The sequence below is a fragment of the Sporolactobacillus kofuensis genome (assembly GCF_024125425.1).
Classification (GTDB): Bacteria; Bacillota; Bacilli; order Bacillales; family Sporolactobacillaceae; genus Sporolactobacillus; species Sporolactobacillus kofuensis.
Genome location: NZ_JAMXWN010000010.1, coordinates 1 through 115,343 on the forward strand (window position 1 = coordinate 1; position 115,343 = coordinate 115,343).

Annotated in this window: 106 protein-coding genes, 1 tRNA gene, 2 riboswitches and 1 other annotated feature (1 of these 110 running past the window's edge); of the genes, 85 read left to right on the plus strand and 22 right to left on the minus strand. The window is 42.6% G+C overall.

What is annotated here, in order from left to right:
* The first annotated feature begins 206 nt into the window (after positions 1-206).
* Complete coding sequence (locus tag NIE32_RS09185) at positions 207-2,198, plus strand: beta-glucoside-specific PTS transporter subunit IIABC (RefSeq protein ID WP_253076595.1); 1,992 nt, start codon at positions 207-209, stop codon at positions 2,196-2,198.
* 341 nt (positions 2,199-2,539) lie between these two features.
* Here NIE32_RS09185 and NIE32_RS09190 read toward each other — a convergent pair whose 3' ends face one another.
* Together NIE32_RS09190 and ilvD are read right to left on the minus strand one after the other, a co-directional pair.
* Positions 2,540-3,523, minus strand: a complete 984-nt coding sequence (locus NIE32_RS09190; protein WP_253076596.1) for a bile acid:sodium symporter family protein — start codon at positions 3,521-3,523, stop codon at positions 2,540-2,542.
* An 86-nt stretch (positions 3,524-3,609) separates the two neighbouring features.
* On the minus strand, positions 3,610-5,337 hold the full coding sequence (gene ilvD, locus NIE32_RS09195) for a dihydroxy-acid dehydratase (RefSeq protein WP_253076597.1): 1,728 nt from the start codon (positions 5,335-5,337) through the stop codon (positions 3,610-3,612).
* A gap of 647 nt (positions 5,338-5,984) precedes the next feature.
* Here ilvD and NIE32_RS09200 point away from each other — a divergent pair.
* The 3 genes from NIE32_RS09200 to NIE32_RS09210 all read left to right on the plus strand — a co-directional run bounded on the left by NIE32_RS09200 (position 5,985) and on the right by NIE32_RS09210 (position 8,826).
* Positions 5,985-6,770, plus strand: coding sequence for a PHP domain-containing protein (locus NIE32_RS09200; RefSeq protein ID WP_253076598.1), 786 nt, complete (start codon positions 5,985-5,987; stop codon positions 6,768-6,770).
* A 167-nt stretch (positions 6,771-6,937) separates the two neighbouring features.
* Positions 6,938-8,236, plus strand: a complete 1,299-nt coding sequence (locus NIE32_RS09205) for an HD domain-containing protein (protein WP_253076599.1) — start codon at positions 6,938-6,940, stop codon at positions 8,234-8,236.
* A gap of 71 nt (positions 8,237-8,307) precedes the next feature.
* Positions 8,308-8,826 carry a YwgA family protein gene (locus tag NIE32_RS09210; protein WP_253076600.1) on the plus strand — a complete coding sequence of 173 codons (519 nt, stop codon included), beginning with the start codon at positions 8,308-8,310 and terminating at the stop codon, positions 8,824-8,826.
* A 97-nt stretch (positions 8,827-8,923) separates the two neighbouring features.
* Here NIE32_RS09210 and NIE32_RS09215 read toward each other — a convergent pair whose 3' ends face one another.
* From NIE32_RS09215 to NIE32_RS09225, 3 genes are all read right to left on the minus strand, one after another.
* A complete protein-coding gene (locus NIE32_RS09215; protein ID WP_253076601.1) occupies positions 8,924-9,151 on the minus strand; it encodes a YdbC family protein in 228 nt (75 codons plus the stop codon).
* A 44-nt stretch (positions 9,152-9,195) separates the two neighbouring features.
* Entirely contained in the window at positions 9,196-9,426 is a 231-nt protein-coding gene (locus tag NIE32_RS09220; RefSeq protein ID WP_253076602.1) for a hypothetical protein, read from the minus strand.
* Between the two features lie 178 nt (positions 9,427-9,604).
* Positions 9,605-10,789 carry a glutathione synthase gene (locus tag NIE32_RS09225; RefSeq protein WP_253076603.1) on the minus strand — a complete coding sequence of 395 codons (1,185 nt, stop codon included), beginning with the start codon at positions 10,787-10,789 and terminating at the stop codon, positions 9,605-9,607.
* Between the two features lie 259 nt (positions 10,790-11,048).
* Here NIE32_RS09225 and NIE32_RS09230 point away from each other — a divergent pair, with 259 nt between their 5' ends.
* Complete coding sequence (locus NIE32_RS09230) at positions 11,049-11,570, plus strand: YwhD family protein (protein ID WP_290443554.1); 522 nt, start codon at positions 11,049-11,051, stop codon at positions 11,568-11,570.
* A gap of 112 nt (positions 11,571-11,682) precedes the next feature.
* Here NIE32_RS09230 and NIE32_RS09235 read toward each other — a convergent pair whose 3' ends face one another.
* Complete coding sequence (locus NIE32_RS09235; protein ID WP_253076605.1) at positions 11,683-13,731, minus strand: transglycosylase domain-containing protein; 2,049 nt, start codon at positions 13,729-13,731, stop codon at positions 11,683-11,685.
* 330 nt (positions 13,732-14,061) lie between these two features.
* Here NIE32_RS09235 and NIE32_RS09240 point away from each other — a divergent pair, with 330 nt between their 5' ends.
* Both NIE32_RS09240 and argS read left to right on the plus strand, forming a co-directional pair.
* Positions 14,062-14,496, plus strand: coding sequence for a YwiB family protein (locus NIE32_RS09240; RefSeq protein ID WP_253076606.1), 435 nt, complete (start codon positions 14,062-14,064; stop codon positions 14,494-14,496).
* Positions 14,497-14,583: 87 nt separating this feature from the next.
* On the plus strand, positions 14,584-16,254 hold the full coding sequence (gene argS, locus NIE32_RS09245; protein WP_253076607.1) for an arginine--tRNA ligase: 1,671 nt from the start codon (positions 14,584-14,586) through the stop codon (positions 16,252-16,254).
* A gap of 197 nt (positions 16,255-16,451) precedes the next feature.
* On the opposite strand, the gene NIE32_RS09250 is transcribed toward argS, so the two are convergent.
* The gene (locus NIE32_RS09250) at positions 16,452-17,666 is read right to left on the minus strand and encodes a phospholipase D-like domain-containing protein (protein WP_253076608.1); all 1,215 of its coding nucleotides are present in this window, start codon (positions 17,664-17,666) and stop codon (positions 16,452-16,454) included.
* 364 nt (positions 17,667-18,030) lie between these two features.
* On the opposite strand from NIE32_RS09250, the gene rpoE reads away from it, so the two are divergent.
* The 39 genes from rpoE (at position 18,031) to NIE32_RS09445 (ending at position 56,641) form a co-directional block, all read left to right on the plus strand.
* On the plus strand, positions 18,031-18,504 hold the full coding sequence (gene rpoE, locus NIE32_RS09255; protein ID WP_253076609.1) for a DNA-directed RNA polymerase subunit delta: 474 nt from the start codon (positions 18,031-18,033) through the stop codon (positions 18,502-18,504).
* A 309-nt stretch (positions 18,505-18,813) separates the two neighbouring features.
* A complete protein-coding gene (gene pyrG, locus NIE32_RS09260) occupies positions 18,814-20,412 on the plus strand; it encodes a CTP synthase (RefSeq protein ID WP_253076610.1) in 1,599 nt (532 codons plus the stop codon).
* A gap of 459 nt (positions 20,413-20,871) precedes the next feature.
* Entirely contained in the window at positions 20,872-21,279 is a 408-nt protein-coding gene (locus tag NIE32_RS09265; protein WP_253076707.1) for a response regulator, read from the plus strand.
* A gap of 229 nt (positions 21,280-21,508) precedes the next feature.
* Complete coding sequence (gene murA / locus NIE32_RS09270; RefSeq protein WP_253076611.1) at positions 21,509-22,804, plus strand: UDP-N-acetylglucosamine 1-carboxyvinyltransferase; 1,296 nt, start codon at positions 21,509-21,511, stop codon at positions 22,802-22,804.
* 490 nt (positions 22,805-23,294) lie between these two features.
* On the plus strand, positions 23,295-24,566 hold the full coding sequence (gene rho, locus NIE32_RS09275; RefSeq protein WP_253076612.1) for a transcription termination factor Rho: 1,272 nt from the start codon (positions 23,295-23,297) through the stop codon (positions 24,564-24,566).
* A 277-nt stretch (positions 24,567-24,843) separates the two neighbouring features.
* Positions 24,844-25,089 carry a type B 50S ribosomal protein L31 gene (locus NIE32_RS09280; protein ID WP_253076708.1) on the plus strand — a complete coding sequence of 82 codons (246 nt, stop codon included), beginning with the start codon at positions 24,844-24,846 and terminating at the stop codon, positions 25,087-25,089.
* A 156-nt stretch (positions 25,090-25,245) separates the two neighbouring features.
* Positions 25,246-25,818, plus strand: a complete 573-nt coding sequence (locus NIE32_RS09285; RefSeq protein WP_253076613.1) for a thymidine kinase — start codon at positions 25,246-25,248, stop codon at positions 25,816-25,818.
* Positions 25,819-26,092: 274 nt separating this feature from the next.
* Entirely contained in the window at positions 26,093-27,166 is a 1,074-nt protein-coding gene (gene prfA / locus NIE32_RS09290; protein WP_253076614.1) for a peptide chain release factor 1, read from the plus strand.
* Positions 27,163-28,038 (plus strand): peptide chain release factor N(5)-glutamine methyltransferase, encoded by an 876-nt coding sequence (gene prmC / locus NIE32_RS09295; protein ID WP_253076615.1) that lies wholly within the window; start codon positions 27,163-27,165, stop codon positions 28,036-28,038. The genes prfA and prmC overlap by 4 nt, the downstream gene beginning before the upstream one ends.
* 65 nt (positions 28,039-28,103) lie before the next feature.
* Positions 28,104-28,799: a stage II sporulation protein R gene (spoIIR, locus tag NIE32_RS09300; protein WP_253076616.1), complete on the plus strand. Its 696-nt coding sequence runs from the start codon at positions 28,104-28,106 to the stop codon at positions 28,797-28,799.
* 117 nt (positions 28,800-28,916) lie between these two features.
* Positions 28,917-29,960 (plus strand): L-threonylcarbamoyladenylate synthase, encoded by a 1,044-nt coding sequence (locus NIE32_RS09305; protein WP_253076617.1) that lies wholly within the window; start codon positions 28,917-28,919, stop codon positions 29,958-29,960.
* 183 nt (positions 29,961-30,143) lie between these two features.
* Positions 30,144-30,713 carry a manganese efflux pump MntP gene (locus tag NIE32_RS09310; protein ID WP_253076618.1) on the plus strand — a complete coding sequence of 190 codons (570 nt, stop codon included), beginning with the start codon at positions 30,144-30,146 and terminating at the stop codon, positions 30,711-30,713.
* 195 nt (positions 30,714-30,908) lie between these two features.
* Positions 30,909-31,481, plus strand: a complete 573-nt coding sequence (locus NIE32_RS09315) for a TIGR01440 family protein (protein WP_253076619.1) — start codon at positions 30,909-30,911, stop codon at positions 31,479-31,481.
* Positions 31,482-31,800: 319 nt separating this feature from the next.
* Positions 31,801-33,057, plus strand: coding sequence for a serine hydroxymethyltransferase (gene glyA / locus NIE32_RS09320; RefSeq protein ID WP_253076620.1), 1,257 nt, complete (start codon positions 31,801-31,803; stop codon positions 33,055-33,057).
* A 67-nt stretch (positions 33,058-33,124) separates the two neighbouring features.
* Positions 33,125-33,754 (plus strand): uracil phosphoribosyltransferase, encoded by a 630-nt coding sequence (gene upp / locus NIE32_RS09325; protein WP_253076621.1) that lies wholly within the window; start codon positions 33,125-33,127, stop codon positions 33,752-33,754.
* Positions 33,755-34,193: 439 nt separating this feature from the next.
* On the plus strand, positions 34,194-34,415 hold the full coding sequence (locus NIE32_RS09330) for an AtpZ/AtpI family protein (RefSeq protein ID WP_253076622.1): 222 nt from the start codon (positions 34,194-34,196) through the stop codon (positions 34,413-34,415).
* Positions 34,416-34,420: 5 nt separating this feature from the next.
* Entirely contained in the window at positions 34,421-34,873 is a 453-nt protein-coding gene (locus NIE32_RS09335; protein WP_253076623.1) for an ATP synthase subunit I, read from the plus strand.
* Positions 34,830-35,570 (plus strand): F0F1 ATP synthase subunit A, encoded by a 741-nt coding sequence (atpB, locus tag NIE32_RS09340; RefSeq protein WP_253076624.1) that lies wholly within the window; start codon positions 34,830-34,832, stop codon positions 35,568-35,570. The genes NIE32_RS09335 and atpB overlap by 44 nt, the downstream gene beginning before the upstream one ends.
* 72 nt (positions 35,571-35,642) lie before the next feature.
* Positions 35,643-35,867 (plus strand): F0F1 ATP synthase subunit C, encoded by a 225-nt coding sequence (gene atpE, locus NIE32_RS09345; RefSeq protein ID WP_023509696.1) that lies wholly within the window; start codon positions 35,643-35,645, stop codon positions 35,865-35,867.
* A 91-nt stretch (positions 35,868-35,958) separates the two neighbouring features.
* Entirely contained in the window at positions 35,959-36,447 is a 489-nt protein-coding gene (atpF, locus tag NIE32_RS09350; protein ID WP_253076625.1) for a F0F1 ATP synthase subunit B, read from the plus strand.
* Positions 36,444-36,989 carry a F0F1 ATP synthase subunit delta gene (locus tag NIE32_RS09355; RefSeq protein ID WP_253076626.1) on the plus strand — a complete coding sequence of 182 codons (546 nt, stop codon included), beginning with the start codon at positions 36,444-36,446 and terminating at the stop codon, positions 36,987-36,989. The genes atpF and NIE32_RS09355 overlap by 4 nt, the downstream gene beginning before the upstream one ends.
* 7 nt (positions 36,990-36,996) lie before the next feature.
* Positions 36,997-38,511, plus strand: coding sequence for a F0F1 ATP synthase subunit alpha (atpA, locus tag NIE32_RS09360; protein WP_253076627.1), 1,515 nt, complete (start codon positions 36,997-36,999; stop codon positions 38,509-38,511).
* Between the two features lie 143 nt (positions 38,512-38,654).
* Positions 38,655-39,524 carry an ATP synthase F1 subunit gamma gene (atpG, locus tag NIE32_RS09365; RefSeq protein ID WP_253076628.1) on the plus strand — a complete coding sequence of 290 codons (870 nt, stop codon included), beginning with the start codon at positions 38,655-38,657 and terminating at the stop codon, positions 39,522-39,524.
* A 255-nt stretch (positions 39,525-39,779) separates the two neighbouring features.
* Positions 39,780-41,189, plus strand: a complete 1,410-nt coding sequence (gene atpD / locus NIE32_RS09370) for a F0F1 ATP synthase subunit beta (protein WP_253076629.1) — start codon at positions 39,780-39,782, stop codon at positions 41,187-41,189.
* A gap of 48 nt (positions 41,190-41,237) precedes the next feature.
* The gene (atpC, locus tag NIE32_RS09375) at positions 41,238-41,666 is read left to right on the plus strand and encodes an ATP synthase F1 subunit epsilon (RefSeq protein ID WP_253076630.1); all 429 of its coding nucleotides are present in this window, start codon (positions 41,238-41,240) and stop codon (positions 41,664-41,666) included.
* Positions 41,667-42,009: 343 nt separating this feature from the next.
* Positions 42,010-42,246: a DUF1146 family protein gene (locus NIE32_RS09380; protein ID WP_253076631.1), complete on the plus strand. Its 237-nt coding sequence runs from the start codon at positions 42,010-42,012 to the stop codon at positions 42,244-42,246.
* Between the two features lie 110 nt (positions 42,247-42,356).
* On the plus strand, positions 42,357-43,124 hold the full coding sequence (locus NIE32_RS09385) for a YwmB family TATA-box binding protein (protein ID WP_253076632.1): 768 nt from the start codon (positions 42,357-42,359) through the stop codon (positions 43,122-43,124).
* A 121-nt stretch (positions 43,125-43,245) separates the two neighbouring features.
* A complete protein-coding gene (gene murA / locus NIE32_RS09390; protein ID WP_253076633.1) occupies positions 43,246-44,577 on the plus strand; it encodes a UDP-N-acetylglucosamine 1-carboxyvinyltransferase in 1,332 nt (443 codons plus the stop codon).
* A 341-nt stretch (positions 44,578-44,918) separates the two neighbouring features.
* Positions 44,919-45,908: a stage II sporulation protein D gene (gene spoIID, locus NIE32_RS09395; RefSeq protein ID WP_253076634.1), complete on the plus strand. Its 990-nt coding sequence runs from the start codon at positions 44,919-44,921 to the stop codon at positions 45,906-45,908.
* Positions 45,909-46,084: 176 nt separating this feature from the next.
* Positions 46,085-46,960 (plus strand): M23 family metallopeptidase, encoded by an 876-nt coding sequence (locus tag NIE32_RS09400; RefSeq protein ID WP_253076635.1) that lies wholly within the window; start codon positions 46,085-46,087, stop codon positions 46,958-46,960.
* 640 nt (positions 46,961-47,600) lie between these two features.
* Positions 47,601-48,050, plus strand: coding sequence for an Lrp/AsnC family transcriptional regulator (locus NIE32_RS09405; RefSeq protein ID WP_253076636.1), 450 nt, complete (start codon positions 47,601-47,603; stop codon positions 48,048-48,050).
* A gap of 349 nt (positions 48,051-48,399) precedes the next feature.
* A complete protein-coding gene (locus NIE32_RS09410; RefSeq protein ID WP_253076709.1) occupies positions 48,400-49,944 on the plus strand; it encodes a gamma-glutamyltransferase family protein in 1,545 nt (514 codons plus the stop codon).
* A gap of 72 nt (positions 49,945-50,016) precedes the next feature.
* Positions 50,017-51,561, plus strand: coding sequence for an ABC transporter substrate-binding protein (locus tag NIE32_RS09415; RefSeq protein WP_253076637.1), 1,545 nt, complete (start codon positions 50,017-50,019; stop codon positions 51,559-51,561).
* Between the two features lie 17 nt (positions 51,562-51,578).
* A complete protein-coding gene (locus tag NIE32_RS09420) occupies positions 51,579-52,535 on the plus strand; it encodes an ABC transporter permease (RefSeq protein ID WP_253076638.1) in 957 nt (318 codons plus the stop codon).
* Complete coding sequence (locus NIE32_RS09425) at positions 52,535-53,431, plus strand: ABC transporter permease (protein WP_354327291.1); 897 nt, start codon at positions 52,535-52,537, stop codon at positions 53,429-53,431. Before NIE32_RS09420 ends, NIE32_RS09425 begins: the two co-directional genes overlap by 1 nt.
* Before the next feature lie 13 nt (positions 53,432-53,444).
* Positions 53,445-54,443: an ABC transporter ATP-binding protein gene (locus NIE32_RS09430; protein WP_253076639.1), complete on the plus strand. Its 999-nt coding sequence runs from the start codon at positions 53,445-53,447 to the stop codon at positions 54,441-54,443.
* Positions 54,430-55,413 carry an ABC transporter ATP-binding protein gene (locus tag NIE32_RS09435; RefSeq protein WP_290443564.1) on the plus strand — a complete coding sequence of 328 codons (984 nt, stop codon included), beginning with the start codon at positions 54,430-54,432 and terminating at the stop codon, positions 55,411-55,413. The genes NIE32_RS09430 and NIE32_RS09435 overlap by 14 nt, the downstream gene beginning before the upstream one ends.
* A gap of 80 nt (positions 55,414-55,493) precedes the next feature.
* A complete protein-coding gene (locus NIE32_RS09440) occupies positions 55,494-56,111 on the plus strand; it encodes a chromate transporter (RefSeq protein ID WP_253076640.1) in 618 nt (205 codons plus the stop codon).
* Entirely contained in the window at positions 56,108-56,641 is a 534-nt protein-coding gene (locus NIE32_RS09445; RefSeq protein ID WP_253076641.1) for a chromate transporter, read from the plus strand. Before NIE32_RS09440 ends, NIE32_RS09445 begins: the two co-directional genes overlap by 4 nt.
* A 291-nt stretch (positions 56,642-56,932) precedes the next feature.
* On the opposite strand, the gene NIE32_RS09450 is transcribed toward NIE32_RS09445, so the two are convergent.
* Positions 56,933-58,138, minus strand: coding sequence for an MFS transporter (locus tag NIE32_RS09450; RefSeq protein ID WP_253076642.1), 1,206 nt, complete (start codon positions 58,136-58,138; stop codon positions 56,933-56,935).
* A gap of 241 nt (positions 58,139-58,379) precedes the next feature.
* Here NIE32_RS09450 and NIE32_RS09455 point away from each other — a divergent pair, with 241 nt between their 5' ends.
* Positions 58,380-58,715, plus strand: coding sequence for a MazG-like family protein (locus NIE32_RS09455; RefSeq protein ID WP_253076643.1), 336 nt, complete (start codon positions 58,380-58,382; stop codon positions 58,713-58,715).
* 262 nt (positions 58,716-58,977) lie between these two features.
* On the opposite strand, the gene NIE32_RS09460 is transcribed toward NIE32_RS09455, so the two are convergent.
* Positions 58,978-59,337 carry a Lin0512 family protein gene (locus NIE32_RS09460; RefSeq protein ID WP_253076644.1) on the minus strand — a complete coding sequence of 120 codons (360 nt, stop codon included), beginning with the start codon at positions 59,335-59,337 and terminating at the stop codon, positions 58,978-58,980.
* Positions 59,338-59,675: 338 nt separating this feature from the next.
* On the opposite strand from NIE32_RS09460, the gene NIE32_RS09465 reads away from it, so the two are divergent.
* From NIE32_RS09465 to NIE32_RS09480, 4 genes are all read left to right on the plus strand, one after another.
* A complete protein-coding gene (locus NIE32_RS09465) occupies positions 59,676-60,764 on the plus strand; it encodes a BMP family lipoprotein (protein WP_253076645.1) in 1,089 nt (362 codons plus the stop codon).
* 141 nt (positions 60,765-60,905) lie between these two features.
* Positions 60,906-62,429, plus strand: a complete 1,524-nt coding sequence (locus tag NIE32_RS09470) for an ABC transporter ATP-binding protein (protein ID WP_253076712.1) — start codon at positions 60,906-60,908, stop codon at positions 62,427-62,429.
* Positions 62,426-63,490: an ABC transporter permease gene (locus NIE32_RS09475; RefSeq protein ID WP_354327293.1), complete on the plus strand. Its 1,065-nt coding sequence runs from the start codon at positions 62,426-62,428 to the stop codon at positions 63,488-63,490. Before NIE32_RS09470 ends, NIE32_RS09475 begins: the two co-directional genes overlap by 4 nt.
* Positions 63,490-64,455: an ABC transporter permease gene (locus NIE32_RS09480; RefSeq protein ID WP_253076646.1), complete on the plus strand. Its 966-nt coding sequence runs from the start codon at positions 63,490-63,492 to the stop codon at positions 64,453-64,455. Before NIE32_RS09475 ends, NIE32_RS09480 begins: the two co-directional genes overlap by 1 nt.
* 47 nt (positions 64,456-64,502) lie before the next feature.
* Here the strand turns inward: NIE32_RS09480 and NIE32_RS09485 are convergent, their stop codons facing one another.
* On the minus strand, positions 64,503-65,096 hold the full coding sequence (locus NIE32_RS09485; protein ID WP_253076647.1) for a sugar O-acetyltransferase: 594 nt from the start codon (positions 65,094-65,096) through the stop codon (positions 64,503-64,505).
* A gap of 164 nt (positions 65,097-65,260) precedes the next feature.
* On the opposite strand from NIE32_RS09485, the gene NIE32_RS09490 reads away from it, so the two are divergent.
* Positions 65,261-65,857, plus strand: coding sequence for a histidine phosphatase family protein (locus NIE32_RS09490; protein WP_253076648.1), 597 nt, complete (start codon positions 65,261-65,263; stop codon positions 65,855-65,857).
* A gap of 63 nt (positions 65,858-65,920) precedes the next feature.
* On the opposite strand, the gene NIE32_RS09495 is transcribed toward NIE32_RS09490, so the two are convergent.
* Positions 65,921-65,991 (minus strand) — tRNA-Gly (locus tag NIE32_RS09495).
* 180 nt (positions 65,992-66,171) lie between these two features.
* On the opposite strand from NIE32_RS09495, the gene NIE32_RS09500 reads away from it, so the two are divergent.
* Together NIE32_RS09500 and NIE32_RS09505 are read left to right on the plus strand one after the other, a co-directional pair.
* Entirely contained in the window at positions 66,172-66,441 is a 270-nt protein-coding gene (locus tag NIE32_RS09500; protein WP_253076649.1) for an ACT domain-containing protein, read from the plus strand.
* 20 nt (positions 66,442-66,461) lie between these two features.
* Positions 66,462-67,817 (plus strand): PFL family protein, encoded by a 1,356-nt coding sequence (locus tag NIE32_RS09505; RefSeq protein WP_253076650.1) that lies wholly within the window; start codon positions 66,462-66,464, stop codon positions 67,815-67,817.
* Positions 67,818-67,878: 61 nt separating this feature from the next.
* On the opposite strand, the gene NIE32_RS09510 is transcribed toward NIE32_RS09505, so the two are convergent.
* Complete coding sequence (locus tag NIE32_RS09510) at positions 67,879-68,061, minus strand: hypothetical protein (protein ID WP_253076651.1); 183 nt, start codon at positions 68,059-68,061, stop codon at positions 67,879-67,881.
* 334 nt (positions 68,062-68,395) lie between these two features.
* On the opposite strand from NIE32_RS09510, the gene NIE32_RS09515 reads away from it, so the two are divergent.
* From NIE32_RS09515 to NIE32_RS09560, 10 genes are all read left to right on the plus strand, one after another.
* Positions 68,396-69,937 (plus strand): Ppx/GppA phosphatase family protein, encoded by a 1,542-nt coding sequence (locus NIE32_RS09515; RefSeq protein ID WP_253076652.1) that lies wholly within the window; start codon positions 68,396-68,398, stop codon positions 69,935-69,937.
* Positions 69,938-70,013: 76 nt separating this feature from the next.
* The gene (gene galE / locus NIE32_RS09520; RefSeq protein WP_253076653.1) at positions 70,014-71,018 is read left to right on the plus strand and encodes a UDP-glucose 4-epimerase GalE; all 1,005 of its coding nucleotides are present in this window, start codon (positions 70,014-70,016) and stop codon (positions 71,016-71,018) included.
* Between the two features lie 76 nt (positions 71,019-71,094).
* A riboswitch (SAM riboswitch) is annotated at positions 71,095-71,200 on the plus strand.
* A 144-nt stretch (positions 71,201-71,344) separates the two neighbouring features.
* The gene (locus NIE32_RS09525; RefSeq protein WP_253076654.1) at positions 71,345-72,163 is read left to right on the plus strand and encodes a MetQ/NlpA family ABC transporter substrate-binding protein; all 819 of its coding nucleotides are present in this window, start codon (positions 71,345-71,347) and stop codon (positions 72,161-72,163) included.
* Between the two features lie 12 nt (positions 72,164-72,175).
* On the plus strand, positions 72,176-73,189 hold the full coding sequence (locus NIE32_RS09530; RefSeq protein ID WP_253076655.1) for a methionine ABC transporter ATP-binding protein: 1,014 nt from the start codon (positions 72,176-72,178) through the stop codon (positions 73,187-73,189).
* Positions 73,189-73,851 (plus strand): methionine ABC transporter permease, encoded by a 663-nt coding sequence (locus NIE32_RS09535; RefSeq protein WP_253076656.1) that lies wholly within the window; start codon positions 73,189-73,191, stop codon positions 73,849-73,851. Before NIE32_RS09530 ends, NIE32_RS09535 begins: the two co-directional genes overlap by 1 nt.
* Positions 73,852-73,998: 147 nt before the next feature.
* Positions 73,999-74,403, plus strand: coding sequence for a phosphate-starvation-inducible protein PsiE (gene psiE / locus NIE32_RS09540; protein WP_253076657.1), 405 nt, complete (start codon positions 73,999-74,001; stop codon positions 74,401-74,403).
* Positions 74,404-74,517: 114 nt separating this feature from the next.
* Entirely contained in the window at positions 74,518-75,447 is a 930-nt protein-coding gene (locus NIE32_RS09545; RefSeq protein ID WP_253076658.1) for a manganese-dependent inorganic pyrophosphatase, read from the plus strand.
* A 450-nt stretch (positions 75,448-75,897) separates the two neighbouring features.
* Positions 75,898-76,638: an oxygen-insensitive NADPH nitroreductase gene (gene nfsA / locus NIE32_RS09550; RefSeq protein WP_253076659.1), complete on the plus strand. Its 741-nt coding sequence runs from the start codon at positions 75,898-75,900 to the stop codon at positions 76,636-76,638.
* Between the two features lie 11 nt (positions 76,639-76,649).
* Positions 76,650-77,498: a hypothetical protein gene (locus tag NIE32_RS09555; RefSeq protein ID WP_381452483.1), complete on the plus strand. Its 849-nt coding sequence runs from the start codon at positions 76,650-76,652 to the stop codon at positions 77,496-77,498.
* 24 nt (positions 77,499-77,522) lie between these two features.
* The gene (locus NIE32_RS09560; RefSeq protein WP_290443556.1) at positions 77,523-78,575 is read left to right on the plus strand and encodes a lactonase family protein; all 1,053 of its coding nucleotides are present in this window, start codon (positions 77,523-77,525) and stop codon (positions 78,573-78,575) included.
* Between the two features lie 38 nt (positions 78,576-78,613).
* Here NIE32_RS09560 and NIE32_RS09565 read toward each other — a convergent pair whose 3' ends face one another.
* The 3 genes from NIE32_RS09565 to NIE32_RS09575 form a co-directional block, all read right to left on the minus strand.
* On the minus strand, positions 78,614-78,865 hold the full coding sequence (locus tag NIE32_RS09565; RefSeq protein WP_253076662.1) for a YuzB family protein: 252 nt from the start codon (positions 78,863-78,865) through the stop codon (positions 78,614-78,616).
* 131 nt (positions 78,866-78,996) lie between these two features.
* Positions 78,997-79,629: a superoxide dismutase gene (locus NIE32_RS09570; RefSeq protein WP_253076663.1), complete on the minus strand. Its 633-nt coding sequence runs from the start codon at positions 79,627-79,629 to the stop codon at positions 78,997-78,999.
* Between the two features lie 373 nt (positions 79,630-80,002).
* Entirely contained in the window at positions 80,003-81,349 is a 1,347-nt protein-coding gene (locus NIE32_RS09575) for a 5'-deoxyadenosine deaminase (RefSeq protein WP_381452522.1), read from the minus strand.
* A 65-nt stretch (positions 81,350-81,414) separates the two neighbouring features.
* Positions 81,415-81,515: riboswitch (purine riboswitch) on the minus strand.
* 328 nt (positions 81,516-81,843) lie between these two features.
* On the opposite strand from NIE32_RS09575, the gene NIE32_RS09580 reads away from it, so the two are divergent.
* The 5 genes from NIE32_RS09580 to NIE32_RS09600 all read left to right on the plus strand — a co-directional run bounded on the left by NIE32_RS09580 (position 81,844) and on the right by NIE32_RS09600 (position 86,875).
* Positions 81,844-82,836: a dimethylarginine dimethylaminohydrolase family protein gene (locus NIE32_RS09580; RefSeq protein WP_253076665.1), complete on the plus strand. Its 993-nt coding sequence runs from the start codon at positions 81,844-81,846 to the stop codon at positions 82,834-82,836.
* A gap of 27 nt (positions 82,837-82,863) precedes the next feature.
* A complete protein-coding gene (locus NIE32_RS09585; RefSeq protein WP_253076666.1) occupies positions 82,864-84,525 on the plus strand; it encodes a M20/M25/M40 family metallo-hydrolase in 1,662 nt (553 codons plus the stop codon).
* Positions 84,526-84,684: 159 nt separating this feature from the next.
* Positions 84,685-85,461, plus strand: coding sequence for an ABC transporter substrate-binding protein (locus NIE32_RS09590; protein WP_253076667.1), 777 nt, complete (start codon positions 84,685-84,687; stop codon positions 85,459-85,461).
* A 24-nt stretch (positions 85,462-85,485) separates the two neighbouring features.
* A complete protein-coding gene (locus NIE32_RS09595; RefSeq protein WP_253076714.1) occupies positions 85,486-86,157 on the plus strand; it encodes an amino acid ABC transporter permease in 672 nt (223 codons plus the stop codon).
* Entirely contained in the window at positions 86,150-86,875 is a 726-nt protein-coding gene (locus tag NIE32_RS09600; protein WP_253076668.1) for an amino acid ABC transporter ATP-binding protein, read from the plus strand. The genes NIE32_RS09595 and NIE32_RS09600 overlap by 8 nt, the downstream gene beginning before the upstream one ends.
* Before the next feature lie 15 nt (positions 86,876-86,890).
* Here NIE32_RS09600 and NIE32_RS09605 read toward each other — a convergent pair whose 3' ends face one another.
* On the minus strand, positions 86,891-87,775 hold the full coding sequence (locus tag NIE32_RS09605; protein WP_253076669.1) for a LysR family transcriptional regulator: 885 nt from the start codon (positions 87,773-87,775) through the stop codon (positions 86,891-86,893).
* Between the two features lie 223 nt (positions 87,776-87,998).
* Here NIE32_RS09605 and NIE32_RS09610 point away from each other — a divergent pair, with 223 nt between their 5' ends.
* Entirely contained in the window at positions 87,999-89,303 is a 1,305-nt protein-coding gene (locus tag NIE32_RS09610) for an aspartate aminotransferase family protein (RefSeq protein WP_253076670.1), read from the plus strand.
* Positions 89,304-89,396: 93 nt separating this feature from the next.
* Here the strand turns inward: NIE32_RS09610 and NIE32_RS09615 are convergent, their stop codons facing one another.
* Entirely contained in the window at positions 89,397-89,534 is a 138-nt protein-coding gene (locus tag NIE32_RS09615; protein ID WP_253076671.1) for a DUF5670 family protein, read from the minus strand.
* 69 nt (positions 89,535-89,603) lie between these two features.
* Positions 89,604-90,938 (minus strand): gluconate:H+ symporter, encoded by a 1,335-nt coding sequence (locus NIE32_RS09620; RefSeq protein WP_253076672.1) that lies wholly within the window; start codon positions 90,936-90,938, stop codon positions 89,604-89,606.
* A 583-nt stretch (positions 90,939-91,521) separates the two neighbouring features.
* Between NIE32_RS09620 and nrdD the strand changes: the two genes are divergently transcribed.
* Positions 91,522-93,384 carry an anaerobic ribonucleoside-triphosphate reductase gene (nrdD, locus tag NIE32_RS09625; protein ID WP_253076673.1) on the plus strand — a complete coding sequence of 621 codons (1,863 nt, stop codon included), beginning with the start codon at positions 91,522-91,524 and terminating at the stop codon, positions 93,382-93,384.
* A 48-nt stretch (positions 93,385-93,432) separates the two neighbouring features.
* Complete coding sequence (nrdG, locus tag NIE32_RS09630; protein ID WP_253076674.1) at positions 93,433-93,936, plus strand: anaerobic ribonucleoside-triphosphate reductase activating protein; 504 nt, start codon at positions 93,433-93,435, stop codon at positions 93,934-93,936.
* 176 nt (positions 93,937-94,112) lie between these two features.
* Here nrdG and rnhA read toward each other — a convergent pair whose 3' ends face one another.
* Positions 94,113-94,571, minus strand: a complete 459-nt coding sequence (gene rnhA / locus NIE32_RS09635) for a ribonuclease HI (RefSeq protein WP_253076675.1) — start codon at positions 94,569-94,571, stop codon at positions 94,113-94,115.
* Between the two features lie 275 nt (positions 94,572-94,846).
* On the opposite strand from rnhA, the gene NIE32_RS09640 reads away from it, so the two are divergent.
* The 3 genes from NIE32_RS09640 to NIE32_RS09650 all read left to right on the plus strand — a co-directional run bounded on the left by NIE32_RS09640 (position 94,847) and on the right by NIE32_RS09650 (position 99,215).
* Positions 94,847-95,785, plus strand: a complete 939-nt coding sequence (locus NIE32_RS09640) for a ketopantoate reductase family protein (RefSeq protein WP_253076676.1) — start codon at positions 94,847-94,849, stop codon at positions 95,783-95,785.
* 34 nt (positions 95,786-95,819) lie between these two features.
* Positions 95,820-96,635: a C39 family peptidase gene (locus NIE32_RS09645; protein WP_253076677.1), complete on the plus strand. Its 816-nt coding sequence runs from the start codon at positions 95,820-95,822 to the stop codon at positions 96,633-96,635.
* Between the two features lie 189 nt (positions 96,636-96,824).
* The gene (locus NIE32_RS09650) at positions 96,825-99,215 is read left to right on the plus strand and encodes an SH3 domain-containing protein (protein WP_253076678.1); all 2,391 of its coding nucleotides are present in this window, start codon (positions 96,825-96,827) and stop codon (positions 99,213-99,215) included.
* A gap of 140 nt (positions 99,216-99,355) precedes the next feature.
* Here the strand turns inward: NIE32_RS09650 and bacA are convergent, their stop codons facing one another.
* Complete coding sequence (bacA, locus tag NIE32_RS09655) at positions 99,356-100,156, minus strand: undecaprenyl-diphosphate phosphatase (RefSeq protein WP_253076679.1); 801 nt, start codon at positions 100,154-100,156, stop codon at positions 99,356-99,358.
* Between the two features lie 405 nt (positions 100,157-100,561).
* Positions 100,562-100,856: a binding site (T-box leader), on the plus strand.
* Positions 100,857-101,001: 145 nt separating this feature from the next.
* Between bacA and argC the strand changes: the two genes are divergently transcribed.
* From argC to NIE32_RS09705, 10 genes are all read left to right on the plus strand, one after another.
* Complete coding sequence (argC, locus tag NIE32_RS09660) at positions 101,002-102,039, plus strand: N-acetyl-gamma-glutamyl-phosphate reductase (protein ID WP_253076680.1); 1,038 nt, start codon at positions 101,002-101,004, stop codon at positions 102,037-102,039.
* Between the two features lie 13 nt (positions 102,040-102,052).
* Positions 102,053-103,279, plus strand: coding sequence for a bifunctional ornithine acetyltransferase/N-acetylglutamate synthase (argJ, locus tag NIE32_RS09665; protein ID WP_290443569.1), 1,227 nt, complete (start codon positions 102,053-102,055; stop codon positions 103,277-103,279).
* Between the two features lie 26 nt (positions 103,280-103,305).
* Positions 103,306-104,109: an acetylglutamate kinase gene (argB, locus tag NIE32_RS09670; protein ID WP_253076681.1), complete on the plus strand. Its 804-nt coding sequence runs from the start codon at positions 103,306-103,308 to the stop codon at positions 104,107-104,109.
* Complete coding sequence (locus NIE32_RS09675) at positions 104,102-105,298, plus strand: aspartate aminotransferase family protein (protein WP_253076682.1); 1,197 nt, start codon at positions 104,102-104,104, stop codon at positions 105,296-105,298. Before argB ends, NIE32_RS09675 begins: the two co-directional genes overlap by 8 nt.
* Positions 105,299-105,312: 14 nt before the next feature.
* The gene (locus NIE32_RS09680; protein WP_253076716.1) at positions 105,313-106,401 is read left to right on the plus strand and encodes a carbamoyl phosphate synthase small subunit; all 1,089 of its coding nucleotides are present in this window, start codon (positions 105,313-105,315) and stop codon (positions 106,399-106,401) included.
* Positions 106,385-109,621, plus strand: a complete 3,237-nt coding sequence (gene carB, locus NIE32_RS09685; RefSeq protein ID WP_253076683.1) for a carbamoyl-phosphate synthase (glutamine-hydrolyzing) large subunit — start codon at positions 106,385-106,387, stop codon at positions 109,619-109,621. Before NIE32_RS09680 ends, carB begins: the two co-directional genes overlap by 17 nt.
* Before the next feature lie 5 nt (positions 109,622-109,626).
* Positions 109,627-110,583 (plus strand): ornithine carbamoyltransferase, encoded by a 957-nt coding sequence (gene argF, locus NIE32_RS09690; protein WP_253076684.1) that lies wholly within the window; start codon positions 109,627-109,629, stop codon positions 110,581-110,583.
* A gap of 36 nt (positions 110,584-110,619) precedes the next feature.
* A complete protein-coding gene (locus NIE32_RS09695) occupies positions 110,620-111,879 on the plus strand; it encodes an argininosuccinate synthase (protein ID WP_253076685.1) in 1,260 nt (419 codons plus the stop codon).
* The gene (gene argH / locus NIE32_RS09700; protein ID WP_253076686.1) at positions 111,836-113,218 is read left to right on the plus strand and encodes an argininosuccinate lyase; all 1,383 of its coding nucleotides are present in this window, start codon (positions 111,836-111,838) and stop codon (positions 113,216-113,218) included. Before NIE32_RS09695 ends, argH begins: the two co-directional genes overlap by 44 nt.
* Before the next feature lie 464 nt (positions 113,219-113,682).
* Entirely contained in the window at positions 113,683-114,069 is a 387-nt protein-coding gene (locus tag NIE32_RS09705; RefSeq protein WP_253076687.1) for a hypothetical protein, read from the plus strand.
* A gap of 79 nt (positions 114,070-114,148) precedes the next feature.
* Here the strand turns inward: NIE32_RS09705 and NIE32_RS09710 are convergent, their stop codons facing one another.
* Together NIE32_RS09710 and NIE32_RS09715 are read right to left on the minus strand one after the other, a co-directional pair.
* A complete protein-coding gene (locus tag NIE32_RS09710; protein WP_253076688.1) occupies positions 114,149-114,673 on the minus strand; it encodes a YceI family protein in 525 nt (174 codons plus the stop codon).
* 101 nt (positions 114,674-114,774) lie between these two features.
* Positions 114,775-115,343, minus strand: partial view of an NAD(P)-dependent oxidoreductase gene (locus tag NIE32_RS09715; protein WP_253076689.1) — the 3' portion only. Its footprint extends 70 nt past the window's final position; the window shows 569 of its 639 coding nt (coding positions 71-639); its start codon lies beyond the right edge, outside the window — the gene reads right to left on this strand; its stop codon occupies positions 114,775-114,777.

Below are 115,343 nucleotides of genomic sequence, written 5' to 3' on the forward strand. Positions count from 1 at the left end.
ATTTCTGAAAATAAATTTGACAATAAAATGTTTCTATTTTATACTAATTCAGTTCGTTTACTAGGTACATAGTCATCTACGGAGGAAAAAAAACGCGCATTGCATGGGTTAATAAATAGAAATTTTAATAAGGCTTGTTCACTCGATTTTTTTAGTATCTAGCACACATGTGCACATGTTAAAAATGGTTAATAGGAGGGCCTTATATGGGTAAAAAGGATTACACTCAACTAGCGGATGATATTGTTGCTAATGTCGGTGGACAAGAAAATGTAAAGTCATTAATTCACTGTGCAACGCGATTACGCTTCATATTGAATGATCAGAGTAAGGCCAATAAAGAAATGTTGGAGGATCTTCCGAAGGTTCTCACTGCGGTGAGTGCGGGAGGTCAGTATCAGGTTGTTATTGGTGATGAAGTAGTCCCTGTCTATGAAGCAATTATGAGTAACTATGGATTTACTGCTGCCGATTCTAATACCGAAGCAGTCGATGCTAATGAAACATCCGAATCGGTCAAGTCAGATCATTGGTTTGAACGGTTCGTTGCGGTTATTTCGGGCATCTTCACACCATTCATTTCAGTCCTTGCTGGAGCAGGTGTATTGAAGGGTGTAGCTATTCTCATTGCAAGTACACCACTACATCATGTCATCCCCATCTCTTCACCTATTTATATCATCATTAATACGCTGGCAAGCGGTGTGTTCACGCTACTTCCGATCTTCATTGCGATTACAGCAGCAGATAAATTCAACACGAATAAGTTTATAGCCGTTGCTTTGGCAGCCGCAATGGTTTATCCATTGACGGATACCCAAATACCTAATGTAGCACATTTATTTGGATATGGCGTGGACTTTAAAACCTACGGTGGTGCAGTCATTCCAACGATCCTCGCCATTTGGCTTGAAAGTTACATTGAGCGGTGGTTTAAGAAGCGGTTGCCGGCAGTTACTCAACTCGTGTTTGTTCCCTTTTTAACATTAATTGTAGCCGGCTTGCTGACTTTTTTGGTGATCGGACCACTGGGAACCACACTTGGGACGGGCTTAGCCTACGGGTATAAATTTTTATACGAACTTAGCCCTTTAATCGCTGGCGGTATCCTGGGCGCAACCTTCCAGATCTTTGTCATTTTCGGGTTGCACTGGGGCATATTACCCATTTCGATGATTAACATTCAGACTTATGGTTATGACACATTGCTTGCTGTAATGATGGTTGCTGTTGCCGGACAATTTGGAGCGGTGACCGGTGCAGTGTTTCGAGCAAAGAAAGCAAAAAATAAAGAGATTGCTTTTTCAGCAGCGATTAGCGGATTTTTTGGAATCACAGAGCCGGCCATTTATGGAATAAATTTAAAGTATAAAAAAGGATTCATTTTTGGACTTGTAGGCGGTGCAGTTGGTGGAGCATTAATTAGTGCGGCAGGGGTAAAATGCTTTCAATACACGCCAATCATGAACGTATTTGAATTTCCACTCTTTATCGGGAAGAATTCAAGTATTGTCTTGGCGATCATTTCCTTTTTCGTTGCATGGCTGACTTCATTTCTGCTTGTACTCATCTTAGGGTTTAATGAAAATAATTCGGAAAAGCTTTTTGCAAAGGTTACTTCAGGAAAGAAGAGCTTGACAGAGAAAAAGACAGCTAAGCTCGGGTTGGTCGATGAGGATGAAGCGGCAGCTGCGATAGAGGTCCAAGAGGAACCGGTCGTAGATACATCGAATCTAACGTTGACGGATACAGTATTCAGTCCAATCGAAGGCCACCCAGTGCCGTTGAAGTCGGTGGATGATCCAGTGTTCAGCTCGGGAGCTATGGGAAGCGGAGCTGCGGTTGTTCCTTCTGAAGGGACTTGTGTAGCACCTGTAAATGGCGAGATCACAGTCGCGTTTCCAACTGGACATGCCTATGGGATTAAATCGGAATCAGGCGCAGAAATATTGATTCATATCGGTATTAATACGGTTGAACTTAAAGGACAGTACTTTTATCCGAAAGTAGAAAATGGAACGAAAGTAAAAAAAGGTGACATTCTGACACTTTTTGAACCAGATAAGATAAAAGAGGCGGGTTATGACACGACAACAATGGTCATTGTGACGAATGCCAATGATTATGGAGCCGTTGTTCCAAACTTAAAGGAAGATGCTCGTGCAGAAAAAGCGTTAATTCAAATCTATAATAAATAATGTAGATAATAAAAAGATGTGTGATGATGCGTTTGTCATCACACATCTTTTCGTTCATCAGATTCATTCCCGTTGTTTTCGTCTAAATTTTTCTATGAAGCATGCGCACTGTTTAAAATGAATGACTCATCCAAATGGCACGGCTGCAGGCGACCTGAATCACCTTTATGCTTTAAGAAAAAGCTCCCGTCCACATTATGTGAACGGGAGCTTTTTCAAGAACGCATTTGGTGATGAAACGAAACCATCTTACGAAGAGTTGTGTCAATATAATTTTGTATTTTCTGAAATATTTGTTTTTATGAGTTGCCGAATTCTTCAATGAAGTGTAGCGGGTACGATCAGTTTGCTGTACTTGCAGCAGCATCAACATCCGTGTTCTTCACATCAGTCTCTTTTTTTCCTGCCCAGAAAGAGGCGAGAAGAGACCCGGACATGTTGTGCCAGATGCTAAACAGGGTAGCAGGAATAGCGGCAACCGGCGAGAAAAAGGCAATAGCCAGTGCGACACCGAGCGCTGAGTTCTGCATGCCAACTTCGAATGTAATTGCGCGGCTTTTGAGATGATCCATGCCGAGCAAGCGGCTGAAAAAGAAACCTAATGAGTAGCCAAGAAGATTATGCAGGATCACAACAGGTATAATCACTAACGTGCTAGCTGTCAACAAGTCACCATTTTTGTTAGAAGCTGCAACAACACCACCGGCGATCAGGATAATAGCGACAGTCGATACGAGTGGCAGTGCAGCGGTCACTTTGTGCACCTTCTTGCCAAAGAAGGTATTAACCAAAACACCAAGAACGATTGGCACAATCACAATCTCCACGACACTGACAAAAAGTGAGCTTGTCGGAATCTTTACCCAATGACCCGCTAAGAGCCAAAGCATAAGAGGGAGCATTACAGGGGCAATCAGAGTTGAAACAGCGCCAATCGAAACACCGAGTGCAACGTCGCCTTTTGCCAGAAAACACATAACATTGGAAGCCGTACCACTTGGACAGCAGCCGACGAGGATGACGCCAACAGCAACGGCCGGAGGAAGATGAAATGCAAAACAAAGGGCGAAAGCAACGAGTGGCATGATGAGATAGTGGGCACAAACGCCAATGATGACATCTTTAGGACGCTTGAAAACAGCAGCAAAATCAGATTTTTTCAAGGTCATGCCCATCCCAAACATGATTATGCCGAGGAGATCGTTGACATAAGGAAGTACCCAAGTGATCAGATTTGGCTGAAAATAGCTGACAGCTGCCGCTGCCAAAACGAAGAGTGCGAAATACTTGCCCAAGAACTGTCCTGTTGAAACAACAACTTTCATAATGCAACATCCTTTCCATTTTCGTATCTCTTTAAGTTTTTTTATTAAAGCAGGGTGATCTTCTGTTTTTTTCAATCACCGCTTTATCACTGGACAGGGTCTGTTTCTTTCTCTGTTTGCTCTGCCTGAGCCCATGCTTCAGGCAGACGCATCACACCACCTGTATGGGCGGAAGTGACAAGCGCAGCATAACGCGCGAGATAACCTGAGCGAACCTTTGGCACAAAAGGTTTTAATAATTTGCGTCGTTCCTTAAGTTCGGCATCAGTCACATCGAGATGTACGGTTCGTGCTAACAGATCAATGGTGATCTGGTCTCCATCCTGAACAAGCGCGATCGGTCCGCCGGCTGCGGCTTCTGGTGATACATGGCCAACAGAAAGTCCACGCGTCGCTCCGGAAAAACGTCCATCGGTGATCAGAGCGACATCTTTGCCAAGGCCACGTCCGACAATTGATGAAGTCGGTGCCAGCATTTCCGGCATACCCGGGCCGCCTTTTGGCCCCTCATAGCGGATGACGACAACATGTCCCTTGTGGACGGTATGATTGTCGATCGCCTCGACTGCTTCATCGTGAGAATTGAAACAAATGGCTTCGCCTGAAAATGTTTTGACCGAAGGATCAACACCACCAACTTTAATGACCGCTCCTTTTGGCGCAATGTTTCCGAAGAGAACAGATAACCCACCGGTTTTACTGTAAGCCTCATCCAGTGGATGAATGACTTTTGGGTTTTTGATGTGTGCATCGGCGACATTTTCTCTAAGTGTTTGCCCGGAAACGGTGATTCGATCCGGGTGAATGACATCGCCTATGTCGGCAAGCGTTTTGATAATTGCGGAAATGCCTCCTGCTTCATGAACATCCTGCATCGAGAATGAAGAACTTGGAGCTATTTTTGCGAGGTAGGGCACTTTTTCCGCCACTTGATTAATTCGATCGAGATCATAGTCGATGCCGGCTTCGGAAGCCACAGCAAGCATGTGCAGCACGGTATTGGTAGATCCGCCCATTGCCATGTCGAGTGCGAATGCATCATCTACTGCTTCGGGGGTGATAATATCCCTTGGACGGACATTGTTTTTTACGAGATCCATTAATTTTAAGGCGGATTGCTTGATCAGATCACGCCTTTCTTCGGACACCGCAAGAGCTGTTCCATTTCCGGGGAGGGCGACACCGAGCATTTCCATTAAGCAGTTCATTGAATTAGCAGTAAACATGCCTGCACAGGAACCACAGGTCGGACAGGCGGAGGCTTCAAGATCCAGAAATTGTTCTTTTGTGATTTGCCCTTCTTTAAAAGCTCCTACGCCTTCAAATACGGATGAGAGCGTCAGTGCTTTCCCCTGAGCGGACAGTCCCGCTTTCATTGGTCCTCCGGAACAGAAGATAGCAGGTACATTCGTTCGAACAGCAGCAAGCAGCATTCCTGGGGTGATTTTATCGCAGTTTGGGATGTAGAATACCCCGTCGAACCAGTGCGCGTTAATCATCGTCTCAGCTGCATCCGCAATCAGTTCACGGCTTGGTAGAGAATACCGCATGCCAATATGGCCCATAGCGATGCCATCGTCAACACCGATTGTGTTAAATTCGAACGGAATCCCGCCAGCATCACGAATTGCTTGCTTGGCGACATCTGCCAATTCTCTTAAATGAACATGTCCTGGGACAATGTCTACATAGGAGTTGCATACCGCAATAAACGGTTTATGCATATCCTCTTCATTTCGTACAATACCAGTAGCGCGTAACAAGCTTCGTGCCGGTGCACGATCCACACCTTTCTTAATTTCATCACTTCTCAATAGTGCTCATCCTTTCTGTAAAATGAAAATTTGTGGCATTAAAAAACTCCCATTTGATATACAAATGGGAGTTTTGTCCGGCTCCCATTTAACGCCAATGAGGACCCGGACAATCGTGTTTAATTTTCAACGATTGCCTAGGCCCTAAATAATAATGACGACTCGTAAATGGGATTGGAATGACATAATAATCAGCCTCTTCAAAAAAATTAGAATTGGTTTTTTGCGTGGTCTCAAATATAGCACTCGATTTTTTATCCGTCAACAGTGGTTTTTAAAAGTTCATTGGGGGAGAGGGGCACTTGTACGGGATTTATGATCCAAAAAAGGGGTAGAGAAATTAATTCTTGACATTCATTGTTTCAAAGTGTAATTAAATTTATACTTTAAGGACGAGTCTAGTGATGTTCTGGAGGAAATATTAGTGTGCGTATGTTTTATTCGCTAACATCAGGGATAGGAATTGATGTTTTGAAATAACCATATCGGCACAGTGATCATGGTTTCCTTTGTGGATATTTTTGTTCAGGCAATAGTTAAATCGTGCTGATTTGACGTCAAAACTGTGCACCCTATCGTTCTTGACAGACATATGTTTGAAGGATTTGTAAGTAAAAACGGACAGTTGAATGGAGGAAACGACCATCATGCCATTTGATACACACAATCATACGAAATTTTCATTTGATGCGGAAATGACTGTTGACGAGGCATTAAAGAAAGCAGACAAGTACAATCTAAATCTGGTACTTACCGAACACTATGATCTAAACGAGCGCCAAGAGAATGGATCTGCAGTTGATTTTGCGATCAACAATTATTTTGACACGTATTCATCCTATCGTGGCGATCGATTATTACTCGGTATCGAGCTTGGTTTGGATAACCGTAAGGATTATATCGCGCACAATCGGAAAATCATCGAATCGCATCCATTCGATATGGTCATCGGATCGGTACATAACTTGCAAGAATTTGATCTATATAGTGATCGTGCGAAGAACTTTCTGTCGAAGCAAGACTTTTTCACGCAGTATTTACTTTATGCGGAGCACACCATTCATCAAAATCCATACATTGACACATTTGCTCATATCGACTATCCGTGTCGCTATTTGAACTATAGGGATAATAGTCTTCGCTATGAGGATTTTCCTCTGCTTATTGATAACTTGCTCTTTACATTGATTGAAAATGACATATGCTTAGAAATCAATCTTCGACTCATCGATCAGGCACCATTTAGAGAAGGTCTTGAGAGTATTGTGCGCCGATACAAAGAATTGGGTGGTCGCTATGTAACCATTGGTGGAGATAATCATACTCCAGACACAATCGGTACGCTGTATCCACTTGGTTTGGCAATGGCAAAGGAGTACAGTCTCATCCCTGTTTATTTTAAAAATAGGAAGCGGATCATTGATGAGCTGTGAAAATCACGCATCGCGCAGAAGTACAGGTACACAGAGCACTACATTGAACCATTAAACCGATCAGATCATGCTCGGTTTTCAAAATCTATCAAAAAAGCTATAATAGTCGCAGTACCTTGACTTGTCCAAGTCGGGAATCTGGTCGAACGCAAAAGAGATAGGACGTGATGAACCTGGTGCGATCGTTTGAAAAGCTCAATGAGGAAAAAGTATTCAAAGATCCGGTGCATCGCTACGTCCATGTGCGTGATCGGTTGATCTGGGATTTGATCGGAACTTCTGAATTTCAACGATTGAGACGGATTCGACAGTTAGGAACGACATTCTTTACCTTTCATGGCGCAGAACACAGTCGCTTTGGACACTCACTAGGTGTTTATGAGATTGCCAGACGTATCATTGAAATTTTTAAATACAGGAATCATTGGGATGATTCGGAGACAATGGTGACGCTTTGTGCCGCATTGCTTCATGATGTCGGACACGGGCCATTCTCGCATTCATTCGAAAAGGTATTTGGCACTGATCATGAGAAGTACACACAGGAGATTATACTTGGCGATACCGAGATTCATCGACTCCTTGACATGCAGGGCAGTGGCTTTGCAGAAAAAGTTGCCGATGTTATTGGTAAAACGTACCCTAATCGACTGGTTGTCAGTCTCATTTCGAGTCAAATTGATGCTGATCGTATGGACTATTTGCTCCGGGATGCCTATTTTACAGGTGTTAGTTATGGGCATTTTGACTTGGAACGTATATGGCGAGTAATGCGCTCTCACGGGGATCAAATTGTTTTCAAATTGTCTGGAATGCATGCGGTTGAAGATTATATAATGAGTCGTTATCAAATGTACTGGCAGGTCTATTTCCATCCGGTGACGCGCAGTGCGGAAGTTATTCTCACACAGATTCTGCATCGAGCGAAAAGGCTTTACCAAGAAGGGTTTCATTTCAAGTATACACCGGTCCCATTGATTAAGATCTTTGAAGGAACGATGGTACTTCGTGATTATCTCAAATTGGATGAGTCTGTGATTATGTATTTTTTTCAAGCGTGGCAGGAAGAAAACGACGCAATTCTGAGTGACTTATGTCGTCGATTTATGAATCGGCGCCTGTTCAAATATGTTGAATTTACTCCGGAGCTTCTCTCAGCAAAGAATGATCTGATCGAAGCATTTAGCGCAGCAGGAATTGATTCGGAGTACTATTTGCAGGTCGATTCATCGTCTAATTCGCCGTATGATTTGTATCGACCGGGAAAGGAAGGTGCAAGTCAACCGATAAGGCTGTTAATGCCGGACGGACGCCTTCATGAGTTATCACGAGAGTCGGATGTTGTCGGCTCTATTACCGGCATGCGTCGAACCGACGTTAAACTCTATTATCCAAAAGATCGAGTAGTTGAGTTACCTGACCATTCATCTGCAAAAAAGAAAATAAAAGAGATTTTGGGCATCTAAGGAAAATGTAAAAAAGATAAGGAAATGCTTTGAAAAAGAGATAATGAGCGATACATGGGGGAACAAGATACATGTTGGAAGATCACGCTAAAATTGCATCTCTAATTCGTCAAGCCGGTGAAATCTCAGGGGGCAAGAAGCTTCAGAGAATCGTCTACATACTTCAGAAACTGGGCTATCCTTTTAAACAAATCTTTCATTTTCATTTCTCCGGTCCTTACTCAGAAGAACTTTCGGTTCAGCTTGAAGAGTTATGTGATTTCGGGTTTTTGGTCGAAACGAGAGAAGAAAAAGGCGAAGAGGAACGATTTCGATATCGACTCTCAGAAGCGGGAGAAGGCTTTCTTTCGCATTATAAAAACGTATTACCAGACATGAAAAATCTTACGCAAAAGTTGATTGACCAGAACGCTCAGTTTCTTGAATGTGTAGCTTTGTTGCTCTATTTTGATCACTTGCCGCACCGTGAAGCAATCGAGAAGATTAAATCGATTGAACAAAAGCCAATAGGTTCAGACCTTGACTGTGCTACGCTGTTTATTGAGGAAATTCGAATCCTTCGATCGATTGACTACCCGGTTATTCGATGATCTGTTGACTGCTCTGTCCAATCGAACATAGGGTAAGTAGCATTAGATGAATGAATTGATATAGAACGAGAAAAACGGATGGCGTTTCGCCATCCGTTTATTCTAGTTCTTCAAGTTGATTTAATAGTACCTTCAAAGCCTTAAGATCATCAAGGCTGAGCGTGAGCCCTTTTCCCATTTTTTCACCGTCCGGTGCCCAGTCGCGTAGGTCGTATTTTGGCGCCCGCCCATTCCAACGAATGATGTTCAACTGCTTTGTCCAACCACTTGATGATTCTGTCAACGTCCCGATCTTTTTCACTAGCTCAAATTGAATAGTGCTCATTGTATACACCTTCCCTGTTTGAAAGAAAAAATGGAAACGGAGATTCACATCAGAATAAAATGTTCATGAAACCAAGAGTCACCGCTAAGAATTTCGCGGTTGTCGGCAATAATATGCGGTTCGCCTTCTTCATCTTGTGTGACGAGGTGACCTTCCTTATCCTGTCCTGCTATATAGAAATTGTTCACCTTGAAAAGTAATCGCTCTTCCAATAAGTCAAGAGGCCCTTCGACGGTCTCTCCATATACATTTTTAATGCATCTTACCAAGATCATGCGTCTCAAATCCTCCAAGGGCAGCCTGCATTTGCCCAATATCAAGAAAATGGCGCCACAGTATGAACTGGCGCGAGGCTTTTTCCATTCAATTGGACATTACTCTCCTTAGAATAAGCGTTGTTAGGCCTTTTGGCAATGGTCACAATGGTGCCCAGTTCTAATAGAGTTTGCTGAACTAGTAGGTAAAATGGCTGGAATTCTCATGGGCATGCTTCATGCGCACCGCCCATTTCATTGCTACATTAGGGTCTGTCTCTAATTGTCTTCGGATTTGCTCTGCATAACCTTTGGAAGGGTTTCTCCAGCGCAAAAGAGCTTCATCCAGAGCTTGTGTATAGCAAGCCGGAAATGTCTGCTGTTTCAGGAAACTTTGCAACGCGTGAAACATCTCATCCATTCTCTTTGAAAAAGAAGGAGAGACATAGAGCATTGTTGCCTCATTGGATAATAGTGTTGCTTCCTTCTGTTTTTCAAGGGTAAACACTGAATGCTCATTCTGTGCACACCAAAGTAGGTACAAATGCATCAAGTAGAGATCATTTGGATTAATGCCCTCATCAAAAAGCGGATTAAGATCCGAAATTCGTAATTCTACACGGCTTGCTTCCGGCGCATGCGTGAGGTCTTCATATCCTTTTCCTTTAATGCGGACGAGCTGATAAAGTTCCCGTGGACTTTCAATCACACCTTGATTGACGTACGTTTGGAGTGAAGCAATGTAGGCTTCAGGACTTGAATAATCCGGATAGACCGGAACTGTATTTTGATAGCCATGACTACTTAATCTGACAGAGCGGTAGTGAATGCCTTGCACGACTTTAGGACTCGCAGACAGTAAATACATCAGGAAATAACGGTAACGAGACGCATTAGCAACAAGATTAAGATAAAATAAGTTCCGTTCTTTATTCGATATAAGACCGCTTTTTTCCACTGAAAAATTAAAATGTATGCCACAATAAAGTTGTTTCGTTCTGCCGTATTTTTTCGATAAATAAATGCGATAGTCTGTCTTCTCTTTTCCTTCTAAACCAAAATCAGCGATTGGAATTTGATCATCAGGAGGAAGTTGATCAGGTGGACTGCTAAGCGGCCAAAGCAGTTCAGGTTTAATTCCTGAATAAATTACTTTTGTCAGTCGTTTTTCATGTGCCAGCATTTCGTGAATTGATGAAGCCACCGGGGTTACAAGTTCCAATTGACTTTCCGAAAAATCGGTTGTTATTTCAGAATTGGTGTGTTTGTTGCCGAATGCCTGAGGATGCGGCGTCAATGCTAATGTTCCATCGGCATTGATTCTTAAATTTTCCCGTTCCAGACCGAACTTTCCATGTACAGAAAGGGGCTTTTTGCTAAGCATAGCGGTTCCTCGCATTCTTTAAGGACTAAATAGAGGTTCACAATATCATTACCTCTGAGTCTATATGATCATCGGATTTGATTCAATTAATTTAATCTTTAAATGCGCATAGGCTCAGTTATTCTTGGTAAGGGCGGTATAGAAAGTATGATTAATGGAAAGCTGTCAATGGATCTTCGAAAGGCAAAAGAGCGTGAATGGTTTACGTATGATAAAATAGTTACAGTGCGATGAATCACTTGCTGAAAGGGTGAATGCGTTGGATATTTTTCATCAGGATGGAAAAAAATCAGGATTTAATATAATAAAAGGGGATTCTACGAAAGGACACGGAGGATTTGGTGCCGGTTTGATTAATTTAGACAACATGTCCCCTGTCATTATTGATGTAGAAGCTGGGACAGCGGAAGTGGATATGGGTGCACTTCACGCACGAAGCGCTATTGAACGTCGGATTCGTTTTTCCACGGATAAAGCAGATCTTCAGGGTGGCGGCAAGAAATACTGGCTTGTCTGGGTAAATACGGAAGTAACAAAAGAGGGGCCTCGCTACTCAGGAGCTGCTGCTGCGGAAATGATCATTCATCGCGAAATCAAGCGTGGTTATAAGGTACTTGCCGATCATGTGAACAAAATGGATAAAGCGTTAAAAGGGCATGTCGTTCTGGATGAAATGGATGCGGGGTCCAAAAAAGTGCTGCGTGATTTTCTGAAAAGCGTTGCCCCTGGTCAATGGGAAATGGCAAATCCTGAATTAAAGGCACAGTTGGAAATCAATTAATACGTGATTTCATATCCGGAGGTATAGGATCTTCTCCATATTGAGATATTGATTTGAATGTAAAAAAACGACCGAATTCCTTTATCTGCAAGGGATTCGGTCGTTTTTCAATTTATTTCCACCAGTGAAAGAGACGATTGAACAGTGAATGATGTGTTTTCTTCTCTGTTGAATGATTCAAGGACTTTTTGTTTATTTCTTCGCAATAGACTGTGGGTTCGGTACCTTTGACAAAATAGGTTGGTCGTCCAACACAACCTTTACTTGCCAGTAAACCGCTTTTCGGATCAATACGGACACGAACCACTCCGTCCGGAGGATGAAACCGATTCTTCGGTGTACCTTTGAGTGCATCTTCGAAAAAGTGACTCCAAATAGTTTTGGCATAGCCGGTATCCGGGGAGGTGTTAATGGTTTCCCCTTTGTCGTAGCCTACCCAAACTGCAGCAACCAGATCCGGCGTGAATCCTGCCATCCAGCTGTCGGAAGACGTGGAACCGGTTTTGGCAGCTACTTTATGAGAGAGTGTGCGGGCAACCGGACTGCCGGTGACTTTCGTATAGCCATTTAATCGCTTGTCAAAAATGCCGGTCATCATCTGCGACAAAACGAATGATGTCTGGCGATTGAGCACTTGCTTTCTTTGAGGGTTCCATTCATAAAGTGTGCGGCCCTTGTCATCTTCTACTCGGGTGATTAATTCTGGTTTAATGCGTGCACCCTCATTTGCGAACGTGGCATAGCCGCGAGCAAGTTCCAAGACACTCACTGGCTTTGATCCAAGAGCAAGTGATGGGATTGGTGCCAGCGCACTGGTGATTCCGGAACGATGTGCGGCGTTCACAAGTTCTTCCATGCCAATGGCCAGATGAGTCTTTACTGCGAATATGTTGTCAGAGAGTGCAAGTGCTTGTTCCATTGTGATTGGCTTATTTGCATAATATCCACCAAAGTTATGTGGCGAATAATCAGAATGTCCATGGTCAAATGAAAATGAGGTAGGCACGCTTTTGAGTCGGGTTGCTGGCGTAAATCCGTTGCGCAATGCTGCATAATAGAGAAAGGGTTTGAATGCAGATCCAGGCGCGCGTTTTGCATGAGTCGCACGATTAAAGGGACTGGTTTGATAGTCTCGCCCCCCGACCATTGCAACAACACCACCATTTTTGGGATCTAAAGCAATAAGCGCAGTTTGTATGTTTGAATAGGCCGGGATCGTATGTTTTACCCAATACTCCGCCATATTCTGAGTCTCAGAATCAAGGGTTGTATAGACTTTGAGTCCACCAGATGCTAATGCTTTTTGACTAATATGTAGTTTCTCTGTGAGTTCATGCCGGACTGCATCTTGAAAGTAGGGCGCTTTTTTCACAGTGTTTTTTTCAGGATGTGCCAATTGAAGTGGCGCATTATAGGCGATTTTTGCACGTTTCTTTGTTAAAAATCCGCTTTTAACCATCGTATTTAGAACAATTTTTTGACGCATTTTCGCTTCGTTATAATGGAGAAAAGGCGAATAGAGACTTGGACCATTCGGAATTCCGGCAAGCATGCTGGACTGTGCGAGTGTCAAATCCTTAGCCTTCTCGTTAAAGTACACATGCGCAGCTGATTCGCTTCCATAAGCGCCATGTCCGTAATAAATTGTATTCAAATAGCCTTCTAAAATTTCTTTCTTCGATTCATTCATTTCAAGTCGCATGGTATAGAACATTTCAGAAAATTTACGTAGCCAAGTCTTATCGTTGGATAAAAATAAATTTTTGGCATATTGCATGGTAATTGTACTTGCACCTTGAGCCTTTGTTAAGCTACGCATGTCAATAAATGCTGATTGAGCAATACGACGAAAATCAAAACCATGGTGCTGAAAGAAGCGACGATCTTCAACGGCAAGTGTCGCGAGTTTGATTGAAGGTGCCATTTTTTCAATGTCTGTCCATCGTCTGTTTGTCGTGTCCCATTTACCGATGTACTGGTCATGTTGATCATAAAAGATAGCAGGACGGGAAGAAGGAATGTCCATTGGTCCGGCAATCTTCGCCGAAAGCAACAGGATAACGAGGCCGAGCAGCAACGTTATGGGTAGGCATGCTAAGGATAAAAGTGCCCATCGGATAAAGCGGTTTCCCCTTTTTCGGATTCTCATGTGACTTAGCATCGATCTGAACCTCCTCGATCCGAAAAAAAGACGAACGGAATTAGAACAATCTGTTTTACTTTTTTGAAAAACGTAGACAAATTTAGTGGAAAAAAGCATTACAGTTTAGTTTCGGGTGAATAAAAGTTCGTCTCATCAAGTTTTCTTTACCATTATGGATGAAGCGGCTATATTTTAAACATGAAGGGGAATAAAGGAAAATTCAGGTATAAATATAAGAAAATAATAGAATCCTAGGAAAAAATACCGATCTTAACCTTGCCCAGATAAAGTCAATATTTTATAGTAATATAAGTGTGAATATTTGCGGTCATGAAGGAAGGCGGCTGAATGAAGACGCGTGATGCCGAAATCGTTTTTACAAGTAGGATCGACAGCAATGAACAGCAACCGGGACAACTACAAAAAACGACGGCAAGATTAAATGGACGAATTGGCAAGAGCGCATCAAGCCTGTACCTGACTTATAATGATCGAATTGCTGAAGGTTATGCCGACTACACCATTAGAATTAGCGGACAAGAAGCATTGATCTTGCGTAAAGGTGCGATGCCGATGAGGCAACCTTTACGACTGGGTATATCAATGGATGGAACCTATGAAACGGCGTATGGGGTTTTGAGTACGACGGCAACTGCTGAGAAAATTGAAACGGTATTTGATTCTTCGACGCGTGCAGGTTCGGTTCGGCTTGTCTATGCATTGACCATGCAAGGTCAGAGTACGGGCATATGTACACTGGATTATCACTACAGGTTAAAATAAAAGGAACGGATAGGCACCATTTTCGTGGTCTGTGAATAGACGCATAAGAGTGGAACATAAAGCCGCTGATTTTTTGGAGGGTATATTATGACGATTGTTGAACAGGTCAAGAATCAATTAAAAGAAGAAATAATAAATGCAGTGATCAAAGCAGGACTTGCGGAGGCTGAAGAAGTACCGGATGTTGTCCTTGAAGTGCCGAAGGATAAAGCACATGGCGATTTTGCCACGAATATGGCCATGCAGCTCGCTCGGATCGCAAGAAAGGCACCGAGAAAAATCGCAGAAGAGTTGACCGGTAATTTTGATAAAGAGAAAGGGCATATCCGCAAGATCGAAATTGCAGGTCCTGGATTTATTAATTTCTTCCTTGATAACCGCTATTTGACAGACCTCATCCCGGCAATTATTGAAGCTGGCGATCAGTATGGTGCTTCGAAGAGTGGAGCAGGAAAAAAGGTTCTTGTTGAATTTGTTTCTGCGAATCCGACGGGCAGCTTACATTTAGGGCATGGACGCGGTGCGGCGGTTGGCGATGCACTGTGCAAATTGTTGAGCAAAGCGGGTTATCAAGCGGTTCCGGAATACTATATTAATGACGGCGGGAATCAAATCACGAATTTGGCGGTATCCATTGAAGCCAGGTACTTGCAGGCACTAGGTCAAGATGCCGACATTCCCGAAAATGGTTATCACGGAAAAGATATTATTGAACTGGCGAAGCGTTTGGTCGAAGAATACGGAGATGCATTGGCGAAAAAAGCGAAAGAAGAACGGATCCGATTCTTCCGCAACTTTGGTGTGGAACATCTCATGAGCGGCATTAAGAAAGATTTAGCTGATTTCCGTGTACATTTTGATCAATGGTTTTCAGAACGTTCTTTGTATGAAGAACACAAGGTTGAGGAAGCTCTTGATTTCTTGAAAAATAAAGGGGAAACCTATGAAAAAGACGGTGCTTTGTGGCTGCAAACCACTAAATATGGTGACGACAAGGACCGTGTATTGGTAAAATCCGACGGCAGTTATACTTATTTCATGCCTGATATCGCTTATCACAAAAATAAGCTTGATCGCGGATTTGAACAGCTGATTGATGTATTTGGTGCGGATCATCATGGCTATGTTCCTCGATTGAAAGCGGCAATCCAATCCTTAGGCTACAATCCGGATCAATTAACTGTCCAGATCATTCAGCTCGTAAATCTTTTCAAAAATGGCGAAAAATTTAAGATGAGCAAACGTACCGGGAAAGCCGTGACCATGCGTGAATTGATGGAAGATGTCGGTGTTGATGCTGCACGCTATTTCTTCGCCATGCGCAGTTCGGATAGTCATCTTGACTTTGATTTGGATCTTGCCCTATCACATTCAAATGAGAACCCGGTTTACTATGTTCAATATGCTTATGCGCGCATCAGCAGTATGCTCAAACGTGCAGAACAATTCGAACAAGGGAACGTTGCTGAACTCGATTTAAGCTTACTCTCTGGTGAAAAGGAAATTGACCTATTAAAGAAGTTAGGTGATTTTCCAGCTGTTGTTTCCGATAGCGCAGCAAAGTTGGCAATTCAACATATTCCTGCTTACCTGTTCGACTTAGCGTCATGCCTGCATAGTTTCTATAATGCGGAAAAAGTACTAGACGAGCGTAATCTCGAACTCAGCAAGGCGAGAGTAGCGTTGATGAAAGCTGTGCGTATCACATTAAAGAACGGTATGGAGCTTATTGGTGTCCATGCACCGGAGCAGATGTAAAAGGATTAAATAAGAAGTAAAAAACAGCCTCCAATTGCGGAGGCTGTTTTTTAACGAAAAGAAAGGATAAAACTTTTTGTTTAAAATTGCACCAAGATGTGCGACGTCTTCGGCAATTAATCGATCGAAACGCAATTCATACCCAATAAAGATTCAGTGGTATTGCCCAGTTGTCTTACGTGCAGATGCAATTTATCTTAAAGGAAGAAGCGAATCCAGCCACTGAAGATCGATTTGATTTTTTCTACAGACGAACGCTTCTGAATTTGTTTCAGTGAGACCAGTTTCGAACCGTCACGGATTTCTTTCTCAAGCTGCCGGAGTACGTGATGGACCAACACGGGGTCTTTGGTGAATCCGGAGAGTTCATCATTCCAAAAAAGACTGCGCTGATCGAAATTCGCGGTACCTAGATAACAGAATTGTCGATCCACAATGAAGAGTTTCGCATGGTAGAAGCCCTGATAAAAATGGTATAATCGCGCCCCGTTCTCCACGAGCGGTTTGAGATAAAGGTAAGATGCAGGTTGTACCAGACCGTGATCCTTTTTCATAGGCAAGACAATGGTGAGCGTTACGCCATGCATGAGTTTATCCTGCAGAACCTTCATCAACCTCTCGCTCGGGATAAAGTAAGGTGATCCGATAAAAATAGAGGATTGGGCTGCGTTTAATTTTTCCGCAAAGAAGTCTTCGAGCTGCTTGCCATCAGACCCTAATAAGGTGATCTTCGATGGCCCGGGTTCTACTTCTGGAAAATAGGAAGTGTTATTTTGTAAATCAATTTTGGTGCTACGTTTCCAGTCGATTAAGAATAGACGTTGTAGGTCATGGACACTTTCACCAATGATTCTGAGATGATTATCATGCCATGGCCCCATTTCCGGTTTTCTTCCGATGTATTCGCGACTGACATTAAACCCGCCAAAGTAGCCAATTCTTCCGTCGATAACCATAATTTTACGATGGTTGCGTCGATTTAAATAATAAAAGGTAAATGGAAAGGTTAATTTGCCTGAGAAGGCGAGATGAACCCCTTCTTTTGCTAAAGCTGCTTTTTGTTTGCGTAAGCGAAATCCGTTCAACGCATCGATGAGGATACGAACTTCTACGCCTTCAACTGCTTTTTGTTTCAATAGATGTAGCCATTTATTGCCGACTTCGTCAGGAGTGAAGATAAAAAATGAAAGATGGATGTGGTTCTTGGCATTACGGATGCTTTGCTCCATGTCTTCATAAAGTTCATGACCGTTGGAAAAATAACGAAAATTGTTGAATCCGGTTTTCGGCTTATATTCGCGGTTAAGGGCGTGCTTCACACGCAATCCAGAGAAGATATCAAGCAGAATGGCTACAATAAGCAATAGTACAAGAGTGATAAGGATAAATAGTGTATTAATAAATAGGTGCATCACATGACCTCCGATCGAATGACCAACAGTATATCCTAGAATTAATATATCCCAATTTGAATAATGTATCTTCATCAAATACCTTTTAATATTTTTAATAGACCTAAAAAATGAACGACGGTAAAGAATGAATGACAAATTTATGGTCTAGACTTGATTTTAGTTCTTGAACGGATTATTGTATTTATTGTATAACCCTACAATGAGTTTTTGTGTGCAATTTTTCCAAACATGCGGGATGCAAATCACTAGAGACCATTGTGAACAGAAGGTGTGCAGACTTTTTTGTATGCACACACCCGGCATGGTCAAGCTCCGCCGGATGCACTTAGATATTTGATGAGAGTATTGATATAGGGAAAGGATGTTTCCATTGACAAAACACGTGGTTGAAAAAGCAAAGATTGATCAATTCTATGATATATTGTCCCAGGGAAAAGAACCGAAAACCTTCTATGAACTGACCGACATGGTTTATAAAGAAGGAGAGATTGAGGCAGATGGTGGTGAATCACTCGCACGTCTTTATACTACACTCAGCCTTGATGGACGCTTTCTAAGTGTTGGACATAATCTTTGGGCTCTGCGCAATTGGTATCCACTGGAACAACGTGAAGACGATATTGCAAAGACATTGGGCGATTCTCATCATAAGAAACATAAAGTGGCAGATGATGGTTTCGATGATTATGATGATGTTGATGATGAAGAAGATCTTGATCAAGATAATGAAGATGAGACCGATGACAATGATGATATGAATGACGACGATGATTATGAAGATGACGATGTTCAGCGAATTAAGCGCAACGCGATCGTGGATGAGGATGAGGAATAATTCTCCAGCGACAGCTCTCGCGTTGAGCTGAGCATTAAGACGATTTTTCCTTAATCATTCTCTTGATTCGACTGTTTAAGTTTGTTAGAATTGCAAAGGGCGATAAATAGAATCGGAATTTGAAGCAAAAGCGAGCCCTCCGAAAGGGGAGCGTACCGCTTTTGCTTTTTTACAAAAAAAGGCAGGAAAAATAGGTCGGATCAAGTCGAAATTTGCTGATCGATCGCTCCCTTGCTCTTGATTACTCTAGACTGTGCAAACCGCTTGGTGAAGCCAAGCGTTCTAATGATAAGGGGGAAAACATCAAGGATGACGAAGTACATTTTTGTGACCGGAGGCGTGGTTTCGTCTCTTGGAAAAGGAATTACCGCAGCGTCACTTGGACGTCTTTTGAAAAATCGCGGTTTGAAAGTGACCATACAGAAGTTCGATCCGTATATTAACGTGGATCCTGGAACGATGAGCCCATACCAGCACGGAGAAGTCTTCGTTACCGATGATGGTGCTGAAACCGACCTTGATCTTGGTCACTATGAACGATTTATTGATATTAATCTTAACAAGAACAGCAATGTGACGACTGGAAAGATCTATTCCACTGTTCTGAAGCGGGAACGTCGCGGTGATTATCTGGGAGGGACTGTTCAGGTCATTCCTCATATCACGAATGAGATTAAAGATCGTGTGTTTCGGGCTGGGAAGACAACCGGAGCAGATGTAGTGATTACAGAAATAGGCGGTACGGTCGGTGATATCGAAAGCCTTCCATTTTTGGAAGCCATCCGTCAGATCAAGAGTGATGTCGGCTTGGATAATGTTCTCTATATCCATTGTACCTTAATCCCTTATTTAAAGGCTGCGGGTGAAATGAAAACGAAGCCGACACAGCACAGTGTAAAAGAGCTGCGCAGTCTCGGAATTCAGCCCAATGTCATCGTGGTTCGTACTGAACTACCTGTTTCTGACGAAATGAAAGCAAAACTGGCACTCTTTTGCGACATTGATAAGGATGCCGTCATTGAAGCCCGTGATGCAGAGACGTTGTACCAAGTGCCGCTGCAGCTCCAGGCTCAGCATTTGGACGACATTGTTTGTGATAAACTAAATCTGCCAAAAGGCGAAGCAGATATGAGCCAATGGCATGATCTCGTTGACAAAGTGCTTCATCCAAAGCAGCATGTGAAAATCGGACTGGTGGGCAAATACGTCGAACTGCAGGATGCTTATATTTCCGTAGTTGAGGCACTGAAGCATGGTGGATATACTTTTGATGCGGAAGTAAAAGTGAAGTACATTAATTCGGAAGACTTGCTTCCGGAGAATGTGGACGAGCAATTGGAAGGTTGCCAAGGAATTATTGTACCGGGCGGTTTCGGAGATCGTGGTATTGAAGGGAAAATCCTGGCTATTCAATATGCTCGGGAACATAAGGTGCCATTCTTTGGCATTTGCCTTGGGATGCAACTTGCTTCAATTGAATTTGCACGCCATGTGTTGAAATTAAGCAATGCAGATTCTGCCGAATTTAATCAAGATGCTGAAGAAGCGATTATTGATCTGCTACCGGAACAGTTGGATGTTGAAGATTTAGGCGGTACGTTACGATTAGGACTTTACCCGTGCAAAATTGCCAAAGATACGAAAGTATATGCAGCTTATGATAAGGAAATTATTTATCAGCGCCATCGTCATCGTTATGAATTCAATAACCAATATCGTGAAAAAATGGCGGAGCATGGTATGGTATTTTCCGGACTGAGTCCTGACAATAGACTCGTTGAAATGATCGAATTAAACGATCATCCTTGGTTCGTGGCATGTCAGTTCCATCCGGAATTCAAATCACGTCCGACACGTCCGGAACCACTATTCCGCGATTTTATTAAGGCATCACTGGAAAACGAATAATTATAATCCAATCTAAAATTTGAAAAACCGGAAGTTGATCAAAAATTCAACTTCCGGTTTTAGTTATACTCGTTAAAAATTTTATGAAAAGAATAAATTAGAGGAAGCTAATATAACCGTCACTGACTTTTGGCATCACCAAGTTCTCTGTATAGGATAAGAATATACAACCAATTTGCGTAAAAAATGTAGGGATGATGCGAGATGCCTGCAGAGCGTTCCTGTTGATCACAAGCCATGTGAGGCCCCGTAGAGAGGCGCTGACACCGAGGGAGCGCACGAATGAACGTAGCAAGCGAGCAAGCGAAGCATCATCAATACAAAACATGGGCTGGGCCGTTTTACTCAGTTTTTCTAAAACTAAAACAAAAAAGAAGGGAAATGACGCTAAAAAGTAGAAATTCTAGGTTGGAAAATACTAAAGTACGTGAGCAAATATCAGTGAAAGAGGGCAATGATATGGTTGAATATGATGCTACGGATGAAACAGGACAAGCCAACGCAATTATGATCGTGGATGACCAGCCAGGCATTCGAATGTTGTTAACGGAAGTATTCAAAAAGGAAGGCTACCACGTGTTCGTTGCGGCAAATGGTTACCAAGCTTTGACACATCTGAAGCGGAAGCATCCTGCTCTTGTGCTCTTGGATATGAAGTTACCGGATATGAGCGGACTGGAATTATTAGCTCAATTGAAACAATTGAAACCAAATTTGAAAGTGATTATGATGACAGCTTATGGAGAGGGGGATCTCGTGCAACAAGCACTACGCAGTGGTGCGATCGCATATTTCACCAAGCCCTTTGATCTCCAAGAATTAATCAGCGTCGTAGAAAGCCAAACCCACCATATTTCATCAAAATAATGAAGTTATTCCTCAGCGAGTCTCCCGAGACACCTCCACCTGTTTATGATATAATGCCAAGAGATTGGATTGAACATTTTGATCGTTAATTTTGAGAGTGAAGGTGTTTATTGCTGGCCCAAGGCATATATTTGCCAATGTACATATAATGGTTTAGTCTGATTGTTTCTTGAAGGGGTTTATTAAAGAGGCACTTACTAATCGTCAATGAAAAGGAAGTATTCTGAACATGGATAAATTACTGATTGAAGGCGGTACAACATTACATGGTACTGTTCAAATTAGCGGAGCAAAAAATAGTGCTGTCGCATTAATTCCGGCAACCATTCTTGCTGATTCGCCGGTTACCATTGATCAACTTCCCGATATTTCGGATGTGCGTACGTTGTGCAAATTATTGCGTGAAATTGGTGGAACAGTATCCTTTCATGATCATACGTTTATTGTCGACCCAAGAAAGATGGTGGACATGCCGCTTCCTAACGGTTCGGTAAAACGGTTGCGTGCATCTTATTATTTGATGGGCGCTATGCTTGGTCGATTCCATAAAGCGGTTATTGGACTGCCCGGGGGATGCAATTTGGGACCCCGTCCGATTGACCAGCATATTAAGGGATTTGAAGCACTTGGTGCGAAAGTGACCAATGAGCAGGGAGCGATTTACCTGCGCGCCGATTCGCTGCATGGTGCAAGAATCTACCTTGATGTTGTCAGTGTTGGCGCAACCATTAACATCATGCTTGCGGCTGTGAAGGCAGAGGGTCAAACGATTATTGAGAATGCCGCAAAGGAACCGGAAATTATTGATGTGGCCACGTTGTTAACAAGTATGGGAGCGAAAATCAAAGGTGCGGGAACCGACGTCATTCGTATTGAAGGCGTTGAGCATCTTCATGGGTGCAGGCATATGATTATTCCTGACCGAATTGAAGCCGGAACTTTTATGATTATTGGTGCTGCCATGGGAAACAGCATTTTAATCGATAATGTAATTCCTCAACATGTGGAATCATTGACTGCGAAACTAAGCGAAATGGGAACCGATGTTCAAGTCGGTGAGGACCAAATTCTTGTATCGCGTAACAGTGGGCAAATGAAGAGTGCAGATGTTAAGACGCTTGTATATCCTGGATTTCCAACTGATCTTCAACAGCCGCTGACCAGTTTGCTGACCCAGGCGGAAGGAACGAGTATAATTACGGATACTATCTATGGCGCAAGGTTCAAACATATTGATGAACTGAGGCGGATGGGTGCAAACGTGAAAGTTGAGGGGCGTTCAGCAATTTTGACCGGACCTAATCATCTGGAAGGGGCCAAAGTACGGGCTACTGACTTGAGAGCGGGCGCCTCACTTGTGATTGCAGGTCTTATGGCGACCGGAACGACAGAAATTGCAGGCGTTGAACATATTGATCGTGGGTACGACCATATAATGGAGAAACTACAAAAAATTGGTGCCAATATCTGGCGAGAGCCAATGCTTGATGAGGAAGAAAGAGACAGTATCAAAGAGCAGGAATAACTTTTGTGTGGATCCGCGTGATGAAAACTTCGTTGCGGATTCATTTTTTTTCTTTTGATCGATAGTCATGCATTCTAATAGTTGATAAAAAGGGTATAATGTGCTATTAATGGGGTACAAATAAAATTATTTATAACGATAAGAAAAAAATATTGTGCCTCAAGGAAAACCCTTCAAAGGATACTAGTATATGAGATAGGCTTTTTGGCCCTGTAAAAGTAATAATACCCCATCTACAGAAGTTTGATCAGATAATTGCCAATAGGTAAGTTTCTATAAACAGATTGTTATTTATTTAACTGTGCTTTGATTCGTGAAGGATTGAAATCGCTTAGCTTATCGTGCCGCGCTCTTTCAACTAAACTCCTCCCCCCCACTAAATGTACAGTTCTGTGCAATTGCCTGCTCTCTCTAAATAAATAGAAACGTTGATTTAGCTATGTGTGTGCTTGATACGACGGGTGATAAATTGATAAAGTGTGGTGCGATAATGCCGATTACATTAGCAGAATTGGAAAATATGAAATTAAAAGAATTATATGAGCATGCCAAGGAATTCAAAATTTCTTATTACAGCAAGCTCAATAAGAGAGAATTAATCTTCTCGATTTTGAAAAAACAAGCTGAAAAAGATGGTCTATCATTAATGGAAGGTGTTTTGGAAATAATTCCAACTGAGGGATTCGGTTTTCTGCGCCCAATTAATTATTCACCGAGCTCAGAGGACATCTATATTTCAGCCTCACAAATCCGGCGTTTTGACTTGCGAAATGGGGACAAGGTTACAGGGAAAGTACGGCCGCCTAAGGAAAATGAACGCTATTTTGGCCTCTTAAGGGTTGAAGCTGTCAATGGTGAAAATCCTGATGTGGCAAAGGAACGTGTACATTTTCCTGCATTGACCCCCCTCTATCCTGACCGACACATGGTTCTCGAAACAACACGTGAACATTTTTCAACACGGATTATTGATATGATCTCTCCAGTTGGATTTGGGCAAAGAGGGATGATCGTAGCGCCGCCAAAGGCTGGTAAGACAACATTACTGAAAGAGATTGCAAACAGCATCACCGTTAACTATCCAGATGTTGAATTAATTGTACTGCTCGTCGATGAGCGTCCGGAAGAAGTCACGGATATTGAGCGTTCAGTTAAGGGGGATGTGGTTAGCTCAACCTTTGATGAGGTGCCGGAAAACCACGTCAAGGTATCAGAACTCGTTCTTGAACGCGCAATGCGTCTCGTTGAACACAAACGTGATGTTGTCATCCTGATGGATAGTCTTACTCGTCTTGCTCGTGCCTATAACTTAGTCATTCCGCCAAGTGGACGAACGCTTTCCGGTGGTATTGATCCCGCCGCTTTTCATAAACCGAAGAAATTTTTTGGCGCCGCGCGTAATATTGAGGAAGGTGGCAGCCTGACCATCTTAGCTACGGCTTTGGTTGATACTGGTTCACGTATGGATGATGTCATTTATGAAGAATTCAAAGGAACCGGTAATATGGAATTGCATCTTGATCGACGCCTCGCTGAACGGCGCATCTTCCCAGCGATTGATATCCGACGTTCCAGTACGCGTAAAGAAGAATTACTTGTGGATCAAAACCATCTCGATAAGCTTTGGACAATGCGTAAGACGATGGATGAATCACAAGAATTTGTGGAACATTTCTACAAACGAATTAAGGAAACAAAATCCAATCAGGAATTTTTTGATCTGTTTGATAAAGAAAAAAAAGGCGGATTACAAACAAAATAGGGAACGCGAGAACTTGGGCTCAGAAAGAACGAGTGGACAAGTAATCGCCTGTAAGAAGATATCTGAACAGAAAGTATGTGTATTACTCGGAGGGATGTGTTAAGAAGGCGTGGTGCGAGACGGTTGCGGCAAGCGAGCACCGAAGCCTCATTGACACACGTACGAACAGAAACCACTGCTTGCAAACACACGAGCGTCCTGTTATAATACTCGTTGTGCATTATGCTATCAGACTCTGGTTTGAAAGAATAATCAGGGCGCAAAGGAGATGAATGAGATGAAAGCAGGCATCCATCCTGACTATCATAAGGTCGTATTTATGGATTCAAGTACTGGCTTTAAATTTTTGAGCGGTTCAACGAAGAAATCGAATCAAACGGTTCAATGGGAAGACGGAAACGAATATCCATTGATTACAGTCGAAATTAGTTCCGATTCGCATCCATTCTATACTGGCCGTCAGAAATTCGCTGATAAAGGCGGACGTGTCGATCGGTTTAAACAGAAATATAATCTTAAATAAGATTTATTTGAAGTCCAGACAGAAAAACGGCATTTCCGGTGCAGTGCAACAATGGAGCGGAACTAGCCGTTTTTGTTTTGAAATAGAGGATATAGCGCAGGCAGGAAAAACTGCCTGCTTTTTAACAACCTGAGATTATGAAAGGGCGAACAGGCCATGGCTCAACTATTCTTTAAGTACGGTGCAATGAACAGTGGAAAATCAATTGAAATAATAAAAGTTGCACATAACTATGAAGAGCAGGGAAAATCGGTACTTCTCTTTACATCCGGGGTCGATGATCGCGATGAAGTCGGATCCATTTCAAGTAGAATAGGATTTAAACGACGTGCGATCCCAATCTTTGAGACAACGAATATTTTTGAAAAGGTTAATGACTATCAGCCACGACCTCATTGTGTGCTGATTGATGAGGTGCAATTTCTTAGCAAGGCGCATGTCCTTCAATTGGCTGAAATTGTGGATCAATTACATATTCCAGTCATGGGTTTTGGACTAAAGAATGATTTTCGCAATGAATTGTTTGAAGGAAGTAAGTATTTACTACTTTACGCAGATAAGATTGAAGAAATGAAAACAATTTGCTGGTTTTGTGAGCGAAAAGCGATTATGAATCTCCGCATTGATAGTAATGGGAAGCCGGTTTATACCGGAGATCAGATTCAGATTGGTGGCAATGAGAGCTATTATCCCGTTTGCCGGCATTGTTATAGCCATCCGCCAATCTGATGAACTGCAGCTGCGTGACCCTATAAAAATGACTAGATTATGAGCAACCTGGCTTCGCGGATCCTTTTACACAAGCGAAGCCTTTATTATACGCATTCAGCCAACTCCTGAATTTTGTGTCGCTATGATAGTATAATAAAAGGTATAGGAGTTGCGGATGAAACAGATATGTTGTTAGACGATAAGAACGCATCTAATGTGCGAGGATTATAGTATAAGTACAGCTGAAAAAAGGAGCAGCGCCAAGTCTTCTTTTTTAGATGGGGTGAATAGGATGTTTGAACGCTTACAGTCCATGGAAGAACGCTACGAGAAGCTGAATCAGCTCCTCGCAGATCCGAATGTTATCAATGATCCGGGGAAATTGCGTAAGTATTCAAAGGAACAGTCGGACTTACAAGAAATTGTTGCAGTCTTTCGTAAATATAAACAAGCTGATTCTGAAATGATTGATGCGAAAAGCATGCTTGACGAGTCGTTGGACGAGAGCATGAATGCTATGGTGCATGAGGAGATCAACCGGCTTGATCGTGAACTAACAGAACTTAAAGAACAACTTAAGCAGCTACTTATTCCCAAAGATCCGAATGATGACCGAAACGTTATTTTGGAAATACGTGGTGCTGCTGGTGGTGATGAAGCGGCACTTTTTGCTGGCGACCTCTTCAGAATGTACTCGCGATACGCTGAACAACAGGGTTGGAAGACCGAAGTCATTGATGCCAGCCCAAATGAAATCGGCGGATTTAAGGAAATTGTCTGCATGATTTCTGGAAAAGGAGCTTTTTCTAAACTCAAATATGAAAATGGTGCACAGCGCGTGCAGCGGGTGCCTGAAACCGAATCAGGTGGGCGCATTCACACGTCGACAGCGACAGTAGCAGTACTTCCTGAAGCACAGGAAGTTGAAGTTGAATTGAACGAGAAAGATATTCGCGTTGACCGTTTTGCCTCAAGCGGTCCAGGTGGTCAGAGTGTGAATACGACGATGTCGGCAATCCGTTTGACACACATTCCAACCGGTATTGTGGTTTCTTGTCAGGAAGAACGGTCACAGATAAAAAATAAGGAAAAAGCAATGAAGGTATTGCGTGCCCGCGTCTATGACAAATATCAAAAAGAGGCACAGGATCAATATGATTCAACACGAAAATCAGCGGTTGGAACCGGCGATCGATCAGAACGGATTCGTACGTATAACTTTTCACAAAATCGTGTTACCGACCACCGAATTGGACTAACGCTTCATCAGTTGGATCAAGTGTTAAATGGTAAACTTGATGACATTATTCACGCCTTGATTTTAAATGAACAGGCGAAAAAAATCGAACAGGCGGATGCCGGGTGAGTGAAAAAAGGTATGAATTGTTAAATTGGGCGTCTTCGCTATTGAAGGCAAATCATCGTGATGAAAATATTGGTGAAATTCTGCTTTGCGAGCGATTGCATCTGTCAAAAACAGATCTGATTGCTCATCGTGGTGACGATGTAACCGACCAAGATGCGTTGTGGATACGCACACGTGTGAACGATCATGTGCTGAATGGTACACCTGTGCAATATATGCTGGGTTCAGCTCCTTTTTATGGACGATTATTTAAAGTGACACCGGATGTATTGATTCCACGGCAAGAAACCGAGGAGCTGGTATGGCGTGTGGGAACGTGGGCGTCACGTTACTTTTCAGATCAACAGTCACTATCGGTATGCGATATAGGGACAGGCAGTGGAGCAATCGCAGCAACACTCGCATTGGAACACCCGAAATGGAAAGTTTCTGCTGTAGATATTTCTGAACGTGCATTAAAAATAGCCAAGGAAAACGCTTCAGATCTTGGGGCCCATGTCGATTTTTTTCAAGGGGATTTACTCGAGCCTCTAAAAGATAACCCTTTTGATGTGTTGGTTTCCAATCCCCCGTACATTTCCGGCAGGGAAATGGATGAACTTGATGATACGGTTGGAAACTTTGAACCGCATTTGGCGTTATTTGGCGGAGACGACGGTTTAACTTTTTACAGGCAGATTCTAGATAATATTCCTACTGTGATCGGACAATCTCCACATTTTCTCATTGCTTTTGAGATTGGAGCATACCAGGGTGAGGACGTAGCAAACCTAATTCGTACTGCCTTTCCACGGAGCATTGAAGCGTTATCTGTAGAAAAAGATATTGCGGGCTATGATCGCAATGTGATGGCTGTACTTCGAACGCAATAAAAAAGCTGTGCGAGGGTTTAGATCGTTGCTTTCGTGACCACAATGGTGGTATGGAGGCGAGGATCTTGAAAAAACCTTTGATACTCATGATCTTATTAACTATAAATCTAGCACTTGTATTCTTCTTCTGGCAGTATAGTACAACAAAAGCGGATCAAAAAGGTCCGATACCTCAGGATGCGATTCGCTTACGCATCCTAGCAAATAGTGACTCACCCGCAGATCAGGTGGTCAAACGTCAAGTTCGGGATGCGGTCAACGCTGATATCACACGCTGGGTACAGAATTTGAAAACAGCTGATCAAGCGAAGCGGGTTATTCGTTCACATCTACCTGAGATCCGCCAGACGGTAAAACAAACACTTCGCCGTGCACGTGCAGACAGTACCTATAAAGTTAAACTCGGTAAAGCTAATTTTCCAACGAAAATGTACGGCAATTATGTCTATCCTGCAGGAGAATATAATGCTTTAGTAATCACATTAGGTGACGGACGTGGTGCGAATTGGTGGTGTGTCCTTTTTCCGCCACTGTGTTTCTTGGATTTTTCAAATAGTGAAGCCGTTGCCAACCCCAAAGCAGATGTTAACAACGCAAAAGCAGAACAACGCATTGAACAGTCTAATGTTCAAACGGAACAGGACACACGATCAACCAATCAGGCTGTGCCGCAATCATCTGCCGGTCGTTCGGAAAAAGTGGAGGTACATTCCTTTGTCGGAGACTTTATCTTAAAGGTTTGGCATGCTTTCGCAGGTTAAAGTCATTGCAAGCTGGCTATGTGAATGGTATGGTTTATACGGAATGAAGTAGGGTCGGTGAAAACCGGCCTTATTCAAATAGAAGATTAATTTAGAAAGAAAAAGGGGAATTTTGTTATGGTAGAAACACAAGTATGGCGCGTAGATCCTAACGCCCCCGATCTTGAACATACACCTCAAATTATTGCAGCAGCAGAAAAGTTGGTGCAGGGCGAAATCGTTGCATTTCCTACTGAAACTGTATATGGATTAGGTGGGAATGCTAAATTACAAGATTCAGTTCGGAAAATATATGAGGCAAAGGGTCGGCCGAGCGATAATCCATTGATTGTCCATGTTGCCACACTGGAACAAGTACGCGATATCTGTACAGAGATCCATCCGATCGCAAAAAAGTTAATCGATACTTTCTGGCCGGGACCATTGACTTTGGTGCTCCCATCTCGTGGAGAGGTGTCCAATGCAGTTACAGCTGGTTTGTCAACGGTGGCGGTCCGCATGCCAAGTCATCCGGTCGCACGCGCGTTAATCTTAGCTTCCAATTTACCTATTGCCGCCCCTTCCGCGAATCTGTCAGGCAGACCGAGCCCAACTCGGGCAGATCACGTTTTTTATGACTTAGATGGTCGTATTGCCGGTATTGTTGATGGCGGCGAAACGGGGGTTGGCGTTGAGTCGACGGTAGTAGATTGCACGACTACACCAATAACAATCCTTCGTCCAGGTGGTATTTCGAAGGAACAATTGGTTGAAGTGGTAGGGGCAGTAGCCGATGATCCTGGGCTTACGCGCTCTGATCAGATACCAAAGGCACCTGGAATGAAGTATAAGCATTATGCACCGCAAGCAATGATGTATCTCGTCCCTTCAGGCAAAGAAAAGATATGCGAATTGGTTGCTACCGAGAAGAACAATGGCAGAAGGATTGGTGTCCTCACGACAGAAGAAAATCGGGATAGTTATCCTGATGCTGATGTTGTGCTTGTTTGCGGGAAACGTAGTGAACCGGCAACAGTAGCACATAATTTGTTTGATGTCCTTCGCCGTTTTGATCAGAAAAATGTGGATGCAATTTACAGTGAAACGTTTTCCGAAGAGGGAATAGGAAAAGCGATTATGAATCGCATGTCAAAAGCAGCCGGCGGCAGAATTATCGAGTGAACAGGCTGTCTTATACTTTATCGTAAGAGCGGGAAGAATATTTTCTTCCCGCTCTTACTCTTATAAAAAAAGGATAAAATTTTTAATTCGTTTTCGTGTTATTAAGTGAGTTCAAGAAGTCCTCCTTCTATTCTTTTGCAGACATGCATAGATTGTCCATAGGGACAAGAGGGAGGAACGGTAATGGCAATACATCTGATCAACCAAGGATTGGCATTATGCGTGATGGCGATTGCTCTTGGCATGGATGCCTTTTCAGTCTGTGTAGGGATGGGGATGACTACCGTTCGATTAAGAAAGGCAGCTTTGACTGGATTGTGGATTGGGCTGTTTCATATTTTCATGCCACTATTTGGTATGGCGCTAGGTAACTTGCTCTCCGGCCGATTCGGTGAAATCGCCGAGATGGCCGGAGGCTTGCTGATGCTGTTAATTGGATTCCAGATGATCCTCTCCATTGCCAAACGTGATCTGAGAAGATCCGAATTTGCATACGCTTCTGATGTCAGTTTGCTTCTTTTTGCGGCAAGTGTTAGCATCGACAGTTTTTCTGTTGGACTGAGCATGGGACTTTTTGGTGCGAGAATGCTAGCAGCGGTACTCATGTTCGGTTTTACAAGTATGGTGATGGCTTGGTTCGGCTTTTTTATCGGCAGAAAAACAGGACGATACTTTGGCCGCTATGGAGAAGTTCTCGGTGGAGTAATTTTATTCATTTTAGGTTTGAAATTACTCTTGCATTTTCCTATTTAGTTAGTTGCTATAACAAAGTGTTCGTTCCTTTGTCATGAACAGAACAAATCCCCAACATTTCAACACTATATTTCCCAGGCAATGAAATAGTTGCTGTTTTTTGTCGAATAAGAATACTTCGGTGAGAACATGTATAACCTGCTATAATAATAGTGAAACTGTTAAAAATAAGTCCTTGTAAGGAAGGATCAAGGAATGGAAACGTTAGATTTAAAAATTACAGAAGCAGTAAGCAAAGCACTTGCTGATCTTGAACAGACGATGCCTTTTCGTGAACGAACGTTACTTGTGATCGGTTGTAGTACAAGTGAGGTTGGAGGGGAACGCATTGGCACCTCGGGATCACTGAGTGTTGCAGCATCAATCTTTGCGGCTCTAAAGAAATGTCATGAGCAAACAGGTGTTAGGTTCGCTTTTCAATGCTGTGAGCACTTAAACCGTGCACTCGTTATTGATCGGAATATTGCAGAGCAACGTAATTATGATGAAGTGACGGTACGTCCAATCCGTCATGCGGGCGGATCTATGGCTACCTATGCATTTGAACATATGACTGACCCGGTGATGGTTGAATTTATTCAAGCAGATGGTGGTCTGGACATTGGTGATACGTTGATTGGCATGCACCTTAAGCATGTAGCAGTACCAGTTAGAAGTGAGATTCACGAAATCGGTCATGCCCATTTAGTAATGGCGCGGACGCGTCCAAAATTAATTGGTGGAGAACGCGCGGTTTATCCGAGCAATGAAACCGTGCGGCGAGTGTAAGAAGGGTGCGGTCAGAAAGTAAAGAGGCAAGAGCCGGTTCGGCGCACAGGTTGCGCTGTTTTTTAATGTACACTTTTGAATCGAGTTCTCAGTAAATATGGAACCCTATTTATGAGGAACCTTCATGCATAAATACTTAGTGAACTGAAAATGATCTAAAGTCAATAAAAGTCATCATAAGCACACAAAAATGGAGAAAAGTGATAATCATTCTGAAAGATAATGGAAGAATGCTGTCTTTCCGATTTATTTCACTGTAAATGGATAAAATGTGATAAAATTTATTTGACTTAGACTTGAGAGGAGTTGCACGCATTTCATGAAGGGTATTAAAGCAAATGATCCTGAATTGTATCAAGCCATTGAAAAAGAGTTAGGTAGACAGAGAAATAAAATTGAACTAATTGCATCTGAGAATTTTGTCAGTACAACTGTGCTTGAAGCCGCGGGTTCAATTCTAACCAATAAATATGCGGAAGGTTATCCGGGGCACCGTTACTATGGCGGCTGCGAATATGTCGATATTGTCGAAGATCTTGCAAGAGATCGGGCATTAAAATTATTTGGTGCTGATCATGTGAATGTTCAACCTCACTCGGGCGCACAGGCGAACATGGCTGTTTATGAGACAATTTTAAAGCCTGGCGATACGGTTCTCGGTATGAGACTTGCACATGGCGGGCATCTTACACATGGTAGTCCCGTTAACTTCAGCGGGCAGCTCTATAATTTCGTAGACTATGGTGTCACAAAAGAAACACAAACCATTGATTATGACGAAGTGGCAAGTCAAGCCTTAAAATACAAACCAAAGCTTATCGTTGCCGGTGCAAGTGCGTATCCACGGATTATTGATTTCAAGAAGTTCCGTGAGATTGCTGATCGTGTTGGCGCATACTTAATGGTCGACATGGCACACATTGCCGGACTTGTAGCTGCCGGACTTCATCCAAATCCGGTGCCATATGCTGATTTTGTTACTACGACTACGCATAAGACATTGCGTGGACCACGTGGTGGAATGATCTTCTGCAAAGAGGAATTTGCAAAAAAATTGGATAAAGCAATTTTTCCAGGAATTCAAGGCGGTCCTCTGATGCACATCATTGCAGCTAAGGCGGCTGCTTTTGGGGAAGCACTTAAGCCCGAATTCAAAGCATACTCAGCTCAAATTATTGCAAATGCTCATACGTTTGCTGAAACGTTGCAAGAAGAGGGTCTGAATTTGGTTTCAGGCGGAACTGATAATCACTTAGTACTCGTTGATGTTCGTAATCTTGGCATTACAGGCAAAAAAGCAGAAGCAGTTCTCGATAGCATTGGAATTACAACGAACAAAAATGCCATTCCATTTGATCCGGAAAAACCTTTTGTAACAAGCGGTATTCGAATGGGTACACCAGCGGTGACAACAAGAGGATTCAAGGAAGAAGATATGAAAGAAGTTGCTTCCATAATTGCCGATGCCTTAAAACAGCCGGATGATGAATCTGTGCTTGAAAAAGCAGCAAATCGCGTGAAGATACTAACAGAAAAATATCCGCTGTATGCTTTAGGAACAGGCGCTTTTGCTTAATTCTGAATAAGTTAACATAGGGAGAAACCAATTTCTCCCTTTATTTTTTGATTTGGAGGCATGGGAAATGGGTAAGCTGGTCGTATTGGATCACCCGTTGATTCAACACAAATTAACAATGATTAGGGATTATAAAACGGGAACAAAAGCGTTTCGTGAATTGGTTGACGAAGTCGCAATGCTGATGGCTTTTGAAATCACACGCGATCTTGCATTACAGGAAGTGGAAGTGCAAACTCCTGTTGCAAAAGCGAAGGCTTATGAAATTGCTGGAAAGAAACTAGGAATTATTCCTATTCTTCGTGCGGGACTTGGTATGGTCAACGGTGTGTTGAAACTTATCCCAGCAGCAAAGGTTGGGCATGTTGGCCTCTATCGCGACCCGGAAACATTAAAGCCAGTAGAATATTATGTGAAGCTACCTGCCGATATTTCGGAAAGGGATTTAATTATTGTGGATCCAATGCTGGCAACGGGCGGCTCTGCTGCAGCAGCAATCACATCGCTGAAGCAACGCGGTGGCGTAAATATCAAATTAATGTGTTTGATTGGAGCTCCAGAAGGGGTAAAAGAAGTTCAAAAGGAACATCCTGATGTTGACATTTATTTGGCATCATTAGATGAAAAACTGAATGAACATGGCTATATTGTACCAGGACTAGGTGATGCCGGCGATCGTCTCTTTGGCACAAAGTAAGGTATAAATGGGAACTTAGAATTTGAAAAATAATTCCAAGTTTCTTACATTTTATGTGAGGATTATTTTCATTGTTGGTGATTTGTCACAATTCAGCTGTGCCGATCCAAACAAAAGTGATTAGAATTCTAATTATAAAAGAATACCTCATCCAAGCATCTTTAAGGGCTATCAAAAAAAATGCAGTGATTTATGTCACATATTTATAAAAAATCATTGCAATAAGATAGCGCTTTCGCTAAAATGGAAAAGGACTGTGAATTTTTGGACGTAGCTTAACACGCATTCTGTAAGGATTTTATCGGAATTCGAACAGAATAGCATGTGAAAGATTTATGTCCGACTCTAGTTCCGGACATTCACTTTCGAATGGTTAAATGGTTGGGCTTTTTCTTGCACCGGATCCGGTGAAGACACTTTGCTCTGAGGAGGACTTTCCATGAACCGGAAGAAGGGGCCTAATGCTTTACAAATAGCAGCGACGGTCAGCGCAATGGGTTTCGAAATATTTGCATTCATTATCATCGGAGCACTTGGCGGTAACTATATGGATCAACGTTTTGAAACAGGGCATCTTTGGTTGCCGATTTGTGCGGTTGCAGGCTTTTTTCTGGGACTGTTTAGCTGCTACTTTACACTGAAATCATTAATGAAGGATTGATAGCGATGAAACCAGTCATGGAATGGTTTTCACGCGTTGTACTGATTGTGACGGTGTGTTATGTAGTTGTGTTTGGGTTAATCTGGTTTTTGAGACCGGCGAGAGCGCTGGCCAGCGGCTTTCTCCTCGGCGGATTAATCAGTTTATATAATGTATTTCATTTATCGTTTCGATTAAGGATAGCCGGACTTCGAATTCAATCAGGTTCCCGTAAAATGGCGGGTTTACATATGACGGTTCGTGTTCTTGCTATCGTGTTTGGAACACTGATCGTGTATCGCTTTCCAACCCGCATTGATTACCGATCTTTTGTGCTGTCGTTATTGTTTGGTTATCTGCTTCTTGTGACGGTGATGAGTTATTATTATTTAAAAGGCAATGGCAAGACTTCTTCAGATGAAGGGGGGGAGATTCATGGATCTGACTCCGAAAGTGAAATTTCTCGGAATGACCTTTGATGTCACGTTGATGATTGGATCAGTGGTTTCCGCATTGATTGTCCTGTTGCTTGTGTTTTTACTTACACGCAAGCTGTCTGTTCGTCCCGGTGGCCGCCAAAATGTCATGGAATATGTCATTGATTTTGTCAGCGGTATTACAGGGATGATGCTTGAAAAGAAAGAATCAGCAAGATATCTAAGCTTTGCATTGACAACTTTTCTTTTCATATTAGTAGCTAACTTACTTGGCGTTGTTGTCATGGTAACGGCTACAGCACATGGCCCAATCCCATCACTGGGCATAACAGCAGCTGATTTGAAACTCACTGATTCAGTCAGTTGGTTCAAATCACCAACGTCAGACATTAACGTAACCGTAGCGATGGCAGGTGCGATATTCTTGTATTCACATTTTGCAGGTATTGCTAAAAGCCCGCTTGGTTATTTGCAACATTATGTGAAACCGTTCTGGTGGATGCTTCCGATTCACATTATCGATGAAGTGTCAAAACCAGCAACACACGCATTGCGACTTTGGGCGAACATATTCGCCGGCGAAGTGTTAATTCTGATTCTTCGTGAAGGCACATTCTATTTTACTGGAATTCCACTTTTTGCCTGGATGGGTTTTTCAGTTTTCGTCGGATGTATCCAGGCGTACATTTTCACAGTGCTGGCAATGGTGTATATCGCTCAAAAGGTGGGAGAAGAATGATTTAAGTGAGCATTCGAACTTCCCATCCTATGCGAAGGATAAAAACATAGACAAACTAGGAGGAATCTTGTTATGAGTTTAGCAGTTCTAGCTGGTGGTATCATGATCGCGTTTGGTGCGCTTGCAGCAGGTATTGGCAACGGTGTACTCTTCAGCCGTTACTTGGAAGGTATTGCTCGTCAGCCCGAAGCACAGGGTACTCTGTTTGGACAATCGATGATCGCACTCGGTCTCGTTGAAGCATTACCAGTCATTTCAATCGCGTTTGGTATTCTGGTTCTCTTCGGCATTATCTGATCCAACAGGCACGACTTAGAACAATTGGTGCCACTTTTTTGCGGCCGGAATCAGCAAGAAAATCTGTAGATTGAAAGGAGTGGCAAGAGCTGTGCTGTCATTTTCTTTGGGAAATATTCTTTTCCAATTAGTCGTCATGATTTTGTTGATGATCTTTGTCACGATGATTGGCGTACGACCGATTATTGCGGTTATGGAAAAAAGAAAAAAATATATTAACGGTCAGATTGACGGAGCGGAAAAAAGCCGACAAGATGCAGAAACTTATCTTGCAGAGCAGAAAGCAGAAGTCGAGCGCATTCGTGAAGAAGCGCATGGCATTCTTGAACAAGCAAAAAGCCAGGCTAACGCTGAAGCAAAGAGCATTATCGATGCAGCAAAAAGCCGTTCGGATCTGATGATTAAAGATGCGAATGAAGAAATCAGCCTTGAAAAAGAAAAGGCAATTGCCGCGATCCGCGATGAAGTCGCTGATCTGTCGGTTCTGCTCGCGTCAAAAGTGCTTGAAAAGGAAATCAATCCAAAAGATTATTCAACAGAGATTGATCAGTTAATAAAGCAGGTGGGGAATCAACGATGAGCGAAATCGTAGCGAACCGTTATGCACAGGCGCTTTTTGAAGTTGCAGAAGAGCGCGACGCCATTGATACGATCGAATCTCAACTGCATATTGTGGCTGAAGCTCTAAATGAACATGAAGATCTTCGCCGTGTACTGATGCATCCTCAGGTCAGCAGTGAAAATAAGAAGGAACTTGTAAACAAGCTGTTTGAAGATCAGACTGGTCTTGAAGTTTTGAATCTGCTGAGACTGCTTATCGACCGCAAACGCGAAGCCATAATCGATGAAGTGCTTGAAGCCTACACACAAATGGCAAATGAGAAACGTGGCATACTTGATGTTACTGTAACGACTGCCGTTGCTTTAGAAAAGCAAGAAGAACAAGATCTTGCTGAGCGGCTCGGACAAGCGCTTGGAAAGAAATTGAGCATCCACGTTAAAGTTGATAAAGCAATCATTGGAGGCATCCTGCTGCGCATCGGCGACCGCCTTTATGACGGAACGATAGCTAGCAAATTGGCAGGCTTCAAACAGGAGATTAAAGTAGGGAGACAGGGGTGAAAATATCGTGAGCATTAAAGCGGAAGAAATCAGCTCATTAATCAAACAGCAGATTGAAAATTATCAATCCACCGTTGAAGTGAGCGAAGTCGGCACTGTCATCACTGTCGGCGACGGAATCGCCCGCGTCCACGGCCTTGACAGTGTTATGTCGGGCGAGCTTGTCGAATTTTCCAACGGCGTCCTTGGTATGGCTCAAAACCTTGAAGAGGACAACGTCGGTATCGTCATACTCGGCCCTTTTACAGATATTCATGAAGGAGATCCGGTCAAACGTACAGGACGGATTATGCAGGTTCCGGTTGGTGAAGCATTGCTGGGACGAGTTGTTAATCCACTTGGCCAGCCAATTGATGGCAAGGGTCCAATCGCAACCGATAAGACACGACCGGTTGAAAAAAAGGCGCCTGGCGTAATGCAGCGTAAGTCGGTATTTGAACCGATGCAAACCGGAATCAAAGCGATTGATGCCATGATTCCGATCGGACGTGGTCAGCGTGAATTAATCATTGGCGACCGTCAGACAGGTAAGACAGCGATTGCCATTGATACGATTATTAATCAAAAAGATCAAGATGTGATCAGCATCTATGTTGCTATTGGTCAAAAAGAGTCGACTGTTGCCGGTGTTGTGAATACATTAAAACAATATGGCGTTATGGATAAGACAATTGTTGTATCAGCCGGGGCTTCAGAGCCTGCTCCATTGCTTTATCTGGCGCCTTATACCGGTGTAACAATGGGTGAAGAATTCATGTATAATGGCAAACACGTGCTTATTATCTATGATGATTTGTCCAAACAAGCAGCAGCATATCGTGAACTTTCCTTGCTCATTCGCCGTCCGCCGGGCCGTGAAGCATTCCCTGGTGACGTTTTCTATTTGCACTCAAGGCTTCTTGAACGTGCAGCAAAACTGAGTGACGAATTAGGTGGCGGTTCAATCACTGCACTGCCGATTATTGAAACACAGGCCGGGGATATTTCAGCCTACATCCCAACCAACGTTATTTCAATTACAGATGGACAGATTTTCCTTGAATCCAACCTCTTCTACTCAGGTATCCGACCAGCCGTTGACGCCGGAACATCCGTATCTCGTGTTGGTGGTGCTGCGCAGATCAAAGCGATGAAGAAAGTTGCAGGAACGCTGAAACTCGATTTGGCTTCTTACCGAGAACTGGAAGCATTCTCGCAATTTGGTTCAGATCTTGATAAAGCAACTAAAGCGAAACTGGATCGAGGCGCAAGAACAGTTGAAATTTTGAAGCAGGATCTTCACAATCCATATCCTGTTGAAAAACAGGTTGCTGTGCTTTATGCCTTAACCAAAGGTTACATTGATGACGTTGCGATTGTCGATATTAAACGCTTTGAGAAAGAGTTGCTGGCTTATCTTGCACAAAGTGAAAGCGGCATTCTTGATAACATCCGTAAGACAAAACAGCTTCCGGATGAAAAAGTGTTTGCTGATGCTATTACTGCATTTAAGAAAACTTTTGTACCTACAAATGCTGAATAAACACGTAGGGCTCAGAAAAAATGAAAAAAGAATCCGATATCTTGACATCGGAAGAACGCATATTCTTCTGAAGATTGGCCCACTGATCCATGATGGTTTTTCCATGATGATGTTCAAACGGCCTTCAAGGGTGGTGAACGAACATGCCTTCAATGCGTGATATTAAGGAAAAAATCGCGTCAACGAAACAAATGCGCAAAATTACCAAAGCCATGCAAATGGTAGCAGCCGCAAAGCTGAATCGCGCGCAGGCGACGGCCCAAGATTATTCAGCTTATGCAGATAAACTGCGTGAGGTTGTGGCAAGTATTGCGAGCGCCTCATCGAAGGGGAGCAGCAGCAAGCACCCGATGCTGGCTGCACGACCTGTTAAAAAAACAGCTTATCTGGTCATCACAGAGAACCGTGGACTTGCCGGTGCTTATGATAGTACGGTATTGAAGTATACTCAGAACCTGATTGCTGAAAAACATCAATCAAGGGATGAGTACGTAATCATCGTAACTGGAAAAGTCGGATTGAGCTTCTTTGAAAAACGTGGTTACCCTGTTGTTTTAAGTAAGACAGATATCGCTGATGATTTTACGTTCGATGATGTGTTAGCTTTTGCCAAGCAGACGATTGCTCTGTTTGATAGCAAAGAAATTGATGAGTTGCATTTGGTCTATAATCATTTTGTTAATGCGATTTCGCAAACTTTGGTTGATAAACAGTTGCTTCCGCTTAAAGATCTTAAAAGTGAGTCAGCGGCGAAAGTTAATTACGCATATGAGCCTGATGAAGATGAAGTACTGGAAAGTCTTCTTCCACTCTATGCGGAAGGACAGATTTACGGTGCTTTGCTTGATGCCAAAGCTGCAGAACAAGCTGCTCGAATGACAGCAATGAGAAGTGCGTCGGATAATGCCAGTGATATTATTGATCACTTGTCTCTCGAATATAACCGGGCACGTCAGGCTGCCATTACACAGGAGATTACAGAGATTGTCGGCGGTGCCGCCGCTCTCGAATAAGTGACTGCAAGAAAAAATTGATAGGTTCGTTCAAAAAGGAAGATAATGGATCAGTTTGCTGGCTAGGAACGCAACATCCTGCTGCAACGCCTGCACTGGCCCATCCTGGGCGTCGTGAGAAGATCAAGATTGCGCAGTTTTAAACGCGTACATACATGACTTCGACATTGCTCACGGGATGTGTACGTCATTAGTCGAAGATCCATCTTCCCTTTCCCGGACTTTTTGAACACCCATCTGATAGGAGGTAGTTTCATGAACAAAGGGTATGTCACTCAGGTTATGGGCGCCGTTGTAGATGTTAAGTTTGAACGCGGCCATCTGCCTGAAATATATAACGCTCTGACCATAGATTATAAAGCTAAGTCCTCCAATGAAGCGGACATTCACCTGACGCTTGAGGTTGCACTTCACCTTGGCAACGATTCCGTAAGAACCATCGCCATGGACTCAACAGACGGACTTGTCCGAGGCATGGAAACGATCGATACTGGAGCACCAATTTCTGTTCCGGTCGGTGATGCAACACTTGGCCGTGTATTTAACGTGCTAGGAGAAGCTATTGACGGTAAAGAAGTTGCTTCTGATGTTGAAAAGCATGCAATCCATAGAGATCCGCCTAAATTCGCAGAACTATCGACGAAGACCGAAGTTCTTGAAACAGGAATAAAAGTTATTGATCTTTTGACACCATATATAAAGGGTGGCAAGATCGGTCTATTCGGAGGCGCGGGTGTAGGTAAAACCGTGTTGATTCAGGAATTAATTCATAATATCGCCGAAGAGCACGGCGGCGTGTCCGTATTCGCTGGTGTAGGAGAACGAACTCGTGAAGGTAATGACCTGTATTATGAAATGACCGACTCTGGGGTTATTAAAAAAACGGCCATGGTGTTTGGTCAAATGAATGAGCCGCCGGGTGCACGTATGCGTGTGGCACTCTCCGGTCTGACTATGGCTGAATACTTCCGCGATGTAGAGGGACAAGACGTTCTACTTTTCATCGACAACATTTTCCGTTTCACTCAGGCAGGTTCCGAAGTGTCGGCGCTTCTTGGCCGACTACCGTCTGCCGTTGGTTATCAGCCAACATTAGCAACAGAGATGGGCCGTTTGCAGGAACGAATTACGTCGACGAAAAAAGGTTCAGTTACATCAATTCAGGCTGTATATGTGCCAGCCGATGACTATACCGATCCAGCACCGGCAACAACGTTCTCTCACTTGGATGCAACAACAAACCTTGAACGTTCACTGACACAGATTGGTATTTACCCAGCTGTTGATCCACTCGCGTCAACTTCGCGTGCCCTCTCTCCGGATATTGTTGGTGATGAGCATTATGAAGTGGCAGTACGCGTGCAGATGACGCTTCAGAAATATCGGGAACTGCAGGACATTATCGCAATCCTCGGTATGGATGAACTTTCAGATGAAGATAAGCTGACAGTTAGCCGGGCACGTCGTATTCAGTTCTTCCTTGGTCAAAACTTCCACGTTGCTGAACAATTTACTGGTGTTCCAGGATCTTATGTACCGGTAGAAAATACAATTAAAGGCTTTAAGGGTATTCTTGACGGTAACTATGATGATGTTCCGGAAGAAGCTTTCCGAAACACCGGAACAATTGAAGATGTTCTGGAAAGAGCAAAGCAACTGGTTTGATGAGTGGCCTGAACAGGACTGTTCAGGCCAAATGAAGGGGGCAGGCTGATGAGTACGGTGCATACGGATATTGTCACACCAGCGGGCAAAGTGTACGAAGGCGACGTTCACATGGTATGTGTACGCTCCAAAAGCGGTGAACTCGGCATCTTGCCACATCACATGCCGATTGTCGCTCCACTCGAAATCGCTCTTGTTCGCCTGAAGCATGAAGATGAAAAAATTGTTGATTACGTAGCCGTCCATGGTGGTTTTATTCAAGTCGGCCGCGAAAACATTACGATTTTATCTGAAGCTGCTGAACTAAAATCAATGATCGATGTTGAACGTGCAAAACAGGCAAAAGCCGATGCTGAAAACCAACTCAGCACACTTCATGAGACCTCCGAAGGGTATGCTGAAGCGATGCTTAAGTTAAAGCGTTCTGAACTGCGCCTGTCCACGGCGTCGATTGATGATACGATTCCGGAAGCATAATAATAACAAAAAGAGCCCCTTCCATGGTTATGGAGGGGCTCTTTTTGTTATTAAGAAGTAAACTTTGAAACTCTTAATAAAATGCTAAAAAAAAATATGGCTAATTTATACTATTCGAGCTAAAATATACTAGCATTGAATATTAATATTGTGTTAATGTAAGATTACAATTACATGACAAACACGGAGATGAATGCACAGTTTCATATTTTTCAACGAAAGATTATTACATGCCCTAAATTCATTAGGAACAAAGCGCAATCATTACATAGTGGTTGGATATGCAAGTTCCGGATCATCTTTGCGCCATTGTTCCAAAATAAAAGTACAGGCGGTGGCTTGATTGATCAGTAATTCTGGCCTTCAGGCAATGATTAACATTTTATTTCATCTTTCTTTTTTGGCGTTGACTTGGTGGGCGTTGCAGAGCTTGAAATTAGAGAAAGCCTTCCGTCAGCCGAAGAGCAAACAGGCTAGAGTTCTCTATTTGTTGTTGGCCATTGCAATAAGCTACCCAGTTGCAAAGTTCTTTCTTGACTATGTTTTCTGGTCACTGATGTTGCCTCAAATTTATGAATGACCCTATTTGAATGGATCTTTAAGTTGAAAGTCAGATTTTGACGAAAAGTTCCACGTATGGGTCCCTCTCCCTTCAGGAAATAATGAAATTAGGGAGAGGGGCGGACGTAAATGAAACGTCAAATTGTACTTATGATTGTCATTATTTTTTGTTCACCATTATTTACGGAACAATTCCAAGAACATGTAGTAGCGAAACAATCGAACAATGCTTATGCAAATGATCTTGATCGTATTCCAGCATATGTTAAAGCTTTAGAACAACGACATGCAACTGTGGAGCAATGGATAATCTATGCGCGTGAAAATCAGTCGGCTTTGGTGACTGAACAGCAATTTATCCGTGAGACAGAACATAAAAAATCGCAACTCCATGGGTATAAATGGTTTGTTCTACAGCCCAATAAAGGCGTCATCGGATGGAAAGGCGTTAAAAAACTTTCCAATCATGTCGAGGTTCGCATTTCATATGTTGCTTATCCGGAAGAAAATAATTACCAGACCGTTACGCTTTACCAAGTTGTAGGCAAATCATTTAATCAAGAAAATTGGCCGACTATGCGAAAAAAAATTACTACAGATCTTGAGCAAATTTTCCATAATCAAGAGCACATCTACACTTGTGTAAAGGCTAATCGCAGTGCTAAAATGAAACTTGGCTTAATTGAAGAAGGGAACCGGTATATTAAGCTTTTCTCAGGCGCTCCTGTTGAACGACTGCAAGAAAAAACCTTTGTATCGATTTCCGCATATACTAAGATATGGAACAACGCCATTTATACTGGAAACAAAAAAATGAACATTCAGGTTGCCTTGAGAAATGATGGAGACCAAACCATCATTGCCCTTGGCTCGCCAATCATTACTGTGGAATATTAATAATATGGAGAGAATAAGACTCCCTTAGTCCACATGATGACGAATTGATTCAGCAAAATACGCGGCACGGAAGAATGTTCCGGATCGAGCGAAGAGATAAATGGACGCGGAGGGGAAAAGTTTGGAAAAAATTATCGTTCACGGAGGGAAACGGCTTTCGGGCTCTGTGAAAATTGAAGGCGCAAAGAATGCTGTTCTTCCTGTCATTGCCGCATCAATGCTTGCCTCTGAAGGAACAAGCAAAATATATAATGTACCGGAATTGGCAGATGTATACACGATAAATGAAGTTTTGCGCTATTTAAATACGTCGGTGAACTATGAAAACAAGACAATTATGGTTAATGCAATGGCGGAATTGCTTACAGAGGCGCCATTTGAATATGTAAGGAAAATGAGAGCATCCTTTTTGGTTATGGGGCCATTGCTTGCTCGTGTTGGTCGTGCAAAAATTGCGTTACCGGGTGGATGTGCCATTGGCTCACGTCCCATTGATCAGCACCTTAAAGGGTTTGAAGCCATGGGCGCTCAAGTAACAATTGGCAATGGGTCGATTGAAGCTCGTGTTAACGGAAAACTTAAGGGTACTGTTATATGCCTAGATTTTCCAAGTGTTGGAGCCACGGAAAATATTATCATGGCGGCATCCCTCGCTGAAGGTGAAACTGTTCTTGAAAATGCGGCTTGTGAGCCGGAAATTGTTAACTTGGCACAATATCTTAACGCCATGGGTGCTCAGGTGAGTGGTGCAGGTTCAAGTAGAATTGTCATTAAGGGTGTTGAGAAACTGCATTGCGCAGAACACGCCATTCTTCCTGACCGCATCGAAGCAGGTACCTATATGATTGCCGCTGCAATTACAGGCGGAAATGTGTTAATAGAGGATTCTGATAGTGAAGACCTACGTCCCCTAATTGCGAAATTGAGAGAAATGGGTATTACAATTGAAGAAGAAGAGGACGGCATTCGTGTTATTGGAAACGATCATATTCAAGCGATCGATGTAAAAACGATGCCTCATCCGGGTTTTCCAACAGACTTACAGGCACAAATGATGGCGTTGCTCTTGAAAGCTAAAGGCACTTCAGTGATCACAGAAACGGTCTTTGAAAATCGATTTATGCATGTTGAAGAATTCCGTCGAATGAATGCGTCAATAAAAATTGACGGGCGTTCAGCCGTAATCAGTGGACCATGTGATCTTCAAGGAGCTGATGTTGCAGCAACGGACTTACGTGCAGGGGCGGCACTAGTTATTGCAGGACTTGTTGCCAAAGGGTATACCAAAGTAAGCAGACTTCACCACATTGATCGTGGTTATGTTGACTTGGCTGGTAAACTCCGTATGCTTGGCGCTGATATTGAACGTGTACAAGTAAATGAAACAGAACAACCGGCAGCAGAAGCTAAAGAAATACGCACGCCGATTACGATCAATCCCAAGTTTGCTTAAGGATTCTATAATAAGGCCTAATACAACCTGACCTAAGCGGGTCGGGTTTTTATTTTATCTAAGTCGTGATTAATTCTTAATATTCAGAAATCAAATGAAAGCGATTAATCACTCAACCTGAGTTTATGCTTCATACATAAAAATATGCATTGATGGTTTGTTCTAGTTTCGAGTAAAGAAGCATAATTTGATTGTAGAGTGTTCTCCTCAAGGCAAATGCGCGAAAGAGTGCACATACAGGAGGGGTATCGTTGTGTTTAAATACTTTTTGGAAATTCCCATTTTGTCAAAATGCACAAGGAATTGAACGTCTAAATCAGGGATGCCGGAGGCAAAACTAAATGAAGAAGGCGATTGCGCTCCTCTTTATCTTCGTACTCATCATAATTATCATTCCTGCAGTAGTAGTCATTCCCTATACACATCAAGTTGCGCATCAGCAAACCCAAAAGCGCATTACCCAAGATCAGAAAACTATTTCAAAAGCAGCACTGATTTCAGTTTCAGTGTATCGTTCTGCGGATAAAAGGGTGGATCAAGTTGCTCTAAACGACTATCTGATTGGTGTCGTTGGTTCTGAGATGCCCGCCAAGTTTCGACTTGAAGCACTCAAGGCACAAGCAATTGCTGCACGAACCTATATTATGGCACGAATAATGGAAAATCCTAATAGACAAGTTACAGATACTGTACAAAATCAGGTTTACCATAGTCGCACGGAACTAAAGAAGATCTGGGGCAATGATTATCATTGGAAAATAAAAAAAGTAACCCAAGCCGTTGCAGAAACAGATGCTCAAGTAATTACCTATAAAGGAAAGTTGATTTCACCGGTATTCTTTTCAACAAGCAACGGCCAGACTGAAAACGCAAAAGATTACTGGTCAAATAATGTGCCCTATCTCAAATCCGTGCCAAGTCCGTGGGACAAACTCTCACCAAAATACCGGATAAAGAAGAAACTCAGAACAGTTGATGTTGAGCGTGCTCTTGATGTTCGTCTTGGAAGTAATGGTGATCTAGGTAAAGTACTGAAAAAAACAGCAACAAATCATATCGCTCTTTATAGGGTGGATGGAAAAATCTTTACAGGTAGGCAAATCCGCGAAAAGCTGAAGTTAAGCTCGACTGACTTTCAACTAATAAAGAATGGAAATCAAGTCATTGCACAAACATTAGGCAGCGGTCATGACGTGGGCATGAGTCAGTATGGTGCTGAAGGGATGGCACGAGAAGGGAAGAGTGCCAAGCAAATTATTACCTATTTTTATCAAGGGACGCAATTGAGCAAGATGACTGTTAAAGCGCAGCAAGCATTAGCCAAAAAATAAGATTAGAACCACATAGAATGAGAAATGGAAGGTACTGCAAATCTAAAAAAATAGTAAGAAAAGTATTGTCGTAGTGTTAAATTCATAAATTTTATAAAAAAAACAGCATACTTTCCTATTTTTATGTATAGATCGGCAACATTCTGATCAGAATGTTGCTGAGGTGATACAAAAAAATGACAGATAACAAGGATCAGAAGAAATTACAGGAAAAAGAGCTGTCCGGTCTGCGAAAACTAGCAAAACGGCGCTGGTTTTATCCCGCTTTATACTTATGCGCCGCATCGCTCATCCTCACGGGTGTTCTGCTTTTTCAAATGCATGGCTCAGAACAATCGAGTAAAAATGCTCAGGATCGGTTAGTTTTTAATCAAGACAAACCTACATCCAATCCGCTCAGTGCAGGTGATGAAGTGTTTGAATGGCCGGCTGCTCAGGAAGATACTCAGGTGATTCAACCTTTCTATGATGTCAAAGGAACACAGCAGGAACAGCAAGCCGCCCTCGTAAACTATAACAATTCATACGTCCAAAATACGGGTATTAATATTGGTGCGAATGATGATAAGTCGTTTACGGTCACAGCGGCAATGAGTGGAAAAGTAGTAGAAGCTAAGAAAGACGATGTGCTAGGTTATAAGGTGACTTTAAAACACAAGAATGGCGTGGAGACGTTGTACCAAAGCCTAGCTTCAGTAGATGTAGCTATGGGTCAGCAAATTGTCCAAGGTGAGAAGATTGGTACAGCCGGCACAGAAGCACTGAACAAGCCGATGGGTGTTCATCTCCACTTTGAAATTCGCAAAAACGGTTTTCCGGTTAGCCCAGAAAACTATATGAATAAGAGTGCATCGGAAGTCAAAGCAGTTACAGTCGGCGCACAATCAGCAACAGCCAATCCATCCGCTTCGGAAAAGCTAAAAAATCAAGAAAGCAAGGAAACACCGAAGCAAGATACTAGTAAGTCGAAAGACCAAAGCAAATCGAACACTAAAGGATCTGAAAGCGATTCAAGCAAAGGGTCAACAATCGACAAAGGTTCAATGGATTAAGGCATTAGTTGATCAAATGAACAACAGGATTAGAGGATAACAACCTGGCGGTGCACGAACTGTGCATCGCTATTTTTTTACACGTAAAGAACGTATATAATTTTGACGAAACAAAGTTAAGTGACCGAATGCGCAGATGCGAGACTCCTGCGGGAACGTTCCAGTTGATGCGAGCCAAGTGAGAACCCGCAGTTACGAGTTGTTTGAGGAGGATCACGGGTCGCCCGCGGCTTCTTAGCCGATGCGAGCAATCGGAGCATCATCAAAATCGGGCATGGCTTAAGGGACGGGGCGCTTTTTGCCCGTTTTTTCTTAGAATAAAGTTATGTTAATTTGAGTGACTTTGACAAAATTAAGAACTTAATGAACAAAGCGATGAAAAGAATAAGTAATAAACGAATACACCTACTAATGTTAAGCTTCTCACTATTGGACATATACATAAGCACGACCTGAGTATAAAATTATAATCAATTGATAACGTGTAGGTGTATAAATGTTTAGAGAACACACAATCTTAGTGTAAACAAGGAGGAAAGTTGCTGTTGAATTAAGATAGCAGGGTGGAAATCAATGAGTAGAATAGGATCCTTTAACATAACCTCATTTATGCCGGATTGCTTTTAACAGCGAGTAATGGATGAAACTCGATGATACAGATCGAAAAATACTGGACTGTCTAGCACAGGATGGTCGAATGTCCTACGTTGATATTGGAAAAGTTTTAGGCTTATCACGTGTGGCTACGCGTGAACGCGTGCAGCAAATGGTGAAAAACGGAATTATTGAAAAGTTTAGCGTTGTTATTAACTCAGAGCTAGCCGGGAAGACTGTTTCTGCTTTTTATGAAGTTGAGTGTGAGCCATCAGCGCTCTTGTCTGTCGCCCGAAAATTAACAGGTAACCCAAGTGTAGCGAGCTGCTACCAGATGACTGGTCCGAGCATGTTGCACGTGCATGTATTAGTCGAAGATTTTCATCAATTGGAGAATTTCACGAACAAGGAACTGTATTCAATGAAGGGGATTACAAAAGTAAATAGCCACATTTTATTACGTAGATTCAAGAGTAGAACGGGATTAAAATTATAAAAATGAATTTTTGATAAATCACGTGAAAGCACATAAGGAAACTAATCATTTTCCTTTATGTGTTTTTTTGCGTACAAAAAAAATTCTTCAATTGTGAAAAATATGTGAAAAATATGTTGATTTAAAAAAAACAAAGTTTTATAATCATGATTAATGATTTAACAAATGTTAATAAAAAAATACAAATTGATTAATTAAAGACATTAAATGAATAAATAAAACTACATATGTTAGTAGAACTGGTCGATTAATTAATTTTAATTGAATAATAAGGAGGCAATTCCAGGTGTTTGATTTTGAATACCAACCATTTCCTTCCAGAAGGGCATCAGTATTTGGGAAAAAGGGTATGGTCGCAACAGCACAACCCCTTGCTGCTCAAGCAGGTCTAGAAATTCTAAAAAAAGGAGGAAATGCAATCGATGCAGCGATCGCAACGGCGGCTTGTCTCACCGTTGTTGAACCCACATCAAATGGTATAGGCAGTGATGCATTCGCACTGATTTGGACAAAAGGGAAGCTGCATGGTTTAAACGCAAGTGGGGTTGCACCGCAATCAATCTCTATTGATGCAGTAAAACAAAGAGGCTATAAAGAGATGCCTGTGCACGGCTTCGAACCTGTAATGGTTCCAGGAGCACCTGCAGCTTGGGCCGCCTGTTCATCACGATTTGGACGCCTTCCTCTTTCTGAGGTTTTGAAACCGGCAATCGATTATGCAGAAAGTGGATATCCCTTAGCTCCAGGATTAGCAAAATTCTGGCGGATTGCTTACCGTAAATTTAAGAAGAGTTTCCACGAGCAAATGTTCGAACCCTGGTTTGAAACATTTGCTCCTGAAGGGCGACCACCAAGAGCAGGCGAAATGTGGTCATCACCTGACCATGCGAAAACACTTAGACTGATTGCTGATACTCAGGCAGAAGCATTTTATAGAGGAGAAATAGCAGAAAAAATAGACCGTTTTTCAAAAGAAAATGGCGGATTTATTCGAAAAAGCGATCTAGAAAGTTATCATCCAGAATGGGTTGATCCCGTCTCGATTAACTACAAAGGTTACGATGTTTGGGAACTACCACCCAATGGACAGGGAATCGTTGCATTGATCGCACTAAACATTCTGAAAAATCTAGATTTTCCTAATACAGATTCTGTTGATACCTACCACAAACAAATTGAAGCACTGAAACTTGCTTTTTCAGATGGGAAAAAATATATAACTGATCCGCGAAGCATGAATGATGAAGTTTCCAAACTATTATCTGAAGACTATGCGCGTGATCGCAGTAAGCATATTGGTGAATCGGCAATAGAGCCACAACCTGGATCATTGCCAAAAGGTGGGACGGTCTATCTTGCTACAGCAGATGGCGAGGGAAATATGGTTTCGTTTATTCAAAGTAACTATATGGGGTTTGGTTCAGGGCTTGTTGTTCCGGGGACGGGCATCGCACTTCAAAATCGTGGTCATACGTTTTCTCTCGATACCAAGGATGCAAATGCACTTGCTCCTGGGAAAAAGACCTATCACACGATTATCCCTGGCTTTTTATCAAAGGATGGACAACCTGTAGGACCGTTTGGCGTAATGGGCGGATATATGCAACCCCAAGGTCATCTGCAGGTGATCACGAACACAATTGATTTTCAGTTGAATCCCCAGGCGGCAATTGATGCGCCTAGGTGGCAATGGATGAGCGGAAAAACGATTAAAGTTGAATCAACATTTCCAAATCATATTGCTCAGGCACTAGAACGACGCGGACATGACATTGAGGTTGCTTTGGATTCAGGTTCATTTGGACGCGGCCAAATTATTTGGAGAAATTCCGAAACGGGTGTACTCGTGGGCGGAACGGAATCGAGAGCGGATGGGGTGGTTGCCGCCTGGTAATGTATGGCATGCAGGGTTACTAGCCGTGATTGATCATAAACTAAGATTTTATACATGAGGAGGATTTTATCAATGAAAGCAAGATTAAAAGGCTTTATGTTTTTGGGAGTAATCCTTTTGCTTGTTATCGCATCTGGGTGTGGAGGCAACAAGGGCAATACGAGTTCATCAACGACTACAAATCAGTCAACAAATCAACTTGTAATCGGATTGGACAACGATCCGCCGCAACTTGATCCTCAGAAATCATCGGCAGCTGTGGACAGACAAGTTTTTCAAAGTATTTATAATACATTGGTAGATATAGATGTAAATGGAAAAATCGTACCTGAACTGGCGACGAGCTGGAAAATTACGAATGGCGGGAAAGTGTACACATTTAATCTAAGAAAAGATGTTAAATTTCAGGATGGCACCCCTTTTAATGCAAAAGCAGTGAAATTTAACTTTGATCGGGAGTTAGATCCTAAATCGGCTTCTCCTAGACTTTCAGAAATTGGGTCGATTAGCAAAGTTACTGTACTTAGCCCTTACCAAGTACAGGTGACATTGAAGCAACCTTTTTCTCCTCTCTTATCGATTCTAACTGACCGAGCAGGAATGATGCTCTCACCGACAGCCGTGAAGAAAGAAGGAGCAAACTTCTCTAACCATCCAGTTGGAACGGGACCGTATAAATTTGTTGAGCGTGTCAAACAAGATCATATTACAGTCAAAGCATTTAAAGGCTATTGGGGTAAAAAACCTAAGATTCAAACGATCGTTTATCATCCTTATGCTGATGGTAATGTGAGATTAACCAATTTAACATCAGGCAATGTAGATCTTGTAAATACAATTGACTACAAAGACATCGATCGAGTAAAAAAGAATCCAAATCTTAAAGTAGATGAAAAAGATGCCATTGGATTCCAGGGAATCGTTTTGAATGTGCATCAGGCGCCTCTTAATAATGTGAAAATTCGTCAGGCAATTAATTTGGCTATTGATCGTGAATCGATCGCTAAAGTCATTTTCCATAATTATGTGACACCGGCAACGAGTCCGCTTCCAGTGTCGAGTTGGGCACATGATTCAAGCTTGAAACAAACAACTGCTGATACAGCTGCCGCAAAGAAGCTTGTTCAGGAATCAGGACTGAAGAATGTTCACTTTACTTTGAAAATTCCTGCTGGTAGCGCACAGAATCAGCAGTTAGGACAAATGGTTCAATCGATGCTTAAAAAAGTTGGCATTAATGTCAAACTTGAAATGGTAGAGTTTGGCACGATGATTCAGCAAGGAACGGAGCATAACTTTGATGCCATTAATCTTGGATGGAGCGGCCGAATGGATCCGGATGGAACGATATATTCCTGGTTTATCACTAAAGGCGGAAATAATGATATGGGTTACTCAAATGCAAATGTTGATAAATGGTTGAATCAAGCACGTACAGTATCATCGAAGCAAGAACGTACACAACTGTACCATAAGATTTCACAGCAGTTGTGGAAGGATGCGCCATATATCTCAATCTATTATCCAAACGATTACAAGGCAATGAAGAAAAGTGTGCAAGGATTCCAGCATTACCCAGATACGATGATTCGCCCTGAGACGATCTCTCTAAAATAAATACAGGGAGGATAACTATGTTACTTTACATTGCACGCCGTTTTTTCTTGATGATTGTCATCTTGTTTTTAGTAAGCATTATGGTTTTTGGGTTGATAAATATCATTCCTGGTGATCCGGCATCGCTCATGCTTGGTCAGGAAGCGACACCACAAGCGCTCGCCTCATTAAGGCAAAATCTTGGACTGAACGACCCACTCTACCTGCAGTATATACATTGGGTGGGTGGTGTTCTGCAAGGAAATTTGGGCTATTCACTTTCAGACCACACACCAGTATTAAACATTTTGTTAAGTAAAATACCGGTAACGCTTGAATTAACGATCTTTGCGTTTCTATTGGCGGTATTGATTGCGGTACCAGCTGGAATTATTAGTGCCGTTCACAAAGGCTCAGTTTGGGATTATGTAACGACAGTTTTTGCTTTATCTGGTGTCTCCATCCCTGCTTTTTGGCTTGGTATACTACTTATTTATCTCTTGTCATTAACGCTAGGATGGTTACCTCCTTCAGGATATGTTGCATTTGCTCAAAATCCGGTACGAAATATCATTCTAATGATCATGCCATCGATCGCACTCGGTATTCGATTGTCGGCACAATTGACAAGAATGTTACGATCAAGTCTGCTTGAAGTGATGCAGTCTGATTACATCCGAACAGGTTATGCAAAAGGTTTACTGGAAAAGGCAGTTGTCTTTAAACATGCTTTAAGGAACGCGATGCTGCCGGTTCTGACCGTTGCAGGTTTGGAATTGTCTTCTTTCCTCGGTGGAGCAGTGATCACTGAAACAATATTCGCGGTACCTGGACTCGGTCAGTTAATCGTAAATGCTATATTAACGAGAGACTTTCCAGTAGTTCAAGGAGCTATTCTGTTCATGGCTTTTGCAGTTGTCATTGTAAATTTCTTAGTAGACATCGCCTACTCGCTCCTAGATCCGAGGATAAGTTTGGGAGGTGCATCAAAATAATGGGTGAGCCTCAATTACAATCCGAAACTGTTAATCGCGTACAAATAAATCCATTACGTAAAAAACGTAATAAATCTTATTCAAAATTGATGAAAAATAAACTTGCGGTATGTGGTGGTATTTTTGTTGTATTGCTTGTTGTTCTTGCCGTTTTCGCACCATTACTTGCACCGTTCGATCCAACGAAGCAAAACTATGGTCAAATACTGAAACCACCATCTGCAACACATTGGTTTGGGACAGATACCCTTGGAAGAGACCTATTGTCAAGAATCATTTTTGGTGCTCAAGTTTCATTGAAAGCAGGACTTATTTCAGTGGGTATCGCGTTGACAATTGGCATACCATTGGGCATGATTTCAGGTTATTTCAGAGGATTCTGGGATGAATTCATTATCATGCGGGTTACAGATGCAATGCTCGCTTTTCCATCATTAGTTCTCGCTCTGACTTTGGCGGCAGTACTTGGACCTAGCCTTAATCATGCAATGATTGCGATCGGCCTTGTATTCACACCATATTTTATAAGGCTGGCACGTGGAGAAGTTCTTGCGCAGAGAGAAAGAGAATATGTGTCTGCAGCTCGGGCATCAGGACTTCGAAACTTCTCAATCATGATGAGGCATGTTTTTCCCAATATACTTGGACCACTTATTGTACAGGCCACTTTAAATGTTGCTTCAGCAATCATTGCCGAGGCATCACTAAGTTATTTGGGACTTGGCACGCAGCCTCCGACGCCAAGTTGGGGGGCCATGCTTGCTGAAGGGCAGGGTTATATTTCTCAGGCACCATGGATCTCCATCTTTCCAGGATTATTTATCTTTTTAGCGGTGATCTCAATTAACGTATTTGGTGATGGAATCCATGACTGGCTTGATCCAAAGCTAAAGTAATCGAGGTGCGGACATGAATGACATTTTATCTGTGAATCACTTAAGTATTGGCTTTGATCACAGTTATGGCCATACTTCGGTCATTGATGATATTAGTTTTAACATTGAAAAAGGGCAGACATTATGCATTGTTGGTGAATCTGGATGTGGAAAAAGCTTGACATCGTTAGCTGTTATGGGCTTACTTCCTAGTGGAGGTAGGATTCATGATGGACAAATCGTTTATAAAGGTCAAGATATTAGTCGTAAGAGTCAAAAGGAATTAAGCGAAATTCGGGGAAAAGAAATTTCCATGATTTTTCAGGAACCGATGACAGCACTGAATCCTCTGCATTCAATTGGTTATCAAGTTTCCGAAGTTTTGCGCGTTCATCAGAAAGTGAGCAAACATGAGGCGAAAGAGAAAGCAATCGAGATGCTAAGACTGGTTGGTATCCCTTCACCGGAAAAAAGATTTGCACAATATCCCCACGAGTTGAGTGGTGGGATGAGACAACGAGTGATGATTGCGATGGCGCTAATTTGCCATCCGGGTTTATTAGTAGCTGATGAACCCACGACTGCTTTGGACGTGACCATACAAGCTCAAATTCTCGAATTAATACAAAACTTAAAAAGCCAATTTGATATGGCGTTGTTATTAATCACTCATGACTTGGGTGTAGTTTCAGAAACAGCTGACAAAGTGGTCGTCATGTACGCGGGTCAGGTGGTGGAGTATGGGGATACAAAGGAACTGTTCACTGAGCCAAAGCATCCGTACACGAAGGGCTTGATCAACTCCATTCCAAAAATGGATGAGGATACAGAAGTACTCCCGACAATTAAAGGTTCTGTTCCAAGTCCGGATGAGATGCCAATGGGATGCAGATTTGTCACGCGCTGCCCATTTGCCATGGAGATCTGCAGCAAGATTAAGCCACCGAAGATAACGGACGGTCATGAAGTACATTGTTGGTTATATTCATCAGAAGATGTGAAGGGAGAGAATCCCAGTGTTGATAAAGTCTGAAACACCTGAACCTGAAAAAATTTTGGAAGTAAAGGATCTAAAGAAATTCTTCGATATCAAACAGGGTTTTGTAGGTTTGGGCCATCAAACTGTAAGAGCTGTAGATGACGTAAGCTTCTTTGTTAATAAAGGAGAAACACTTGGAATTGTCGGTGAATCCGGTTGTGGAAAGTCGACTATGGGACGATCTATTCTCCAACTTCAGAAACCAACGGATGGATCGGTGCTTTTCGAGGGTATTGAATTAACAAAGTTAAAGAACGGTCAAATACGCAAATTAAGGAAAGACATTCAGATGGTCTTTCAAGATCCATTTGGTTCATTGAACCCACGCATCACGATTGGAACGATGCTAAGGGAAATAGTAAATACACATCATGTGGTCAATAAAACGGAAAGTAAAAGCTATGTCGAAGAACTTTTGGAACAAGTGGGACTAAAAAAAAGCTACTATGACCGATATGCACATGAATTTAGTGGTGGGCAAAGGCAAAGAATTAGTATTGCTCGAGCGTTGGCGGTTAGACCTAAATTAATTGTCTGTGATGAAGCAGTATCGGCACTGGATGTTTCCGTACAAGCTCAAATATTGAATCTTTTGCAGAAACTCAAGAAAGACTATGAACTCACATACCTTTTTATTTCACATGATTTATCAGTGATTAAGCATGTAAGTGATCGGGTCGCAGTGATGTACCTTGGACAAATTGTTGAACTTGCGAGTAAAGAAGAAATTTTTGAGCATCCACTTCATCCATATCTGAGGGCTTTACTATCAGCAATCCCATTAGTAAATCAACCAAAAAGAGAGCGAATTATTCTTAGCGGAGAGGTGCCAAGTCCCATTAATATACCTGAGGGTTGCCGGTTCCATACACGCTGCCCATTTGCAAAAGACCTCTGCAAACAAAAGGTGCCTGCATTTGAACAAAAAAAAGATGGACACTGGGCTGCATGCCATTTTGCATAATCGTTATTAGGCTTACTGTTGCCTAATGCAGTGCCCTATATGTGTTGTTGGAATGGATTGTAGAAGAAAGGTTTGGTTTCATGTCAGAGTTAGAAACAAAATTTCAGCCAAGACCATTAAAGAAATTTCGCTCGGTGTTCGTTCTTTATCGGGATCTATTCATTGCTTTCTTCCGTTCAGGTATTTTAAGCTTCGGCGGGGGTCCTTCCGGAATTCCATTAATCGAGGCGGAAGTGGTCAAGAAATATAAATGGATGTCGATCGAAGAGTTTGGCAATATGGTGGCAATTGCAAATGCGTTACCTGGGCCAATAAACACGAAACTCGCGGGGTATGTTGGGTGGAAGATCAAAGGATGGGCAGGAATGCTGATTGCACTCATCGCGGTAATTCTTCCAACAGTAGTTTTGATGGTGGTCTTGCTTGGCTTTCTTGCAGCTTTTCAGAACCAAAGGTGGGTACGCGGCATGACCCAGGCTGTGCTTCCGGTCGTCGGTATTCTTATGGCGCAACTGACATGGAGCTTTATGTCGAGCGCCCAAAAAGGGCTCGGTTGGATCGTTAGTCTAATTCTTGTTGTGATGAGCTTTATCCTCATGGAAGTGATTCATATTCACCCAGCGCTCTTGATTGCTTTGACATTATTGTATGTGCTGGTCAAACCTGTAAAAAAAGTGCAAGAAGGTGGGCGAAAATGATCCTTTTATGGCAACTGTTCCTTGCTTTTTTTATCCCGGGTATTCTAGGGTATGGTGGAGGTCCGGCATCAATTCCACTCATTGAAAATGAAGTAGTTGGTCATTACCATTGGATGTCCGTACCGCACTTTAGTAATGTACTTGCCTTTGGAAATGCGTTACCAGGCCCCATTGCGACAAAAATGGCCGGCTATATTGGATATGATGTGGCGGGAATTCTAGGATCCTTTGTTGCGTTAGTTGCTACAGTAGCCCCATCACTGATTCTGTTGATTGTGTTGCTTGGTCTACTTGAACGCTTCAAAGATTCACCGAAGATTAAGCGTTTGACCTTATTCATTCGTCCCATTATTGTCGTGATGCTTGGAATGATGGCATGGAATTTTTTTGTCGCATCGGAACAGGAATCAGGATGGATCCCGATGATCTTTATTGGTGTCGCGAGTTTCGTACTGATGCAGCGTTTTCGTGTTCATCCTGCGTTTGTGGTTGGTGGAGCATTACTAATCGGTGCTGTGTTTTTAGGCTGATTTCTATTCAATTACTATGTCATGGTGATTATGACCGATGATAGACTTATGAACAGAATAGAGAAGGTATAAAAATAATAAGTTCTTCCTGTCCATAGAACGGATGATGATTAAACATTGGCGCTCCTGTTGCCAATGTTTTTTTTAAAAGATAAGGAAGTACAAAGTTTTTTACTTAGAATCGTAGTGACGATGCGAAACAGTAAGCTTCCGATTAATGTTCTTCACAGGCACTTAAATAGAAAAATGCCCCTCGGATTTTTTCCGAAGGGCTTTTTTTTATTGATGACTTTAAGCAAGTTCTTTGTTTTTGGTTTCATTCCCAAGAAGTAGGACAGCGAGGACACCAACAATAATAGAGATACAGAATATAGTGAATATAGAAGTTATGGACACGTGCCGTACAATCAAATAGCCGACGAGTAATGGACCAAAGATTCCGCCAATTCGTCCAAACGCAGCAGCCATTCCTGTGCCTGTTCCACGAATGACGGTCGGGTACTGCTCAGGTGAGTAAGCATAAAGGGCACCCCAAGCGCCCAGGTTAAAGAAGGAGAGCAGGATTCCAAATGTAAGGAGCAGTGGCAATGTGGTTGCCGTTCCGAAGAAGTAAGCACAGATAGCTGTTCCAAGCAGATAGACAACAAGTACTGACTTTCTACCCCATTTTTCAATCAGCCAAGCTGCGGTGAAATAACCTGGGAGCTGGGCAAGCGTCATAATCAGTACATATTGGAAGCTCCTGATTAGGCTAAATCCTTTAAGTACAACGACGCTTGGAAGCCAAAGAAACATACCATAATAAGAGAAGACGACACAGAACCAAAGCACCCAAAGCATAACGGTTTGACGGACATATTTTTTTGACCAGATTTTCGTGATGTTTTGCCATAAACTTGGCTTAACTTCTTTTGTTTTCGCGATGAATTTTGATGAATCGTGAATATTCCATCTCAGATAAATAGCATAGAATGCTGGAAGTGCACCGATAACCAGAGCGATCCGCCAACCGTATTGGGGAATGATAAAGTAAGAAATGAGAGCGGCAACAATCCATCCACCTGCCCAGAAACTTTCAAGCAGAACGACAATCCGGCCGCGTTTATCTGCAGATACACTTTCTGAAACAAGTGTTGATGCGACAGGTAATTCACCGCCAAGCCCCATACCAATAAAGAAACGCAGCACAAGAAAAATGGAAAGACCAGTGGTCAGAGCAGAGAGGCCACCGCCAATCGAGAACAGCAGTAGGGTAAGAATCAAAACATTTTTCCGACCAATTCGGTCAGCCATCATGCCGAAAATCAATGCGCCGACAGCCATACCAATTGAACTCACACTTCCAATCCAACCCATTTGGATTTCATTCAAGTCCCACTCTGTTTTCAATGCGGCAATGATGAACGACAGCATGCCAACATCCATCGCATCAAACAACCAAGCGAGTCCAGCGACACCAAGTAACTTTCTTTCCGATCGGTGATTAATTAATGACATAATATCCTCCTGATTAATGAGTACGGTATCTTTAGATCAATTTTTCATGCGATCACACGTCTTCATATAATGTGTAATCAAGCATGTCCCTATTATAAGTACATAATTTACAGGTGTAAAGACACTTGTAGAAAATGTTTGCTTTGCAGTACCAATGGTATGGGCTTGCACATGTTTTTACTTCTATTATTATGCATGTGTTACACTAGAAAAAATCTAACAGCTATTTGGAGGGATTTTTTTGGAATTAAATGATGTGCAGGATTGGGAAAATAGATTTTATGAAAAACAGGGATGGAGGGATTTGCCACCTTATATTCGTGTTGGGTTTCTAATGGAGGAAGCGGGTGAGGTGTCCCGAGCCGTGCGTACATATGAAATAGGGCGTGACCATCATCCTGAAGAAGGAAAGAAAACACAGGAAGAAATGAGGCAAAATCTTTCAGAAGAAATTGGGGATGTACTTTCTAACCTTGCAATTCTAGCTAATTTGTACAATCTTAAATTGGAAGAAGTTGTGAAGGTTCACCGTCGGAAATTATGCGATCGTTTCAACTGTAGCGAAGAAGAAGTGTGACTGAGCACAGATGAAAAAAAGGTGCAGGTTAGTTAAAACTGGTTAATAAAGCTACTCAAAGGCGAATGTGTGAGACGTCACAGATCTAGGTGTGTAAAAAGAAACAGCGGTTTTAACAAAACCAAAAACAAAAAAAGAGAGTCGGGTACAGTTATACTCTGTACGTACTCTCTTTGGCACAGGTAAGAAAGAATTAGAATCTAATTGAATTTAACGAGCCGGGAATAGCCTGTGGCGCGGCTTTGACGCTACCAGGCTTTCTTTAATATCCGACTTCAACGGAAGCGTTCACGATATACATTAAATCGTTTTTATCATTTTTTTCTTTTAAGACAATGCCGCTTGGTGTAACCATTCCACCATCCATAACCTTAATGACGACCGTTCCATAAGGAATCTCTGCTCGAATTTTGTCGAAATCCAGTAATTCTTTATCCATTGGAACCGCAAGGCGAATCGTTACCTTCATATTATTTAGGTCATTTTCGGGCAGGAGTCCGGCAATTCCCGGCATTGAGTTTCTGTGAATAGCATCCATGACGGCACGTACTGCTGCAGTTGTGACATCCTGTCCATGAACATCTATACCAAATCCTGTTTCTATAAACAAAAGCTGATCCATAATACGGACCTCCTTAATATGTGATCTATTTTATTATAGCAAAAGTGAGAGCATCTCCGAGAAAACGGTAGCTTTCGAAATATCTTTGTCAGAAAATCCAACAAAAAGAACCAATATTTTCCTCAATAGAAATAAAATAAATAAGAAATAATAGATGAATGTCAGAAAACCCGAATTCAGGGTTTAGCGGAGATGTAAAAAGATAGTAAAGACGAACAATTATTACATTGTTCTACTAAATTTTCGTTTTTTACTTATTTTCTGTTCCCTTTTCGCTTAATATAAGCTATAGTAAAGCTTGTGAGTTGAAATATATAAGATTAACGGGGGGTTTTTAAGTGTTGAAAAAGAGAATAGCAGTGCTTGTAGCCTTCGTTGTTGTTCTTGCATCTGTTCTTGCAGGATGCGGCAATAGCAGCAAATCCGGTAACAGCAGCACAACAACTAAGAGTACATTTAAAGCAGGTATGGTTACGGACACGGGCGGCGTTGACGATAAATCTTTTAACCAGTCTTCTTGGGAAGGATTAAAGACCTACGCAAAGGATAACAACCTTAAAGTAGGTACAGGCGTTAAATATCTGCAATCCACTCAAGCTTCTGATTATTCACCGAATTTAAATACGTTGGTTCATCAGAATTTCAATGTCGTTTATGGTATTGGTTTCTTGATGCAAAGTGATATTCAGAAGATTGCTCAACAAAATCCGAAAGCCCACCTGGGTATTGTTGATGCAGTTGCTGTTGATAAGAACAACAAACCACTGAAAAATGTTGCAAATATTACATTTAAAGAAGAACAAGGCTCATTCCTCGTTGGTGTTGTTGCCGGACTGACAACAAAGACCAATAAGATTGGTTTTGTTGGTGGTATTAACTCCGCGTTGATCAAGAAATTCGAAAATGGTTTTAAAGCCGGTGTCAAAGCGGTTAACCCTAAAGCAGATGTATATGTACAGTATGCGGGTGCTTTCAATGCACCGGACAAGGGTCGTGCCATTGCTCAGACATTCTACACAAAGGGTGCTGACATTATCTATGCTGCTGCTGGCGACACTGGAAACGGCGTCTTCACTGAAGCAAAGAACCGTACAAAGGACGGAAAGAAAGTTTGGGTTATCGGTGTTGATAGAGACCAACACGATCAAGGACTTCCTGAAAACGTAACACTGACTTCTATGGTAAAACGTGTTGACAAAGCAATTTATGATGTAACGAAAATGACAAAAGAAGGTAAATTCCCAGGCGGTAAAGTTCTTCAATTCGGACTTGATCAGAATGGTGTAGGTATTGCACCGACAACTGAAAATGTATCGAAAAAAGCACTTGATGCTGTAAATACTTACAAAAAGAAAATTGTTGACGGTTCAATCAAAGTTCCGACAACGGACAAAGAATACAAGGCATATCTTGCTAATTTGAAGTAATTATCTTTTTGCTGATGGATGAGGCACTAGACTGCCTCATCCATCAATTTATTATTAAGACTAATGACTAACTTGGACACTTGAAGGCCTGTTTTTATGAACAAGCTTTTTTTACATATTCAGAGATGGGAGACTGAAGGCATGTCCTATGCAATTGAAATGAGACATATCAGGAAAGAATTTCCCGGTATTGTGGCCAATGATGATATTACTCTTCAAGTGGAAGAAGGGGAAATTCATGCACTCTTCGGTGAAAACGGAGCCGGGAAATCGACACTGATGAATGTTTTATTTGGCCTTTATCAACCAGATAAGGGAGAAATTTACGTTCATGGGGAAAAGGCGGTCATTAATGATCCAAACGACGCAACTCGGCTCGGCATAGGCATGGTGCATCAGCATTTTATGTTGATCGACAAGTTCACCGTTGCTGAAAACATTATTTTGGGAAGAGAACCAAAGAAGCATGGCATGCTCGATATGGCCAAGGCTGTTAAAATAGTTAAAGAACTCTCTGAGAAGTATGGACTAGATGTTGATCCGAACCAAAAAATTGAAGATATAACCGTTGGTATGCAGCAACGTGTTGAAATTTTAAAGACACTCTATCGTGGTTCGGATATTCTGATCTTTGATGAACCGACGGCTGTTTTGACCCCAATTGAGATTCAAGAATTGATTGCGATTATGAAGCGCCTTGTTAAAGAGGGTAAATCAATTATCTTGATTACACATAAGCTAAAAGAAATTTTTGAATGCTGTGATCGTTGTACGGTCATCCGAAGAGGAAAGAATATTGATTCAATGGCCATTTCGGAGACGAATCCAACTGACTTGGCGAGTATGATGGTCGGACGCAAAGTTCATGTTCAGATAAATGACGCACCTTATGAGCCGAAAGAGAAGGTCTTGGAAGTCAGTCACTTATCGGTCCTTGACCAACGTAAAGTAAGCGTCGTAAATGATCTCAATCTGACTGTTCATGGCGGCGAAATTCTCGGCATTGCGGGTGTAGATGGTAATGGTCAAACAGAACTTATCGAGGCAATTGCAGGGCTCAGAAAAGTAAAAGATGGTAGCATCAAGGTCGACGGTCAGGATCTAACCAATCAGAGAACAAGAAAAATTATTGAAGCAGGTCTCGGGTACATTCCAGAAGACCGCCAGAAACATGGCCTTGTTCTTGATTTCTCAGTAGGCGAAAATATGGTTCTCCAAACCTACTATAAAAAGCCATATGCTCAATCAGGTTTTTTAAAGAACAAGGTTATCACAAAGAAAGCAAAACAATTGATTCAAGAATTTGATGTGCGCACGCCAAGCGAAAAAACACTCGCGCGCTCACTATCCGGAGGAAACCAACAAAAGGTTATCGTTGCTCGTGAAGTAGATCGAAGCCCAAAACTCTTGATTGCTGCACAACCAACGCGCGGTCTGGATATCGGTGCGATTGAATTTATTCATGGCAAATTGATCGAGGAAAAGAAAAAAGGAAAAGCTGTGCTTCTCATTTCCTTTGAATTAGATGAAATTCTACATTTAAGTGATCGAATTGCCGTGATCTATGAAGGGCGAATTATTGATATTGTCAATCCAAAGGAAACAAATGAAAATGAACTTGGCTTGCTCATGGCCGGTCGTAGGAAAGGGGGAGCTGAGGCGTGATCAAATTAGTGAAAAAGATCAATTGGATGACATTGCTTGTCCCTGTTATTTCCGTTATTCTTGGACTTTTATGCGGAGCAGTGATCATGCTGGTGATCGGCTATAATCCGATTTTGGCATATCAATCCATTGTAGAATCCATTTTTCTACAGCCGTATTATACTGGCGAAACGATTCGAGCAATGATTCCTCTTGTGCTTGCAGGATTAGCGGTTGCTTTTGCTTTTCGCACCGGCCTTTTCAATATTGGTGTAGAAGGACAATTGATGGCCGGTTGGTTAGCATCTGTAGCCTGTGCGATCGTTTTTGGACATCTTCCAAGAGTTATTTTACTTCCGCTCTCCGTTCTTGCTGGAGGGGCGGCAGGTGCACTCTGGGGTTATATTCCCGGACTGCTGAAGGCTAAGTTTAAAGTACATGAAGTCATTTCAACCATTATGATGAATTACATTGCTTTGTACACAACAGCCTATATTATAAAGAATTTCTTATATACTGAAGGTGAACGCACACCAACGATTCCCGCTGCTGCATCGCTGGCATCACCTTTTCTTGCCAATTTGACGCAGGGCTCACGGCTTCATTGGGGCTTTATTGTTGCCATCATTGCTGTAGTCGCTATGTGGTTCATCCTGTGGAAAACGACTAAGGGGTATGAACTGCGTGCCGTTGGATTCAGCCCGGATGCTTCACAATATGCAGGCATGAATGTGAGTCGAAACATCATTTTGTCTTTGACGATTTCAGGAATTTTTGCCGGACTTGGTGGAGCAATGGAGGGTCTCGGTACTTATCAATATATGACTATTAATTCTACATTTACTGGAATTGGGTTTAACGGGATTGCTGTTGCTTTGCTTGGCCTGAACACACCTATTGGTGTTGTGCTTTCTGGTGCATTGTTTGCCGGATTGCAGACTGGAGGATTGACAATGCAGTCAAATGCAGGAGTTCCGGTTGAACTGATTCAAATTATTATTGCTCTGATTATATTCTTTGTCGGTTCAGGTTATGTGATTAAATGGGCGATGGGCCGTCTAACGAGAAAGGGGCACAAATAATGAGCTTATTTGAAGTCTTAACGATTATTGTTCCTTCGACTTTGCTTACCGCTGCTCCTTTGATCTTTACCTCATTGGGGGGCGTGTTTACAGAACGATCCGGTGTTGTCAACATTGGATTGGAAGGTTTAATGGGTGTTGGTGCCTTTACTGCTGCCGTTTCAACATTAGGATTAGAACATGCTGGATTAGGCGACGCATCCCCTTGGATTGCCATTTTATTCGCTGCAATTGCCGGTGGGATCTTTGCTTTGATTCATGCGGTTGTTTCCATTACCTTTCGGGCAGATCAAACGGTCAGTGGTGTAGCACTGAACTTTTTGGCAGCAGGCTTAACGATTTTTCTTGTCAAAATGATTTATGAGGGAAAAGGCCAAACGCCTTATATTACGCATAATATTGATAAAATTAATATTCCGTTACTGAGCAAGATTCCGGTTATTGGACCAATCTTTTTCCAACAAGTGACATATACATCATACCTAGCGATCTTTGTTTCGATCCTTGTATGGTATATTATTTTTAAAACACCATTTGGATTGCGTCTCCGTTCTGTCGGTGAACATCCGGCTGCTGCAGACACACTTGGCATTAACGTAATAAGAATGCGTTATATTGGTGTTGTGTTGAGCGGAGTGTTCGGTGGGATCGGTGGAGCCGTTTATCTTGTAACCATTACATCCAATTACAATGTTTCGACTATTGCTGGTCAAGGCTTCTTGGCATTAGCTGCTCTTGTATTTGGCAAATGGCATCCGATCGGTGCAATGGGCGCATCGCTGTTCTTCGGTTTTGCACAAGCACTAAGCATCACGAGTCAGCAAATTCCGTATCTCGATCGATTACCTTCGGTGATAATGCTTACTGCTCCATATGTGCTAACCTTAATTGTTCTGACAGGATTTGTCGGCAGAGCTGAGGCACCGAAAGCAGATGGTGTTCCTTATATTAAAGGACAAAGATAACCCCGAGTAATTACATGAGATGTAAAATCAATAAAACCGCTGCTCGATTAGTCTAGCAGCGGTTTTTGCATTGATGAATGCTGAACAAACTTAATCAGTTTTGCCGGATTGCCGGCAACCACTGCATAATCAGGAACATCTTTTGTGACAACAGACCCTGATCCAATAATGGCATGATCACCGATTTTCACTCCGGGATTGATGATTGCACGGCCTCCAATCCAAACATTGTTGCCGATGTGAACGGGTTTTGCGAATTCAACACCCTCCATCCTTTTTTGGGGATCGAGTGGATGAGCAGCAGTATAAATATGCACACCAGGTCCGAGTAGACACTGGTCGCCGATCACGACCGGGGCACAATCTAAAATGACACAGTCAAAATTGGCGTAAAAGTAATTTCCAACATGAATGTTATACCCGTAGTCACAGTGGAACGTCGGTTCAATGTAAAGTTTATCCTTAGTTGAACCGAATAATTGTTTCAAAAGCTTAGTGCGTTCTGAACGGCTTGTCTCGGGTGCTGTGTTATACGTTTGTAGTAATTGACGGGCATTTAAACGTTCTGCGACTAATTCAGAATCTCCAGAGTCGTAGAATTCGCCAATGATCATTTTTTCTTTTTCCGTTCGTTCAGTCATTCAGCAACCTTCTTTCTATGTTCTCTAGTTCCATACTATAAAAAGATATAAATTTAATGATACATTAATCGTAGAAAAATTGGCAAAGCATTGGGAAATAATTTTCGCTATAATAAGATAAAGATACTTAGTTATGAGTAACATGAATAGATGGAGGATTGAGCATGACAACAATTTGCCTCGTCAGGCACGGGGAAACGGATTGGAACGCATTGGGAAAGTTGCAAGGAAGAGAAGATATTCCACTGAATGAGAGAGGCAGGCAGCAAGCACAAATGGTTGGTGAGTTTCTGCAATCAGATAAGTTTGCTGCAGTTGTGACCAGTCCACTGAAGCGTGCAAAGCAAACTGCGGACATAGTGAATCATTATTTGGGCAATCTTCCGATGATCGAAAATAGCGACTTTATTGAAAAAGCCTACGGCGAAGCATCGGGGATGACGATTCCGGAAAGAGATCAACATTTTCCAGATGGAAAAATTCCAGGTATGGAGCCTTTTGATCGGATAAAAAAACGGGTCGTTCGCGGACTTTCAACAGTGAAAGAGCGCTTTCCAGACCAATCTGTTCTGCTCGTTGCACATGGTGGCTTAATCAATGTAATTTTGGCAATTTTGTCGAATGGAAAAATCGGTACGGGGAAAACGAAACTGTACAATACATGTATCAGCCATATCGAAACCACAGGAGATTCATGGAAGATTATTGATTATAATTGCATTGATCATTTAAGTGAGTTTGGCAAAATAACGAGTGTTTAAGCCCATTTTATGTATAAAAAAAAGAACGGTTCATCCGTTCCAATTACTTTTGACTATGATTTAAGCGGGTGATGGGAATCGAACCCACGACGAGAGCTTGGGAAGCTCTAATTTTACCATTAAACTACACCCGCACAACTTTTAAAAACCATTACTAATCTTATAAGAATGAAATATTTTTGTCAACGTATTTGTGATTCACTGACTTGCTTGTATTGTTCTGAGATATTCTGTAAAAAAAGATTAAGTCTAAGTTTGTACACGATTCATCGTTTTCAATACAATTATTTATAACCAGCTGGGAGTGACAAATAGTGAAGGCGATTTTAACGGTAATTGGTAAAGATAATGTCGGCATTATCGCAGGAGTTAGTAGTAAGCTTGCTGAACTTGATGTAAACATTTTGGATGTCACACAGACCATTATGAATGGGTACTTTACCATGATGATGATTCTTGATCTATCCGGTGCCACGGATAGCTTTGGAGAAATCAAGAAGACTCTAACCGATAAAGGTACGGAATTAGGTGTTCAAATCAAGATACAACGTGAAGAAATTTTCACGTCCATGCATAGTTTATGAGTTGGAGGAAATCAGCAATCATGGAAACGTCACAAATATTAGAAACGATTCGGATGATTGAAGAAGAAAAACTCGATATTCGAACCATTACAATGGGTATTTCACTTCTTGACTGCATAGACGGTGATGGGAAAAAGGCTCGCGAAAAAATTTATAATAAGATTACACGTCAGGCTGAGCATCTTGTGAAGACAGGTGAAGCAATTGAAAATGAATTCGGCATTCCGATCATTCATAAGCGTATCTCAGTCACACCAATCGCCCTTGTTGCCGGAGCCTCGCAGGATGAGAATTATGCATCATTTGCGCAGACTTTGGACAAGGCTGCTAAAACGACGGGCGTTAACTTTGTCGGAGGATTTAGTGCACTGGTTCAAAAAGGCTATTCTGTTGGCGACAGACGACTGATTCAATCAATCCCAGAAGCATTAGCCACGACAGAATTGGTTTGTTCATCTGTAAATGTTGGTTCAACACGTTCAGGGATTAATATGGATGCAGTGAAACAGATGGGACAAATTGTGAAACAGACGGCGGAACGTACGGCCGATCAACAAGGATTAGGCTGTGCTAAGCTCGTAATTTTTGCTAATGCAGTAGAAGACAATCCGTTCATGGCGGGTGCATTTCACGGTGTAGGCGAGGAAGATTGTGTAATTAATGTTGGCGTGAGCGGACCGGGTGTTGTGAAGCGGGCACTTGAAAAGGTGAAAGGGCAACCCTTCGATGTGGTTGCTGAAACGATAAAGAAAATTGCCTTTAAAATTACACGAATGGGACAACTTGTCGGTCACGAAGCATCAACACGGCTTGGTGTTCCGTTCGGCATTGTCGACTTATCACTTGCGCCGACCCCAGCAGTCGGTGATTCGGTTGCTCATATTCTTGAAGAAATGGGCCTTGAGTCGGTGGGAACTCATGGGACGACTGCTGCTTTGGCACTTTTGAATGATGCAGTGAAGAAAGGCGGCGTCATGGCATGTAGCCATGTTGGTGGATTAAGCGGTGCGTTCATCCCCGTTTCAGAAGATGCAGGAATGATTCATGCTGTTGAACGAGGTGCTTTGAATTTAGAGAAGCTCGAAGCGATGACTGCTGTCTGTTCCGTTGGTTTGGACATGATCGCGATTCCGGGAGATACGCCTGCGGAGACGATTTCAGCAATGATTGCAGATGAAGCGGCGATCGGTGTGATTAACAACAAGACAACAGCAGTTCGTGTGATTCCAGCTCCTGGAAAAGCAGTTGGGGAAACCGTTGAATTCGGCGGATTGCTTGGTCATGCTCCGATAATGAATGTAAATCGCAAATCTTCTGCTGACTTTATTGCCAGGGGAGGCAGAATTCCTGCACCCATTCATTCTTTTAAAAATTGATATGAGAGGACTAGTAAAAAGAACGGAAACCCTTTGGTTTCCGTTCTTTTTATAAAGTTCATTAGTGATCACGTTTTTGGCTTTTTTTCTGTTCGAATCCTTCTTGATAACCAGAATAATCTGCATTGTCGCCAGTTCTTTGAGCACGCTCACGTTCTTCAACTGAATGTTCATCAAGCGGTTGGGCAAACTCTTCGTTAAACTGATTTGACTTTTTGTTGAATTTTTCATTTTTTTGATTCAAAGTAGTCACAGCCTTCTTTGGATTTTGGCGCATCCGGTATCGCCAAAAGTTAGTGTGAACGGAAATTTAATAATTATGCTGATCAGAGCATCTTACTGATCAGGAATGATCACTAATAAACCACACAGAATTTGTTGAATCATTGATTCTTAGGTTTGGATAAATGGATGAATCATGAGAAAAAATTTTATCAATTGTGATGTTCTGAATCGTGTGCACCACATCGTTCCTTTTTTTAGGCTATACTTTAATTGCAGGACATAATCATCTGCCAAAGCGGAAGGATTAAAAGAATTCGCGCTCTCCGGGTGGAAACAGGCAGGGGGAGAAACCATTGGACATTTTACAGAAGCACGCAATGATCGATATTGGATCAAACTCGATACGATTAGTGATTATTGGCGTTGACAAGGATTACTTTTCTAAAGAACTCCTGAATTTTAAAGCAGTCGCAAGATTAAGCAATTACATAGACGAGCATGATCTACTAAGTAAGGAAGGCGTCTCGGTTCTGCTTACCGTTCTGAGACGGTTTAAATCCATTATTGAACGGGAACAGCATGTCTGTTTTGTTGATGCTTTTGCAACAGCAGCGATGCGTAAAGCGAAAAATCGGGAGCAAGTCTTGAAACGTGTGTATGAGGAAACCGGAGTCAAAGTACGATTGCTTCCAGGTTTAAAAGAAGCTTACTATGGTTTCTTTGCAGTCATTAATTCAACGTATGTTGAGAATGGCCTTACCATTGATATAGGCGGGGGAAGTACAGAAGTTACGCTTTTTAAAAATCGACAACTCGTTCACTCACACTCTTTCTCATTTGGTGCTGTGACTCTTTATCAAACGTTTTACAAAGATGGTGATCCAAACGCCGGTGAACGACTGGAGGCATACATACGCAACGCGTTTTTTGCTTATGATTGGCTGAGAGGAAATGCTCTACCTGTGATTGGTATTGGTGGAACGGCACGCAATTTGGCTCGTATTGATCAATTGCAGGAGCATTATCCGATGGTTGGTCTTCATCAATATACGATGCCAAGCGAGCGTCTGAATGAGTTAACAAAAAAGTTGGCATCTACGAAACTTGAGGAACGTGAACGGATGGATGGGCTTTCCAAAGACCGTTCAGATATTATTTTACCAGCGTCTGCAGTGATCAATTTGCTTGTTAAGATGAACCAAGGAAACTGTTTCATGTTAAGCGGAGAAGGATTGCGTGAAGGTGTATTCTATGAATGGATTCTAAAGCAACGGCATGAGGAACGTATTCCTTACGTATTGAATGAAAGTATGAGGCAACTGCGGAGGAACTTTAACTTGGATAGCCGTCATACCGCTTATGTCAAAACGTTGGCATTTCAGATCCTTGATGGCATCCTCAATTTACTAAGTGGCAAATACTCTGAGGATCGAATTGCTTGGTTGCTCTCACATAGTGCGGATCTGGCATACCTTGGTGAATTTGTAAATAATGAGTCAAGTAGTGCACAAACATTCTATTTGTTAACCAACATTAACATCAACGGTATAAGTCATGATAATCGACTGGCGGTTGCCTTTATTGCTTCTTTTAAAAATAAATCTAAGATGATCGATTTTGCCAAACCTTTTCAACAGATGGTGACAAAAGATGATTTGAAGTTATACGAAATATTAGGTGCTGTCCTCCGTCTTGCGCATGACTTCGATCGCACAAAATTGCATGTCGTTGATCGGTTGTCGGTAAAGATGACCAAAAAAAAATCACTTCAGATTAATGCTTATTATCATGATGATGCATATTTTGAAGAACAAGCAGCGCAAAGACATAAAAAGCATCTTGAACGTGCATTAAAAACAACGATATCGGTTCAATTTAAAAGAGTAGATAAGTAAGCCTTGTCAAGCATTCTAATTAGGTGGAAAATAGGGAAAGTGGATCGATAATTCTGGGAACGAGAAGGGGTTACTTATGTCAATTTTAGTATTAGGCGGCGCAGGTTATATTGGCTCGCACGCCGTTTATCAGCTTATTGATGCCGGTGAAGAAGTCGTTGTTGTTGATAATCTGCAAACCGGTCATAAAGAAGCACTGCACCCAAAAGCAAAATTTTACCTAGGTGATATACGCGATAAATCTTTTTTGGATTCAGTTTTCAAGAAAGAATCGATCACAGGGGTCATTCACTTTGCAGCGAATTCTCTCGTTGGTGAATCAGTTGAAAAACCACTGAAGTATTTCAACAATAATGTTTATGGTATGCAGGTGCTTCTCGAAGTCATGCATGAAAACAACGTCAAGCATATTGTCTTCTCATCAACAGCGGCTACCTATGGCGAACCGAAAACGGTACCGATTACTGAAGAAATGGCGACGCAACCGACGAACCCTTATGGTGAATCGAAACTCACGATGGAAAAAATGATGAAGTGGTGCGACCGTGCATATGGGATGCGCTTTGTTGCCCTGCGCTACTTCAATGTTGCCGGTGCGAGCAAAACGGGTCTCATCGGTGAAGATCATCATCCCGAAACTCACCTGATTCCTATCGTCCTTCAGGTTGCTGCTGGGGAACGCGATCATATCTCCATATTTGGTGATGATTACGCAACCAAAGACGGCACTTGTGTCCGTGATTATGTGCATATCGAAGATCTTATTGCTGCCCATCGGCTAGCCTTGCGTTACCTATTTGATGGTGGAAAGAGCGATGTCTTTAATCTCGGATCAAGCGAAGGTTTTTCTGTTAAGGAAATCATTGAAGCTGCACGTGAAGTGACAGGAAAGGCGATTCCTGCAGAACTCGCACCGAGACGGGCGGGTGATCCAAGTACCTTAATTGCTTCACCGGAAAAAGCAAAACGTGTGCTTGGCTGGAAACCGGAACATACAAATATTCCTGAGATATTAGCAGATGCCTGGGCATGGCATAGCAGTCATCCGAAAGGCTACACTACAGAAGATCTAACAAAATAAAGAAATTTTTGTGAAAATTAGGTTTTGACATGTAGTAGATTTCGGGTTACAATCGTTTTACTAACCAATTGAATACTTCTTATCCAGAGTGGTGGAGGGACTGGCCCGATGAAACCCGGCAACCAAATGAAAATTTAGGTGCCAATTCCTGCAAAATCCGATTGGATTTTGAGAGATAAGAGAAGATATGGAATATTAGCGCTTCTCTCTTCTCGAGAGAAGCTTTTTTGCATCTCCAAGTTCTTCAATTTAGGGAAAGCTGGATCGTTTAAGGGTAATGCGGTTAGAATTCAAAGTATTCTGGGATACGAACAGGGGGATTTAGATTGAAAAAGTTTACAGCAGTTATCTCGTCATTGTTGATCTTTTCATTGATTTTTGTTTTGACTGCATGTGGTAACGGTTCTTCGAAAGAGTTGAGTGACAAAGAAATTACTGTTGGGGTCACAGGTGGTCCTCACCAGGAAGTGATGGAACAAGTCGTTAAATTAGCCAAGAAAGACGGATTGACCATTCATCTGAAAGTATTTAACGACTACAACCAACCGAACATCGCTCTGAATGAAAAAGAACTGGATGCGAATAGTTATCAAACACTTCCGTTCTTGAAAGACCAGATTAAAAATAAAAATTACAAAATTACCGATGTGTTTAAAACAGTCGCTTTCCCGTTGGGAATCTATTCAAAGAAGATTAAAAGTCTTAAAGATTTGAAAAATGGTGATAAGATAGCAGTGCCTAACGATCCGGCAAATGAATTGCGCGCGTTACAATTGTTTGAAAAAGCCGGTGTAATTAAATTGAAAAAGGGCGCAGGAGTCACAGCAACAAAACGTGACATCGTCAGCAATCCGAAACATTTGAACGTTGTTGAATTGGATGCGGCACAGCTTCCGGCACAGCTTGGCGAAGTTACTGCTTCGGCGATCAACACAAACTTTGCGATGGGCGCCGGATTGACCGTCCTGAAAGACTCGATTTATCATGAACCTTTGAAAAATAACCCTTATCCAAACTATTTTGTTGTTCGTACCGATAACAAAAACGATAAGGTTGTTAAACAGATTAAGAAATACTACCAATCAAAAGAAGTTAAAGCTTTTATTGCAAAGAAATTCGGCGGTTCAGTTGTTCCTGCATGGTAAGGAGGAAGTATCTTGATTAAGTTGCAACATGTATCAAAGACGTTTCGTGTTGGAAAGAACAAAATTGAGGCTCTGAAAGATGTATCCCTCGAGGTAAATAAAGGTGAGATTTTCGGAGTCATCGGGTTCAGCGGCGCTGGGAAAAGTACACTGATTCGCTGCATCAACCTGCTTGAGCGGCCCACCAGCGGACAGGTGTTTGTGGAAGACCAAGATGTCCTGAAGCTCAGTAAAAAAGGGTTGCAACAATTGAGAAGGAAGATCGGGATGATTTTTCAAGGGTACAATTTGCTTGAAACAGCAAATGTCTATGATAATGTTGCAACCCCGTTGAAACTTGAAGGTGTCCCAAAGGATGAAATTAAGGCGCGTACGGAGAAATACTTGGAAATTGTTGGCCTAACCGATAGGAAAAATGCTTTTCCGAGCCAACTTTCCGGTGGCCAGAAGCAGCGTGTCGCCATTGCTCGAGCCCTTGCTCATGAACCTGAAGTACTGCTTAGCGACGAAGCAACGAGTGCGCTTGATCCGAATACAACGGATGCAATCTTGGAACTTTTACTTAAGGTAAATAAAGAGTTAGGAATTACGGTCTTTCTTATTACTCATGAATTGAACGTTATTCAGCGCATCTGTGATCGAGTGGCGGTTATGGAAAATGGTCAGGTTGTCGAACAAGGTTCAGTAGTTGAGGTGTTTACTCAACCTAAAGAAGCCATGACCAAACAGTTTATCAGTAATGAATCAAAATTTTTGATTCCTGAACGATTGAAGCACGAATTGCTTGAATCAGGAAAACTTGTAAAGCTGACATTCCTTGGTGAATCGTCAAAAGATCCTGTACTGGCGACCTTGGCAAAACAGTTTGATGTTCTACCCAGCATTATTGCCGGAGGTATTGACCAGTTAAAGGATCAGTCTGTCGGCAATCTGCTCGTTCATATTAAAGGTGACCGAACTAAGGTTGAAACAGCCATACAGTTTTTGCATGATCAGGACATTCTTGTAGAAGAGGTGCAAAGCTAATGGCAGATTTTGTGAATCAATGGGGCAATGCAATATGGGAAGGGTTTATTCAGACAACACAGATGACCCTTATCTCCCTGGCATTTTCCATACTTATCGGTCTCCCTCTCGGTGTTCTGCTTATCTTGACTCGTAAAAATGGTCAATGGGACAATATTGTTGTCTATACGATTGTAAATACATTGATTAACGTTATTCGATCCATTCCGTTTATCATCCTGCTCTTCTTCATTTTGCCGTTCACACGAGCAATTGCGGGAACGACAATTGGGGTACGCGGTGTTATTGTTCCGCTCGTTGTAGCTTGCGCACCCTATATTGCCCGCCTGCTTGAATCAGCAATGCTTGAAGTGAGTAAAGGTATTGTTGAAGCCTATCAATCAATGGGGATCTCAACCCCGAAAATCATTTGGCATGTGATTATTCGCGAAGCCCGATCGTCAATAATCCTTGGATTGACCATTGCAATCATTGGTCTAATTGGTGAAACAGCAATGGCCGGATTTGTAGGTGCGGGAGGTCTTGGTGATCTCGCTTATCAATTCGGTTACGTACGATTCCAGCCAGATGTGATGTACGCAGTAATTATTATCTTGATTGTGATCGTGCAGATCATTCAATCGCTTGGTAATGGTATTGCTCGAAAATTAAAGAAAAATTAAGTATAATTTTTACGCCTGTTTAACGCTTGGAAGTGATCATTCTAGCGTGAACAGGCATTTTTAGTTTATTCATGTTAGTATGGAAATAACAGGAAATAATGATGCGTAATTACTCGGTTAACCAAGAAGACATAGAGGAGGTATTTCATGGATCGCAATAAAATTGATTGGATCATCACGACACTGCTACAATGGATATTAAATATTGTGCTCATCGCATTGGCAGTTGTACTAAGCGTCGCACTGGTTAAGGAAACCTATCAATTTTTCACCTATCTCTTTCTGAATGATAATGCTTCGTATTACCATTTGCTCGAAGGTATTCTTGTCTTCTTTCTTTACTTTGAATTTATTGCTCTCATTATTAAGTACTTCCAGGCACACTATCATTTTCCGCTGCGCTACTTTGTCTATATCGGTGTGACTGCGATTGTTCGGCTCATCATTGTTAGCCATGATCATCCCGAATCAGTCTTGATGTATGCCATTGCGATTCTCGTACTTGTAGGGGCTCTCTACATCGCAAATACAAAGATGCTGAAACGGGAGTAATCAAGTTGTAAATCCAACTCTTGAAATTCCGATTGACATAAGGTAAGGTTTTGTTGAACGCTATGCGCGGGATTTTTTGTGAATAGCCAAATTAAGTGACTAAGGGGTAGAAAAATGGGAAAAATGCTTGTTTTTGGGCATAAGAGTCCTGATACGGATGCGATTTGCTCTGCAATCGCGTTTGCTGATCTTAAGAAACAACTTGGAGAAGATGTAGAACCTGTTCGCCTAGGTGATTTGAATGGCGAAACGGAATATGTGCTGAAACATTTTGGTGCTGACGTGCCGCGTTTGGTCAAGACCGTAGCAAACGAAGTACCGGCTGTTTACTTGGTTGACCACAACGAACGCGCACAAAGCGTTGATGACATTGAAGACGTAGACGTACTCTCTGTTGTTGACCACCACCGTATTGCCAACTTTGAAACCAAGGCACCGCTCTACTACCGTGCTGAACCGGTTGGCTGCACCGCAACGATTATCAACAAACTCTACAAAGAAGCAGGCATCGCCATTCCGAAAACGATCGCCGGACTGATGCTGTCTTCAATTATCTCCGACACATTACTGTTCAAGTCGCCGACATGCACAGAGGAAGACGTTAAGGCTGCTAAGGAACTGGAAGCAATTTCCGGAGTTGATACACAGACTTATGGTTTGGACATGCTTAAAGCAGGAACCAACATTGCCGATAAGTCCGCTGAAGAATTGATCGCTATCGACGTAAAACCATTTGAAATGGGAAAATACGCGGTAGAAATTGCTCAAGTAAATGTTGTCGATACGAATGATGCGCTTTCACGCCAGGCAGATTTAGAAGCTGCGATCACTAAAGAAATTGAGGCGAAAAACCTTGATTTGTTCGTTCTTGCAGTGACAAACATTTTGACCAGTGATTCAGAGGCATTGATTCTTGGTAAAGCAGCAGCCGCCGCTGAGAGTGCCTTTAATGTGACACTGGATAATAATACTGCGACACTCAAAGGCGTTGTTTCTCGAAAGAAACAAATCGTTCCAGTACTTACTGAAGAACTGACAAAATAATATAAGCGCTTGAAGGATAAATACAGGCAAAGGGTGAAGATCTCCCTTTGTCTTTTTTTTACACGATAAGAGCGTATAAAAAGTAATCATGTATTACTAGGATGAACGGCATTTACTTAGTCGAAATTTAGGCTCAAACACGAAAGTGCGAGACTCCTGTGGGAATGCGAGCCAGGGGAGACCCCGCAGATAGCAGATTGAACGAGGAGGCTTCCGGATCGCCCGCGGAAAGCGAGCAGCTGAAGTGTCATATATACACAAGTTTGGAGATTTAAGCCGCATAAGGAGTGGACCAGGCTTAGCCTGGTTTTTCGAAACTTATCTATTCCCAAGCCCGTTCTTCTCCGAAAGTTGCTCTCGTGTTCTACTTCAGTATCTTATTCATGCGTGAAAATCTTGAAACACGTATAATGAAAAAAAGATTTCATTTATAAGGGAGACTCAAGATTCATGTACAACTCGACCATCAACACGCTATTGAATCATCGTTCGATTCGCAAATTCAAAGACCAGCCGTTAACGGATGAACAAATAAAACTACTTGTGACCTGTGCTCAAGCAGCCTCAACCTCTAGCTTTACACAATCCTTTTCCATTATTGGTGTGGAAGATCCAGAGATAAAGAAAGAACTAAGTCAAATTTCAGGTCAATCCTATGTTGAAGAAAATGGCTATTTCTTTGTATTTGTGGCTGATCAGTACCGTAATCATCAAATTGGTGACCAGCATGATGCCGACACATCGGTACTGGATACCACGCAGAGATTAACAGTAGCGCTTGGTGATGCAGCGTTTGCCGCCCAGAACATGGCGATTGCTGCTGAGTCGATGGGATTAGGTATCTGTTATATTGGCAGCATTCAGAATAATATTCAAAGAACTGCTGATCTCTTGCAACTTCCAAAGTATACATTCCCGGTTTTTGGTATGGCCGTTGGTTATCCGGACCAAACTCCGGAAAAGAAACCGCGTCTTCCCTTCAACGCTGTTTTTCATAAAAATGTGTATAGGAAAACGACGAGTAACGATGAATTGAACGGCTATGATGATCAAGTTGCTAACTATTATTCGACAAGAAGCGGTGGACAGCGTAATGAGACATGGACACAGCAAATTGCAGAGGGATTAAGTGCGCCAGCACGTATGGCACTAAAACCATTTCTTGAGAAACAGCAGCTGGGCAAACGTTAAAAATGTCTGGGATGCCGTGGGTGTCAATCGCGTTGAAGATTATTGGATTAACCATTTCTGAATGGTTTTCTCTTCTCGGTGGTCTGATTGTTTTTGGTTTTCTTTTTGGGCTTCTTGAGCGAGAAACGAACAGTCGCATGATTCGCACGTTTGGGATAAAGGGGATCTACTTTACTGCTTGGTTGGGCACACCGATCCATGAACTTAGCCATGTCGTGATGTGCTTGGTTTTTCGTCATAAAGTCACCGAGGTGAAGTTGTTTCAGGCAATTGGTCCAGATGGAACGATTGGTTACGTTCGCCATACGTATCGTCCAGATCGTCTTTACCAGAGAATCGGTAATCTTTTTATCGGGATCGCACCCTTAATTGGTGGAAGCCTAAGTATTGCATTTTGTGCCCGATTGTTTTTATCGAGTGATGTATCATTATTTTCAAGTGATCGTGCAAACGCACCATTATTTTTTTCATTATTGGATCTGCCTTCGTGGGTAGTGCTTTGGAAGGCGGTATTTGCTCTTTTTCAAAGTCTCTTTGTGGTAGATCATTTTTCAAATGTGTGGTTTTGGGCATTTATGTTGATTGCGCTCTGCGTCTCTTCACGTATGTCGCTCAGTCCAGAGGATATTCGAGGTGCGCAGAGCGGGACGGGTGCGTTACTGGTGCTGTTTTTGATTGTAAATACCTTAAGCAGCCTTCTTGATCATGGGTTGTATCAACAGATGATGCACGGGATTGCGAGATTAAATTTTATTATGCTACTGATGCTCAGTTTATCACTTTTCTTTGCGTTCCTTATTTTTCTAATTAGCAGTTTGTTGGAATTTGTTATACGGTATATTAAGCGTAGAAATTCATAATATACAAGGAGTTCGCGAGGGGGAATGGCCGTGAGTCAATATAGAGCCTATATAGGTACTTATACGAAAGGAAAAAGTGAGGGCATCTATTCATTTGTATTAGATACAGCACGAAAGCAACTCACCGCACTCGAGGCAGTAGCACAACTCGGTAACCCTACTTATCTTGCCGTAAGTGAGGACAATCACTATCTTCATGCTGTTGAAAAGAAGGGTGCTCTTGGTGGTGTTGTGTCATTCGCAATTGGTGAGTCGGGAAAGCTTGTCCGGTTAAATGAGCAACTGGCAGAAGGTGCATCACCATGCTATGTCAGTGTCAATCGATCAAACGGTTGCGTGTTGACTGCTAACTATCATAAAGGGACTGCTGACAATTATCCGGTAACAAATGAGAACGGGGTTCAGGCTGTTGCGGGTGTTGTGCAGCATAAAGGTTCAGGTACAGATCCAGATAGGCAAGAAGGACCGCATGTTCATTATGCGGATTTCACCCCTGATGAGCGTTTCGCGGTGACGGTTGATCTAGGCATTGATGAACTGACGACATACAGTCTCTCAAAGGGGAAATGGATAGTTCAGCATACCTTGAACCTCAAACCAGGGACAGGGCCACGTCATTTGGCCTATCATCCGTTTGCTTCATTTGCTTACGTGATGTCGGAGCTCAGTTCAGAAGTTATTGCCCTACAATTTGATGCGAAAAGCGGATCTTTTTCAGTAATTCAAACACTAAGTGCTCTTCCTGCCGATTATTCTGGGCACAATCAAGGCAGCGCGATAAAAGTCAGTGCCGATGGTCGATTTGTCTATGTCTCCAATCGAGGACATAATAGTTTGGCTGTCTTTCATGTGGACTCAAGAAGTGGGAAGCTGACTTTAGTTCACCATGTAGGGACAAAGGGGGATTGGCCGCGAGACTTTGAACTCGACCCTAGTGGAAAATTCTTAGTTGTTGCCAACCAAAATTCTGGAGACCTCGTTCTCTTCGAGCGTGATGCTGAATCCGGATTATTGTCTATGCTCGATTCAAAACTGAATGTACCTGATCCGGTATGTATTAAATTTCTGCATGTTTGATGCAAGGGGAGAGGAATCTTCTGAATAGAGCAGGTACTTTATTGTAGCTCCTGCAATTCTTCATCAACTTTCTGTTCAATTTTATCTAAGCATTCATCAACAGTATTTGCGAAAATGCGGCGTCCATTGACAATTGCAAAAGGCTTCAGACTGCACATACCACAGACATTAAGACAATCATAGTTCATCACCGCAACTTCGGGGTGTTGGGCTATTTTTTCCAAATGCTGGACGGTCAGCGATCCGTAATCACATACCTCAATCGTTACCAGTCCCAATCCATCGTTCATAATCCATCCTCCTTGAAATGTGCCTAAGCGGGTCATAACTATTCCTATTTTAGCGATGCCCCTCCACAAAAATCAAGCTAGGTGCAAGACATAGAAATCCCGAAGCAGGTTTGCTGCTTCGGGATTCTTAGTTAAAGGACTGTTTTGGTTGCGCATGTCTTGTCATAAACGCCGGAGACAAAATCCCAGTTGATGACGTTAAAGAAGTTGTTAGCATACTCCGGACGCCGGTTCTGGTACTTGAGATAATAAGCATGCTCCCAGACATCGAGTCCGAGCAGTGGGGTGGCGCCGTCCATGAGCGGACTATCCTGATTCGGCGTGTTGGTGACTTTCAAAACATTGAGCTTTGTTACAGACAGCCAAGCCCATCCAGAGCCGAATTGGCCGGTCGCTGCATTTGTAAAGGCTTCCTTAAATTTGTCAAAGCCTCCGAGCTGTTTGTCGATTGCTTCTGCGAGTGCACCGGTCGGTTTCTGCGAACCGCCGGGGATTAGCACCTTCCAGAAAAAGCTGTGATTATAATGACCGCCAGCGTTGTTACGAACAGCTGTCCGAATATCCTCAGGGACTTTTTCCAGATGCATAATCAAATCAGTCAACGAACTGTGTTCGAGTTCCGGGTGCTTGTCAAGTGCAGCGTTTAGGTTCGAGACGTACGTTTGATGATGCTTATCGTGATGAATGAGCATCGTTTCCTTATCAATGTACGGTTCCAGAGCATCAGGAGCAAATTCGAGTGCGGGCAGTTCAAAATGACTCATAGAGACCCTCCTTTGTACCAAATCAATTGCCAACCCCAATTCTATTGAATCAAACGATCGGCATTCTAAGCAATTATTCTGCCTCAACACCTGCACTTTTATGCGAGAAGCATTTAATCCAGCAAAAATAGGATTTAATTTGGAAAAAAGGCTTCTTAATCCGGCAAACTTAGAATTTAATCCGGTGAAAAGGCCGATGAATTTGGGCCGAAATTCCCCGCACAAACGGATTGAAAAATCGCGCAAAACGAGTCTGAACTTACACAAAACTGCTGAATTTCCGGTGTAAAACCCTTAGCCCAATCGTATTCCAAATAGTAAAAATGCGTGGCACGCCGCCCCGCATCCTCATACCGCATCCGTTCACCAATCATTAAACACGAATGCCTGCGCGTTTCATCAATCGTTGGATGGCCTGTTCTGATTCTTTTAAAACAAATGTTTGATTAATGGTTTTCATTTGCCTATTTTCCATGACCACACGTCCATCGATAATGGTGGATTCAACATCTGAACGTATTGCCGAATAGACAATCCGTGAAATCGGATCGGTGCCGAATGAAGGATTGCAGTGAAATCCATTGAGATTGAGAATGGCAAGATCTGCCTTCTTTCCGGCTTCCAGGCTGCCGATGTCTTGATCCATGCCAACGGCACGTGCACCGTCTATCGTAGCCATCCTGAAAATCTGGCGGGCATTCATCGCCGTTGGACCATGAACAGGTTTATGGATAAGCGCCGCTAGTCGCATTTCGTTAAACATATCAAGGTTATTGTTGCATGGTGCACCATCGGCACCGAGTCCGAGATTAATACCCATGTCAATCATCTGGGGTACCTGAGCAATACCGGAGGCAAGCTTCAGGTTAGAGCCAGGGCAATGACTCACGTGCACACCGCGTTTTTTAATAATTTCTTTTTCCTCTTCACTTAGCCACACGCAATGGGCGAGGATCAGCCGTTTTCCAGCTAGGCCTATATGGTCAAGGTATACGATATTGCGCATACCTGTGTCCTGTTCAACAATGGCGATCTCGCCCCTATTTTCCGATGCGTGTGTGTGTACGAAGACATTGTAGTGATCCGCAAGATCACGAACCTGTGTAAGCAGCGATTCTGTGCAAGAGATAACAAATCGTGGTGCGAATGCATAGCGAATTCTGTTGTGATCGTAACCGTTCCATTTCTCCAACAAATCCACACTTTCACGAATCGATGATTCCGTTTGTTCTTGAAGCCCAAGTGGGACATCCTCACCTTTATCCATCATTACTTTTCCGGAAAGCGCACGAATCCCGCTCTCAGCAATCGCCTGAAATGCTTCGTTCGTGTAGTGAACGGTTTCCATATCGACAATTGTCGTTGACCCACCGGAAATAAGCTCACCAATACCGAGCAGTGCAGACAGATAGATCGACTCCTGATCATGGGACGCTTCCAATGGCCAAATTCGAGTGCGAAGCCAATCCATTAATTCCAAATCATCTGCCTTTCCTCGGAATAAGGTCTGGCATAAATGAATATGTGTTTGTATAAATCCAGGGATAACGGTACGTCCAGTCCCATCAATGACCTGATCTGCCGGATCAGGTTTGATCTCTGGACCTACGGATACAATCCGGCTGTCTTCAATGAGCAAATCACCATGCAGAATTTCTTCAGCAACGTTCATGGTAATGATTTCAGCGTTTTTGATAACAATTCTGTCCAAATCAATCATCTCCATTTGTATATTGGTTCTTGGACCCTTCATATTCCTGAAAAACAAAAAAAGACTACGAAAAAATATGCATGCATATTTTTCGTAGCCGGGAATTTCCGGTTCCTCGGTAGAAACCCTCAAACCGTATTATTAAGGATATACGAAAACAGAAAGGATGAAGTTTACGAATTTAATAATAGTTGATCAGATGAGAATGGTCAATAATCTTGTTAGATAATCTAACATAGTTTGTCGAAAACACAGCCGATCTGACAAACAAGCTAAACAAATAAGCAAATAACTTAAAACGAGAAATACTAAGGAAAAAACACAGATAATAGGCTTAACTTTCTCATATGGGCAGTGCACCATTAGATTATTCTATACCTAACATTACAAAATACCTCTAACGCATCTTTGTTCTTTTATATTATTATAGAGAAAATGATATTAATGTTAGATTTTATACCGTCAAATGTATGAAGACTAGCTTTGCTTAGGGGGGCATTTGTTTGTCAGTACTACATAAATTTCTTGATGAGAACATGGTTCAGGATTCATTTGAAGACACTCGGCTTTTGCAGACGTATTGGTCAAGTGATTGGGGAAATACCAATGCGGTAGGAAAGGTGCGTAAAGTATTTGTTCACCGACCAGGAAATGAAATTCTAGAACTAAATAAAGCAAAGTTTGAGCCAGAAGCTGGTGCAAGGATTCTTCGTGATCAGAATGGATCAATTGTCAGCTACTGTTTAAGCAAGGAGCCACTCGATCTAGCTAAAATGCAGCAGCAACATGATCGAATGACGGATGTTCTAAAGCAAGAAGGGGTAGAAGTTATTTCAATGGTCGACGATGGGCAGTTATTGACCAATAACTTATTTGCAAGAGATGTTGGCATGGTTATTCCCGGAGGCTTAATTCTCGCACGTTTTGCTTTGAAATTTAGATATGGAGAAGCAAGTCGCACACTGAAAACAGCAGCAAAAGTCGGTATGCCAGTGCTGGCTTCGATTCAGGGGACGGGATTTGTTGAAGGTGGGAGTTTTATGGTCTTCGATCGAAAGACAGCGATTGTTGGTCGCTCCATCCGTGTGAATCAAGCAGGCATTGAACAACTCCGCGCGATTCTCGCATGGCAGGGCATGGAATTGATCGTCGTTGATCTGCCCTCGAGTATGATTCATTTGGATGAAGTGTTTAATATGGTCGATGTTGATAAAGCGTTGGTTGATCCGACCAATTTACCCCACTGGTTTTTACAGGATTTGCAAAAGCGTGGAATCAAACTTATTTATACGGACCCGCTTGATCCGCCAATGACCACCAATTGCCTATGTCTAGCACCTGGAAAAGTGCTTTTCACTTCACTCGGTGTACGAACGATCGAGGCACTTGAACAGGCAGGCGTTGAGGTGATTGCTATTCCTGTGGATGAGCTCAACAAAATGGGCGGCGGAATTCATTGTTCTTCGCTTGTGCTCCAGAGAGATCGAATTGGATAAGCAAAATGAAGAGAGGAGAGACTCTAAATGTATGACGAGATAAAAGACTTTCCTGTCAAAGCCCAGGCAGAAGCACTAACACGAGCGCTCGTAAGCGTTAAGAGTGTGAACGGTACCGACGGAGAAGTGAGTATGGCGGATAAGCTGGAATCGATCATCCGGTCTTTTCCCTATTTCAAACAACATCCCGAACAAGTTTGGACTCAGGTTCTGAAAGAAGATGCACTTGGAAGAAAGAATGTTTTCGCCTTGCTTAAAAGCACGTTTGAAAATAAGCAGACCATCATTTATCATGGTCATATGGATACTGTAGGTATCGATGATTTTGGCTCTCTAGAAGAGCATGCACTAGACCCGGATTTTTTGCAAAGGTATTTCGCTGACTATGCGAAAGATCGTGATGTCCAGGATGATGCAGCGACCGGAGATTGGCTGTTTGGTCGAGGCGCGTTGGATATGAAGAGCGGCGACGCTGTGCATTTGTGCAACTTGCTTTACTATTCTGAGCATCGAGAACAACTGCATGGAAATATCCTGGTTATGTTCAATCCGGTTGAAGAGAATGACCATGAAGGCGTGATGAAAGCCGTTGATGAACTGATCAGACTGAAAAAGGAACAGAATCTGGACTATCTACTTGCCATCAACGGTGATTTTGTCAGTCCGCTCTATAAGGGTGATGCGCGCCGTTATGTATATACGGGTTCCGCTGGAAAATTGCTCGGCTGTTTCTACATTAGAGGTAGAGAGACACATGTTGGGGAGACCTTGGCCGGTATTGATCCTACGCTCATTGCTAGTAAAATAAACAGTGCACTGAACAATAACATGGACTGCGCAGAGAAGATTGCGGATGAAGTGATTCTCCCGCCGTCCTGCTTATATCTTCGGGATCAAAAGGCATTTTATAATGTTCAAACAGCAGGGACGACCCATCTCTATTTTAACTATTTTCTCTACGAACGAACGCCGAAAGCAGTGCTTGCACAATTGAAGGATACGGCTCAGAAAGCATGTGATGACCTTGAATTGTTCTTTAGAGAGCAATATACTGTGTTCTCCCGGAATTGCGGGCTTGAAGGACAGTCTCCCGACTGGGCTATTGAAGTGATGACCTATGAAGCGTTTGTGGATTCACTCAAGTTGAAAGGTGTTCCTGTAGAAGAAATCACAGATCAAGTGGTTGAGGATCATCCACATGAAGATTTCCGCAAGATCAGTTATAAAATTATTGAAGCGCTGGAAGCACATGCAGGTGATAATCGACCGAAAGTGATTGTGTTCTTCGCACCGCCTTATTGTCCACATAATTACTTGAGAGAGGAAGTCCAAGTAGAAAGACGCTGTGATCAGATCCTTGACCAAGTATTGAGAGAGGCGGAACTAGAGACTGGAGAAACGTTCGCCAAAAAGCGCTTTTTTCCATATCTTGCCGATAGTAGTTACCTCGCTATGAGTGAGACGGCAGAAGAAACAGCATCGATATTAGGCAATTTTCCAGGTTGGGGTAAAACCTACAGTGTACCCCTTGAACAAATTCGAAAACTGAATATCCCTGTTCTGGACATGGGTGTCTACGGTAAGCGTGCCCACACATGGATGGAACGTGTCTATAAGCCCTATTCCTTTGGCGTACTTCCTCAATTGATTCGTTCGATGACTCAGAAGGTTCTCGATGAATTTGCTTAATTGACTCGTATGTACGAGGAGGCGCACGGATCGCCCGCGACAAGCGAGCACCGGAAAGCCCCAACCGAGAAAAGGTAGCACAGACAATTGACTCTCTGATTTTGCTCCCTTTATGGGAATAAAATATACTTATTACTAAGAAAAAGAGGCGAATGATGAATGATTAAAAAAATGAGTTTGATAATGATTGCACTGCTTTTGGTTGTTTTGTCAGCATGCAGCGGATCAGGCAGCAGTAGTTCAGAAAAGAAAAAAACAATTGTAATGGGTACAAGCGCGGATTACCCGCCATTTGAATCCGTGGATACAACAAACGGAAATAAAATTGTCGGTTTCGACGTTGATTTGGCTAAGTATATTGCAAATAAACTCGGTTATAACCTGAAGATCCAAAATCAGGACTTTAACGGATTGATTGCTGCATTGAACAGCAAGAAAGTTGACTTTGTAATGGCTGGCATGGTTGACACGCCGGAGCGCGAGAAACAAGTGGATTTCTCACACACCTATTATAATGAATACCAAGTTGTACTCGCCAAAAAAGGTGCGAAAATTAATACCGTTCAGGATTTAAAGGGCAAAAAAGTCGGTGTACAATTAGGATCGACTCAGGAAGCACTTGCTGTAAAACTGAACAAAACGATCCCAATGAAAATTCAAAGATGGGATAAGCTGAATGAAATGGTTGAAGCAATGAATGCAGGAAAGCTTGATGCAATCATTACGATTCAATCAGTTGCCTATGGTTATATCAGCAAGAGTAAGGATCTACACCAATTTAATGCATTGGTTAATGGAAAAACTGAAGCTGATCCAATCAGTGCCGCCTTCCCTAAAGGAAGTAAGCTTACCGCTCAATTCAACAAAGAAATTGCTAAGGCAAAGAAAAGTGGTAAACTGGATCAATTAGTGACGAAATGGATTAAAAACCAGTAATTTGCCATTTCAGAGGAGGACATGATGAACGAATTAATAACCGGATTTAAACAAATGGCTCCTTCTATTCCATATATTATCAATGGCGTCTGGGTCTCATTGGGGATTGCACTAGGTGCGTCAATTCTCGGTTTTATCGGTGGTATTCTGCTTTCTTTATGTAAAATTGGACAAGTCAAGATTCTCAGTGGTCTTGCTCATGTATACACTTCGATCTTTCGAGGCACACCACTGATTTTGCAACTAGCAATCGCATATTTTGGGATTCCTCAGTTGTTCCAAATGGGGGATGTCAATCCGTTGACTTGCGCAATTATCACGTTTGGATTAAATTCCGCGGCCTATATGTCGGAAATCATTCGTTCCGGAATAAACGCCGTCGATAAGGGACAATTTGAAGCATCGAAAGCGCTCGGTGTTTCTTATTGGCCAACCATGAAGGACATTATTTTACCGCAGGCAATCAAAAATATTTTGCCGGCGATGATGAATGAATTTATTACGTTGACTAAGGATTCTGCAATTGTTTCGACCATTTCAGTGACCGATATGATGCGCAGATCGCAAATTGTTGCGGCAAATATCTTTAGCTATTTCCCGCCAATGCTTGTGTCTTTAGTCATGTATTACATTATTGTTATGGCCTTAACCTACCTTGGCAACCGTTTGGAAAGGAGGATGCGACGCAGTGATTAAAGCAGAACATATCTATAAGAACTTCGGAGACATCCATGTATTAAAAGATGTTTCAATGGAAGTGAATAAAGGTGAAGTGGTTGTCATTATCGGCCCTTCAGGTTCAGGAAAATCAACATTTCTGCGTTGCATCAACCTTTTAGAGGAGCCAACAAAGGGACAAGTTCAGATTGATGATCAGAACCTGACTGAATTGAGCCCGAAACAAGTGGTCAAAGTGCGTGAGAAGGTCGGCATGGTATTTCAGCACTTTTATCTTTTTCCTCATAAGACGGTACTCGAGAATTTAATATATGCGCCAATGAAAGTAAAAGGTCTTTCTCGAGATGAGGCTGTTGCTCGAGCTAAAGAATTACTGAAAAAGGTCGGTTTGTTCGACAAAATTAATCAGTATCCGAATAAATTGTCTGGTGGACAACAACAGCGTGTCGCTATTGCACGCTCATTGGCGATGGAACCAGATTATATGCTGTTCGACGAACCGACGTCTGCACTTGATCCGGAAATGGTTAAGGAGGTGCTGGATGTCATTCAGTCTCTAGCAGAGTCGGGCATGACGATGATTATTGTTACCCATGAAATGGGTTTTGCTAAAATGGTGGCTGATAAAGTCATCTTCATGGATGATGGTCAAATTCTAGAATCGAACACACCGGAAAACTTTTTCAATCATCCAAGTACAGAACGTGCAAAAGACTTCTTGCAAAAGATTCTGTAAAAAGCTTTTCTGACCTTAGTGAATGGTGGTCCAATTCTGTTCGATTAGTCGAATAAGTTGCATCGTTTTTGGATCGCCGAGCTTGTGTGTTGCGATAATTAAAGAGGTTTGGATCTGGATTGGTCTCTTGTTCAAAAGGATTTCATACAACTGGCGTGAAGCCAGTTCTTTTTTAACCAGATTGCGACTGATTAATCCTACACCAATTGCATTCATGACGGCACTCTTAACCGCTTCAAGGCTGCTAGATTCCACAACCTTACGGGGGGTTATGCCGGTCTCTTGGAGATAATTGTTCATTTGCTGTTCAAAAGGACCAACAATCTCATATTTTATGAATGGGAAACGTTCAAGAAGCTCTTCAGTGGAGTGTTTGCTGTAAAGTTCCTTAGAGACAATCAAGACGAGGTCTTCCTTCTCAGAAATGACAACGTTTGTTATTCCGGATTTGGTGTAGGAGCCTGATATAATGCCAATGTCAAAGCTATTGTTATTGATGCCGTCGATTACTTTGTCACTGGTGCAAGAAACCAGTTTGATGCCTATATCCGGTTGAGTAGTTAGAAATTGGCGGATAATCGGGGGGAAATAATGGGTACAGAATGTTTCGGAAGCAGCAATCACTAATTTGCTTGCCAACTGACTTTTTTCCTGCAAGTCACTTTCCATTTTTTCAAGAATGGAAAAAAGCTGATCCGTATATTTTTTAACGATTTCGCCGTGGGCCGTCAGGTAGGTTTGGTTTCCAATTCGGAAAAATAAAGGATAACCCATTTCTTTTTCAAGTGAACGGATTTGTGCGGTTACGGTTGGCTGTGAGAAGTTTAATTGTTTGGCAGCCTTTGTGAAATTTAACAATTTTGCAGCTGACTGAAAGGTTTTCAAATTTCTGAGTTCCATTGACTGTTCCTCCAACCTTGACGGTAAATAGATAAACAAATGTTTGTTTAAATTCATTATATATGATCTTGCAGCACTTGGTCTTGAATCTCGTTTCTCTCAAAGCCATAGAGGGAAGAAAGGTCTAGAGAGATTTAGTTAAGTGCAACTAAGCTGCTGACTGTGCCAAAGGCTTGCCAGTGAACAAGTTTACTAATCTTTGATAAAAAGAGGTATCCGTATTATGCCAGAAAAAAGTATGTATGAAAAATCTTTGGATCTCTTTCCACCCGTAGCCTTGCGAGCCACGCAGCTAGGTGTTGTGAAAGGCGAAGGCGCCTATGTATGGGACGAAGAGGGAAAGAAATATCTTGATTTTGCCAGTGGGGTTGCTGTAGTCAATTGTGGTCACAATCATCCGTATATCGTTCAAAAAGCAAAAGAACAAATGGACAAACTGATTCATGGTGGGCATAATGTTGTCTATTATTCCTCTTATATTGAACTTGCTGAGAAAATTCTCGGACATGTCGGACATGATTATAAGATCTATTTTTCGAACAGTGGTGCCGAAGCCAATGAAGCGGTGATCAAATTGGCAAAGCAAGTGACCCATCGACCAGGAATCATATCTTTTAAACATAGTTTTCATGGCCGCACCTTGGCGACGGCAACGCTGACAGCTTCCAATGCGAAATATCGTCGTAATTATGAGGGATTGCTACCAAGTGTGTATTATGCCGAATATCCCTATGCAACTCGAACGGGTCTTACTGAGGAACAGGAAGTTGCACGTTGTCTCACACAACTTGAAGAAATATTTCATGACTTAATTGAACCTGAGCAAGTTGCATGCATCATTTTGGAACCTGTGCAAGGAGAAGGCGGCTATATTGTACCGCCAAAAGCTTTCCTACAGTCCATCAGAGAAATTTGTGACAAGCATGGCATCCTTCTGGCTTTTGACGAAGTACAAACTGGATTTGGCCGTACAGGCAAGATCTTCGCTTATGAAAATTTCGATGTCAAACCGGATATTATGTCACTTGCGAAAGCAATTGCTAACGGCTTTCCACTCAGTGCCATTGTGGCAAAGCGTGCGCTGATGGATCAGTGGCCGGCCGGTACTCACGGGGGTACTTTTGGTGGAAATCCTGTGGCATGCGCAGCCGGTGTCGCTGTATTTGAACTGCTTGAAGGCGGTTTGGTTGATCATGCAGCAGAAGTTGGCGATTACTTTAAGCAAAAACTTCTCGAATTAGCCGATAAGCATGATGAAGTGCTTGAAGTTCGGGGCCTCGGATTAATGATTGGCATTGAATTTGTTGACCGGAACGGAAAGCCGGATGGTGATCTGGTAAATGTAATTCGGGCAAAGGCACTTGAGAAAGGTCTGATCCTTCTCTCTTGTGGTGTTGATCATAACGTCATACGCTTTATTCCACCGCTGATCGTAACGCATGAGCAAATTGATACGGCATTTGCCCTGTTTAGTAAAAGTTTTGAAGAAGCGCTTGCCGAGACTGATCAAAAGATTCAAGCAGATTAATAACCAAAAAAGCTGGCTTATTGTCCTATTGGACAACAGGTCAGCTTTTTTTCTTTTGATCGTTGTTTTTTAAACCGATGGGGAGGTCTATTTTTATCGATGTGTGAAAAATCGAAGGATAAATAGAACGGCAGCTGCAACAAGCAGAAGATAGATCAAAGTGCCACCGATTTTAAAAAGTAATAGAACAAGCCAGATAAGCAACAAGATCCCAATGAGCGACCATATCATAGGTACTCCTCCTTTTCATATGAGCGAGTCAATGCATTCCAAAAGTATCAACAATTTTAATCAAATTAATTACATGAAAAGTGAAAAGAAACTGATGAGTAGGATACCGATGACGGATAGAACGCTGCCCATAACTGTATAAGTCTTTAATGTATCTTTAAGATTCAGATTAAAATATTCCTTGAACAGCCAAAAACCTGGATCATTCACGTGACCACAAAAAATACTTCCCGCACCTGTAGCGAGAACAATTAAAGTAGGACTAACGCCTGTGGAACCAACAAGCGGGGTGGCAACCCCGGCAGCAGTTAAGGCAGCAACTGTGCTTGAGCCGATACAGACGCGTAGAAGTACAGTCACGAGCCAAGCCAGAAGGAGGGGCGATAGAGGTGATCCTTTAAATAAATGAGCGACATAATCACCAACACCGCCTTCGATCATCACTTGTTTTAATGCACCACCTGCACCAATGATCAAAAGGAGCATGGAAATTTGGCGGATCGATTTTGTAATGGTTTTTTCTAGATCATCCATTGAACGTTTCTGACGAATACCCATGGCATATAAAGCAAACAGAACACTGATCATCATAGCAGCAGGAGGCGAACCAATGAGTACAATGATCTTTTTAATTAACGCCGGCATGGAAATAAGATCAGTCGTGAGTTCAGCGAATATCATCAAAAAAACAGGGAGAATACACGTGAAAATACTCAGCCTCAATGAAGGAAGTGTCTGACCGTCAAATTCTCTTTTTGTTTCAAGCAATTCTTCACTTCCTGAGTGGGCATATACAGTTGGCATGATTCGGAAAAGAAGTTTGTTCAACACGATACCACCAAATAGGACAGCGGGAATGGCAACGAATAGTCCTGTAAGTAGAACATAGGCGGTGTTTGCATGGTAACTTTGAACTAATGCAGTTGGCGCTGGATGTGGTGGGAGAAACCCATGTGTTGCCATTAATGTGGCAACCATCGGCATGCCGACATAGAGAAGTGGTAAGTCAAAGGCAAGTCCTATTTCGAAAATTATAGGTATGAGAAGTACCAGTCCCACTTCAAAAAAAAGCGCAATGCCGAGAATAAAGGAAGCGATGATCACAGCAAGTTGTATTCTTTTCTTTCCAAATTTTTTTGCAAGCGAAACGGCGATACGATGAGCACCACCGGCATCGGAAACCAATTTACCAAGGATGGCGCCAAGGCCGAAAATCAAGACCAGATCACCAAGCTGTGTGCCGATCCCTTTTTCAATGACCTCAGTGAGCTTTGTCAAAGGAATTCCTAATCCGATGGCGACCAGTGTGGAAACGAGTAGCAAGGATATAAATGTATTCATATTCAATTTCATAATTAATAGGAGTAACACAATGATCCCAAGTGCGACGATGACTAATGGCAAATAATCACTTCTTTTGTTGAAATTTAGTTATTTTCTGTGCAGGAAATACATAGATAGGTTGAAAAACGCGGTGTGCAAAAGATGTTAACAACGAATTTCCAGATGAAAAGAATTGACTCTTAGCGCCGGCGTGCATAGTATCTCTATACCCTTTTTCGTCAGGTTCAAACATGAACCGACATGGTAGAGGATTTCTGCTTTTTGTCGAGAACGCGAACGGAGGGCCAAATATACAGAGGAATCAGAGTGTGCCCTTTTTACCCAAGCGCCCTGTTTTTGACGCGAATCCGAAATGATGATCACTGAATCGTCAATTTTTTCATCATTCAACAGCTTGTTTCGCAATTCATTATGCCGATATAATAAATAGATTATTAGCTGCAATCACCTCATTTTTGTGAAGACGTATGAATTTGCGCTTCATCCTCATTCAAAAAGATGTCACAATTTCATTTTCCGCTCTATGATCACGAAAATCACCATAAATCACCTTTTTGATCTATATATTGTGTTTAAGATCACTTTTAAACTCTATATATTGTTGTACAATGTTTTCATAGGTTGATTTGTAGGGGGTAACGTGATGATAAAAGAACCGGTAATCCATGAGAAAACACTTGATGATAAAATACGCGACTTAATTAATATGGATGAATATGTCGCCAATGAAAATGCCAATAAAGATGAAAAGGTATTTAATACACAACGCGACTTGCTTGCAGGAGTGGCGGCAAGGGATTTTGCTCTTCGCCACATTCTTCCGGAAGAATTCGCGCACGCGCATAATCAAGGAATTATCCATTTTCATGATCTCGATTATTCACCATTTTTCTCAATGTATAACTGCATGTTGATTGACTTCAAAGGTATGCTTGAGAAAGGTTTCTCGATAGGTAATGCTGATGTGGAGCAGCCGCGTTCGATCAAAACAGCAACAGCGCTCGTTGCCCAGATCGTTGCTAATGTTTCTTCAAATATTTATGGGGGGACGTCTTTCAATCGTGCAGATGAAGTATTGGAGCCCTATGCAAAGATAAGCTTCAAAAAGTATCTGCAAACAGCAAAAGAATGGTTATCGGATCCTCAGGAGCAAGAAGACTATGCATATTCCATGACGAGAAAAGAAATCTATGATTCCATGCAGTCACTTGAATATGAAATTAATACACTTTTTTCAAGTAATGGACAAACCCCATTCTTTACATTGAATTTCGGACTTGGTCGCTCATGGTTTGCGCGTGAAATACAAAAAGCGATTTTAAAAGTGAGGATCATTGGCCTTGGCAGAGACCACAAAACGGCTGTGTTCCCTAAGCTCGTGTTTACGATTAAACGCGGCTTGAATCTTGATAAAGATGATCCAAACTATGACATTAAGAAACTCGCTTTGGAATGTTCAACGAAACGGATGTACCCCGACATATTGAATTATGATCGGATTGTTGAGGTAACCGGAGATTTTAAAGCACCGATGGGCTGTCGCTCGTTCCTTCCTTCTTATCAGGAAAATGGAGAGTATATCGCAGATGGCCGGAATAACATGGGCGTTGTGACCTTAAACATTCCACGTATTGCGATTGAATCAAATGGTGATCAAGCGGCTTTTTGGAGCCTCTTTGAAGAAAGGCTAGATCTTGTTTGTCGCGCACTTCTTTTCCGCATTCATACTCTGGATAAAGTGGAGGCAAAGAACGCGCCGATTCTCTATCAGTACGGCGCAACCGGGAAACGGCTACTGGCCAATGAACACGTTCAAGAGATTTTTAAGAACGGTCGTGCAACGGTCTCCATGGGTTATATTGGTTTGTACGAAGCAGCAACTGTATTCTACGGACCGGATTGGGAACATAATCCGGATGCGAAAGCATTCACACTGGATATTGTGAAACGGTTTAAGACGGTTTCTTTGGAATGGCGCGAGAAAACCGGTTATGCATTTAGTGTCTATGCGACACCATCAGAAAGTTTGACCGATCGATTCTGTCGTTTGGATAAGCAGCGTTTCGGAACGATTAAGGATATTACGGATAAAGATTACTATACGAACAGTTTTCATTATGATGTGCGTAAGAAGATTAATCCTTTTGAAAAAATTGATTTTGAAAAAGATTATGAGCCCTATACGGCCGGTGGCTTCATTCATTACTGTGAATTTCCTTCGCTCATTAATAATCCTGAAGGGCTTGAGACGGTGTGGGATTATACATACGACCGTGTTGGTTACTTTGGGACGAATACGCCAATCGACAAATGCTATGAATGCGGCTATGAAGGGGAATTTGAATCCACTGCGGAAGGCTTTAAGTGCCCAAGCTGCGGTAACCACAATCCGGAAACGACATCCTGTATTCGTCGACTTTGTGGTTACCTTGGCTCAGTGATTCAGCGCAAACCGATTAAGGGGCGGTTGAAGGAAATCAATTCCCGAGAGAAACAGCAGAGCTAACCATGATCAGAAGTTTTTCGGAGAATGAAAAGCTAGGAGCGAGTAGTTATGAATTACGCCGATTATAAACGTTTTGATTTTCTGAATGGGACCGGAATACGTCATTCACTTTTTGTCAGCGGATGCCATTTTCATTGCAAAGGCTGCTGGAATGCGGTCGCTTGGAATCCCCAATTCGGTCAATTGTATACAGATGAGATGGAAAATAAGATTATTGATGACCTCAATTTGCCTGAAATTGATGTTCAAGGACTTTCGCTACTTGGTGGTGAACCTTTTGATCACCCGAAAACATTAACCAAACTCGTGAAACGGGTCAATCGCGAATGTGCCGGTAAAGATATTTGGTCTTGGACCGGATTTCGATTTGAAGATCTTCTTCATGATCCTGACCGGAGGGAAATGCTGGAGCATATTGATGTGCTTGTCGATGGGCAATTTGATTTAGCGCAGAGAAATCTTAAGCTTAAATTCCGCGGTTCGGCGAACCAAAGAGTCATCAACGTAAAAGAATCACTCAAAGCAGGACAAGTTGTGTTGCAAATGAATTAATGGATCGCCACTATAGAAACTTAAAGAAACAGGTACCGGAATTGAACTGAACCCCTGAAGTTGGACAATGAAAATCCAACTTCAGGGGTTTTTGTAGTTAATATATAGAACCTCTTGAGATCTAGGGTCGACGAACATCATGCTATCGCTTAGTCTCAGCAAAGATGCACGAACGATTATTTACTGCTCTCAAGATCGTCCATAGCCAAGTTTGCCAGTTGATCTGCGCGTTCGTTATATTCGACCCCATCATGTCCTTTCACTTTGTTAAAAGAAATGTGCTCCTGTTTCTGTGCAAGGCTGTTCAGCTGCATCCACAGTTCCTTATTTTTTACTGGCTTTCCGCCGGCTGTTTTCCAGCCCTTTTTGATCCAGCCGGGGACCCAGCTTGTCATACCATTGACAACATAGGCACTGTCTATATAAAAAGAGACGGGAATCTGTTCTGTTTTTAATGCTTCTAGCGCGCGAATTGCAGCAGTCAGCTCCATCACATTATTTGTCGTGTTACTTGCACCGCCGCGCAGTTCTTTGACATGATCGCCATATCTAAGAATAGCGCCCCAACCGCCAACATTATGTTCGCTTTGATTGCCGCGACATCCACCGTCGCAATAAATAATAATTTCATTCATCGTATTCACCTGTCTCCATCAAATAGTCTTCTAAGTAATTCGCATTCGTTTTAGTGAATTCCTTTTAGAGAAAACTTCGCTCGTTCATTCTAAATCCGCATGAATCAGTATAACAAAATCATCGGCATTGCTCGAGTGCATAGGATGTTTTGCATTCTTTAACGGTAAAGTTGAGAAAAAACGCAGAAAATACTGTAAAATGGTCAGTAAGAGATAAAGAGATGGACTGCAACAGAGGCACAGACTTCTAGATATGGGATAGGGAGTGTTTGATTTTGAAAATCGCTGTGCTTGGCGCTGGGGCGATCGGTTGTTATTTTGGGGGAGTCTTGGCCAGAGAAAAAGTGGATGTAACCTTTATCGCAAAAGGTAGAACCTTAGAAAGGTTGCGCGACCATGAATTGATCATTAAGAGCATCAATGGCGATTTTACTTTGCCTGTTAAAGTAAGTGATGCAGAACAGTTGAACGCCGATATTAACTACGATTTTATTCTTCTCGCAATCAAATCAACGGCTTTAGAATGTGTCATTCCTGAGTTGCAAAAATTAACCGGACCAAGAACAAAGATCATTTGTCTGCTGAACGGTATCGGTAATGAAGAACGTCTTGCCGAGCAATTTGGTGAAGATCACGTGATTGGCGGTTCGGCATTTATATCAATCATTCGCGAAGCACCGGGGGTCGTCAATCATGTGGGGGATGGCAAATTAATCATTGGCCATTGGCAGACAGGTACAAGCGATGCTGCTTCTGAAGAAGGACTCGCTTATTTGATTGGCGTATTTAGAAAGTGCGGACTTGAAATTGAACTGTCTGAACATATTCAGCAAATTAAGTGGGAAAAATTACTTTGGAATATTACCTATAATCCGCTCACTGCACTGACAAGGACTCGTGTTGGTGAAGCATTGGCAGATCCGGATCTATACCAATTATTAAAACAGATCAGTACAGAATTTCTAACGGTAGCTGAGCGTGCCGGAATTCATATAGGCGATCAATACAAAAAAGAACTGCTGAAACCCGATGAGAAAATTCAAAATCATAAGACATCAATGCTACAGGACCTTGAAAATGGTTGCGAGATGGAACTGGATGCCATTCTTGGTTTTGTCATAAAAACAGCAAAAAGTCTGGGTTTGCAATTAAAGACGATTGAAACCATATACCATCTCCTTCGTTTTACAGACCATCATCCACTTAACGTATAAATCAATCCATAATCCTGTGAGAAAAGGGAGTACCATGAAGAAACAGAAAACATTAGCGTCAATGATGACCGTTATCATTATTTTGTGCTGTGCAGTCTTAATTACACTGCTCATTCGCGATCTGGATCGGAATAAGACACATTCAGCGCAAACGAATCATTCACAAATTCAGCAAACAAAACCATCCTCACCAGTAATCAAGAAGGATAAGGTGATAAAAAAGAAACACAAAGCAAAACCCTCAGTTAAAGAGAAAAAGCTAACTGCACCGTATGTGAGTCAAAAACCTGAACTGCCGAACGGATGTGAGGTGACGAGTCTGACCATGCTGTTGCAATCGGCTGGGATCAAAGTAGACAAGTTAACACTTGCCGGGCAAATAAAAAAGGTCCCCTTTCAATCAGGGGGATTTATGGGTAATCCGAACGAAGGCTTCGTCGGAAATATGTATCATGGGAGCCGTAATAATCCAGGCTACGCAGTCTACCATGGACCGGTAGCAGATTTGGCGAGCCGATATCTCGGTCACCGCGTGAAAGATCTGACAGGAGATGCGTGGGAGGACATTGAGAAACAGATTGCTTCAGGGGTTCCTGTGTGGACGATTACAAGTATTAATTTTCAACCGGTCCCTAAAGGATCCTGGCGAGAGTGGCATACAAAGCAAGGCACAATACAGATCACCTTTCAAGAACATTCGGTTTTAGTTACCGGATATGACGAGGATTATGTGTACTTTAACGATCCGCTAGCGGGCGGACCGGGGAGCAAGGCAAGTAAAGCTGCATTTGTAAAAGCATGGAAACAATTTGGCAGACAGGCCATTTCTTATACGCCTGAATCCCATTGATGGGAAGAGGAGTCTCAAAAGTTTATAGGCTGAGAGGCCCTTTTTTTATGTCCTCAGACGTATCTTTTATTAAACGTTTAGTAAGAATCCTTTAAAAACAACACTTTAGACTAAACAATTTCCATAACTTTCCGATATAATATTAAAAATATTATCTTTCATTTTTAATAAACTCGGGGGTGGCTTACTTTGAGCCCAAATCGTAATCTAACTATTATAGGGACAGTTGCTGCAGCAGCAGCCGTCGCGGCTGTTACAGGAGCGCCTTCACACGCATCTGCAGACACATTTACACCCTACAAAGGACAGGCGACCGCGAATTTAAATGTCCGGAGTACACCAAGTACGGACCAACAACAGATTGGCATGTTGAAGAAAAATCAGACTTTTGATGTGATTGGAATAGATAAAAAGAGCGAAAAAGGAAATTGGTTGAAGATTAAGTATGAAGGAAAAACCGCCTATGTTGATGGTTATTATGTGACTCATGCGACGACCACAACACCCCATATGCCCACATTATCCGTTCAATCGGTAGGAAATTATCAAGCGATGACGACTGAGAATTTAAATGTTCGACTTTTACCATCTTTGAAAGGGACAGTGCTGACCACATTGAAAAAAGGAACGACTGTCACGGTTACGGGAAAGACAACGGATGGTTGGCTTCAGATCAAGTATAGGGATGGATCAGCCTACGTTTCTGCTGACTTTATAAAAACAGCTGGCACTTCTTCAGTGAATAATTCAACGGTTCGTGCAACAGTGTACACAGGAACGACGACGGACAATTTGAACGTACGGCAAGGATCCTCAACCTCAACCAAAGTGCTGACAACCTTGAAAAAAGGAAGCAGTGTAGAAGTTGTGGGGACGAGCGGCAGCTGGTTGAAAATTAAGTATAATGGCGGAACGGCCTATGTCTCGGGAAGCTATGTGAAGAAGGCAGGAAGCAGTTCAACCGGAATGGGAAGCAGTAACGCACCGGTACTGTACACGGGAACGACAACAGATAACTTGAACGTACGGCAAGGGGCCTCAACCTCAACCAAAGTGCTGACAACCTTGAAAAAAGGAAGCAGTGTAGAAGTTGTGGGGACGAGCGGCAGCTGGTTGAAAATTAAGTATAATGGCGGAACGGCCTATGTCTCGGGAAGCTATGTGAAAAAGGCAGGAAGCAGTTCAACCGGAACGGGAAGCAGTAACGCACCGGTACTGTACACGGGAACGACAACAGACAATTTGAACGTACGGCAAGGATCCTCAACCTCAACCAAAGTGCTGACAACCTTGAAAAAAGGAAGCAGTGTAGAAGTTGTGGGGACGAGCGGCAACTGGTTGAAAATTAAGTATAACGGTGGAACGGCCTATGTCTCGGAAAGCTATGTGAAAAAGGCAGGAAGCAGTTCAACCGGAACGGGAAGCAGTAACGCACCGGTACTGTACACGGGAACGACGACAGATAACTTGAACGTGCGACAAGGATCCTCAACCGCGGCCAAAGTGCTGACAACCTTGAAAAAAGGAAGCAGTGTAGAAGTTGTAGGGACGAGTGGCAGCTGGTTGAAGATTAACTATAACGGCGGAACGGCCTATGTCTCGGGAAGCTATGTTTCCAAACCGGGGAGTGAAGGAACAACAGACGGCAACTCAGATAGCTCCTCCGGTTCTTCATCAGAGACAAAGAAAATGGGGCTCATCACAACTGGGGTTAATTTCCGTCAAGGAGCCGGCACTTCTTATCAAACTTATGGAGTGCTGAATGCAGGAACATTGGTGGAAATTCTCGCTGATGCACCTGAAGGATGGGTTAAAGTAAGCTATAACGGTAAAGACGGTTATATTTACGGACAATACGTGAAAGATGAAACGACGACCACGATCAAAGAAGGCAACGCCGCTTATGTCACGACCAAATACCCAATTTCCTTTGGACAGGCATTGGCGAAAGAGCAGAAAGTAAATGGCAGTTCAAGTCTGGCTTACTACCTGAACCCAAAGAACTTTACCAAAAGCAGTATTGAATACTATCAATTCCTTCAAATCTCATCCCTGGCGAATCTCTCGTTAAATGATGTAAACGCAATGTTGAGCGGCAAGGGCATTCTGTCTGGTCAAGGCGCTGCATTTATTCAAGCAGCCAAAGATTATAAAGTTAACGAAGTGTATCTCGTTTCACATGCATTGCTTGAAACAGGTAACGGAGTATCGATACTGGCAAACGGTCAAAATTACAATGGCGTAAAGGTTTACAACATGTTCGGGATTGGCGCGTACGATGGCAGTGCGAATAAGAGTGGTGCCGCTTATGCATACAAGCATGGTTGGACCAGCCCAGCAAAGGCTATCGAAGGAGGAGCAGAGTGGATTGCGGCAAATTACATCTACAACTCCACCTATCGGCAAGATACACTTTATAAGATGCGTTGGAATCCTGATGCACTCATTATGGGAAGTGCGGCTCATCAGTACGCAACCGATGTCGGATGGGCAGTCAAGCAGACCCAGAATTTTGAAAAAATGTATGCCATTCTTTCTAAGTACAATCTCGTATTTGATGTTCCCGAGTATGCAAACTGATCGATGCGCTACCAATGTAAATAAAAAGGTTCGAAGAGCAATTATCTTCTCTTCGAACCTTTTTCTATTCCATTACTTTTTTTAAACCAACATCCAGCTCATGAAATGAGACACCAAGGTCATTGCTATGAGAGGATTCATTAGAGTAACAGGAAGAGCGCGAAAGCTATGGCCAAAATAAAACGGTAAATGGCGAACGGAACTAACGTAAAACGTCTCAATAATTTAAGGAAGAAGACAATGGCAAACATCGCAACGATAAATGCTGTGATAAAACCTGTAGCGAATAACGGAATATCACTGACATGAAGAAAGCTAAGACTTTGCACGAAATCAAGCCCGCTTGCGCCTATCATCATTGGAACGGCAAGAATAAATGAGAATTCTGCCGCTGTTTTTCTTTCAACACCGGCAATAAGCCCACCCGCAATCGTAGAACCGGAGCGAGAGAAACCGGACCAAAGTGACAAACATTGAAAGAGTCCGATCACGAAAGCTTGTTTGTAGGAAAGCTCTTTCGTACCGCTATACGTATGCTTTTTGGCAATACGTTCGGCAATGATCATCAAAATACCACCGACAACGAGGGCAATCAGTACACTTTTAGGCGAAAACAAGTATTCTTTGATAAAGTCGCGCAATAGAAATCCAAGGATGATGGCAGGGATACCCGCGACAATAATATGCAGTAGATTCAAATGCTCCGGACCACTTTTCGGTTCGTTACGATACAGTCCGAAAAGACTCCATAATCTTTTCCAGTAAAGTACAACGACAGCCATAATTGAGCCTAATTGAATAATAACTTCGAAGGTTTTCGCTCGATCACCGGTGAAGTGAAGTAAATCAGCGGCAAGGATCAAATGTCCTGTAGAAGAAACAGGGGCGAATTCAGTCAACCCTTCAACTGCACCAAGGATGATCGCAATCAATTGTTCCATAAAGTCATTCACCAACCTAAATCTTAAGTATTTTCGTTCTTCAAACAAGCTTTATCATTATAGCATATTCATCTTTCTCAACTTTAATCTAGTAAAAATACAATAGATTAAATTTTTCTCATCAAGTAAAAGGTATAAATTTTTTTGTGTAAAAATGTAGCGGAGATGTGAGACGCCTGCGGCAAGCGAGCAATCGAAGCTAATTCGATGCAAGATCAAGGACCGTGCGTTTTTTTGCCCGGTTTTTCTTATCATAGAGAAATGTCTCTGATTGTGACTAGACATACAAACAATAAATAGAGAATAAATGTAATTTTAGAAAACAAATTTCAAATTAGGGTTGACTTATGTGATCAGCAAGGTATAATAAAAGTCACACAAGTTAGAAATAACTGAAATGGAAGTTAATAGCCAGTGAAGAAGAGAGTAACAGTGAAGGACTGCTCAAGCGAGCCGGGTTGATGGAAGCCGGTGTAGCCAAATCTGTGAAACGCACTTCTGAGGTGACGGCCTGAAAATAGTAGGGTTGTCCGGGAACTCCCGTTACAGAGTCTTAAGCAGATTCCCCATTTTGAACAGAGGTTCAAAAAGAAGGATAAATGGCCGATACACAATTGTTTTGGAGTCGGAATTTAGTACCTTTGATGAGGGAATAACCAGAGTGGTACCGCGGGCAAAGTGAACAACGCTCGTCTCTTTTCTATCGAAAAGAGGCGGGCGTATTTTATTTTCTATTGCCCGGATGAACATGTAGTGGAGTGCCGCTATACATTAATAGTTTATCTATCTGAAGTGTTAATGCGGTGATTTGTGAAATAATTGTTGCTAAATTGGAGGCTTTACAGGTGAAAGCAGGTATTGTAGGAGCAAATGGATATAGCGGCATTGAATTGATTCGGTTGCTGCTGAACCATCCGCAGATCAAATTGGAGATGCTGATTTCTCATTCGACGAATGGAGAGAACATACAGGATATTTATCCACATCTCACAGGAGTCATTGAAAAGACCTTAGAAGATTTTGACGCGGATGAACTGGCAGACAGGACGGATGTAGTATTCTTTGCCACTCCTGCAGGTGTCAGCAAAGATTTGCTTCCTGAGTGCTTAAAGCGTGGTCTTATCTGTATCGATCTCTCAGGCGACTTTAGATTGAATGAAGCTCAGGAATATACCGATTGGTATCACAATCAACCGGCAGACCCAACGCTCCTAAATGATGCAATTTACGGATTGGCGGAAATTAACCGCAAACAAATTGAAGGTGCGAGGTTCATCGCAAATCCAGGATGTTACCCAACCGCAACCCTGCTCGGATTAGCGCCTGTTCTGACGCATGACTTTATTGATCTAAATTCAATTATCATCGATGGAAAATCAGGTGTTTCCGGTTCCGGGAAAAAAGCTATTACCGGAAATCTTTTTAGTGAAGTTAACGAGAATGTGAAAGCATACAAACTTGGACAGCATCAGCATACCCCGGAAATTGAACAGACCATTGCACAAATCAGCGGTGAGAAACATCCAATTACATTTACAACGCATCTTGTCCCTATGACTCGGGGGCTGATGTGTACGATCTATGCCACTTTGGATCAGGGATTCTCAACTCGAGAACTTTTAGATCATTACGAAAAATTTTACGAAAAATCACCTTTCGTTCGAATAAGGCCCCTGGGTACTTGGCCATCAACTAAAGAAGTACTTGGCTCAAATTTCTGTGATATCGGGCTAAATGTTGACGGAAGGACGAGACGCTTAACCATTATTTCAGTAATCGATAATGTGGTTAAAGGTGCAGCAGGCCAGGCCGTACAGAACTTGAATATTATTAAGGGCTGGGATGAACAAACAGGGCTTTCGTTCACCCCGATCTATCCGTGAGAGGGTGACGATGATGGAAGAAACAATGATCAATCATGCAACATTTATTCAGATAGAGGACGGAAGTGTTGGTACGCCAAAAGGGTATAAAACCGGAGGGCAGCACATAGGATTACGAACCAAACTTCCGGATATGGGATGGATCTATTCAGAAGTCCCTGCATCTGCTGCCGGCGTGTATACAACAAACTTGTTTCAGGCCGCTCCGCTTCAAGTGACGAAAGCGAGTATCGCTGAGCAACAGAAACTTCAAGCAATATTAGTGAACACGGTGAGTGCAAATTCATGTACTGGGCAACAGGGCATTGATAATGCGTATACAACGAGAAAGTGGATGGCTGAACATTTAGGGATCTCTGATCACCTTGTTGGGGTTGCTTCAACCGGTGTAATCGGTCTGCAGTTGGCGATGGATAAGATGAAGCATGGGATTGATCAGATCACATTGGATCTTCCGAAAGCTCCATTTGAAAAGGCAATTTTGACAACAGATACGAAAACAAAACATCTTGCCGTTCAATTTGAAATTGACGGACAGAACGTGACGATCGGCGGTGCTTGTAAAGGTTCAGGCATGATCCACCCGAACATGGCGACAATGCTCGGCTTTGTGACAACCGATGCGGCAGTGGAGCCGGATGAATTGAAACAAGCGCTAAAAGCAGTGGTTGACAAGACTTTTAACCGGATCACTGTGGATGGCGATACAAGTACCAACGATATGGTACTTGTTCTTGCCAACGGTCTTGCCGCAAACAAACCATTAAGTGCACAGCATCCGCAGTGGCCGGTCTTTGTAAAAGGTTTGGAAATGGTGTGCCAAGGTCTTGCAAAGTATATCGCTGCAGATGGTGAAGGAGCAACGAAATTGATTGAGGTGCAAGTGAGTGGTGCAAAAGATGATCACTCTGCTGAAGTCATCAGTAAATCAATTATCGGCTCGAGCCTAGTTAAGACGGCAGTCTTCGGAAGCGACGCAAACTGGGGCAGAGTGATCTGTGCAATGGGTTACAGCGGAGAGTCTTTCGATACAAATAAAGTATCCATGGCTCTCGGCGATATCGTCCTTTTTCAAAACGGTATGCCCGTTGATTTTGACGAAGAGCAAGCAATCAAGTATTTGAATGGCCATAACGTTGTGATTAAGGCAATGCTTGGCGAAGGCAATGGCAAAGCGGTTGCCTGGGGATGCGACCTCACTTATAACTACGTGAAAATAAATGCATCGTACCGTTCGTGAGCAACTACATGATGAGGAGGATGACAATGAATCGCTATCTTGTGATTAAATGCGGAGGCAGCGTCTTTGAGAAATTAACCCCTGCCTTTTTCAAAAGCATACAAACCATTCAGGCGGAAGGTGAATGGTTGCCGGTTATTGTGCATGGCGGTGGTCCGGCTATTTCACAGATGCTGAATAAATTGGCAATCCCAACCGTTTTTCACCATGGACTCCGGGTAACCACACAGGAAGTACTTGATGTTGCAGAAATGGTACTGAGCGGAACGATGAACAAACAGCTCGTATCGCAGATCAATGTCTCCGGTGGTAAAGCCATTGGATTGAGCGGCATCGATGGCGGGTTGTTCAAAGCAAAACCAATTGCATTGTCCACGTTGGGATTTGTTGGAGAAATCACAGCGGTGGATCCAGGAATCATTCAATTCCTTTGTGAACAAGGACTCATTCCAGTGATCTCTCCAATCTCCATGGACGAGAACGGACAACATTATAACATTAATGCTGATCAGGGAGCCGCTGCGATTGCATCGGCACTGAATGGAAAACTTTGTTTTATAAGTGATGTTCCCGGTATATTGGTTGAGAAAAACGGTGAACTAACGGCTTTGAAACAGGTATCTGATTTGGAAATTGAGAGACTCATTAAGATGAAACAAATCAGTGGCGGCATGATTCCAAAAGCGAAAGCAGCTGTGGACAGCTTAAAACAAAATGTTCAAGAAGTTGTTATTGTGAATGGCATGATGCCGGAATGCTTGATTGACTATACAAAAGGCGTCGAAGTTGGTACGAAAATATTTCTAGAGGAGGAAGCACTTCATGCTTGAGACAAAATCAGAGCACGTTGCACCCGTGATGGCCGCTTATGGACGGTTCCCCATTACAATCGAAAAAGGTAAAGGCAGTTATGTTTGGGACAGTGAAGGTACAAAATATCTTGATTTTACAGCTGGTATTGCAGTTCTTGCACTCGGTCATGTGCCGGATGCCGTTGAGGAAGCATTGAAAAAACAATTGGATACACTTTGGCACTGCTCTAATCTGTATCACATTGAATCACAAGAGAAATTGGCTGCCATGCTCACCGAACATTCATGCTGTGATCAAGTCTTTTTCTGCAACAGCGGTGCGGAAGCAAATGAAGGTGCAATCAAATTGGCACGCCGTTATGCTAATCTTGTTTTGCACAAACCAGAAGGACATATTGTGACCTTTAATCATTCCTTCCATGGGCGTACATTAGCGACGATGACAGCTACTGCACAGGAGAAAATTCAAAGTGGGTTTGGTCCACTGGTCCCCGGATTTAAATACCTTCCTTATAATACGGATTCATCAGTGCAGGCGATAAAAGAGGATTCAGAATGTATTGGTGTGATGCTGGAGATGGTTCAAGGTGAAGGAGGCGTCATTCCGGCAGACAAGACTTGGGCACAGAACCTTGCGGCAGTTTGCAAAGAAAAAGGAATTCCGTTAATTGTCGATGAAGTGCAGACAGGAATTGGTCGAACAGGTACGCTCTTCGCCTATGAACACTATGGCATTGAACCGGACATTTTGACAGTAGCCAAAGCACTTGGTTCAGGAATTCCAATTGGTGCATTTCTCGCCAAAAAACAAATCTCTCAATTGTTCACACCGGGTACGCATGGTTCCACATTCGGCGGAAATCCTTTTTCAACCGCAGCCGGTGTGGCGACACTTGAAGCTTTTGAAAAGCAAGATGTGCTGGCAAAATGTACAGCAAACGCCAACGATTTAACGATGAAATTGAACGAGATTAAAGAGAAGTATCCAGATCAGATCAAATCCGTTCGAGGTCTTGGACTCTTGATTGGTGTAGAGACTGCTGCACCGGCAATTTCAATTGTGAATGAGCTGCGAGAAAACTATCAGGTACTCATTTTGACTGCCGGAAAGCACGTGTTGCGTATTTTGCCACCGCTTGTTACAAATGAATCGGAAATTGATGCATTTATCGCTGCTTTTACTAATGTTTTAATCGAACACGCATAAGGAGGCGGCAGATGATGAAAAAAGGATACTTGCTTCTGGAGTCGGGCCAATTGTTCCAAGGGGTACGGGTCGGAGATCCATCCTCTGTAATGGGAGAGATTGTGTTCAATACAAGCATGACCGGCTATCAAGAGATCATGACTGATCCGTCTTATGCCGGCCAAATTATGACCTTTTGTTATCCACTCATTGGAAACTATGGCGTCAACCTTCAGGACAATGAGCATTCTAAAATTCAGATGCAAGGTGCACTTTTTAGTAATCTCTGTTCAAGTCCTAGCCATTATCAATCAATTAAAACGGTTGACCAATGGCTCAGTCAGGAGAAAATTCCAGGACTTGCAAACATTGATACTCGCGCAGTGGTCAAAGCAGTGCGTCTGAGCGGCACAATGAAGGCTGTTATCAGTGATTCACCTGACTTCTCAGCGATAAACTGGAGCCAGCCGCTTCCAACGGATTTGGTCAGCAGAGTGTCTACTAAGAAAAATATGATCTACGAAGGAATCGGACCACATGTTGTGTTGATTGATTATGGCTATAAGAAGTCAATGCTCCATGCGTTACTTGAGGAAGGCTGCAAGGTTACAGTCGTTCCTTACACGATCAAAGCTGATGAAGTCAAGGCGCTGAAACCGGATGCTGTGATGCTGAGCAATGGACCTGGCGATCCGCTACAACTGACTGACGTATTCAATGAAATTAAGAAAATAACCTCGGCTTACCCGACGTTAGGCATTTGTCTCGGTCATCAGCTGATTGCACTCGCTTATGGTGCCAAAACCGGGAAATTGTTGTTTGGTCATCGCGGTGCAAATCATCCGGTGAAGGAAGTAGCGACGAATAAGGTATGGATCACCTCACAAAACCACAGCTACGTGGTTGAGAAGGAGAGCGTTGATTCAGAACAGTTTGCGATTAGTTATTACAATGTGAACGATGGATCTGTGGAAGGCTTAAGTCATCGTACATTACCGATCAAAACTGTTCAATTTCATCCTGAGGCACATCCTGGTCCTGATGATACACATCTAGTTTTTAAACAATTTATGAAGATGATTAAACAGAGCAAAGGTGAAGTGAATCATGCCGTTACGTACTGACATAAAAAAAGTGCTTGTCATCGGTTCAGGACCAATCGTCATTGGCCAGGCTGCGGAATTTGACTATGCCGGTACGCAAGCCTGCCTCGCTCTTAAAGAGGAAGGCATTGAGGTTGTTTTAATCAACAACAATCCCGCCACAATTATGACGGATGATCAAATTGCTGATCGAACATACATTGAACCACTGACTCTAGCAACGATTAAAAAAATAATAGAGAAGGAACATCCGGACGGACTGATCGGTACCTTGGGCGGCCAAACCGGATTGAACCTCGCCGTATCACTTTATGAAAAAGGCATTTTAGCCCAATATGGTGTGGAATTATTGGGTACATCCGTTGATTCTATTCAGCACGGTGAAGATCGAGAGTTGTTTAAAGACTTAATGATCGAAATCGACGAACCGATTCCCGATTCGAAGATTATTCGTTCTTATGAAGACGGTCTCGCCTTTACCAAAGAGATTGGCTATCCGGTCATTATTCGCCCCGCCTATACACTCGGCGGTTCCGGAGGTGGCTTTGCTTATAATGATCAAGACTTGGCTGTTGTCCTTAACAGAGGGCTCAAACTCAGTCCCATCCATGAAGTGCTGATTGAGAAAAGTATTAAAGGGTGGAAAGAAATAGAGTATGAGGTCATGCGTGACGCCAATGATACCTGCATCATCGTTTGTAATATGGAAAACATGGATCCGGTTGGCGTACACACTGGAGACAGTATTGTTGTAGCACCTTCACAAACACTTTCGGATGTGCAATATCAGATGCTACGTAATGCATCACTAAAAATTATTCGCGCATTAAAAATAGTCGGTGGTTGTAATATTCAATTTGCGCTTAATCCAAATTCGGATGACTATGCCATTATTGAGGTGAATCCGCGTGTGAGCCGATCATCAGCGCTCGCATCAAAAGCAACGGGTTATCCCATTGCCCGGGTAGCCGCCAAATGTGCGATTGGCTTTTACCTTGATGAAATCATTAATCCAATCACGGGGACAACGTACGCATCGTTTGAACCAGCCATTGATTACATTGTTGTCAAAATCCCGCGCTTTCCATTTGATAAGTTCACTGAAGCTGATCGAAGCTTAGGAACACAAATGAAAGCGACCGGAGAAGTGATGGCCATTGACCGAACTTTTGAAGGGGCCTTGAATAAAGGGATCCGTTCGATGGAGATGGGGTTCAGCGGTTTGGAAAGCAAGGCGCTCAGTGTTCAAACTGAGGATGAATTAGCGCAACATTTAAAGAATACGACAGATTTACGACTGCTTGCGATTAGTGAACTGTTCCGCCGTGGACGTACGGTTACCGACATTTATAATCAGACTGAAATTGACCCATGGTTCTTGAATGCCATCCATGGCATTGTCACCTTTGAACTGAGTCTTGTTGGTAAAAGTATTCAAGAAATAACGGATGAAGAGTGGGCACATGCAAAATGGATCAACATCAGTAATCATCGACTTGCTGAGTTGCTCAATGTACCGGAAACAGCAGTCGCCACATGCATTCAAACTGCCGGTCTTTCACCATCCTATCATCTTGTGGATACGTGTGCAGGTGAATTCGAGGCACAAACGCCCTACTATTATTCAACGTGGTTTGGGGCTGATGAAGCACCGGTCAGTGACAAAAAGAAGATTCTGATCATCGGTTCAGGTCCGATTCGAATCGGTCAAGGCATCGAGTTCGATTACTGTTCGGTACAAGCGACCATGGCTGCGAAGAAAAATGGCTATGAAGCGATTGTTATTAATAACAATCCGGAAACCGTCAGTACGGATTATTCCATTGCGGATCGCCTTTACTTTGAACCGCTGGCTGTTGAAGATATCCTGCACGTTGCTGAGAAGGAGAACGTACAAGGGGCACTTGTCCAGTTTGGCGGACAAACTGCGGTAAATGTTGCTAAGGCGCTTGAGCAAGCGGGTATTCCTGTTTTAGGGACTTCAACAGAGAGTATCGACCGGGTAGAAGACCGTGAACAATTTTATCAACTCTTGCAATCATTGAAGATTCCTCATATTCAGGGCTTGACAGTCCAAAGGATTGAAGATCTTCTTTCCGCAGGGGAGAAGTTAGGGTATCCGATTCTTGTTCGCCCCTCATATGTGATTGGTGGGCAATCCATGTTCCTGCTCCATGATCGGAATGAACTTGAGAACTATATCAATAGTGAGCGCAATCTGACGAATCAATCGTTCCCGCTGCTCGTGGATCGCTACATGCCGGGCCTTGAGTGTGAGGTGGATGCGATAAGCGATGGAGAAGAAACAGCAATTCCGGGTATATTCCAACATATAGAGCGCGCAGGCGTACATTCCGGTGACAGTATTGCAGTGTTTCCTTCCTATAGCATTGATCAAAAAGTGCAGGAAGAAATTGCTGAGGATACGCGCAAAATTTGCCAAAGCCTGGCGGTCAAAGGACTCATCAACATTCAATTTGTCGTTGTTTCCGGAAAAGTATATGTATTGGAAGTGAATCCGCGTGCTTCCCGGACTGTCCCGATTATCAGCAAGGTGACCGGTATCCCAATGGTTGAAAAAGCAGTAAGTATCCAATTGGGAAAGCGTCTAAAACAACTAAATCTTCACGATGGTTATTATCCGAGACCTGATTTTTATGCAGTTAAGGCACCGGTGTTCTCTTTTACAAAATTGAAGGGTGTCGATCCGGTACTTGGTCCTGAAATGAAATCAACCGGAGAACAACTCGGTATGGGAAAAAGTGTTGAAGAGGCGTTGATGAAAGGTGTTTATCTCAACGAAGCTAATCCTTTTTCTGCAAAGTCAGATAAAAAAGCTATTCTATGCTCGATTGCTGAGAACGAACGGACAGAATCTCTCAACATCATTCAACAACTTAATGATCTTGGCTTTAACATCATGGCAACATCGGGCACAGCTGATGCTTGTAAAAACGCCGGTATTGATGTCATTAAGTTGACCGAGAGTGAAGAGGAGATGCATCGTCAAATCTCAGGAGGTCAATTAGCAGCTGTATTCAATATTCCAACAGCAGGGCGAAACAGGCAATCCTTTGGCTTTACGATCAGAGCACTTGCACTGCGCTATCAGATTCCTGTGTACACCTGTGCGGACACAATTTCAGCGGCGTTAGCGGCTGTTGATACAGAACGATCTCAAGACGTGCATACGTTGGATGAGTATCGGGACCTTACTTATATGATGAATAAAGGGAAGTGAAATGAATGACCAATGAGACGGTTCCAGCATTAAAAGGCAGAGATTTTCTTACCATTGCTGAATTTACAGAAGAAGAAATTAAACTATTCCTGCAAACGGCAGTTGCATTGAAAAAAATGCAAAAACAAGGTGTTCCGCATCACTTTTTAAATGGTCAGACATTGGGCATGATCTTCGAAAAAGCATCAACGCGAACACGCGTTGCCTTTGAAGTAGGCATGTACCATCTCGGTGGTTCTGCGCTCTATTTGAGCAGCAAGGACATCCAGATTGGTCGCGGTGAAACGATTGCTGATACAGCAAAAGTACTTTCGAGAATGGTCGATGGTATTATGATTCGAACCTTTGGTCATGACATTGTCGAGGAACTAGCAGCAAACGCGGATGTTCCAGTGATTAATGGGTTGACCAATACGCATCACCCAACTCAGGTGATCGCAGATCTGCTTACGATTTATGAGCACAAAGGGAAATTAAAAGGACTTAAAGCATGCTTTATTGGAGACGGTTATAATAATATGGCACACTCGCTGATGGAAGGTGCTGCTGCTGTCGGTATGGATATGACCGTAGCCAGTCCTAAGGGTTATGAACCGGATGGAGCAATTCTGGCTGCAGCGAAGTCAAGAGGTCTTAAGAACGACTGTAGTATCGCATTTACTCATTCACCACAGGAAGCGATTGAAGGCTGTGATATTGTCATCACCGACACATGGCTAAGCATGGGTGACGAAGCGGAGACAGACAAGCGTCTCCATGATTTTCAAGGTTTCCAAGTGGATGATGCGCTTGTCACATTGGCAAAGCCGGATTATCTATTTATGCACTGTTTGCCTGCTCACCGTGGTGAAGAGGTAACAGCAAGTGTGATTGACGGTGCACACTCTATTGTCTTTGATGAGGCAGAGAATCGTCTTCATGCGCATAAGGCAATTCTGAAATGTTTAATGGAAAAGAACTAATAAGAAAATTATTCTACGCTCAGGAGGGTTTCAACGATGGCAAAAGAAAAAATCGTTCTCGCATATTCCGGTGGTCTCGATACCTCGGTCTGCATTAAGTATCTACAAGATAAGTACAATTATGATGTCATTGCTTTGAGCATTGACGTTGGTGAAGAAGGCAAAGATCTTGATAAAGTAAAGCAAAAGGCACTCGATGTGGGTGCAATCAAGTCTTATGTTGTTGATGCAAAGGTGCTACTTGCTGAAGGTTATCTGGCACCTGCCCTTCAGGCGAATGCACTTTATGAAGGTGTATATCCTGTTTCATCCGGATTGTCTCGACCATTGATTGGGAAATTGCTCGTAGACGTCGCACACAAGGAAGGTGCAATCGCAGTTGCCCATGGCTGTACTGGAAAGGGAAACGATCAGGTTCGTTTCGAACTAGCCATCCAAGCACTTGATCCATCGCTTAAAGTCGTTGCACCGGTTCGCGAATGGGGCATGACGCGCGACGAAGAAATCAAATATGCGGAAAAGAACGGGATTCCGATTCCTGTCGATCTTGATAATCCTTTCTCCATTGACGCCAACATCTGGGGCCGTGCGTGCGAAGCCGGTGTGCTTGAAAACCCATGGAACGAACCACCGGAAGAAGCGTATGCGTGGACCAATCCAATTGAAAAGACTCCGGACACACCGGAATATATAGAAATTACTTTTGAAAAAGGCATTCCTGTTGCATTGAATGGAGAAACGAAACCATTCATTGAAATCATTAAAGAATTGAATGCACTCGGCGGTCTCCATGGTGTCGGAAGAATTGATCATATTGAAAACCGGCTCGTCGGGATCAAATCGCGTGAAGTCTATGAAAATCCTGCTGCACTTATTTTAATTAATGCGCACAAGGCACTCGAAACGATCACACTGACCAAAGAAGTATCTAAGTTCAAACCGCTGATTGATAAAGAAATGTCTCAGGTGATCTATGACGGACTTTGGTACTCACCAATCAGAGAAGCTTTAATGGCATTTGTTGAGCAAACACAGCAAGTGGTTTCCGGCAAAGTGCGTGTAAAACTTTTCAAGGGAAATCATATCGTTGTCGGACGCGCATCGGATCAAAGCCTCTACAATGAAAAATTGGCTACTTATACAAAGGGTGATGCGTTTGATCATAATGCAGCAGTAGGATTTATCAAGCTTTGGGGACTTCCTACCAAAGTCAATGCCGAAGTTCATAAGAATGCGGAAATGGAGGCAGACCATGGCGAAGTTGTGGGGCGGCCGGTTTACGAAATCAACCAATAAACTGGTTGACGAGTACACCGCATCGATTTCTTATGACCAAGAATTAGCAAAAGAGGATATCGAAGGAAGCCTGGCGCATGTCCAGATGCTTGGTGAATGCGGGATCATCACTATGGAGGAGACAAAGACCATTCAGAAAGGACTTCAGTCGATTCTGAATAAAGTGGAACGTGGTGAGGCAAAGTTTTCAACAGACATGGAAGATATTCATATGAACATCGAAAAGATGCTCATTGATGAAATCGGTCCTGTTGGCGGAAAACTTCATACCGGACGGAGCCGCAATGATCAGGTTGCAACCGACATGCACTTGTACATGCGAAAGAAAACCCATACGCTAATCGATTTACTCGAGGATGTACAATATGCACTTCTTGAACAGGCTAAGGCTAATGTGGACACGATCCTTCCGGGTTACACACATTTGCAGCGTGCGCAGCCGATTTCCTTCGCACATCATATGCTTGCCTACTTTTGGATGTTTGAGCGAGACAAGGGGCGTTTGAAAGATAGTCTGAAACGAATTAACATTTTGCCGCTCGGTGCAGGTGCGTTAGCTGGGACAACCTTCCCGATCGATCGCCGCCGTGTTGCCGATCTTTTGCAATTTGATGATATCTACCCAAATAGTATGGATGCGGTCAGTGATCGTGATTTTGTGGTTGAAGCTTTAGCCGATTGTTCACTGATCATGGTTCATCTCTCACGGTTGTCTGAGGAAATGGTGCTGTGGAGTAGTCAAGAATTCCAGTTCATTGAATTGGATGATGCGTTCTGCACAGGTTCCAGCATCATGCCGCAAAAGAAAAATCCCGACGTATCTGAATTGCTTCGCGGTAAGACTGGACGTGTATTTGGGCACTTAGTGGGCCTGCTGACTGTGCTCAAAGGACTGCCGCTTGCCTACAATAAGGACATGCAAGAAGATAAAGAAGGCATTTTCGATACGGTGAAAACGCTAGAAGGTGCCCTACAATTGCTTGCACCGATTCTTGAGACCATGAACGTGAAGAAAGAGCGGATGCGGCATGCTGTTGAGAAAGATTATTCGAATGCAACAGATATTGCAGACTATCTTGCCAAAAAAGGACTTCCTTTCCGAGAGGCACATGAAGTCACTGGGAAAATGGTTCTTTATGCCATAGAAAGTAAGAAGTATTTACTTGATTTGGATCTGGAGGAATTTAAACAGTTCAATTCACTGTTTGAAGCAGACATCTTTGAAGCACTGAAACCTGAACATGTGATGCGTGCCCGGGAAAGTGAAGGCGGTACTGCACCACATCAGATCGAAAAGCAGTTGAAACTTGCGGAAACAATGCTGCATCAGAATCAATAATTCTGAGATAGCTGTTTCATATATGCCTTTGTATGCAAGAGCCTTTACAATTAGGTCTTGGATGCGGAGGGAGTACCCCCCTAAATTTGTGACGGATACGAGATTTATTCGTATCCGTTTTTTTGTGTATGGAAAATGGCTCCAGTGAACGAGATCTCTATCGGAATCAAGATCTAGAAGAATAAGTTTACTTTATGATAGGATAGCAACAGGCGCTCTTGTACGATTACGTATCACAGCTTTCCTGATTGGACGAGCTTTGGGGTCAAGTATTTAATGACCGCTCAGCGATACTTGCTCTTGATATAAGTCGATTTGTACATGGTTTTCGCCGATTCTCCGCACTGGAGGCAATCATACATACTTCCCGATGACATGATGCTTTTATTGTGCGAGATAAGTGCCTTTAGTTATTCTTTATTCGTCAGTCTCTAAAAATCATAAAATGAAAAGAGATCAGTACAGTGAGACCATTTCTAATCGATTTATTTCAGATTCGTCCAAGCCAGCTTTATCTTGATCAGGACAAAATCGATCGTTTAAAAGGGTCATTTGACCCGCTCAATGTTCGATTTAACGCCCCTTTACCGATTAAGAAAAACGGCGGAGAAGCATTTCTAACTGATGGACATACCCGTGCATTTCTTTATAGTGAAGCAAAAATTTCAGTCATTCCTGTTTACTGGGACACCGATGAACTGGATATGAAGCTCTATCAGAACTGTCTTGAATGGTGTCGGAGCGAGAAGGTCATTTTCATCGATGATTTAAAGGAGCGCATTTTGCCGCATGATCAGTTTCAGAAGCAATGGATTGAGCGTTGCGAGCAGGCAATGGAACAAAAGAAATGAGTGACATTGTGTTTTATTAACGATATAAAGAAAACCCGGAAGACAATTCTTCCGGGTTTTCTTAGATCGTTAGTGATCATTAAGCTTGGTGTGTATATTCTGCTTCTACATTAATTTTGATTTTGTTTCCGACCACGAGGTTGCCATTTGCGAGCGACTGGCTCCAAACCAGACCGAAATCACGACGATCAATAGCGAAGGACAGGCTGGCACCACTGCGCTTCAAGCCGTATGGATCGTCAATAGGTGCGCCGACTTCAGCTTCGAAAGTGATTGGTTTGGTCGTATCTTTGATTGTTAGATTGCCTTCGATTTCATAATCTTCATCGTCAGATGCAGTCACTTTTGTCGAAACAAACTTAATTTCAGGGAATTTTTCTGCATCGAAGAAATCTGCACTCTTCAGGTGATCGTCGCGATCCTTGATACGTGTGTCGATACTTGCGACATCAATGGTTACATTAACGCCGGTAACTTTTCCGTTTTCATCGGTTGTTACTGTTCCTGCAGTCGTTTTGAAATTACCTTTTACATTGGAAAGGCCCATGTGTTTTACGGAAAATGCAGTCTCCGAGTGTGCGCTATCAATTGTCCATTCTGTCATAATAATTCACTCTCCCATTTTTAAATGATATAAAATTTATAGGAATGATCAGTTTGGCTGAAGGAGCCGCACCAATACATTACGGACTAATTAACCTGAATTTATTCTGGTTCAGATACAACAGTAAAACGTTCACCTACATGTTCGGGTTTTTCAATTTCATCCACAACTGCAGCTGCGTAATCTTCGTAGCTTACATAACTTTGACCTTCACGATTTATTAACAAGTGATCTTTCCCAGTTTTATAGTGGCCGGTTCTCTTTCCAAGGGCGAAGATCGCCGATGGGCTGATAAACGTCCAATTCAAATCAGTACTCGCTTGAAGGTCCGCCAAATTTTTCGCTTGATTAGAGGCCGTGGCAATGAAGGCTTCAGGGAAGTCTGGAGTGTCAATGACTCGAGTCTTTTTAGCCTCGTCAACGAAGAGACTCCCTGCGCCACCAACAACAATTAAGGTTGTGCCAGTAACCCCAGTTAGGAGCTCGATGAGTTTTTTTCCTGCTTCAACGTGAAGATGCTCTTTTCCTAAAGGAGCGCCAAAGGCATTAACAATGACGTCAAAGGCTGAGAGATCCTCACGAGTTAAATCAAACAGATCTTTCTCAATATAAGGAAGGCTTGCATCTGTTAATTTAGCGGGGTTCCTAACGATTGCCGTTACCTGATGCC

Coding starts and splice junctions, on each gene's coding strand:
- NIE32_RS09610 (WP_253076670.1), top strand. CDS start 87,999: ATGCCAGAAAAAAGTATGTATGAAAAATCTTTGGATCTCTTTCCACCC.
- NIE32_RS09205 (WP_253076599.1), top strand. CDS start 6,938: ATGAACCTGGTGCGATCGTTTGAAAAGCTCAATGAGGAAAAAGTATTC.
- NIE32_RS09470 (WP_253076712.1), top strand. CDS start 60,906: ATGTCCTATGCAATTGAAATGAGACATATCAGGAAAGAATTTCCCGGT.
- NIE32_RS09225 (WP_253076603.1), bottom strand. CDS start 10,789: ATGCTTAGCAAAAAGCCCCTTTCTGTACATGGAAAGTTCGGTCTGGAA.
- NIE32_RS09480 (WP_253076646.1), top strand. CDS start 63,490: ATGAGCTTATTTGAAGTCTTAACGATTATTGTTCCTTCGACTTTGCTT.
- NIE32_RS09560 (WP_290443556.1), top strand. CDS start 77,523: ATGGCCGTGAGTCAATATAGAGCCTATATAGGTACTTATACGAAAGGA.
- argS (WP_253076607.1), top strand. CDS start 14,584: ATGACGATTGTTGAACAGGTCAAGAATCAATTAAAAGAAGAAATAATA.
- NIE32_RS09190 (WP_253076596.1), bottom strand. CDS start 3,523: ATGAAAGTTGTTGTTTCAACAGGACAGTTCTTGGGCAAGTATTTCGCA.
- carB (WP_253076683.1), top strand. CDS start 106,385: ATGCCGTTACGTACTGACATAAAAAAAGTGCTTGTCATCGGTTCAGGA.
- rpoE (WP_253076609.1), top strand. CDS start 18,031: ATGTTTCCATTGACAAAACACGTGGTTGAAAAAGCAAAGATTGATCAA.
- psiE (WP_253076657.1), top strand. CDS start 73,999: ATGGATCGCAATAAAATTGATTGGATCATCACGACACTGCTACAATGG.
- NIE32_RS09215 (WP_253076601.1), bottom strand. CDS start 9,151: ATGAGCACTATTCAATTTGAGCTAGTGAAAAAGATCGGGACGTTGACA.
- NIE32_RS09505 (WP_253076650.1), top strand. CDS start 66,462: ATGGAAACGTCACAAATATTAGAAACGATTCGGATGATTGAAGAAGAA.
- atpE (WP_023509696.1), top strand. CDS start 35,643: ATGAGTTTAGCAGTTCTAGCTGGTGGTATCATGATCGCGTTTGGTGCG.
- NIE32_RS09185 (WP_253076595.1), top strand. CDS start 207: ATGGGTAAAAAGGATTACACTCAACTAGCGGATGATATTGTTGCTAAT.
- NIE32_RS09425 (WP_354327291.1), top strand. CDS start 52,535: ATGGGTGAGCCTCAATTACAATCCGAAACTGTTAATCGCGTACAAATA.
- NIE32_RS09575 (WP_381452522.1), bottom strand. CDS start 81,349: ATGATTGATTTGGACAGAATTGTTATCAAAAACGCTGAAATCATTACC.
- NIE32_RS09335 (WP_253076623.1), top strand. CDS start 34,421: ATGAAACCAGTCATGGAATGGTTTTCACGCGTTGTACTGATTGTGACG.
- NIE32_RS09385 (WP_253076632.1), top strand. CDS start 42,357: ATGAAACGTCAAATTGTACTTATGATTGTCATTATTTTTTGTTCACCA.
- NIE32_RS09450 (WP_253076642.1), bottom strand. CDS start 58,138: ATGTCATTAATTAATCACCGATCGGAAAGAAAGTTACTTGGTGTCGCT.
- NIE32_RS09405 (WP_253076636.1), top strand. CDS start 47,601: ATGAAACTCGATGATACAGATCGAAAAATACTGGACTGTCTAGCACAG.
- argB (WP_253076681.1), top strand. CDS start 103,306: ATGAATCGCTATCTTGTGATTAAATGCGGAGGCAGCGTCTTTGAGAAA.
- glyA (WP_253076620.1), top strand. CDS start 31,801: ATGAAGGGTATTAAAGCAAATGATCCTGAATTGTATCAAGCCATTGAA.
- NIE32_RS09400 (WP_253076635.1), top strand. CDS start 46,085: ATGACAGATAACAAGGATCAGAAGAAATTACAGGAAAAAGAGCTGTCC.
- NIE32_RS09570 (WP_253076663.1), bottom strand. CDS start 79,629: ATGAGTCATTTTGAACTGCCCGCACTCGAATTTGCTCCTGATGCTCTG.
- NIE32_RS09675 (WP_253076682.1), top strand. CDS start 104,102: ATGCTTGAGACAAAATCAGAGCACGTTGCACCCGTGATGGCCGCTTAT.
- NIE32_RS09250 (WP_253076608.1), bottom strand. CDS start 17,666: ATGCACCTATTTATTAATACACTATTTATCCTTATCACTCTTGTACTA.
- argH (WP_253076686.1), top strand. CDS start 111,836: ATGGCGAAGTTGTGGGGCGGCCGGTTTACGAAATCAACCAATAAACTG.
- argJ (WP_290443569.1), top strand. CDS start 102,053: ATGGAAGAAACAATGATCAATCATGCAACATTTATTCAGATAGAGGAC.
- NIE32_RS09590 (WP_253076667.1), top strand. CDS start 84,685: ATGATTAAAAAAATGAGTTTGATAATGATTGCACTGCTTTTGGTTGTT.
- NIE32_RS09200 (WP_253076598.1), top strand. CDS start 5,985: ATGCCATTTGATACACACAATCATACGAAATTTTCATTTGATGCGGAA.
- NIE32_RS09545 (WP_253076658.1), top strand. CDS start 74,518: ATGGGAAAAATGCTTGTTTTTGGGCATAAGAGTCCTGATACGGATGCG.
- spoIID (WP_253076634.1), top strand. CDS start 44,919: ATGAAGAAGGCGATTGCGCTCCTCTTTATCTTCGTACTCATCATAATT.
- NIE32_RS09645 (WP_253076677.1), top strand. CDS start 95,820: ATGAAGAAACAGAAAACATTAGCGTCAATGATGACCGTTATCATTATT.
- NIE32_RS09285 (WP_253076613.1), top strand. CDS start 25,246: ATGGCTCAACTATTCTTTAAGTACGGTGCAATGAACAGTGGAAAATCA.
- NIE32_RS09235 (WP_253076605.1), bottom strand. CDS start 13,731: ATGCTAAGTCACATGAGAATCCGAAAAAGGGGAAACCGCTTTATCCGA.
- NIE32_RS09490 (WP_253076648.1), top strand. CDS start 65,261: ATGACAACAATTTGCCTCGTCAGGCACGGGGAAACGGATTGGAACGCA.
- NIE32_RS09615 (WP_253076671.1), bottom strand. CDS start 89,534: ATGATATGGTCGCTCATTGGGATCTTGTTGCTTATCTGGCTTGTTCTA.
- NIE32_RS09440 (WP_253076640.1), top strand. CDS start 55,494: ATGTCAGAGTTAGAAACAAAATTTCAGCCAAGACCATTAAAGAAATTT.
- NIE32_RS09310 (WP_253076618.1), top strand. CDS start 30,144: ATGGCAATACATCTGATCAACCAAGGATTGGCATTATGCGTGATGGCG.
- NIE32_RS09315 (WP_253076619.1), top strand. CDS start 30,909: ATGGAAACGTTAGATTTAAAAATTACAGAAGCAGTAAGCAAAGCACTT.
- NIE32_RS09535 (WP_253076656.1), top strand. CDS start 73,189: ATGGCAGATTTTGTGAATCAATGGGGCAATGCAATATGGGAAGGGTTT.
- rho (WP_253076612.1), top strand. CDS start 23,295: ATGCCGATTACATTAGCAGAATTGGAAAATATGAAATTAAAAGAATTA.
- NIE32_RS09410 (WP_253076709.1), top strand. CDS start 48,400: ATGGTCGCAACAGCACAACCCCTTGCTGCTCAAGCAGGTCTAGAAATT.
- atpC (WP_253076630.1), top strand. CDS start 41,238: ATGAGTACGGTGCATACGGATATTGTCACACCAGCGGGCAAAGTGTAC.
- NIE32_RS09445 (WP_253076641.1), top strand. CDS start 56,108: ATGATCCTTTTATGGCAACTGTTCCTTGCTTTTTTTATCCCGGGTATT.
- NIE32_RS09585 (WP_253076666.1), top strand. CDS start 82,864: ATGTATGACGAGATAAAAGACTTTCCTGTCAAAGCCCAGGCAGAAGCA.
- galE (WP_253076653.1), top strand. CDS start 70,014: ATGTCAATTTTAGTATTAGGCGGCGCAGGTTATATTGGCTCGCACGCC.
- NIE32_RS09355 (WP_253076626.1), top strand. CDS start 36,444: ATGAGCGAAATCGTAGCGAACCGTTATGCACAGGCGCTTTTTGAAGTT.
- nfsA (WP_253076659.1), top strand. CDS start 75,898: ATGTACAACTCGACCATCAACACGCTATTGAATCATCGTTCGATTCGC.
- NIE32_RS09240 (WP_253076606.1), top strand. CDS start 14,062: ATGAAGACGCGTGATGCCGAAATCGTTTTTACAAGTAGGATCGACAGC.
- NIE32_RS09210 (WP_253076600.1), top strand. CDS start 8,308: ATGTTGGAAGATCACGCTAAAATTGCATCTCTAATTCGTCAAGCCGGT.
- pyrG (WP_253076610.1), top strand. CDS start 18,814: ATGACGAAGTACATTTTTGTGACCGGAGGCGTGGTTTCGTCTCTTGGA.
- atpG (WP_253076628.1), top strand. CDS start 38,655: ATGCCTTCAATGCGTGATATTAAGGAAAAAATCGCGTCAACGAAACAA.
- prfA (WP_253076614.1), top strand. CDS start 26,093: ATGTTTGAACGCTTACAGTCCATGGAAGAACGCTACGAGAAGCTGAAT.
- NIE32_RS09280 (WP_253076708.1), top strand. CDS start 24,844: ATGAAAGCAGGCATCCATCCTGACTATCATAAGGTCGTATTTATGGAT.
- murA (WP_253076611.1), top strand. CDS start 21,509: ATGGATAAATTACTGATTGAAGGCGGTACAACATTACATGGTACTGTT.
- nrdD (WP_253076673.1), top strand. CDS start 91,522: ATGATAAAAGAACCGGTAATCCATGAGAAAACACTTGATGATAAAATA.
- NIE32_RS09265 (WP_253076707.1), top strand. CDS start 20,872: ATGGTTGAATATGATGCTACGGATGAAACAGGACAAGCCAACGCAATT.
- NIE32_RS09565 (WP_253076662.1), bottom strand. CDS start 78,865: ATGAACGATGGATTGGGACTGGTAACGATTGAGGTATGTGATTACGGA.
- atpD (WP_253076629.1), top strand. CDS start 39,780: ATGAACAAAGGGTATGTCACTCAGGTTATGGGCGCCGTTGTAGATGTT.
- NIE32_RS09220 (WP_253076602.1), bottom strand. CDS start 9,426: ATGATCTTGGTAAGATGCATTAAAAATGTATATGGAGAGACCGTCGAA.
- bacA (WP_253076679.1), bottom strand. CDS start 100,156: ATGGAACAATTGATTGCGATCATCCTTGGTGCAGTTGAAGGGTTGACT.
- NIE32_RS09330 (WP_253076622.1), top strand. CDS start 34,194: ATGAACCGGAAGAAGGGGCCTAATGCTTTACAAATAGCAGCGACGGTC.
- nrdG (WP_253076674.1), top strand. CDS start 93,433: ATGAATTACGCCGATTATAAACGTTTTGATTTTCTGAATGGGACCGGA.
- NIE32_RS09305 (WP_253076617.1), top strand. CDS start 28,917: ATGGTAGAAACACAAGTATGGCGCGTAGATCCTAACGCCCCCGATCTT.
- argF (WP_253076684.1), top strand. CDS start 109,627: ATGACCAATGAGACGGTTCCAGCATTAAAAGGCAGAGATTTTCTTACC.
- NIE32_RS09710 (WP_253076688.1), bottom strand. CDS start 114,673: ATGACAGAATGGACAATTGATAGCGCACACTCGGAGACTGCATTTTCC.
- NIE32_RS09485 (WP_253076647.1), bottom strand. CDS start 65,096: ATGACTGAACGAACGGAAAAAGAAAAAATGATCATTGGCGAATTCTAC.
- upp (WP_253076621.1), top strand. CDS start 33,125: ATGGGTAAGCTGGTCGTATTGGATCACCCGTTGATTCAACACAAATTA.
- NIE32_RS09415 (WP_253076637.1), top strand. CDS start 50,017: ATGAAAGCAAGATTAAAAGGCTTTATGTTTTTGGGAGTAATCCTTTTG.
- NIE32_RS09595 (WP_253076714.1), top strand. CDS start 85,486: ATGAACGAATTAATAACCGGATTTAAACAAATGGCTCCTTCTATTCCA.
- NIE32_RS09605 (WP_253076669.1), bottom strand. CDS start 87,775: ATGGAACTCAGAAATTTGAAAACCTTTCAGTCAGCTGCAAAATTGTTA.
- rnhA (WP_253076675.1), bottom strand. CDS start 94,571: ATGAATGAAATTATTATTTATTGCGACGGTGGATGTCGCGGCAATCAA.
- atpB (WP_253076624.1), top strand. CDS start 34,830: ATGGATCTGACTCCGAAAGTGAAATTTCTCGGAATGACCTTTGATGTC.
- NIE32_RS09680 (WP_253076716.1), top strand. CDS start 105,313: ATGAAAAAAGGATACTTGCTTCTGGAGTCGGGCCAATTGTTCCAAGGG.
- NIE32_RS09420 (WP_253076638.1), top strand. CDS start 51,579: ATGTTACTTTACATTGCACGCCGTTTTTTCTTGATGATTGTCATCTTG.
- NIE32_RS09695 (WP_253076685.1), top strand. CDS start 110,620: ATGGCAAAAGAAAAAATCGTTCTCGCATATTCCGGTGGTCTCGATACC.
- NIE32_RS09555 (WP_381452483.1), top strand. CDS start 76,650: ATGCCGTGGGTGTCAATCGCGTTGAAGATTATTGGATTAACCATTTCT.
- NIE32_RS09430 (WP_253076639.1), top strand. CDS start 53,445: ATGAATGACATTTTATCTGTGAATCACTTAAGTATTGGCTTTGATCAC.
- NIE32_RS09460 (WP_253076644.1), bottom strand. CDS start 59,337: ATGGATCAGCTTTTGTTTATAGAAACAGGATTTGGTATAGATGTTCAT.